Below are 114,804 nucleotides of genomic sequence, written 5' to 3'. Positions count from 1 at the left end.
GGTGAGCTGGGCGGCGGCGGGCGGGCCCGGCATCGCCGAGCCGCCGGTCACGCTGGAGCTGCAGTTCATTTCGGCGCCACGGGAGGCCAGGACCCGCGCCCGGCGGTGAGTCGCGGCCACCGGCCGTACCGTAGGGGCAAACCGGACATACCTCTTCGTGAGGTCCAGACGCTGTGAGGCGCCCCGATGAGCCTGAGCATCCGCAACCAGCTGACCGGCACGGTCGTCACCGTCGTCCCCGGCGAGGTCATGGCGACGGTCGGGGTGCGCCTCGACGGCGGCCTGGAGCTCACCGCGGCGGTCACCCGGGAGGCGGTCGACGAGCTGGAGCTCGCTCCGGGCTCCGCCGTGCGCGCCCTGGTGAAGGCCACCGAGGTGGCGCTGGCCACCGGGCCGGTGGAGGGCCTGTCCATCCGCAACCGGCTGCCCGGCGTGGTCCGGGAGGTCGCCAGGGGTGGCGCCATGGCCTCGGTGAAAGTCGCGGTCGACGGCGGCGGCGAGCTGACCGCCGCCGTGACCAGGGACGCCGTCGCGGAGCTGGCGCTGGGCGCGGGCGACCCGGTGACGGCCCTGGTCAAGGCGACGGAGGTGTCGCTCGCGACCGGCTGACGGTCACAGCGCGCCGTAGAGCCTCCGCGAGTGCTCCAGCGCGTACCGGGCCACGTCGGTGCCGAGGACGACCCCCGCCTCGTCGGCGGAGCGGGTGTGGATGCCGGAATAGACCCGGGCGTCGACGTTCTCGGCGGTGAGCCGGTGCCAGCTCGTGTACGTGCGGGTCACGCCCGGCGCCGTCGGGCTGGTCAGCTCGAACGGCTCGGTGCGCGGCCCGGCCAGCGCGCTCAGCACCGTCTCGGCCGCCCCGGCGTAGGTGGCGTGGCCGCTCGGGTAGTCGGGGTGCGCGGGCGTGCTGTGCAGCGGCGTCCAGGCCGGGTCGGGGTCGAGCGCGCCGGTGCGCAGGGCGGTGACGGGCCGCCAGCGCAGATACGTGTACTTGCTGTCGGAGGTGGCGATCTGCGTGTCCACCAGAGCGGCGTGGAACAGCGCCACCAGCCGGGCCCGCTCCGCGGTGGACTTCCCCGAGCGGGCGAGGGCGACGCGCAGCGGCTGGGTGTACAGGGTGAGCGAGGAGCCGTACCAGAACTGCGCGGTCTGCGTCTGCCGCGCGGTGCGGACCGTGCTGTCGGCCGCCCCGTACGCCCGTACCTCGGCGAGGTCGGTCCGGTAGCGGGCGGAGCCCAGCGCGGGCGGCGGGCCGAGCCGGAACAGGTCGGCACGCTCCAGCAGGAAGGGCTCGGCGAGCCGGTTGCCGTACTGGGCGGCCGGGGCGTACGCGGGCGGGGTCGGCTGCCATGTGCCCGGCGTGGCGGGCGGCACCGTGAAGGGGGTGTTCACCGAGGCCGGGTCGAGGCCGTCGTCCTGCCGGGCCGCGAGCACCTCGGCGGCCTGCCGGGCCCCGGCGGCGATCCCGCGCTCCTCGGCGGGCCCGTCCGGGATCGCCGCCAGCGTCCGTTGCAGCGCGGCGTCCAGCGCCTCGGTCCGTGCCGGGGCCAGGGCGGTCAGCGCGTCGTGTACGGCCGAGGCGAGGGCCGCGTCCTGGAACGCGCCGCGGTCGGCACCGGGCGGCACCTGCCGGGTCGCCCTGGCCGCGGCGAGCCAACCGATCGCCCAGGTACGGCTGTTGGTGATCTGCGTGGGGGCGCCCGCGGCGGCGATCGTCTCGGCCGTGGTGTCGTACCAGTCGAGGGCGGCGGAGCCGGTGACGGCCGGCGCGGTCGCGGCGGGGGGTGCGGGGGTCACGGCCAGCAGGGCGGTGGCGGTGAGCGCCACGGCTGCCGATCTGACGCGGAAGGAGGTCACAGGGGTCCCTTCGGAGGTGGAGTGTCTCGGTGCGGTCAGCCGGTGCCCGCGAAGGGCACGGCGGAGGCGACGGCGGCCGGGTCGCCGGACGGGTGCCGCCACAGGCCGCGCGCGGCCAGCCGGGGCAGGACGCCCTCGCCGAACCAGTACGCCTCCTCCAGGTGCGGGTAGCCGGAGAGGACGAACTCGTCGATGCCGAGGGCTTGGTACTCCTCGACGCGGTCGGCCACCTCGTCGTGGCTGCCGACCAGCGCGGTGCCGGCGCCGCCGCGCACCAGGCCGATGCCGGCCCACAGGTTGGGGTGGATCTCCAGGCGCTCGCGGCTGCCCCCGCCGTGCAGGGCGAGCATGCGCCGCTGGCCCTCGGACTCGCTGCGGGCGAGCCCCGCCTGGACGGCCCGCACGGTCTGCGGGTCGAAGCCGTCCAGCAGCCTGTCCGCCTCGGCCCAGGCCTGCGCGGAGGTGTCCCGGGTGATGACGTGCAGCCGGACACCGAAGCGAAGGGTGCGGTTCCGCCGGGCGGCGAGCCCGCGGATCCACGCGATCTTCTCGGCGACCTGGGCGGGCGGTTCGCCCCAGGTGAGGTACACGTCGGCGTGCCGGGCGGCGACCTCCCCGGCGACGGGCGAGGAGCCCCCGAAGTACACCTCGGGGACCGGCTCGGGCACCCGGGTCAGCCGGGCGCCCTCCACCCGGAGGTGCTCGCCGTGCAGATCGACGGCCTTCCCCTTCCACAACTGCCGTACGACGTCGAGGAATTCGTCGGTGCGGCGGTAGCGTGCGTCCTTGTCGAGGAAGTCGCCGTAGGCGCGCTGCTCCTGGCTCTCGCCGCCGGTGACGACGTTCAGCAGGAGCCGGCCGCCGCTGTGCCGCTGGAAGGTGGCGGCCATCTGCGCGGCGAGCGTGGGCGAAACGAAGCCGGGCCGGAAGGCGACGAGGAACTTCAGGCGCTCGGTGTGCCGGCTGACCATCGCGGTCGTCAGCCAGGCGTCCTCGCACCAGGCCCCGGTGGGGGTGAGGGCGCCGACGAAGCCCAGGTCCTCGGCGGCGCGGGCGATCTGGCTGAGGTAGGCGACCGTCGGCGGCCGGTCGCGCCCGGACGTGGTGGCCGGGCTGCCGTGCCCGCCGACGACGACATCGCGGCTGTCGCCGTTGGTGGGCAGGAACCAGTGGAAGGTGAGGGACACGGGGCGACTCCTGTCGGGCGGTCCGGGCGCTCAGCCGGTGGCGGCGAGGAGGGCGGGCCGGCCGCCGAGGGCGAGCGAGAACTGGTCGGTGACCTGCGCCAGGGCCTCCGCCGAGGCCGGTGCGACGGTCAGCGTGCCGTCGTCGCCGACGGTGATGTCCTTGTCGAGGGTGAACCAGCCGGGAGTGATGTGCGCGGGGCCCATGGAGGCCAGCACCGGGCGCAGCGCGTAGTCGATGGCGAGGACGTGCGCGGTGGTGCCGCCGGTGGCCAGCGGCAGGACGGTCTTCCCGGCCAGCGCGTACTGCGGCAGCAGGTCGAGCAGCGACTTCAACAGGCCCGAGTAGGCGGCCTTGTACACGGGCGTGCCGATCACGACCCCGTCGGCGCGGGCGAACAGGGCGGCGGCCTCGACGATCGCCGGATGGCCGAGATCGGCCCCGAGGAGGGCCTCGGCGGGCAGGGTCCGCACCTCCAGCGGTATGACCTCGTGCCCCTGCTCGGTCAGCCGCCGGTCGAGGTGACGCAGCAGACGCGCGGTGCGGGAGGTGGCGGACGGGCTGCCGGATACGGACAGGACGGTGGCCATGCGGGGACCTTTCGGTTCGTGAAGCGCCTGTGCCGCGCAGCGTGGGACGCCGAGCAGCCGGGGATCACCGGTGCACGGGCGCACCGGTCGACCGGCTCAGGGGCGAGTGCGGGCGCGCGGCAGTAAAGCTGGGGAGAACGGCGTCACCGACGCGGAGGGAGCTCCGGCCGGGCGGACGGTACGAGGGATGCCTTCGGTACGGTCAGGCCCGGCAGCGACAGCAGGAGCTGGAGACACGCGCGAGGTCGACGTGGCGTCGCCGCGTGAGGTCCTGTCGCTTCATGCCCCGATCCAAGCAGGGCGGGCTCGAACCGGTCAAGAACACCTCGGCGCTGTTCACATCCCGGAAGCACCGGCGACAGAGACGCGCGGCCGGGCTCGCCCTCGCCTCGGCGGCTCCGCCCGAGCGCGGGCGCCCCGGGGACGGGCATACGGAAAAGGCCGCTTCCCAAATTCTTGAGAAACGGCCTTCGACCTGCGTAGAAGCTGGTCGGGACGACAGGATTTGAACCTGCGACCCCTTGACCCCCAGTCAAGTGCGCTACCAAGCTGCGCCACGTCCCGGTGCCGTCTGACCTGGGGTTTCCCCGGGCCGAACGTGCACAGAAACCATACCGCACTCCGGTCGGTGGTCGCGCACTCCTTTTCGGGGACGTCAGGCGCGGGCGCGGTCGGCGGGCTCGTGGGCGCTCACGGGCGCCGGGGCCGGGTCTACGCGGACCAGGTCGCGGATGGGGCGTACGGCGAGCAGGGCGGCGGCGACCACCAGGCTGACGGCGCCGCTGACGAGCAGCACGCGGTGGGTGCCGAGGGCGGAGGCGGCGGGGCCGGCGAGGGCCTGGCCGACCGGCATCATCGCCAGGGAACCCGCCACGTCGTAGGCGTGGATGCGGTTGAGGACGTCGGGCTGGACCTGGGTCTGGACGGTGGTCGCCCACATGACGCCCCAGAAGGACAGGCCGGCCCCGGCGACCGCGGCTCCGGCCGCCATGGCGGGCACGTCGAGACCGAGTCCGACAGCGGTGGGGAAGGCGGTGAAGCCGGTCACGGCGACCGCGCCGGCCCGCAGCATGCGGCGCGGGCGCAGCCGCAGGGCGATCAGGCCGCCGACGACCGTACCGGCGCCGAGGGCTGAGTTGACCAGGCCGTAGGCGCCCGCGCCGTGCTGCCGCACGACCTCGGTGGCGACGAGCGGGACCGAGGGCCCCCAGACGGCGATCATGTACAGGCACCAGATCGCGATCACGGCCCACATCCAGGTCCGGGAGCGGAACTCGCGCCAGCCCTCGACCAGGTCGGTCCGGAAGGCCCGCGCCCCGCGCCCGGGAACCCGCCCGGCGTGGGCGAGCGGCGGCAGCCGGAGCAGCAGCAGGCACAGGGCGCTGATCGCGTACGTGGCGGCGTGCGCGGCGAAGACGCCGCCCGGGTCGGCGAGCCCGACCAGCACACCGGCGAAGGCGGGCCCGGCGAGCTGGGCCGCGGACTCGGCGACGCGTATCGCGCCGTTGGCGCCCTGGACGTCGGTGGCGAGCCGGGGCACCGTGCTGGCCACGCCGGGCTGGAAGACGGCTCCGGCCACGCCGTTGAGCACGCCGATGACACAGATCTCCCAGAGCACGACATGGCCGGTGCCGAAGAGGACGGCGGTCAGGGCCTGGGTGGCGAGCCGTGCGAGGTCGGCGCCGATCATGAGCTTGCGGGTGCTGAAGCGGTCGGCGATCACTCCGCCGAAGACGACCAGTCCGGCGAAGGCGGCCGCGGTCGCGGCCATCGCCAGACCGACCGCGCCGACGCCGTACCCGTGCTGCAGCAGCCCGGCGGCGAGCGCCACGGGCAGCATGGTGTCGCCGAGCCGGGCGACGGCCCGGGCGACGAAGAAGAGACCGAAGTCGCGCGACCACAGCGGCCGCACACCGCCGACGGCGGCGGCCTTCTCCCCTGGCCCCGCCATCCCCAGTCCTGGCTCCGCCTCCCCCAATCCCGGCTCCGCCTCCCCCGGTCCGGACTGCGCCTCCCCCAGTCCCGGCTCCGCCTCCCCCGGTCCGGACTGCGCCTCCCCCGATTCCGTGCTCGCTCCCCCCGGCTCCGACTGCTGCGACACCCTCCGCGCCATGCTGCGCAACCCCTCCCCGAGCGACCGAGGCACCGAGCTCGGCGAGCCCCCGCGGCATCGAGCCGTCGGGCCGGCGGCTGCCGAGCGGCCGATGACTGGTCCAGACCTGTGCCCCGGATCATGCCACGCGGCACGGCCGCCGCCGAGGGGTTTTCCCTCGCCCGGCAGGCGGCCTCAGTCGGCCGCCGGCAACCCCACTTCCGGATACGCCTCGAGCAGACGCGGCGGGGCGGCCTGGCGCCAGGAGTCGGCGAGGATGTCGTGCAGCTCCCGCTCGTCCTCCAGTGCGGCGAGCCGCACTCTGACCCAGGCGAACTGGGCCTCGTGGCCGGCGATCCAGAACTTGTCGGGCTCGGCCAGGACGAGTTCGTCGCGCTCCTCCTTGGGGCAGCGCACGGCCATGGACGACTCGTCCTCCGGGAGGGTCGCGAACATCTTCCCCGCCACCCGGAACGTGGGCATGCTCCAGGCGACCTTCTCCGTCGTGTCCGGCAGGGACAGGGCGACACGGCGTACGTCTTCGGCTTCCGGCATGACAGGCACCGTAACGCCCGCCACTGACAATCAGCCCGCGGCCAGGCGCTTGTAGTAGATGGTCGTCCCGCACAGCACGCCGGCCGGGCTCGCCGCGTAGTCGGGGATGACGCCCGCCCTGGTCCAGCCCGCGGACCGGTAGAGGCGTTCGGCGGGGCTGTCGGTCTCCGTGTCGAGGTGGAGCAAAGTGATGCCGGCCGCGGCGGCGGCCTCCTCGGCGGTGGTGAGCAGGGTCCGGCCGAGGCCGCGTCCCCGGGCGTCGCGGTGGACCATCAGCTTGACGAGCTCGGCACGGTGCCGGCTGTTGGGCTTGCCGGGAAAGGCGAGGCTCACGGTGCCGACGAGCCGGTCGCCCACGTACGCGGCCCACACCGCGAGCTGTCCGGCGGCCACGGCGGCGGCACGCTCACGCCACCAGGTGAGCGCGTCCGCCGCGTCCATCGGCGCGAGGAAGCCGACCGACGCGCCGCTGTCCACGGCGTCGGCCAGCAGCTGCGCCAACTCTCCTGTCACCGAGGCCATTTGCGATGCGTCCAGTCGGATCACGCTCACGGCAGCACCACCGCCAGGACATAGCGCGCGGACCGCGGCCCCGGGCACCGGAACCGGGTCGGCCCCCACACCCGCATCCGCAGGCAGTCACCCTCGGCGAGGGCGTGCGTGACGTCCTGCGCGGTCACCTCCAACTCCCCCTCCAGCAGCCAGATGTGCTGCTCCAGCCCCGGCACGGGCGGCCGGTCGTAGGCGAGGTCGGCGCCGGGGGCGAGCCTGCCCTCGACGAGTTCGCCGCGCAGCCCGGCATGCGGCGGCGACACGGACCGTCGTACGAAACCGGCGGCGCGGTCCTCCCACACCGGCTGGTCGGCCGGGCGGACCACCGGGGCGGGTTCCGCCTCGACCTCGCTGAGCAGCTGGGACATGGTCCGCCCGTACACCGCGCACAGCCGGTTGAGCTGGGAGGCGGTGGGGCTGATCTCGGCCCGCTCGGCGCGGGAGAGGGTCGAGCGGCTGATGCCGCTACGTTCGGCCAGCTCCCCGAGGGCCCAGCCGCGTTCGGCGCGCAGCTCGGCGAGCCGGGCTCCCAGGCGAAGGTCCATCTCTCTCATATCCGGGACGCTATCCCGGATATGAGACGCCCGTGTTACAGCGCCCTCACACCACCACCCACCCTCACGCTCGCCCTCGCACCCGCCCGCCGCCTCGACTGCGCCCAGGCTCCCTGCCGCCCTCCGGTTCCCGCCGGCCCCGGGCTCGGCCCGCTGAGGCCCTTCTTCCGGACTCCGCGACGCCGACTTGACCCCGGCGACAGGCCCTAGCGCTCGGCCGCCGTACGCAGCGCGTCCAGCACGGGCCGGATCAGCGGATGCTCCTCCGCCCCACGGCGTACGGCCGCGAAGACCCGGCGGGTGGGGGCCACGCCGTCCACCGGGCGGACGACCACCCCCGCGAGGTCCATGCCGCGCAGCGCCGAGCGGGGGACGAGGGCCACGCCCGCGTCGGCCGAGGCGAGGGCGACGACCGCGCGGAAGTCGTCGGAGGAGTGCTCCAGGCGGGGCTCGAAACCCGCGCTCTCGCAGGCCAGCACCACCACGTCATGGCAGGGGTTGCCCGGGGACTGCCCGATCCAGGGGTCCTTCGCCAGCTCGGCCAGCGGCACGACCGGGGACTGCGCCAGCCGGTGGGTCACCGGCACCACCGCGTCGAAGGGCTCGGCGTACAGCGGGACGTGGGTGAGGCGGGGGTCGTCGGCGGAGGGAGCCCCGCGGTACTCCACCGCGACCGCCACGTCGACCTGCCGGTCCAGCACCATCGGCAGGCTGGCGTCGCCCTCGGCGTCCAGCACCCGGATGCGGATACCGGGCGAGGACTCGGCGAGGGAGGCCACCGCGGGTGCGACGACCTGCGCGATGCCGGTCGCGAAGGCGGCGACGGTGACCGTGCCTGCCGCGCCCGAGCCGTACGCGGCCAGCTCCGCCTCGGCGCGCTCCAGCTGGGCCAGGACGGCGTTGGTGTGGCTGAGCAGGATCTCACCCGCGGGGGTGAGCCGTACGCCCTTGGCACCGCGCTCGACGAGCCGGTGCCCGGTCTCCTGCTCCAGGGCGGTGAGCTGCTGGGAGACCGCGGAGGGCGTGAGGTAGAGCGCGGCGGCAGCCGCGGTCACCGTGCGATGGTCGGCCACCGCACGGAGGATGTGCAGCCGCCGCGCTTCGATCACCACTCGATTGTCTCAGCTCAGGCGGCCAGCTCCGCCCGCGCGGCGACGAAGGCGTCCACCGCGCGGTCGACGTCCTCGGTGGAGTGCGCGGCCGAGAGCTGCACGCGGATTCGGGCCTGGCCCTGCGGCACGACCGGGTAGGAGAAACCGATCACGTACACGCCGCGCTCCAGCAGCAGCTCGGCCATCCGGCCCGCCACGGCCGCGTCGCCGATCATCACCGGGGCGATGGCGTGGTCGCCGGGGAGGATGTCGAAGCCCTCCTCGGTCATCCGGCGGCGGAACAGGGCCGTGTTGGACGCGAGCTTCTCCCGCAGGTCCCCGGCCGACTCCAGCAGGTCCAGGACCTTCAGGGACGCGGCGGCGATCACCGGGGCGAGGGTGTTGGAGAACAGGTACGGGCGCGAGCGCTGGCGCAGCAGGGCGACGATCTCGGCGCGGGCGGCGACATAGCCGCCGGAGGCGCCGCCGAGGGCCTTGCCGAGGGTGCCGGTGATGATGTCGACGCGGTCCATCACGCCGTGCAGCTCGGGCGTGCCCCGGCCGCCGGGGCCGACGAAGCCGACCGCGTGCGAGTCGTCGACCATGACCATGGCGTCGTAGCGGTCGGCGAGGTCGCAGATGTCGTTCAGGGGCGCCACGTAGCCGTCCATGGAGAAGACGCCGTCGGTGACGATCAGCTTGCGCCGCGCGCCGCCCGCCGCGGCCTCCTTCAGCTGCGCCTCCAGGTCCGCCATGTCGCGGTTGGCGTAGCGGAAGCGGCGCGCCTTGGACAGGCGGATGCCGTCGATGATCGAGGCGTGGTTGAGGGCGTCGGAGATCACCGCGTCCTCGGGGCCGAGCAGCGTCTCGAAGACACCGCCGTTGGCGTCGAAGCAGGAGGAGTAGAGGATCGTGTCCTCCTGGCCGAGGAAGGACGACAGCCGGGCCTCCAGCTCCTTGTGCACCTCCTGGGTGCCGCAGATGAAGCGCACGGAGGCCATGCCGTAGCCCCAGCGGTCCAGCGCCTCGTGGGCGGCGGCGATCACCTCGGGGTGGTCGGCGAGGCCGAGGTAGTTGTTGGCGCAGAAGTTGAGGACCTCACCGGGGCGGCCGCCCGCGGTGACGTTCACGGTCGCCGACTGCGGGGTGCCGATCACCCGCTCGGGCTTGTGCAGACCGGCGGCGCGGATCTCGTCGAGGGTGGTGCGCAGGTCGTCGCGCACGGAGTCGAACATTCCAGAGGCTCCTAGGAAGAGGGTTACGCGGTCCAGTCGAGGATGACCTTGCCGCCGCGGCCGCTCGCGGCGTCGGCGAAGGCCGCCTCGAAGTCGCGGTAGCCGTAGCGGCCGGTGATCACGGGGGCGAGGTCGAGCCCCCCCTCCAGCAGGACGGACATCGCGTACCAGGTCTCGAACATCTCGCGGCCGTAGATGCCCTTGATGGTGATCATGGAGGTGACGATCCGGGCCCAGTCGACCGGGAACTCCTGCGCGGGCAGGCCGAGCATGGCGATCCTGCCGCCGTGGGTCATGTTGGCGATCATGTCGCGCATCGCGACGGGGTTGCCGGACATCTCCAGGCCGACGTCGAAGCCCTCGCGCAGACCGAGCTCGCGCTGGCCGTCGGCGATCGAGAGGCGGGAGACGTTCAGGGCGAGGCTGACGCCGATCTTGCGGGCGAGGTCCAGGCGCTCCTCGCTGACGTCGGTGATCACGACGTTGCGGGCGCCCGCGTGCCGGGCCACGGCCGCCGCCATCAGGCCGATGGGCCCGGCGCCGGTGATCAGGACGTCCTCGCCGACCAGCGGGAAGGACAGCGCGGTGTGCACGGCGTTGCCGAACGGGTCGAAGATCGCGGCGATGTCCAGGTCGACGGGGACGCGGTGCACCCAGACGTTGGAGGCGGGCAGGGCGACGTACTCGGCGAAGGCGCCGTCGCGGCCCACGCCCAGGCCGACCGTGGCGCGGCACAGGTGGCGGCGGCCGGCCAGGCAGTTGCGGCACTTGCCGCACACCAGGTGCCCCTCGCCGCTGACCCGGTCGCCGACGGCGATGTCGCTGACGTCCCGCCCGGTCTCGACGACCTCGCCGACGAACTCGTGCCCGAGCACCAGCGGGGTGCGGATCGCCTGCTGCGCCCAGCCGTCCCAGGAACGGATGTGCAGGTCGGTACCGCAGATGCCGGTGCGCAACACCTTGATCAGCACGTCTCCGGGGCCGATCTGCGGCTCGGGGACGTCCACGAGCCAGAGCCCGGGCTCCGCCTTCTCCTTGACCAGCGCCTTCACGGATGCGGCTCCTGAGGGTGAGATCCGGGACGCGGGCACGCCGAAGGAGCCCGTGGACCGGGGGCAGATGGGGAATCGCACAGCAATCTGCCGTATCGCGCGCCCCACCGTCCATCGAGCTTTTCTTAAGCGCCGCCACAGCTTTCCTTCACGCCCCTCCGGGCGCGCCTGCCGCTTCAGTGCGGTGGCCCCGCCTCCAGTCGTACGACGAGTTCGGCGGCGGCCGCCTTGATGGCGTCCAGCCCCTCCCGTCCCCAGGTCCGCGGGGCCACGTCGGCGACGCACACCGTGCCGAGGACCATGCCGGTGCTGTCCAGCAGCGGGGCGCCGAGGTAGGAGTGGATGCCGAGGTCCTCGACGACGGCGTTGCCCGCGAAGCGGGGGAAGTCGCGCACGTCCTGCAGCGCCAGCGCCCTGCGCCGGGCGACGACATGGGGGCAGTAGCCGTGGTCGCGGGGCAGGAAGCGGCCGATCTCGACGCGCGTGCCGTCCTCCCGTACGACCGGCGCGGCCGCCGGTGCGTGCAGTCCGGCGAAGAACTGCCCGTACTCGCCGGGGAAGTTGACCATGGCGTACGTCGTCCCGGTGCGCCCGGCGAGCCGGGCCGCGAAGGTGTCGAGCGCGGGCTCGGGACGCTCACCGAGGCCCAGCCCGCGCAGTCGGCGCGCGCGGGCGGGTGCCTCGGTGTCCTGCGGTGTGAGCAGCAGCCGGCCGACCGGGCGGGGCGGGTCGTAGCTCATCTGCGCACCCCCTCGCTCTCGGTCGGTGCGGAGGTGACGGGGGCGTGGGCGATGAGGTACCGCACCAGCGTGAGCAGCGTCTGCACGCCGGAGCTGGAGATCCGGGCGTCGCAGCAGACGACGGGGATCTCCGGGGCCAGGTCGAGGGCGGCGCGCACCTCCTCGGGGTGGTAGCGGTAGGCGCCGTCGAACTCGTTGACGGCGACGATGAAGGCGAGGCCGCGTTCCTCGAAGAAGTCGACGGCGGCGAAGCACTCCTCCAGCCGGCGGGTGTCGGCGATGATGACCGCGCCGAGGGCGCCCTCGGACAGTTCGTCCCACATGAACCAGAACCGCTGCTGCCCCGGCGTACCGAAGAGGTAGAGCACGTGTTCGGGGTCGAGGGTGATGCGGCCGAAGTCCATGGCGACGGTGGTCTCGAGTTTGTTCTCGATGCCGTCGAGGTTGTCGGTTGCGGCACTGACCGTGGTGAGGAGCTCCTCCGTGGAGAGCGGGGCGATCTCGCTGACCGCGCCGACGAACGTGGTCTTGCCGACCCCGAAGCCGCCCGCCACCAGGATCTTGAGCGCGGTGGGGAAGGGGTCCGTGGCGCCGTCGTAGTCAGAGCTGTCGTCGTAGTCCATCGAGCACTGCCTCCAGAAGGGCCCGGTCCGTGCGGTTGTGGTGGAACTCGGGGGGCTTGGTGGTGAGCGCCCCGCAGTCGACGAGGTCGGACAGCAGCACCTTGGTGACCGCCGCCGGCAGCTTGAGGTGGGCGGCCACCTCGGCGACCGAAATGGGTGCCCGGCACAGGTCGAGGGCCAGCGCGTGTTCCGGGACCGGATGGCCGAGGGGGGTGACCCCGGTGGCCATCACCTGTGACATGAGGTCGAAAGCATGGGTGGGGCGGGTGCGGCCGTTGCTGATCGTGAACGGGCGCACGAGCCGTCCCGCCGCCTCGTCGAGCCACGGCCCGTCACCGGCCGCCGCCACGCTCAAGGCCTCATCACCGGGGGTTCGACGGCGTGCTGGCGGGGGGCGGTGACCAGGTAGGGGCGGACGCTCTTGACGAGCATGGCCATCTCGTAGCCGAGCACGGCGGCGTCGGCCTCGCGGCCGGCCGTGACGGCGAGGCAGGTGCCGGCCCCGGCGGTGGTGACGAACAGCAGCGAGTTGTCGAGTTCGACGACCACCTGCCGTACGTCCCCGCCGTCGCCGAACCGGGCGCCCGCGCTACGGCCGAGCGAGTACAGGCCGGAGGCGAGGGCGGCCATGTGGTCGGCGCCGTCGGGGTCGAGGCCGTGCACGGACTTCACGAGGCCGTCGCAGGACAGCAGGACCGCGCTGGTCGTGTGCGGCACCCGCTGCACGAGGCCGCTCATCAGCCAGTCGAGGTCGGAAACATGGCCGGTCGGCGCGTCGGTCGCCATGGTGGTTCGACTCCTTGGGATATGGGGGGCCGCCGTCGCGCCGTGGGCGCCGACGACTGCGGTGGGGGTGGGTGCGGTGGAGGTCGGTGGGTGGGGGGTCATCCGGCCGGCGCGCTCCCGTCGTACCGGACGGTGCGGTCGGGACTGTCCGCGGAGTGCGGTGCCGTACGGGGTTCGGGGGCCGCCACCACGACGTTCTGGGCGGCGTCCCCGTAGGGCAGCGGGGGGTGAGCGGCCGTCAGGCCGGTCTCGCCGTGCGAGGCCTCCAGGCTCTGCTGCGCCTCCGCGAGGCCGATGCCGCGCTGGAAGGCGGCCATCAGCCCGGGGTCGTGCCCGACGTGCTCCTCGGCGTCGGGGCGGGGCGCGGGCCGTTCGCGCAGCTGGGGCACGAGGTGCTCCTGCGCCCGGCGCCTGGGCAGCCGGGGCTTGCCCATGGTGCCGCGGACGGCGCCGTTGCGCGGCACCGGCGGCGCTGCCGCGTGCTCCTCCACCAGCGGCCGCTCGTCGGGCCGGATCCCGGGCCTGGCCTCGGCCGGGGTCCGCCGCTCCTGCCGCGCCCCGCGCACGGGCAGTGGCACGGCGGCGGCCCGCCCGGGGGCCGTCGCGGGCCGCGGCTGAGCGTGGGAGGCGGGCACGGCCGGGACGCCGTAGGGGGGCGTGGGCGGTACGGGCGAGGCGGCCGCCGGGGAGGGCTCGTTCGACGGGACGGGCCGGATGTGCCGGCCGGGCGGGTCGCGGCGTACCCCGGGCGCCTCCCCGGCGGGGCCGGTCGCGTCGCCGTGCGGCCGGGCGGGTGCGGGGGTGGCCGGCGCGGTCGCCGTGTCCGCCTCGGTGGGCCGTCCGGCGTTGTCCGGCTGCCCGCCCAGCAGGTCCTGGGGGACGACGAGGACCGCCTGGACACCGCCGTAGATGTTCGTCTGGAGGCGCACGGTGATGCCGTGGCGGCGGGCGAGCTGGGAGACGACGAACAGGCCGATGCGCCCGTCGGCCAGCAGGCTGGCGACGTTGACCTGGTCGGGGTCGGCGAGCAGGGCGTTCATGCGGTTCTGCTCGCCGACGGGCATGCCGAGGCCGCGGTCCTCGACCTCGACGGCGAGGCCGGAGGTGACCAGGTTGGCGCGCAGCAGCACCTGGGTGTGCGGGGCGGAGAACACCGTGGCGTTCTCGACGAGTTCGGCGAGCAGGTGGATGACGTCGGCGACGGCGTGTCCGCGCAGCTCGCCGTCGACGGGCGGCACGAGCCGGACCCGCGAGTACTGCTCGACCTCGGCGATCGCCGAGCGCAGCACCTCGGTCATGGGGACCGGGTTGCTCCACTGCCGGCGCGAGACGGCGCCGCCGAGCACGGCGAGGTTCTCGGCGTGGCGGCGGATGCGGGTGGCGAGGTGGTCGACGTGGAAGAGGCCCTTGAGCAGGTCGGGGTCCTCGATCTCGTTCTCCAGCTCGTCCAGCGTGGCGATCTCGCGGTGCACGAGCGACTGCAGGCGCCGTGCGAGGTTGACGAAGACCTCCAGCTTCTGCTCGCTGCCGGTCTGGCTGGACAGTTGCGCGGCCTGCACGACGGCGGTGACGGCGCCGTCGTGCGCGTGGGCCAGATCGGCGGCGAGCAGCTCGAAGTCGTCGGCGTCCGCGGGCGGCCGGGAGCGGGCCCGGCGCGGGGGCGGGGGCTCGCCCCGGCGCAGCGCCTCCACCAGGGAGCGCAGCTCGGCCTCGCGGCGGGCGCTGCCGCGGCGCAGGGCGCCGACGCGCTCGTGCACGGTCCGCGCGGCCCGGTCGGCGGCCACGGCGGCGATCACGATGCCGGCGAGCGTCACGCACACGGCTCCGGTGAGCACGGCCCACAGGATGGGGCCGGTGCGCGCGCCGGTGGAGCGGACGGTGAACAGGACGGCCGCGCCGGCGCCGAGGGCGACCGCGGTCGGCGGCAGCACGGCCAGCCGCAGCAGTTGCGGCCGTATGTGGGCCTCGGGCAGCGCGGGTGCGGTACGGGCGACCGGCCGTCCGTGCCGTCCGCCCTCGCGGCGGTCTGCGCGTGCGGCGGGTGCGCGGAGGTGAGACATCGGTGTCCTCGTACTGGTCCGTGTGCTGGCGCGAAGGAGGGCCGCGGCGATGGGCCCTGCGTCGCCCGACGGACACTGACAGTAGTCGGCAACACCTCATGTGCGGCGGGCAGTTGGCAAAGTCCCCCGGGAACCGTCCCGCTCTGGTATGAGCTTTCGCATGTCTGCCCGATAACGCTTTCGTCGCCCCCACGGAAACACGTCCCGAAGTGGTCCGACCCGATCAGAAACGGTCACAGTCGGTGACACCGCTGCCGGGCGAGGCGTCCCACGCGGCAGGGCGTCCCTCAGGCGGGCACGATCGCGACCGGGCAGCTCGCGTGGTGCAGCACGGCGTGGACGACGCCGCCCAGCCGCATCCCGAGCCGCTCGGCGGGCGGATGCCGCGGTACGACGATCAGCGCGGCCCCCTCCGACGCCTCCACCAGCGCGCCCGCGGCCGTCCCGACGGCGAGCACCGTCTCGGTGTGCACCTGCGGATACTCGGCGGCGGGCCGGGCCGCGTGCTCCAGGAGCCGGCGGTGCAGACGCTGCTCGGCGTCGAACTGGCTGACCTGCGGCACCATCATCCCGGCCCGGGTCAGCGGGGCCCAGGCGTGCACCAGTCGTACGGCGGTCCTGCGCAGGGCCGCCTCGGCGAGGCCGAAGCGTACGGCGTCCTCGTCGCGCTCGTCGCGGACGCCGACCACGACGTCGCCGTGGGCCGCCCTCTCGGTGTGGCCCCGCACGACGACGACGGGACGGTCCGCGTGGGCGGCCGTCTTCAGGCTCACCGAGCCGAGCAGCAGGCCGGTGAAGCCGCCGCGGCCGCGGGTGCCGACCACGATCAGGCCGGCGTCGCGGGAGGCGTCGAGGATCACCTCGGCTGGCGGGCCGTGGCCGAGGACGGCGTCGGTGGGCAGGCCCGGGTGGGCGGCGGCGGTGCGGGCCCGGGCGTCGTCCAGCACCCCGGCGGCGGCGTCCAGGACGCGCGCGCCGGTCTCGCCGCGCCCCTCGGTGGCCGCCTCGGCCGGGACGACGGGGACGGCGTGCACGATCCGCAGGACGGCGCCGCGCAGCTCCGCCTCACGGGCCGCCCAGTCGGCGGCGAGCCAGGCGTGGAGGGTGTCGTCGAGCCCGACGAGCACGGCGCCGGGGTGTGGGTCCGTGGTCATCGCTTCTCCAGTGCCTGTGCGCGGCGGTCGCGAGCGACGAGGCCGAGGAACCGGCCCTCCGGATCGGTGACCGGGGGCACCTCGGTGTCCGCCTCGGTCCTCGGGTCCAGGAGCGGCCCGGGCCGCCGGCCGGCGCGCACGGTGGCCGGGCCCGGACGCGGCACCTCGACGAGCTGCGCCCGTTCTCGCCGCAAGACCAGCCGCCGGACCGCACGGCGGTCGTGCAGCCGTGCGGGCATGTCCCCACCTCCCTCCGGTGGGCAGCGCGCCGTGGCCGACCGGGTACCCGGTCGCGCGGGCGGGCACACGGGGCCCCAGGGTCAGCGGCCGTCCGCCATGGCGCGGAGCCGTTCGTCGCACCACACGCGGGTCGCCCCGGCGACCTGCTCCAGCGCGCCCGGCTCCTCGAAGAGGTGGGTGGCCCCCGGCACCACCCGCAGCGAGTGCGGCGCGCTCAGCCGCCCGGCGGCCTCCTGGTTGAGCCGCAGCACCTCCAGGTCCGCGCCGCCGACGAGGAGCAGCACCGGCGCCCGTACGGTCTCCAGGACGTGCCCGGCCAGATCGGGCCGTCCGCCGCGCGAGACCACGGTCAGCACACGGTGCGGGCGGGCCTCGGCGGCGACCAGGGCGGCGCCCGCACCGGTGCTCGCCCCGAACAGGACGACCGGCAGCCCGCGCGTGTCCGGGTGACCGTCGAGCCAGTCGACGGCGCCGACCAGGCGGCGGGCGAGGAGCGCCACGTCGAAGCGGTGCTCGCCCGTGCGCGCGTCGTGGCGTTCCTCCCGCTCCGTGAGCAGGTCGATCAGCAGGGTGCCGAGGTGCGCGGTGCGCAGATCGGCGGCGACCTGCCGGTTGCGGGCGCTGTGCCGGGAGCTGCCGCTTCCGTGCGCGAAGAGCACGACCGCCCGGGCGGCCGAGGGCACGACGAGGTCGCCCTGGAGCCGCACGCCGTCCGCGGACACCTGCACCAGTTCGGAGAACATCCCGATCACCGCTCCCGCCGTCGTCGTGCGCGTACGGCCGTCCGCCCGGCCTCTTTCCGGCCGCGTACCCGTCTCGCCGGGATGCGACCCTGCCGGGCCTGGACGGTCTCGGGATCCGGGAAAATTCCTGGGAGGGCCTCCGGCGCCGGACCCATACCGACCCGCATGACCACGACGTCCACCCGCGCGCCGGGACGGTACCCATGAGCAGGTGTCCGGAGGTGACCTGGTGCTGCTGGGCGTGCGGATGGCCGTCGAGGGCTGAGTTCCGAGGACGCCTTTCCGCGCGGTCTCGTCGACGAGCGCCGCGTCGTGATCCGCCTGAAGGGGCGGCGGCTGTACGGCACGGCACTCGACGTCGAGGGCCAGGGCGGATCGAGGGCCGGCGCGGATCGGGGGCTAGCGCGGTGTGACGACCACGGTCACCTGGGCGCCCGGGCGGGCGTGGACGCGGGCCGTCGTCGAGCGGCCGGCCGGGAGGGTGGCGGCCGGGGTGGTGGCGGGGCCCGTCAGGGTGATCCGCCAGCCGCCCGGCCGGGACGGCACGCGGATCTCGGTGATCCCGCGTCCGGCCCGGTAGGCCAGGCGGTAGGCGCCGATGCCGGGGGCCTGGCTCTCGGCCGTGACCGTACCGGCGACGGCCGGGGCGTACGGGGCTGCCGTGCGGTCCTTGTCGGGGCGCAGTACGCCCTTGTCGTCCAGGGCGCAGTAGCCGCCGCCGTAGCACCACACGTAGCTCGCCCAGCCGGAGGTGTAGCGGCCCAGTGAGGCGAGCGCGTCGCGGTAGAAGAGGCCCGTGTTCGGCAGGGAGTTGTTCAGCGGGCCCCACTCTCCGACGACCACGGGGACGCGCTGCTCGCGCGGGTAGGCGGTGACGGCCGCCTCGTATGCCTCGATCCAGCCCGCCGCCGGGTCGTAGTCGGCGCCGGCCTCCATCGCGGTGTTGTAGAAGTGCGGGGCGTACACCGCCTTCGGGTCGTCGACCCGGCCGAGCGCGGTGGGCAGGCCCTCGCCCACGATCGGAGTCGGCTCGAAGAAGATCCAGGCGTCCCGGTCCACCGAACGGACCGCGTCGGCGAGCCGGTTGTACATCGGGGTCAGCTGCTCGGCCTCGATCCGCGCGGCCGCCGCCGGCAGGTCCTCGCCGGGGCGCAGTTCGCCCATGGGCTCGTTGATCAGGTCGTAGCCGAGGACGGCCGGGTGGTGCGCGAACCGGCCGGCCAGCACCCGCCACATGCCGGCCTGGGCCCGCCGCAGGTCGTCGTCCTCGTAGAGGTGGGTGAACGCCCGCTGCACGGCGGGCTCGAAGTACTCGGAGAACCAGTCCTCCGGGTGCGGGGTGAAGGGCAGCCCGTCGGTCCTGGTCGCCCACGCGGGGATGCCGCGGTGCCCGAACGCGGGCCCGTAGACGTCCTGGTGGGCGTCGATCAGCACCTGCACCCGGTACTTGTGCGCCCAGTCGAGCACGCGCCCGACCTTACGCAGGTAGTCCCCGCTGTAGTGCCCCCGCTCAGGCTCCAGGTCGTCCCAGAAGACCAGCAGCCGGGCGAAGTTGAAGCCGTTGTCGCGCAGATCCCTGAAGTGCCGCTCGGTGATCGAGGAGAGCGCCTGCTCCCCGCGGTGGGTCTTGTCCTCGACGTTCCACCCCCGCAGGGTGAGCACGCGGCCGTGGTCGTCGGTGAGCCTGGGGACGTCCGGCACACGGGGCGCGGCCTCCACCCGGACGGCGGTCCCGGCTCCCAGCAGGGCACAGCAGAAGAGCGCGGCGAACAGTCGTCGGTACACGGGCGCAACCTCCGGCACGGTCGGAACGACGGCGTGCGGGAGATCCCATCAGCAGGACTGACGGTCCATCAAGAGGTGTGACGGTCCTAGGTACATCGACGTGGCTGCGCGTGCCTCGCGGGGCCGGCGTCACCGCGCCGCCGGCGGTCCTCCGGGGCGCCGGACCTTCATGGTCGTCCGCGCCACGTCCGCCCTGGGGGGTCGGCCCTCGGGGGCTGCCTGGCCGCACCCCTCGCCGCGCCCAGCGCCGGAGAGCGGGTCACCCGCCCGGCCGGTTCCGGACCTGCGCCTGGCAGTCGAGTCGGCCCGGAGGAGATCCGGTGGGACGCCGAGACCGTCCCGGCTTCCCGCTGCGGCCGCCGGTCAGCCGGTCAGCCGGTGATCGGCGCCCGTCGGCCCGGTGAGGCGCCCGGCGTCAGCGGTCCCCCGCCAGGTCGAGGTCGCCGCGGGGCGTCTCGCCGGTGACCTCCACGGCCCCGGGCCGCCGCCACAGACGCGCGACCGGGGCGGACACCGAGCGCCACCACGGCTCCGCGGGCAGCTTGCCGCCCGGCTCGAAGGGCTCGCCGGGCCGGGGGAAGGCGACGGCCTGCCCGGCCTCCTCGGCGGCGTCCTTGGTCCACTCCCCGGGCTCCGCCCACGCGTGCGGGGCGAGGTTGAAGGTGCCCCAGTGGATGGGCAGCAGCACGCCCGCCGGGCTGCCGCCCTGGAGGTCGAGGTGGGCGCGCAGCGCCTCGGCCGGGGTCATGTGGATGTCCGGCCAGAACTCGCTGTACGCGCCGAGCTGGATCATCGTCGCGTCGAACGGGCCGTGCGCGGCGCCGATGTCCCGGAAGCCGTCGAAGTAGCCGGTGTCGCCGCTGTGGTACACGCGGTGCTCCTCGCCGGCGACGACCCAGGACGCCCAGAGGGTGTGCTGGGTGTTGCGCAGGCCGCGCCCGCAGAAGTGGCGGGCCGGGGTGGCGGTCAGGGTGAGTCCGCCGATCCGCGTCGACTCGTGCCAGTCCAGCTCGCGGATCCGGTCGGGGGAGACGCCCCAGTACTCCAGGTGCGCGCCGACGCCGAGCGGGACGGCGAACACGGTGTCCGTGCCGGCCAGCGTCTTGATCGTGGGCAGGTCGAGATGGTCGTAGTGGTCGTGGGAGATCACGACCACGTCCACCGGGCCGAGCGCGGCGAGCGGCAGGGGCACGGGGTGCAGCCGCCTGGGCCCGGCGAAGGCGAACGGGGAGCAGCGCTCGCCCCAGACGGGGTCGAGGAGCACGCGGGTGCTGTCGATCTCCGCGAGCACGCTGGAGTGGCCCATCCAGGTCAGGCGCAGTCCGGAGGCGGGCGGCCGGGCGATGTCGGCGAGGGTGGTGGGGTGCACCGGGATGCGGCCGCTCGGGGCCCGGCGGGTGCGGGCGTCCTTGTCGAAGTACAGCCTGGCGAAGTCGAGGGGCGAGCCGGAGGGCCGGGTGCGGGAGGGGCCGCCGGGGTTCTGGAAGACGCCGTCCTTGAAGTGCGGCGATCTGCGGACACGGGCCAGGCGCTCACCACTGGGGTCCGCGCCGAAGGCCTCGGGCTGGAGCGCGCTCAGCCCGGCACTCAGGGAACGGGGTCCGGCCACGGTACCTCCAGTGGAATCGGTGAGGTCTCCCATTATGGTCCGCCCCACCGACAACGCCGGGGCTCCCCCGTCACGGGCGGGAGACCACACACGGGCCCGGCCGCCCGCTGATCGTCGATGCAGCACGTTGACAGGGCCCGGGCGCCGTTTCGATACTGGTCCAGATACTGACTGACGATTCAGTAGCACCCTGGAAAGAGCCGTAGCCACCGGAGGGAGCCGCCGTGGAGGACCCCGCACACGCGCGTGCGCCCCGCGCGAGCCGGCCGGCGCCCTCGCCGAGACCCTGGGCAGTCCGGCGCCCTCGCCGATCGCCCTCACCGAGGAGACCTCATGACCGCTCCCCTGCTGTCGCTCACCTGGACCGACCACGTCACCGGCCGGCAGGGCTTCCTGGTCGTCGACCGGCTGGTGCGGGGCGTGTCCAGCGGCGGGCTGCGCATGCGGCCGGGCTGCACCCTGGAGGAGGTCGCCGGGCTCGCGCGGGGCATGACCATGAAGGAGGCCCTGCACTACGACCCGGAGAGCCGTTACATCCCGCTCGGCGGCGCCAAGGGCGGCATCGACTGCGACCCCCGGGACCCGGAGGCGTACGGGCTGCTGGTGCGGTACCTGCGGGCGATGGGGCCGTACATCGAGCGGTTCTGGACCACCGGCGAGGACCTCGGTCTCAGCCAGGACCTGGTGGACCGGGCGGCGGCCGAGGCGGGGCTCGTCTCCTCGGTCCAGGCGGTGTATCCGCTGCTCGACGACGAGACGGCCGCGCGGGCGCGGCTCGCGTAAGCGTTCGCGGTGGAGGTGGACGGCATCGGGCTGGACGAGCTGGTCGGCGGCTGCGGTGTCGCCGAGGCCGCGCTCACGGCGCTCGACCGCGCGGGTGTGCCGTACGCGGGCACGCGCGTGGCCGTGCAGGGGTTCGGCACGATGGGCGGCGCCACGGCCCGCTTCCTCGCCCGCGCGGGCCTGACGGTCGTGGCGGTCGCCGACCTCAAGGGCACGATCGCCAACCCGGCGGGGCTCGACGTGGAGGCGCTGCTCGCGGCGCGCGACGCCCACGGCATTGTCGACCGGGCGGCGCTGCGGCCCGGCGACCGGGAACTGCCCTGCGAGGACTGGCTGTCGGCGGAGGCGGAGATCCTCGTCCCCGCGGCGGTGTCGTACGCGGTCGACGCCGGGAACCAGGAGGGGGTGCGGGCTCGTTGGATCGTCGAGGCGGCCAACATGCCGGTGGTCGCCGAAGCCGAGGAACTGCTGGCGGCGAGGGGGGTGACGGTGCTGCCGGACGTGGTGGTCAACTCGGGTACGAACGCGTGGTGGTGGTGGACGCTGTTCGGCGACATCGGCGCGGACCCGGACGAGGCGTTCGCGCACACGCGCCGATCGATGCGCGCACTGGTCGACCGGATGCTGGCGCGCGCGGAGGCCGACGGCACGGCTCCGCGCGCCGCCGCGCACGCCCTGGTGGAGGAGAGGTTGCCGGTGATCGCCGAGCGCTTCGGCTGGTACCGGTGACCGTGGCCACGTTCCTCGGGCCCGCGTCTCGCGGTCGTGGGCAAGCGACCAGCGCGCCGTACGGCGGGAAGAGCCCGAGCGCGACCGCCCTCCGGCGCCCGACGACACGCGCCGACTGAACGGCCGGTCAGTTGGTGCCGACGGGCCCCGCAGAGGCGTCGACCGGCCCTGCGGGGAGGGCGCTGTGTAGGGTGAACCGCGTGGCGAGAGTGCGGTTGAGCGTGGAGGAGCGGCGCGAGGAGCTGCTGCGGGCCGCCGTCGAGCAGATCGAGGCTCGGGGCGTGGCCGCGGTGCGGATCGCCGACGTCGCCGCGGCCCTGGGTGTGAGCAACGCGCTGGTGCTCTACCACTTCTCGACGAAGGAGAAGCTGGTCGCCGCCGCGTTCTCCCACGCGGCCGAGGCGGACCTGGCCCGTCTGCGGGGGCTGCTCGGCCGCCGCACCTCCGCGCTGCGGCGGCTGCGGGCGGCCGTGCGCTGGTACGCCCCCACCGGGCAGGCCAAGGGCTGGCGGCTGTGGATCGAGGGCTGGGCGGCCGCCCTGCGCGAGCCGGCCCTGCGGGACGTCACACGCGACCTCGACCGGCGGTGGAAGGCCGCGCTCACGGAGGTCATCGCCGAGGGCGTGGCGGCGGGCGAGTTCCGGTGTCCCGACCCGACGGCCAGCGCCCTGCGGCTGACCGCGCTGCTCGACGGCCTCGCGGTGCAGCTGACGTCGTACCCGGGCGCGGTGTCCCGGGCCCGGGCGACGGGATGGGTGGACGAGGCGCTGGCCCGGGAACTGGGGCTGTCCGTCGAGGCGTTGACCTCCTAGGGGGTGTCTCGTCGATCAGGCCGGATCAGCGAGCGGCGTCCGGTGCCGTGCACCGCAAGGCGGAGGAGGGCGTCGACGCGATGGGGTCCCCGCTCGAGCGGAGCCGAGAGTGGGGAAGTCGGCGACTGACGACAACGCGGCGAGGCGCGGTGCCGGGCGCCGGGAGCCCGGCATGATCGGCGAGACGCCCCCTAGGGCCGGCCCCCGCGCCGATCCGACCCAGCGGGGCGCGGGGTGTCGGTCCCTCAGGCGACGATGCCGATGCGGAGCTTGATCTGGTCCGGCTTCAGCGTGCCCTTGGCCGTTACATGGTCCCCGGAGGACTCCCCGCGCAGGCGGCGCCCGATCCAGGGGACGAGGTACTCGCGGGCCCACTGGACGTCGTCGCGGCGGACTTCGAGGGTGCCGCGGGGCGGGAGGGGCGGCCAGGGCTGCTCGGGGTCGGCCGGGATCTCCAGACCGAGGGCCTGTCCGGCGCGCAGGGCGACGCGGGTGTGGCCCTCGGGCGAGAGGTGGAGCCGGTCGTGGTCCCAGGCGCGGCGGTCCTGGACGGACCTGAGGGACCACAGGTCGAGCACCGGGCAGCCGTAGCGGTCGGCGATGGCCCGCACATGGCCGTTGTACGTCGCGATCTTGCCGCGCAGATGCTTCAGGAGGGGGACGCCCCGGGTGTCGAAGCCGGTCGTCACCATCACCGTGCCGGCCGCCTCGGTGAGTACGGCGACCGCCCGCTCGAAGCGCTCGGCGACGTCGTCGGGGTCGGTGCCGGGCCGGAGGATGTCGTTGCCTCCGGCGCAGAAGCTGACCAGGTCCGGGGCGAGTTCCACCGCCCGGGGCACCTGGTCCGCCACGATCTGGTCGAGCAGCTTCCCCCGTACGGCGAGGTTGGTGTACTCGAAGTCGCCTTCGGGCCGTCGGTCGGCGAGCAGCACCGCGAACCGGTCGGCCCAGCCGACGAACGCCCCGTCGGGGCCGGGGTCGCCGACACCCTCGGTGAAGCTGTCCCCCAGCGCCACGTACGACCCGATCACTGATCTGCTGTCACTCTTCGAATCGTCTGCCACGTCGGCCCATGATTCACCTTCGAATGTGACCTACGCGACCGTAGGCCGGGGTTGACGGGCGGTGAGATAAGCCACTCCCAAAGTGTCGTCAGGTCCGGGAATAACCCCTGCTCCGGTCCTGTTGGGGTGCGGCCGCCCGGGGGTGGGTGCACCAGGGACGCGCCGAAGGCCGGACCCGGGGATCGGGGTCCGGCCTTCGGCGGGTGCACGGTGGGCGTCAGCCGATGGCGACGCCGTGCGAGCGGAGGTAGGCGATCGGGTCCACGTCCGAGCCGTAGTCCGGGGTGGTGCGGATCTCGAAGTGCAGGTGCGGGCCGGTCACGTTGCCGGTCGCGCCGGAGAGGCCGACCTGCTGCCCGGCGGTCACCGTCTGCCCGGCCGAGACGGAGAGCGAGGAGAGGTGGGCGTACTGGGCGTAGTAGCCGTCGCTGAGCTTGATGACGACCTGGTTGCCGTACGCGCCGCCCCAGCCCGCGGAGACCACGGTGCCCGCGCCGACCGCCTTGAGCGAGGTGCCGGTCGGGACGACGAAGTCGGCGCCGGTGTGGTAGCCGCTGGACCACATGCTGCCCGCCACGCGGTAGGCGGTGCCGACACCGGCCCCGGACACGGGGGCGGTGTAACCGCTCGCCGCGGTGGTGTCCGCCTGGGTGGCGGTGGACTCGGCGGGCTTCGGGGCCTCGGTGGTCTCGGCGGACTGCGCGGCCGGCTTCGGCGCCTCGGCGGCCTTCGGCGCGGAGGTCTTCCTCTCGGCGGCGTCGGAGGACTGCGTGGCCGCCGCCTTCTTGCCGAGCGCGAGCTTCAGGCCCGGGTGGATCAGGGACGGGTCGCTGCCGACGGCCTCGCGGTTGTCCTGGTACAGCTTCTGCCAGCCACCGCTGACGTGCTGCTCCTGGGCGATCTTCGAGAGGTAGTCGCCGATCTTCACGGTGTACGTGCGCGGGGTCGCGGCGGCCTTCTTCTCGACGGCCTTGGTGTTCACGGCGGCCTTCTGGACCGTGGCGGCCGCGCTGACGGCCTTGTCGGGGACGGACTGTCCGGTCGCGGCGTTCGCACCGGTGGCCGCCAGAAGCGGCAGGGCGAGTGCGGCGCCACCGGTACCGGCGACGGCGATCGAACGGGTCAGGCGCTGGGCCTTGGGACGGCGGTGCTTACCCTTCGCGGGCATGGGCTTTTTCCTCTCCGGCGCCTGCGAGGTGAGCTGTCGGGTGCGGACTGGAGATGTCCGGCCGCGACGGGCGCGGCTTTACCCCGAGCCGTTCCGGAGACCGGAACAGGCGATTGAACCTGTGGGTCCCCCGCTCCTGCCGTACACGGGTGGGTTTGCGCGGGCTCCGGGCGGCGGCAGGATTAGGCGTCCGTCCGGATCGGTGGCGAACGTAAGCGACCAAGACGCAAAGGGACAAGCAAGAGGTTCCACCCGAAGGGCTTCTTCTTGATCCTTAGTGGCAATTCCCGGTCACCCTCCGTGCATTTCAGCCGCGGCGCATTCGCCAAACACCCTTGAAAAGCACCTTGATTACGTGAGCATGACGGGCGACTCACGGTCACGTGTATGACGCTCCTCACGTGACGATGCTCCACGTTCCTTTATTCCAGAGCGAGTTGGAATGAAGGCACTAATTCGGACAGAAAGCCCAGATGTGGCGTGAGAGGAGAAGCGGCGCATACATGTCCCCCCGAGGCCGTGTCGTAAGGTCGGTCGTATGGTCATGAGCGAGCCCGTCGGTCGAGCCGCGCCGGCGGGGCCCGACCGGAGGGAGCCCCACGTGACGCAGCAGGTCCCGTCGACCGAGCCGGAGCTGGCCGGAGTCCGTAATTTCCGTGACGTGGGCGGACTGCCGACCGTCGACGGACGCCGGGTGCGCCACGGCGTGCTCTTCCGCAGCGGCCACCTCGCGCACGCGACCGCCGAGGACGCGGCCTTCCTCGCCTCACTTGGCCTGCACACGATCTTCGACTTCCGCAACGCGGCGGACCAGAAGCTGGAGGGCCCGGACGTCGAGCTGCCGGGCGTGCGCAACCTCAACCTGCCGCTGAGCGACCCGGCCGACGGCGCCGAGTTCTGGAAGATGGTCCGCGACGGCGACCTGGACCAGCTGCGGGAGATCCTCGCCGACGGCAAGGCGGCCGGCCGGATGATCGCCTCGTACCGGAAGATGATCAAAGAGCGCACCTCCGAGCACTCCCAGGTGCTGCACGCGCTCGCCGAGGACAGCGTCCCGGCCCTGATGCACTGCGCGGCGGGCAAGGACCGTGCCGGCCTGTCGATCGCCGTGACCCTGCTGGCCCTGGGCGTCGAGCGCGACGCGGTCCTCGCCGACTACCTGGAGTCCAACGCCAAGCACCGCCGCTACAAGGTGCACCGCGGCGGTGACGCGGCCACCGCCTACTCGCCGGAGGTCATGGAGCTGCTCAGCCCGCTCTTCGACGCGCGCGCGGAGTACCTCACGGCGGCGCTGGAGACCATTGAGGAGACCTGGGGCGAGGTCGACACCTACCTGCGGCGGGGACTCGGCGTGACGCCCGAGACCCGCGAGCGGCTGCGGGACCGGCTGCTCGACTGAGGAGCCCGAACGGGCGGCCGCCTACTTGGCTCCGACCTCGAACAGCAGATAGAGGAACCCGGCGAAGACGTGCCCGGCCACGATGTAGATCAGCAGCCGGACCCACAGGGTGCGCGGGAATTTCTGTTCGATGTCGCTCATGGCGTGTCTCTCGTCATGGGGCCCAGGCACAAGGCGGCCGTGGGGCTCTGCAGCAGGGTGTGGACGAAGAGGAGGTCGACGCCGCCCTCGTCCTCGGCGGCGATGCGGTGCGGGGTCAGCGAGTCGAAGTGCGCGCTGTCCCCGGGCCCGAGGAGTTGCGCGGTGTCGCCGAGGCGCAGCCGCAGGCGTCCCGTCAGGACGTGCAGCCACTCCTCACCGGGGTGCACCCGCACGATGTCGCCCTGGGAGCCGTACGGCACGTGCACCCGCAGGGCCTGCATACCGCGGCCGGGCGCGCCGGCCTGCCAGTACGTCCAGCCGCCCGCCCGGGTCGGCTCCATGTCGGCGGCCCGTACGACGGCGTCCCGGTCGGCGACCCGCTCGCCCAGCAGCTCGGAGACGGTCGTACCGTAGATCCTGGCGAGCGCGAGCAGCATCGGCAGCGAGGCCTGGCGCTGCCCGGTCTCCAGCCGGGACAGATGCGCGGGCGAGAGCCCGGCGGAGCGCGCCGCGGCCTCCAGCGTGAGGGAGGCCCGGCGGCGCAGGGCGCGCAGCTGGGGCGCGACGGCGGGCAGGTCGCCCACCGGCGTGTCGGGGGCCGGCCGGTCCGCGGTGGGCTCGGTCTCGGGAGAGCTCATGCTCTCCATTCAGCCGCAACCTTGCCTCTCGGGCAAATTTCTTGCCTCAGAGGCAAAAGCCTCAGCGGTTGACCACCGCCTGCTTCACCAGCGTCCTGCCGAAGTCCCACATCAGCCCGCCCCCGCTGTGCGCGTCGTCCATCACCTCGGTGAAGGCGCCGACGAACCGGTCGACCTCCTTCTCCCCGATGATCAGCGGCGGGATCAGCTTGATCACCTCCAGGTGGTCGCCCGACACCTGGGTGAGGATCCGGTGCCGTTGGAGCAGCGGGACGACGACCATCTGCGCGAACAGTCCCTTGCGGGCGGCCTGGAGCATGGCCCAGCGGCTGCGCAGCTTCAGCGACTTCGGCCGGCCGAACTCGATGCCGATCATCAGCCCCCGGCCTCGTACGTCGGCGAGCAGCTCGTACCTGTCGACCAGCGCGGCGAGCCGGGACCTCAGCAGCTCGCCGGTGGCCCGGGCGTTCGCGACGATCTCCTCGTCCTCCATGACGGACAGCACCGCCAGGCCGGCCGCCATGGCCTGGGCGTTGGAGCCGAAGCTCGCCGAGTGCACCAGGACGCGGTCCATGGACGAGTAGACCTTCTTGAAGATCCAGTCCTTGCCGAGGGTGGCGCCGACGGGGACGTATCCGCCGGACAGTGCCTTGGCGACGCACACCAGGTCCGGTTCCACGCCGTCCTCGTGCTGGTGGGCGTAGAAGTCGCCGGTCCGGCCGAGCCCGGTCTGCACCTCGTCGGCGATGAGCAGCGCCTTGTGCCGGTGCAGCAGTTCCTGTGCGGCGCGCAGATAGCCGGGCGGGGCCTCGTGGACGCCCTTGCCCTGGATGGGCTCGACGATGAGCGCGGCCACGTCGCCCTTCCGCAACTCCCCCGCGAGTGCGTCGAGATCGCCTAGGGGGACGGCGGTGTCGGGCAGCAGCGGGGCGAAGCCGTCGCGGAAGCCGTCCTCGCCGTTCACGGACAGGGAGCCGGTGGTCAGGCCGTGGAAGGCGTGCTCGCAGTACAGGACGCGCGGCTTGCCCGTGGCGCGGCGGGCGAACTTCAGGGCGGTCTCCACCGCCTCGGTGCCGCTGTTGCCGAAGAACACCCGGTCCAGGTGCGGGCTGTGCGCGAGCAGCTTCTCGGCGAGCAGGCCCGGCAGTGGCTGGCAGTCGAAGCGGGTGAGGTCGGCGAGGGAGGCGTCCAGGACGTCGTGCAGCGCCTTGCGGACCACCGGGTGGTGCCGGCCGAGGCCCATCACCCCGAACCCGGCGAGCATGTCGAGGTAGTCGTTGCCGTCGGCGTCCCAGAAGTAGGCGCCCTCGGCCCGCTCGTAGACCTTGTCGAAGCCGATGGTGTGCAGCATGCGCGGGAGCTGGTGGTTGAGGTACCTGGTGTGCAGCTCGTAGCGTTCGCCGGCCCGCTCGGCGAGGAGTCTGCCGAGGTCGAACTGCCCTGTCCCGGCGGCGGGTTCGGTGGTGGTCATGCGAGTCTCCCCTCCGACGGCTCCTCCTTCGGGGCCAGGCTCGCACCGATCCGCCCCGCGATCTCGACGGGCGTCAGCCCGATGTCGGCCAGCACCTCACCCCGCTTGGCGTGCGCGAGGAACTGCTCGGGGACGCCGAATCTCCTGACCGGTACGTCCACGTCGGCGTCACCGAGTGCCAGGGCGACGGCCGAACCGACCCCGGCGGCCCGGCTGTTGTCCTCGACGACCGCCACCAGCCGGTGCTCGGCGGCGAGTCCGGGCAGCGCGGGGTCGACGGGCTTGACCCAGCGGGGGTCCACCACCGTGCAGCCGATGCCGCGGGCCTGGAGCAGCTCGGCCGCCTGGAGGCACACCGGGGCCATCACGCCGACGGCCACCAGCAGCACCTGGGGGTCCTCCGCGCGGTGCAGGACGTCCATGCCGCCCACCCGCCCGACGGCCGGGATCTCCGGGCCGGCGGACTCCTTGGGGAAGCGCACCAGCGTCGGCGCGTCGTCCACGGCGACCGCCTCGCGCAACTGGGCGCGCAGCTGCCCGGCGTCGCGCGGGGCGGCGATCCTGAGGCCCGGCACGACCTGGAGGACGGACATGTCCCACATGCCGTTGTGCGAGGCCCCGTCGACGCCCGTGACCCCGGCGCGGTCCAGCACGAAGGTGACCCCGCAGCGGTGCAGGGCGACGTCCATCAGGAGCTGGTCGAAGGCGCGGTTGAGGAAGGTGGCGTAGACGGCGACGACGGGGTGCAGCCCGCCGGTCGCGAGCCCGGCCGCGCTGACCGCCGCGTGCTGCTCGGCGATGCCCACGTCCCACACCCGGTCCGGGAAGCGCTCGGCGAACGGGCCGAGGCCGACCGGGTGCAGCATGGCGGCGGTGATGGCGACGACGTCCTCGCGCTCCTCGCCGATCCTGACGATCTCCTCGCCGAACACCGACGTCCACGACGGCCCGCCCGAGGGCGCGAGCGGCTCGCAGGTCAGCGGGTCCATCACGCCGACGGTGTGGAAGTGGTCCTCCTCGTGCGCCAGGGCGGGCTCGTAGCCGCGGCCCTTCACGGTCAGGCAGTGCACCAGCACCGGCCCGTGGAAGCGCTTGGCGCGGCGCAGCGCCGACTCGACCGCGCCGATGTCGTGCCCGTCGATCGGGCCGACGTACTTGAGGCCCAGGTCCTCGAACATGCCCTGGGGCGCGAAGGCGTCCTTGAAGCCCTTCTTGGCGCCGTGCAGGGCCTCGTAGAGCGGGTGTCCGATGACCGGGGTGCGCAGCAGGACGTCCTTGCCCCAGGCGAGGACCTTCTCGTAGCCGTCGGTGGTGCGCAGGGTGGCCAGGTGGTTGGCGAGGCCGCCGATGGTGGGGGCGTAGGAGCGTTCGTTGTCGTTGACGACGATGATCAGGGGCCGGTCCTTGGCGGCGGCGATGTTGTTCAGCGCCTCCCAGGCCATGCCGCCGGTCAGGGCGCCGTCGCCGACGACCGCGACGACGTGCCCCTCCTCGCCCCGCACCTGGCGGGCCTTGGCGAGGCCGTCGGCCCAGCCGAGCGCGGTGGAGGCGTGGCTGTTCTCGATGACGTCGTGCTCGGACTCCTCGCGCGAGGGGTAGCCGGACAGGCCGCCCTTGCCGCGCAGCTTGGAGAAGTCCTGACGCCCGGTCAGCAGCTTGTGCACGTAGCTCTGGTGGCCGGTGTCCCACAGGATGCGGTCGACGGGCGACTCGAAGACCCGGTGGAGCGCGACGGTCAGCTCCACCACCCCCAGGTTGGGCCCCAGGTGGCCGCCGGTGCGGGCGACCGCGTGCACCAGGAACTCCCTGATCTCGTCGGACAGTTCACGAAGCTCCGGCTCGGACAGCGACTTCAGGTCGCGTGGTTGCCGGATGTTCTCCAGGATCGTCACGCTCGGGCCCCCTTCGGTCCGTGCCTCGTACTCGGTTCACCTCGACTGCTCCGCGAGCTTCAGGGCCTCCCCCGCTGACGTCACTCCCGGCTTCCGCCGACCGTCTCGCGCATGGCGCGCAGCGACTCCTTCAGGGAGCCCATGGTGGCCAGCACGGCGGTCGGCTCGTAGCCGCAGTGCGCCATGCAGTTGGCGCAGCGCGGGTCCTTGCCGCGCCCGTACTGGTCCCAGTCGGTGTCCTCGATCAGCTCGCGGTACGTCGACACGTACCCGTCGCTCATCAGGTAGCAGGGGCGCTGCCAGCCGAAGAGGGAGTAGTTGGGGATCGCCCAGGCGGTGCAGGGGAAGTCGACCTTGCCCTCGAGGAAGTCCAGGAAGAGCGGGGAGTGGTTGAGCCGCCAGCGGCGCCGGTTGCCGCCCGCGAAGGCCTTGCGGAACAGCTCGCGGGTCTGCTCGACGCCGAGGAAGTGCTCCTGGTCGGGGGCCTTCTCGTAGGCGTAGGCGGGCGAGATCATCATCTCGTCGACCTTGAGGTCGTCGTTGAGGAAGTTCAGCACCTCGACGATGGTCTGCGGGGTGTCGGTGTTGAAGAACGTGGAGTTGGTGGTGACCCGGAATCCGCGCCGCTGGGCCTCCTTGATCGCCTCCACCGCCTCGTCGAAGACGCCCTCCTTGGCCACCGACTCGTCGTGGCGCTCGCGCAGTCCGTCGATGTGCACGGCGAAGGCGAAGTAGGGGGACGGCGTGAACTTGTCGATCTTCTTGCGCAGCAGCAGGGCGTTGGTGCAGAGGAATACGTACTTCCGTCTGGCCACCAACTGGCGCACGATCTCGTCGATCTGAGGGTGCATCAGGGGTTCACCGCCGGCGATCGACACCATCGGCGCACCGGATTCCAGCACCGCGCCCACGGCCTGCGCCACCGGCATGCGCTGCTTGAGCACTCCGGCCGGATGCTGGATCTTTCCGCAGCCCTCGCACTTGAGGTTGCAGGCGTACAGGGGCTCCAGCTCCACGATGAGCGGGAACTTGTCACGCCTGCGCAGCTTCTGTTCGGCCAGGTATGTAGCGACCTTGATGGACTGGCGCAGCGGCATGGCCATCTGGCTCACCTCCGGGGGAGCAGCAAAGAACGGTGCCATTCGAAGAAAGCGGGAAGGACGGAACGAAGCACGCGGAAGGCTGATATTCCACCGCGCACCGTGCCGATCCGGACGAGCTCGTGTTCAGGAGCGTCCACCACCACCCGGACGGCCGCAACCGGGCGTTCCCCCGTCCGTACGGCGCTCAGCAGGGTGGCGGCGGACTCCATGTCGACGGCGATCGCGCCGGTCGCGAGCAGCGCGGAGCGCTCGCCGCCGCGTACGACGTGGTCGGAGCCGGTGAGCGGACCGGTGTGCACGGTGCGGCCGGGCACGGCCCGCGTCAGCTCCTTGACCAGCAGTTCCGTGCCCACGCACGGGGTGCTGCCGCGCGGGTCGCGGGTCTCCTCGGCGACGACGAGGTCCCCGGGGTGCATCCCGGGGGCGAGCCCGGCGCAGAAGCCGGTGGCGAGCACCGCGGCGCTTGCCAGGGCGGGGTCGGCGAGGACCCGGGTGACGGACCGTTCCGCCGCTCTGGGTCCCATGCCGGTGCGCAGCACGGTGACCGGCCCGTCCGCGCCGCCGCGGTCGCCCAGCCGCAGGGCCAGGTGCTCGATGCCGAGCGCGCAGGCGATCAGCAGCGGGTCCGGGAGGACGGGCTCGGTCGTCATCTGCTCCCCTGGGTCTCGGCGGGGCGCTGGGCGAACGGGTCGCCGTGGACGTACCGGCCGAGCGCGGTGAGCGGGAACACCTGCCGGTAGAGGTGGTAGTTGATGGAGAAGTCCCAGGGGAAGCCGGTGCCGGTGAAGTACGGCTCGTCCCAGGAGCCGTCCTCGCGCTGGGTCGCGGCCAGCCACTCGACGCCGCGCTCGACGGCCCTGGAGTGCCTCTCCCCCGCGGCCAGCAGAGCGAGCAGCGCCCAGGCGGTCTGCGAGGCGGTGGACGCGCCGCGCCCGCTCCAGCCACGCTTGTCCCGGTAGGAGCGCAGGTCCTCGCCCCAGCCCCCGTCGTCGTTCTGCACGGACACCAGCCAGGTGACGGCCCGCCGGATCGCGGGGTGCGAGGTGGGCAGCCCCGCCGCGGTGAGCGCCGGCACCACGGACCCGGTGCCGTAGATGTAGTTGACGCCCCAGCGCCCGAACCACGAGCCGTCGGGCTCCTGTTCGGCGAGCAGCCAGGCGATGCCGCGCCGGGTGCGCGGGTCGTCCGCGAGCCCCTCGAAGGCGAGCATCTCCACGACGTGCGCGGTGACGTCGGCCGACGGCGGGTCGATGACCTCACCGAAGTCGCAGAACGGCAGCCGGTTGGGAAAGGGGCTGGTGTTGTCGACGTCGAAGGCGCCCCACGCGCCGTTCTTCGACTGCATGCCGAGGTTCCAGCGCACGGCCCGGCCGATCGCCCCCTCCACCCGGTCGGGGTCGTGGTGGCGCACCCGGCGCAGCGCGAGGACCACCTCCGCGGTGTCGTCGATGTCGGGGTAGTTGTCGTTGTGGAACTCGAACGCCCAACCCCCGGGCGGGAGTTGGGGGCGCTTGACGGCCCAGTCGCCGGGCCGGACGATCTCCTCGCCGAGCATCCAGTCGGCGGCCCTGACCAGCTGCGGGTGGTCGGCGGGCAGGCCCGCGTCGGCGAGGGCGATGGTCGCCAGGCAGGTGTCCCACACTGGCGACTGGCAGGCCTCGACCATCCGGGCGCCGTCCTCGCGCCACACGGCGAAACGGTCCAGCGAGGCGAGGCCCTCGCGCATCACCGGGTGCTGCAGGTCGTAGCCGAGCAGGTGCAGTGCGATCAGCGAGTAGACGGCCGGCGGCTGGATGCCGCCCCAGCAGCCGTCGTTCTCCTGCCGCTCGATGATCCAGCGGGCGGCGGAGTTCATCGCGGCCCTGCGCAGCCGGCGCGGGGCGACCTTGCGCAGGGCGTGCAGCGCCTTGTCCATGCGCTGGAAGGCGCCGTCCCAACTGGCCACCGGGGCCAGGGGCTTGGCCGGGTTCGGGTCGGCGGGGTCGGTGTGCAGCTCGTCGAGCGGGAAGGGCGCCGGGCGCACCGGGCGCTTGGCCGAGACGATCGTCAGCGGGACGATGGTCTGCCGGGCCCAGCAGCCGAAGTCGTAGATGTTGAGCGGCACCCACGGCGGCAGGTAGATGATCTCGGGCGGGAGTTCGGGCAGGTCCTCCCACTTCCACCAGCCGAACAGGGCCAGCCAGATACGGGTGAACACCCGGGCCGCGGCGATGCCGCCGCGCTCGCGGACCCAGGCCGAGGCCCTCGCCATGTGAGGTGCGTCGGGGGCGTCGCCGGCCAGCCGCAGGGCGACGTACGCCTCGATGGTGGCGGAGAGGTCGCCGGGTCCGCCGTAGAAGGTGGCCCAGGGGCCGTCGTCGCGCTGCTCGCCGCGGATGAAGAGGGCCGCGGCCCGGGTGGTCGCCTCGTCGCGGATGCCGAGGAACTGACGCAGCAGCAGGTCCTCGGCGTCCATCGTCACGTTGGTCTCGAGGTCGCCCTTCCACCAGCCCTCGGGGTCCTGCCGGGCGAGGAGGTGGTCGGTGGCGCGCCGCAGGGCGAGCTCGGCGGCACGGTGCACCCCGGCCGCCTCGGGGGTGATGCTGGCTGGTTCGCTGGCCGCGGCAGCACGGTGCGGCAGGGCCCCGGTGCTTCCGTCGGTCGTCGCTGTCATGGCTTCCCCTTCACTGCAGTCGTGCTGGTCGTGCGTCTGCTGTGGGTCCGCCGTCGGCCGGTGCGGTGGTGGTGCCCGGGGCACCGGCCGGCGACTACGCGAGGGCTATTCGGCCGATAGTGATCATCTCTTCCGTACGACGACGAAGTCGGCGAGCGCCGTGAACTGCGCCCGCACCCGCTCGGGCATGTCGACCGCGTGCAGGGCCTCGACGGCGACGGCGTGCTGGCGGCGGGCCTCGTCGGCGGTCCAGTCGCGGCCGCCGGCCTCCTCGATCAGGGCGGCGCGGGCGGCGAACTCCTCCTCGGAGAAGGTCGCGAAGTCGCTGCTCTTGGCGTCCGCGGCGAGCAGCTCGCCGAGCCGCTCCGAGGCCGGGCCGCCCGCGGCGAGCGCGGCGACGACCGGCAGGGACTTCTTGCGCTGGCGCAGGTCGCTCCAGGTCTGCTTGCCGGTGGCCTCCGGGTCGCCCCAGATGCCGAGCAGGTCGTCGACGGCCTGGAAGGCGAGGCCGAGATGGTAGCCGTACCGCTCCAGGGCGTCGGCGGTGCGGTCGTCGGCGCCGCCGAGCACCGCGCCGATGGAGCTGGCGCAGGCCAGCAGCGCGCCGGTCTTGTTGCCCTCCATCTGCAGGCACTCCTCGACGCTGACCCGGTCGCGGTGCTCGTAGGAGATGTCCTGGGCCTGGCCGTCGATCAGGGCACGGCTGGCGGTGGTCAGCCTGCGGGTGGCGCGGCCGGCGTCGACCGTGCCGAGCTCCAGCAGGATCTCGTTGGCGAGGGCGAACAGGGCGTCGCCGACCAGGATGGCCTGGGCGGGGCCGTGCACCTTCCAGACGGTGTCGCGGTGGCGGCGCTGCTCGTCGCCGTCCATCAGGTCGTCGTGCAGCAGGGAGAAGTTGTGCACCAGCTCGACGGCGACCGCACCGGGGATGCCGACCTCGGGCGCGGCGCCGGTGACCTCGGCGGACATCACGGCGAGCGCGGGGCGCACGGCCTTGCCGCCGTCGCCCTCGGTGGGCCGGCCCGCGGCGTCGATCCAGCCGAAGTGGTAGGCGGAAACGGTGTCCATGGGAGGCGCCAGGCGGTCGACGGCCGCCCGCAGTACCGGGGTGGCCAGGGTCCGGCCGCGCTCCAGGAGCGCGGTCACGTCGACCGCCGTCTCCGCAGCGGCCTTCGAGGCCGGGGGCACAGTGGGCACAGTCTCTCCTCTTGTTGCGGTACCGGGGGTGCGGGGGCCTGCCGCGCGCTCGGGTTCGTCGAGTCTCATGCGGCCTCCTCGAACTCGAAGAGGTGGCGGGGGCGGGGCCGGCCCAGGGCGCGCAGCGCGGCGTCCGCCGCGCTCACACCGCTGCGGACCGCACTCTCCATGGTCGCGGGCCACCCTGTGGCGGTCCACGCTCCGGCCAGATAGAGGCCGGGGGCCTTGGTACGGGCGCCGGGCCTGAGGCGTCCGACACCGGGGGCCGGGGCGAACGTGGCGGTGCGCTCCCGGGTCACGAAGAAGTCCAGCACCCCGGCACCGCGGGTGCGGGGCAGCAGCTTCTCCAGCTCGGGCAGGTACCGCTCGCGCAGGACCGCCACGGGCTCGTCGATCTCGCCTTGCGCGGCCGACTGGGAGAGCGCCAGGTACTGGCCGCCCTTCAGGCCGGAGGCGTGCGTGCGGTCGAAGACCCACTGCACGGGTGTGCCGAGCGCGGCGAGGAACGGCGCGTCGAGCACCTTGCGGTCGTAGACGACATGGACGTTGAGGATCGGCGCGGTGCCGATCTCCAGGAGCCGCTCGGGCGCGTCGAGGGCGCCTGCGGGCAGCAGGTCGTACGCCTCGCGCTGCGGTACGGCGAGCACGACGGCGTCCGCCTCGACGGTCTCCCCGGGAACGTGAACGCTCCAACGTCCGTTGTCGTAGGGGGAGACGGAGGTGACGCGTGTACGGGTCTCGGTGCGCACGCCCGCGGAGTCGAGCGCCTTGCGGGCGAGCCGGTCGTGCAGTTCGCCCAGCGGGACATGGGCCCAGCCGATGTCGGCGGCGCCCGGGTCGGACAGCAGGCCGGTCTTGAACACCATCGCGGCGAGCGCGAGGGAGGCGTCCCCCGCGACCGCGTTGAGGGTGGCGATCCCGACCAGGTCCCACAGGGCCTCCACGGCCCGCGCCGACTGACCGTGCGCGGCCAGCCAGCTGCCGAAGTCCAGTGCGTCCAGGCCGGGATCGGCGAGGTCGAGTCCCTTGAGCGCGAGCGCGGCACGGCCGACCTTGGCGCGCTCGGCGAGCGAGAGGTGCGGATAGGTGGCGAGGCTGCGTCCCAGATGGAGGGGGACGGGCAGCGCGTCGCGCCGCAGCCTGCCGAGCCGGCGGCCCTCGGGCCGGACCACGTCGAGGACGGGCACGTCGAGCCGGTTCTGCAGCGGGGCGAGGGCGGCGCCCTCGATCCGGTCGAGGAACCAGCGGTAGGCGGTGCAGCAGCGCAGGTACACGTGCTGACCGTTGTCGACGGTGAGGTCGCCGCGCCGGAAGGAGAAGGCCAGGCCGCCCAGTCTCGGCCTGCCCTCCAGCAGGGTGACCCGCATCCCGGCGTCGGCGAGCGCGAGCGCGGCGGTGACCCCGGCGAGCCCGCCGCCGACGACGACGGCGTGTCTGCCGGGGACGTCGGCGAGGCGGGTGTCCGGCCGCTCGTGCGGCTGTGTGCCGTCGCTCATCGCGCGCCCTCCCCCGCACCGCGGTCGTTCGACACTGCACGTCCTCCCGCTGAAGTCAGGGACGCCGCCCGGCCGCGCGGGGTTGCCCCGCGCCCGGGGGCGGTGCGGTCGGCTCGGCCGGTGCGGTGGCGCATCAGGCGCGCCTCCTGACCGTGCGGCGCACGACGTGGCGGGTGTCCAGGCCGGAGAGTCCGCGGACGGCGACGTATGCCTTCTCGTGGCCGGGGAGGGAGACACGGCCGCGCAGGACCGCCTCGGGGTCGCGCTCGATGCGGTCGAGCAGGCGGCGGTAGATGCCGGCCATGGCTGCGACGCAGGCGCCGCTGCGCCGGTCGAGCAGGGGCAGCAGCCGGTAGCCCTCGGCGAACAGGGCGCGCGCCCGGCGGACCTCGAAGTGCACGAGCCCGGCGAAGTCGGCGCCCTCCGGCGGCGTCGGGCCGTCGAAGCCGGCCGAGCAGCCGAACTTGGCGAGGTCGTCGGCGGGGAGGTAGGTGCGGCCGCCCTGGGCGTCCTCACGGACGTCCCGGAGGATGTTGGTGAGCTGGAGCGCGAGCCCGAGCGTGTCCGCGTACTCGGGCGCGCGTTCGGCGCCGCGCGCCCCCGGTGCGGTGCCGAACACTCCGAGCGAGAGCCGGCCGATGGCGCCCGCCACACAGCGGCAGTACGCCTTCAGGTCGTCCCAGGTCTCATAGGTCTCGCCGCGTACGTCCATCAGGACGCCGTCGATCAGTTCGTCGAGGCCCCCGAGCGGGATGGGGAAGGCCTGGGCCGCATGGGTGAGGGCGACCGCGACCGGGTCGGTGTCGTCCTCGGCGACGCTGCCCGCGCGCACCCGGGCGAGCATCGCGCGGGTGTCCTCCAGCCGGGCGGCCTTCACGTCGCCGTCGAGCGCGCCGTCGCCGATGTCGTCGACCCGGCGCGAGAACGCGTACAGCGCCGACATCGCCCGCCGCTTGGGCGTGGGCAGCAACCGGATGCCGTACGCGAAGTTCCGCGCCTGCTGTTCGGTGACGGCCTCGCAGTAGCTGTAGGCGGCGAGTACCGGTGCGGGCACGAGTGGATCGGGCTCCACGGTCCGGATCACCCCTCTCCTCGCAGAGTCACGCCCACCTCACGCAGCAATCGGAACCTGCCGGATCGGGGCGGGCCGGGAAGTACGTCGTGTTCGGCGGCGGCGATGGCGCCGAGCGCCGCCCTTCCCCCTGCCACGAACCCCGCGAGCAGCAGCCTCAGCCTGCCGCGGACGCTCCTCACCAGGGGGGCGCCCTCGTCCAGCAGCTCGCGGGCGCGTCCGGCCTCGTACGCGACGAGGGCGCGCACCGACGCGCCCGCGGTCCTCGCGGCGAGGTCCGCCTCCTGGACGTGGAATCGCTTCATGTCCTCGGCGGGCAGGTAGATCCGGTCGCGGCCGAGGTCCTCGGCCACGTCCTGGAGGTGCTCGACGATCTGCAGGGCGGTGCAGATCGCGTCGGAGCGGCGGACGCGCTCGGGGGTGGAGGTGCCGGTGACGGCGAGGACGAGCCGCCCGACGGGGTTGGCGGACAGCTCGCAGTAGGCGAGCAGGTCGTCGTAGGTCTCGTAGCGCCTGACGAACTGGTCCTGGCGGTTGGCGGCGATCAGCCCGAGGAACGGTTCCGGGGTGAGCGCGCGGCGGCGGACGGTCGGCTGCAGCCGGCGCAGCAGGGGGTGGCGGGGCACGCCGTCGAAGACCCGGCCGAGGTCGGCCTCGAAGGCGTCGAGCAGGGCCATGCGGTCCTCGGCCCGCTCCGCGGGGACGCCGAGGAGGCGGGCGTCGGCGCCGCCGGGGGCGAGGTCGCCGTCGCCGATGTCGTCGACGAGCCGGGCGAAGCCGTAGACGGCCATGAGGTCGGTGCGCCAGGCGCGGGGAAGGAAGAAGGGGGCCACGGGGAAGTTCTCGGCCGCGGCCTTGTCCAGGGTGTCGCGCTCGGGGTCGCCGGTCGGCGCGATGCGGGTTCCCGTCACCGTTCGCTGCCCTGGGCTGGGACGGCGCATGCCTCGCGGAGCCGGGGAGTTTCCGTAGCCATTGCCGTCACATCTCCCGTTCTACACTGCCGACCCAATACACACTATTTCGGACACGCCGCCCGGCGCTCGCCGCGGTGCCCGGGTGGGCGGTGTCGCGCATTATCGCCCCACTTGCCGTGATTGGGCACCGGTACAGCTTACGTTGTACAACGCGGCGCGGACCGCGGGGGTGTCCCGCACATCACAAGACAACACCGATTGCCGCCCAAGGTTGCTGCGGGCGACCGGAGTTGACGTTTCCTTTGCGCGTGCGTGGCACAAGGAGGGCCCCGCCGCAGCACGTCCGGCGGGGCCCGAGGCGGTCACCGGGTCATCTGGCGGTGAACTTCTCGTACTCCCTGAGCACCTCGTCGGTGGGGCCGTCCATGCGCAGCTCGCCGCGTTCCAGCCACAGCACCCGGTTGCAGGTGTCGCGGATGGACTTGTTGTTGTGGCTGACCAGGAACACCGTGCCGGCCTGCTTGCGCAGCTCGCGGATGCGGGCCTCGGAGCGCTTCTGGAAGGAGCGGTCGCCGGTGGCGAGCGCCTCGTCGATCATCAGCACGTCGTGGTCCTTGGCCGCGGCGATGGAGAACCGCAGCCGGGCCGCCATGCCCGAGGAGTAGGTGCGCATCGGCAGGGTGATGAAGTCGCCCTTCTCGTTGATGCCGGAGAAGTCGACGATGTCCTGGTAGCGCTCCTTGATCTCCTCGCGGGACATGCCCATGGCGAGGCCGCCGAGGATGACGTTGCGCTCGCCGGTGAGGTCGTTCATCAGCGCGGCGTTCACGCCGAGCAGGGAGGGCTGGCCGTCGGTGTAGACCTTGCCGCTCTCGGCGGGCAGCAGCCCCGCGATGGCCCGCAGCAGGGTGGACTTGCCGGAGCCGTTGGAGCCGATCAGACCGATGGCCTCGCCCCGGTAGGCGACGAAGGACACGCCCTTGACGGCGTGCACCTTGCGCACGCCGCGCTCCTCGCCGCCGCGCTTCAGCATCCGGCTCAGGGCCGCGGTCGCGCTGCCCTTGCCGCCCTTGGCGCCGTTGACGCGGTAGACGATGTGCAGCTCGTCGGCGATGACGGTGGGGATGCGGTTCTCAGCCACGGCCGTACCTCTCCTCGGCCTTCCAGAAGTACACGAACCCGCCCACCATGAAGAGCACGGCCCAGCCGGCCGCGGCCGCCCAGACGTGGTCGGGCAGGTTCTTCGAGCCGTAGCCGTCGATGAGCGCGAAGCGCATCAGGTCCATGTAGATGGCGGCCGGGTTCCACTGCAGGACGTCCGCCATCCAGGCCGGCTTGTCCTGCAGCATGATCGGGATGGAGAACATCACGCCGGACGCGTACATCCAGGTGCGCATCACGAACGGCATCAGCTGCGCCAGGTCCGGGGTCTTGGCGCCGGCCCTGGCCATGATCAGGGCGAGGCCGGTGTTGAAGAGGAACTGCAGCAGCAGCACCGGCACGATCAGCAGCCAGGACAGGTCCGGGTAGCTGCCGAAGCCGGCGGTCACCGCGAACAGCACCAGCATCGAGAACAGCAGCTGCTGGAGCTGCTGGAGCGCGAAGGAGACCGGCAGCGAGGCGCGCGGGAAGTGCAGCGCGCGCACCAGGCCGAGGTTGCCGGAGATGGCCCGGACGCCCGCCATCACCGAGCTCTGCGTGAAGGTGAACACGAACACGCCGGTGACCAGGAACGGGATGTACACCTCGCGGGACATGCCGCGGTCGGCCTCGAGGATGACACCGAAGATGAAGAAGTAGACGGCCGCGTTCAGCAGGGGGGTGACCACCTGCCACAGCTGGCCGAGCTTGGCCTGGCTGTACTGGGCGGTCAGCTTCGCCTGGGAGAAGGCCAGGATGAAGTGCCGGCGGCCCCAGAGCCGGCGGACGTAGTCGACGAGCGAGGGCCTGGCACCGCTGACGGACAGGCCGTACTTATCGGCGAGCTGGGCCGCCGTCATGGACTCGTCGGGGGACGGGGGCGCGGTCACCGCGACTCCTCCGTCCTGGGTGGTCTCACTCACTGGTGGAAACTTTCGTCTTCGATGTACGCAGCCGATGCGGGCGTGGCGGGGCCGGCGGGCCGGGACTCACGGACCCCGGGCGCCGGTGTCCCAGGTCGAGCTTGTCAGATCACCGGGGGCCGGCCCAGTCGGGTCAGCCGCCACACCGTACGCCACTTCATCGGCCGGCGGGGCCCGCAGGGCGTGGTCCAGCCTTCCCGGAAACCGCCGAACCACGCCTTCAGTGCGGGACCCGAGGGCCTGCGCGCCAGGGTGAGCAGCAGCCACACCCCGAGGTAGACGGGGACCAGCGGTGCGGGCAGGTTGCGGCGGGCCAGCCAGACCCGGTTGCGGGCGACCATCCGGTGGTAGACCGCGTGCCGGGAGGGCGCGGTCGTGGGGTGGTACAGCACCATGTCCGCGCGGTAGTCGATCATCCAGCCCGCATCCAGCGCCCGCCAGGCCAGGTCGGTCTCCTCATGGGCGTAGAAGAACTCGTCGGGCAGCCCGCCGACCTCGGCGAACACCTTCGTGCGGACGGCGTTGGCGCCGCCGAGGAAGGTCGTCACCCGCGAGGAGCGCATCGGGTCGGAGGCGCGCAGCCGGGGGACGTGCCGGCGCTGGGTGACGCCGGTGTCGGGGTCGGCGATGCGGAAGCTGATGATGCCGAGCCGGTCGTCCGCCGCGAAGGCCTCGCGGCACAGCTCGGCGGTGTCGGTGCGGGCGAGCAGGCCGTCGTCGTCGAGGAACAGCAGGATGTCGACGTCGGTGCCGCCGGGGCCGAAGGCCTCGATGCCGACGTTGCGGCCTCCGGGGATGCCGAGGTTCTCGGGCAGCTCGACGGTGCGGACGACCGACGAGAACTCCGTCACGTCCGGGACCGGGGAGCCGTTGCCGACCACGACGACCTGGACCGGGTCGCCGTCCTGCTTGGCGACCGAGTCGATCAGGGCGCGCAGCTCGTCGGGGCGGTTGCCCATGGTGATGATCACCGCGCCGACCTTCATGGCACTCACTTCAGCCTGCTGGAGGCGAGGATGGACACCAGGTGCAGCAGCGTCTGGAGCACGGCGATGCCGGCCATCACCGCGACGCCCAGCCGCGAGAAGAACAGGTCGCCGCGCGCCTGGTCGGCGAAGGCCAGGACCAGGATCACCAGCGAGGCCTCGATACCGAGGATCAGCCGGTGGAACTTCAGCGCGGCGGCGGCCCTGCGGGCCAGCGCCATCCCGGAGGAGCGCATCTCGGACGCGGCCTCCTTGACCGGGGGCAGCCCGCCCTGGTGCCGGGCGACGGCGACCAGGTCGGTCTCGGCCTTGATCAGGATCGCGCCGAGCGCGGCGAGCGTGCCGAGGAACGCCCACAGCCAGTCGATACGGCCCTCGCCCCACACGTCGGCGGCACGCAGGCCGAACCCGACCAGGACGGCGGCGTCGGTGAGGTAGGCGCCGACGCGGTCGAGGTACACGCCGTTCAGGGAGTACTGCTTCTTCCAGCGCGCGACCTCGCCGTCGACGCAGTCGAGCAGCAGGTACATCTGCACCGCGACCACGCCCAGCACCGCGCCCGTGACGCCCGGCACCAGCAGGGCCGGGGCGGCGAGCACGCCGAACAGAGTCATCAGGTACGTGAGCTGGTTGGGCGTGACGCGGGTGTTCACCAGGTGGCGCGTGACCCGCAGGGACACCTCACGCATGTAGAGGCGCCCCATCCAGTGCTCACCGCTGCGCCGGTCCTTGACCCCCGGGGGGTGGACGACCGGACGGAGTTCAGCTACCGATGGCCTTGACATAGTCGGCGTAGATGTCCTTGATCTGGTCGGTTGTCAGGTCGAGGTGTTCGAGGATCGTGTAGCGGCCGGGCCGGGTCTCCGGGGCGAACTCCACGACCCTGACGAACTCGTCGGTCGTGAAGCCGATCTCCTCCGGGAGCACGGGAAGCCCGTGCCGGCGCAGCACCTCGGCCATGGCGGCCGACTCCTCGTGGGCCCCGCGCAGGTACATCGCGAAGGCCGCGCCCAGTCCGCACTGCTCGCCGTGGGCGGCGGCGCGCCGGGGGTAGAGCAGGTCGAAGGCGTGGTTGATCTCGTGGCAGGCGCCCGAGGACGGGCGGGAGTCGCCCGACACCGACATGGCGATGCCGCTGAGCACCAGCGCCTCGGCCAGCACCTGGAGGAAGCCGGTGTCGGTGACGGTGCCGGGGTGGCGCAGCACGGCCTCGCCGGCCTGCCGGGCGATGGCGGCGGCCAGGCCGTCGATCTTCTCGCCCTTGACCCGGTTGGCCAGCTCCCAGTCGGCGATGGCCGAGATGTTGGACACCGCGTCGCCGATGCCGGCCCGCACGAAGCGCGCCGGGGCCTCGCGGATGACGTCCAGGTCGATGACGACGGCGATCGGGTTCGGTACGCCGTACGAGCCGCGGCCGGCGTCGTTGTCGAGCGTGGCGACCGGTGAGCACAGCCCGTCGTGCGCGAGGTTGGTGGGTACGGCGACCAGGGGCAGGCCGACGCGGGCCGCGGCGAACTTGGCGCAGTCGATGATCTTGCCGCCGCCGAGCCCGACGAGCGCGTCGAAGTGGCCCGCCTTGATCTCGGCGGCCAGCCGGACGGCGTCGTCGAGGGTGCCGCCGCCGACCTCGTACCAGGTGGCGCCGGGCAGGGCGGGCTGGAGCCGCTCGCGCAGCCGGGCGCCGGAGCCGCCGCTGACGGCGACGGCGAGGCGGCCGGAGTGCGAGATCCGCTCGTCGGCGAGCACCCCGGCGAGGTCGTCGAGGGCACCCGGGCGGATGTCGACGACGACCGGTGAGGGGATCAGCCGGGTCAGTAGCGGCACGCGATCTCCCGTCCCCGGGCGAGATCGTCGTGGTTGTCGATCTCGACCCAGTCGACCTGGCCGATCGGCGCCACGTCGATCTTGAAGCCGCGGTTGACGAGCTCCTGGTAGCCGTGCTCGTAGAACTGCTGCGGATCGGTCTCCCAGACGGTCTTCAGCGCGTCCACGAGCTCGGGGGCGGCCTCGCCCTCGATGAGGGTCACGCCGATGTACTCGCCGGTGGCCTCGGCCGGGTCCATCAGCTTGGTGATCTTCTTGACGCCCGTCTCGGGGTCGACGACGACCTTCATCTCCTCGTCGGCCAGGTCCTTGACCGTGTCCAGGGCGAGGATGATCTGCTTGCCCTCGCCGCGGGCGGCGAGCAGGGTCTTCTCCACGGAGACCGGGTGGACGGTGTCGCCGTTGGCGAGGATCACGCCGTCCTCGAGGGCGTCACGGCCGCACCACAGGGAGTAGGCGTTGTTCCACTCCTCGGCCTTGTCGTTGTCGATCAGGGTGAGCTTGAGGCCGTACTTGGCCTCCAGCGCCTCCTTGCGCGCGTACACGGCCTCCTTGCGGTAGCCGACGATGACCGCGGCCTCGGTCAGGCCGATCTCGGCGAAGTTGCCGAGGGTGAGGTCCAGAACCGTCGGCTCGCCCTCTATGCCCGCGGGCCCCACCGGCACCAGTGCCTTGGGCAGGGTGTCGGTGTAGGGGCGCAGTCGGCGTCCGGCGCCGGCCGCCAGCACGAGGCCGATCATGCGGGTTCTCCTTCATCGTGTACGGCGGGCGCACCCCTCAGATGAGAGGCCACCCAGAAGCGGATGCTCTCGACGAGCACCACCAGGGCGACGACCACGGCAAGGGCCGTGAGCGCGAGCGTGAACTGCGAACCGGTGAGCAGCGCGGCCAGCACGGTGACGAGCAGCGTCCGCCCGTCCTGCCCCCCGATGGCGCGCACCAGCCAGGCCGGGGGCGCCCCGGCGTCGCCGCGGATGCGGTACACCGTGTCGTAGTGATGGTAGGCGACGGCCGACACCAGTCCGAAAGCCGCGGGAAGGGCCCCGTTCACCCCGGATTTCGCGGCGAGGATCAGGACGGTGCCGTACTCGGCGGCGCGGAAGAACGGCGGGACGAGCCAGTCGAGGGCGCCGGTGAGGGGCCGGGCGAGGGCGAGCGCCGAGAAGCAGACGTAGAGGACGGCGACGAGGGCGGGCAGCGGGCTGCCGTACGGGGCGACGCCGGCGGTGACCGCCAGCGCGGCGGCACCCGTGAGCGCCGAGGCGAACGGCGTCCTCAGGGGCCAGGCGACCTTGCTCAGCCCCTCGGCGAGCGGGCCGTTGTCGGACAGGTCCGCCAGCGCCCTGGCGGCGCGGTCGGTGCGCTCCGCCCTGCGGGTCAGGGAGCGCAGCACCCGGCCGGCCGTGGTGTACGTCGCCGCGAAGGCGCAGCCGATGAGCAGGGCGTAGAAGGTGATGCGGGGCGTGGTGGCCGCGGTGAGGACGGCGATCATGGCCCAGCGCTCGCCGATCGGCAGGACGATCATCCGGCGCACCCACACCGTCCAGCCGACGCTGTCGAGCTTCACGGAGAGGGCGGCGGTGGGGCTGGTGTTGGCGGTGGTGTCAGTGCCTGCGACATGCGCCTCGTTGAACGAGAAGTCGACCACGTGCCGGCAGGTCTGCAGGACCATCGCGCCGAGCGCGAGGGCCCATACGTCGTCGCCGCCGCGCGCGGCTCCCAGCGCGAGTCCGGCGTAGTAGGCGTACTCCTTGGCCCGGTCGAAGGTGGCGTCCAGCCAGGCGCCGAGGGTGGAGTACTGCAGGGAGTAGCGGGCGAGCTGGCCGTCGGTGCAGTCCAGCACGAAGGAGACGATCAGCAGGACGCCGGCCGCGACGAAGCCGCCGCGGGTGCCGGTGGCCGCGCAGCCGGCCGCGATCAGCGCGGTGAGCAGGGAGGCGGTGGTGACCTGGTTGGGGGTCAGTCCGCGGCGGGCGCACCAGCGGGCGATGTAGCGGGAGTAGGGGCTGATGAAGAAGGTGGTGAAGAAGCCGTCGCGGGCCTTCACGGCCGACTTCAGGCGTACGGCCTCGTCGTCGACGGCCCCGACGGCCTGGCGGGCCTCGTTGCGGGCCTGCGGGTCGGCCGGGACGGTGGCGACGAGGGAGCCCAGCTCGGGCCGGTGCGGGCCGTCGCCGTCCGCGTCCAGGGCGGTGATCAGGCGGTCGGCGAGGCTGTCGACGGCGAGCGGGCCGGTGCTCCCGGCGCTCTCCCGGGCCAGGGCGCGGGTGAGGGCCGGGCGGCCGGCCGGCTGGGCTGTGACGGCGCCGGGGACGGCGGCCAGCGGGAAGCGGGGGTCGGTCAGGCCGAGGCGGAGGGCGTGCACATGGCCGACGAAGCGGGGGTCCACGACGGCGACCCGCTCGTCGGCCGGGACCCGCGCCAGCAGAGCCGCGGTGTCATCGGCGCCGGAGGCCACGCGGACGTCGAAGCCGAGGGACCGCAGATCGCCCTCGATCGACGATCCGGGGACCGGCTGACCGGTGAGGATGGCGGTCGGCAACCGAACTCACTCCCTGCGTCCCGACGCGCCCGCGTCGGTGTGTACATGATGGGGACGCCCTTGGCTGAACCAGGCGGGCGGCATGTCGGCAGAGGCTATCGGATGTTGGGAAAGCCGCGTTCACCGGCCGTTCACGGTCCGGTAGACACGGTCTGCTCGTGACCTCCGTCGCGATCATCATGGGTGATCCGGGGCCGGGCAGACAAAATCACGGTTCCAGAACGGACATTCGCGACGTACGGTCGTTCCGCCGGGTACGGCCGGGCCGTGTCGCCGCCCCGGGTCCGCTTAGGGTGGCTCACCATGACGTGGCTGATCACCGGCGGTGCCGGATACATCGGGGCTCATGTGGCGCGGGCCATGGCGGCGGCCGGGGAGCGCGTGGTCGCGCTGGACGACCTCTCGGCCGGGGTCCCGGCGCGGCTGCCCGACGGCGTCCCGCTGGTGCAGGGCTCGTCGCTGGACGCGGACCTGCTGCGGCGGGTGTTCGCCGAGCACCGGGTCACAGGTGTGGTGCATCTCGCGGCCCGCAAGCAGGTCGCGGAGTCCGTCGCGCGGCCCACCTGGTACTACGCGGAGAACGTGGGGGGTCTGGCCACCCTGCTCGACGCGGTCGCCGAGGCCGGGATCCGCCGCTTCGTCTTCTCCTCCTCCGCCGCCGTCTACGGCACCCCGGACGTGGACCTCGTCACCGAGGACACCCCCTGCGCGCCGGTGAACCCCTACGGCGAGACCAAGCTGGCCGGCGAGTGGCTGGTGCGGTCGGCGGGCCGGGCGCACGGCATCGCGACGGTGTGCCTGCGCTACTTCAACGTGGCGGGCACGGCCGCGCCCGAACTGGCCGACACCGGGGTGTTCAACATCGTCCCGATGGTCTTCGACCGGCTGACCCGCGACGAGGCCCCGCGGATCTTCGGCGACGACTACCCGACGCCGGACGGCACCTGCATCCGTGACTACATCCATGTCGCCGACCTGGCCGAGGCCCACCTCGCCGCGGCCAGGCGCCTGGCGGCCGAGGACACCGCCGGCGACCTCACGGTCAACATCGGCCGCGGTGTGGGGGTCTCCGTGCGCGAGCTGGTCACCCTGATCGGTGAGGTCACCGGCGACAGACGCCCGGCCGTGGTCGAGGGCCGCCGCCCCGGTGACGCCGCCCGCGCGGTCGCCTCGGCCGGCCTGGCGGCGAAGGAACTGGGCTGGACCGCACGGCACGACGTACGCGAGATGGTCGCCTCCGCCTGGCAGGGCTGGCAGCGGCTGCACGGCCGCTGAGCCGCTGACCTGCGGTTCGTTTACGCAGGTCAGGCATATGACAACGGTGTTCAGTGCCGCGTTGCCGGATACCCCCCTCCCGTAGTTGACTGGGTGCCCCTGGCCGAACACAGGAGGGCGTTTTCATGGGGGCTGGCCATGACCACGGGCACGCGCACGGGCACGCCGCGCCGGGCGGTACGGCGACCGCGGCGTACCGCGGACGGCTGAGGGTCGCGCTGGGGATCACGCTCGGTGTGATGGTCGTGGAGATCGTCGGCGGTGTCGTCGCCGACTCCCTCGCCCTGATCGCGGACGCCGCGCACATGGCGACCGACGCCCTCGGCCTCGGTATGGCGCTGCTGGCGATCCACTTCGCGAACCTCCCCGCGAGCGCCAACCGCACCTTCGGCTACGCCCGCGCGGAGATCCTCGCCGCGCTCGCCAACTGCCTGCTGCTGCTCGGCGTCGGCGGCTACGTCCTGTACGAGGCGGTCCAGCGGTTCATCACGCCGGCGGGCACCGAGGGCGGTCCCGTGGTCGTCTTCGCGCTGATCGGTCTCGTCGCGAACCTCGTGTCGCTGACGCTGCTGATGCGCGGCAGCCAGGACAGCCTGAACGTGCGCGGCGCCTTCCTGGAGGTGGCGGCGGACGCGCTGGGGTCGGTCGCGGTGCTGATCTCGGCCGCGGTGATCCTGACCACCGGCTGGCAGCCCGCCGATCCGATCGCGTCGCTGGTCATCGGTCTGATGATCGTCCCGCGCACGCTGCGGCTGCTGCGCGAGACTCTCGACGTGCTGCTCGAGTCGGCGCCCAAGGGCGTCGACATGGCGGAGGTGCGCTCGCACATCCTGGCGCTGGACGGGGTGGAGGACGTGCACGACCTGCACGCCTGGACGATCACCTCCGGGATGCCGGTGGTGTCGGCGCACGTGGTCGTCAGCGGGGAGGTCCTCAACGCGATCGGCCACGAGAAGATGCTGCACCAGCTCCAGGACTGCCTGGGCGGCCACTTCGACGTGGAGCACTGCACCTTCCAGCTGGAGCCGGGCGGCCACGCCGAGCACGAGGCGCACCTGTGCCACTGACCCCGAGGGGGACTCCTCGCAGGTCAGTTCGGTGGTTCCGGCCCCGGCACCGGGGGCAGGCTGGTCCATCGGGCCCCACTTCCGGCGCACCCCGAGCGGGAAGTGCCGGGAGCGCCGGTTGCGTACGGCAGACTGGGGCGCGAGGACCGAGGCGAAGGATGGGTATGCCGATCACACCTGCCACCGCGACGCCGTACGCGTCGAAGGGCACCGCGGAAGCGATCTTGCTGGAACTCGTCGACGAGACCGGCGCGACGATCGGCACCGCGGAGAAGCTCGCGGCCCACCAGCCGCCCGGGCAGCTGCACCGGGCGTTCTCGGTGTTCCTCTTCGACGCCCGCGGCCGGCTGCTCCTCCAGCAGCGGGCGCTGGGCAAGTACCACTCGCCCGGTGTGTGGTCCAACACCTGCTGCGGCCACCCGTACCCGGGTGAGGCGCCCTTCGCGGCGGCGGCCCGGCGCACGCACGAGGAGCTGGGGGTCTCCCCGTCGCTGCTGGCCGAGGCGGGCACCGTCCGCTACAACCACCCGGACCCGGCCTCGGGCCTGGTGGAGCAGGAGTACAACCACCTCTTCGTCGGCCTGGTGCAGTCGCCGCTGCGGCCGGACCCGGAGGAGGTCGGCGACACGGCCTTCGTGACGCCCGCGGAACTCGCGGAACGGCACGCGAAGGACGTCTTCTCCGCCTGGTTCATGACCGTCCTGGACGCCGCGCGCCCGGCGATCAGGGAGCTGACCGGGGAAGCCTCGGGCTGGTGAGCCGCCCCCCGGGGCTCCCGGCGCCCGGCGGGCTCAGGGATGCGCGGCGGGCTTGAGCGGCAGGGCGGCCCAGATCACCTTGCCGCCGCTCGCCGTGTGCTCCACGTCGCACACGCCGCCCGCCTCGCGGGTGATCTCCCGCACCAGCAGCAGTCCCCGGCCGCCGGTCTGGCCGTGGTCGGCCTCCAGGGCGGTCGGGCGGTAGGGGTGGTTGTCCTCGACGGACACCCGCACCCACTCCGCGCCGACGGCGACCTCGACCGCCAGCATCGGCGACAGCAGGGCCGCGTGCCGGACGGCATTGGTCACCAGTTCCGAGACGATCAGCAGCAGACCCTGGACGAGGTCGTCCGAGACGGGCACGCCCTGTCGGTGCAGCAGGTCCCGCACGGCGTGCCGTGCCTGCGGGACGGAGGCGTCCATGGCGGGGGCGGTGAACCGCCAGACGCCTTCGTACGGCAACGGGTCCGGCGGACCCGTCTGAAGGGGCGCGTCCGCGCCGCCTGCTGGGCGTGGGCCCGGCCCGCACCCGTGGGTCTCCATCGTCCGGTCGCCACCCTCGCGCTCGATTGTCACCACACGTCGAGTGTTGGTAATGATTCGCTCCGCTCCGGATGACTGACCACAACTCACCGACTATCGAGCGTTTGTGACCGCCTGCGTATGACAGGGTCAGTTGTGGGACTGCTCCTGCACCCCTCGTGCCGACTTCGCGAACTATTCGGGTTGTAGGGGTTTGCGGGTGACCTTCGCCCTATTTGCCGGGGGTTCTCCACGGGCCCGGTGATCCGTCGCACACCGGCGCCGGCCGGGGCCCGGGTTAGCATCCGGCGCATGGAGCCGCAGCTGCTGCACAGCGTCACCGATTCCGTGGCCACGGTCGTGATCCACCACCCGGCCAAGCGCAACGCCATGACCGCCGCCATGTGGGCCGCGCTGCCGCCGCTGCTGGACCGGCTCGCCGCCGACCCCGCCGTACGGGCGCTGGTGCTGACCGGCGAGGGCGGCACCTTCTGCGCGGGTGCCGACATCTCCACGCTGCAGGGCTCGCCGCAGCGGGCGCAGTCGCTCGCGGTGGACGCCGAGGAGGCACTCGCCGCCTTCCCGAAGCCGACGCTCGCGGCGATCCGGGGGCACTGCGTGGGCGGCGGGTCGCAGCTGGCCGCGGCCTGCGACCTGCGGTTCGCCGAGGAGGGCGCGCTGTTCGGCGTGACACCGGCGAAGCTCGGGATCGTGTACCCGGCCTCCTCCACCCGCCGGCTGGTGTCGCTGATCGGCCCGGCCACCGCCAAGTACCTGCTGTTCTCCGGCGAGTTGATCGACGCGGGCCGGGCGCTGCGCACCGGCCTGGTGGACGAGCTGCTGCCGGAGGGCGAACTGGCCAAGCGGGTCGCGGAGTTCACCCGGGTCCTGGCCTCGCGCTCGCAGCTCACCCAGGCCGCCGCGAAGGAGTTCGCCGACGGCCGCACCGACCGTGACGCGCACTGGGCCGAGCAGGCGCGCGGCAGCGGCGACACCGCCGAGGGCGTCGCCGCGTTCCTGGAGCGCAGGGCGCCGCACTTCACCTGGACTACGTCAGGATGAAGCGGCTCCGGCCGCGGAACTCCTCCACCAGGTGGGCCGGGGCCTTCTGCGGGGACCCTGCGTCGTAGGGCGGCTGCGGGTCGTACTCGGTGAGCAGCTGCACGGCCTGGGCGTGTTCGTCGCCGGCGATCCGGCCGACCAGGGCGAGGCCCATGTCGATGCCGGAGGAGACCCCGGCGGCGGTGACGTACTTGCCGTCGAAGACGACCCGTTCGCCGGTGGACCGGACGCCGAGGCCCGCAAGGTGGTCCAGGGCGAGCCAGTGCGAGGTCGCGCGGCGGCCCTCGAGCAGCCCGGCCGCGGCCAGCAGCAGGGAACCGGTGCACACGGACGTCGTCCAGGTGCTGGTCGCGTCCACCGCGCGCAGCCAGTCGAGCAGGGCCCGGTTCTCCATCTGCTGCGTCTGTCCCGGGCCGCCGGGCACCACCACGAGGTCCGGCCGGGGCACCTCGGCGAGGGCGCGGTCGGCGACCATCGCCAGTGCGCCGGTGTCGGTGCGCACGGGTCCGGCCTCCTCCGCGACGAGGACGAGGTCGGCGTCGGGGAGGCGGCCGAGGGTCTCGTAGGGGCCGACGGCGTCGAGTGCGGTGAAGCGGTCGTAGAGCACGATCGCGATCTGCACGGGGTTTTCCTTCCTCGTGGGGGTCATTCGGCGGTCGCGGGGCGGAAGCGGCGCCGGTACTCGGCCGGTGCCGTGCCGAGGGCCCGCAGGAACGCGCGGCGCATGGCCTCGGGCGTGCCGTAGCCGCCGGCACGGGAGATCTCCTCGACACCGTCGCCGGTGTCCTCCAGGAGGCGGCGGGCGTGCTCGAGCCTGACCCGGTCGACGTAGCGGCCGGGGGACATGCCGGTCTCGGCCCGGAAGGCGCGCGCGAAGTGGCGCGGTGAGAGCCGGGCGCGGGCGGCGAGCGCCTCGACGGACAGGTCGTCCGCGGGGTGCTCGGTGATCCACTGCTGGACGTCGCGCAGGGGTTCGCGCGCCGCGGTCTGCGCGGCGAGCTGGGCGCTGAACTGGGCCTGGTTGCCCGGCCGGCGCAGGAACACCACCAGATGCCGGGCGACCGAGAGGGCGACGTCCCGGCCGAGGTCCTCCTCGACCAGGGCCAGCGCGAGATCGATGCCCGCGGTGACACCGGCCGAGGTGCACACGTGCTCGTCCCGCACGAAGATCGGGTCGGCGTCGACGTCGACCTCGGGGTGGTCGCGGGCCAGCTTCTCGCAGTACGCCCAGTGCGTCGTGGCCCGGCGGCCGTCCAGCAGACCGGCCTCGGCCAGCAGGATCGCGCCGGTGCACACCGACACCAGCCGCCGGGCGCACGGGCCGTTGCGCCGCAGCCAGTCCACCAGCCGCGGGTCCGGGGACCGGGTGCCCCGGCCGCCCGGCACGACCAGCAGATCCGGCCGGGCCCCGTCCGGCAGCGCCCCGTCGGGTACGAGCGTCAGCCCGCTGGAGGTGCGCACGGGGCCGCCGTCCAGGGAGGCGGTCCGGATCTCGTACGAGCCCGGGGTGCGGGTGTCCGCTCCCGCGAAGACCTCCACGGGCCCGGTGACATCGAGGCTCTGGACGTCGTCGAAGAGGACCACGAGCACGGTTCGCTGCGCCATGCCCCGATTCTTCGCGGGCCCTCCGGCGGCCGCAATGACGAGCACCCCACCTTTTCTGCCATGTGTGCGCGGTGATCCTCGCGGTACCCGGCCGCCACGCAACGAGAGCCGACAGGCGACGAGAGCCGACAGGCGACGAGAGAGGAGCTCGACGTGTTCCGAGCCATTGCGGATGTCCTGCGTCAGATCGGCGGTGCCGTCGCGACGGTGGTGACGCTGCCCTTCCGGGCGCTGGCCCGGCTGTTCGGCGGCGCCTCGTCCAGCGGCCGGCGCGGCGCGCGCCACGTCTGACGGCCACCGATGAGGGGACCGGCCACGCCCGTCCGCCTGCCCTGATCCCGTGCTGTCGGTGCGACCTGCCACAATTGCCGCGCAACCCGAAGTAGAAGGCGGTACGGGATCGTGACGACACCCGGGTCCCTCGGAGCAGGGTCCATCGAAGGCAGGATCGCCGGGGAACTCGGCGTAAGGGAGCGGCAGGTCAGGGCCGCCGTGGAACTGCTCGACGGCGGTTCGACGGTGCCCTTCATCGCCCGCTACCGCAAGGAAGCCACCGAGATGCTCGACGATGCGCAGCTGCGCACGATCGAGGAGCGGCTGCGCTATCTGCGGGAGCTGGAGGAGCGCCGGGCGGCGATCCTGGAGTCGGTGCGCGAGCAGGGCAAGCTCACCGACGAGCTGGAGGCGCAGATCCGCGGCGCCGAGACGAAGGCGCGCCTGGAGGACGTCTACCTCCCCTACAAGCCCAAGCGGCGCACCAAGGCCCAGATCGCCCGCGAGGCCGGTCTGGAGCCGCTGGCCGAGGGGCTGCTCGCCGACCCGGGCGTGGAACCGCTCGCGGCCGCGGCGGCGTTCGTCGACGCCGGCAAGGGCGTCGCCGACCCGCAGGCCGCGCTGGACGGCGCCCGGGCGATCCTCACCGAGCGGTTCTCCGAGGACGCCGACCTGATCGGCGAGCTGCGCGAGCGCATGTGGGTGCGCGGGCGGCTCGCCGCCAAGGTCCGCGAGGGCAAGGAGGAGGCGGGCGCGAAGTTCGCCGACTACTTCGACTTCGCCGAGCCGTTCACCGAACTGCCCTCGCACCGCGTCCTCGCGATGCTGCGCGGCGAGAAGGAGGAGGTCCTCGACCTCGTCCTGGAGCCGGAGGAGCCCAGCGACGGGCCTTCGTCGTACGAGGGGATCGTCGCGGCCAGGTTCGGCATCGCCGACCGGGGCCGCCCCGGCGACAAGTGGCTGACGGACACCGTCCGCTGGGCCTGGCGCACCCGCATCCTCGTCCACCTCGGCATCGACCTGCGCCTCAGGCTGCGCACGGCCGCCGAGGACGAGGCGGTACGGGTGTTCGCCGCCAACCTGCGCGACCTGCTGCTCGCCGCCCCGGCGGGCACGCGCGCCACGCTCGGCCTGGACCCCGGCTTCCGTACGGGCGTCAAGGTCGCCGTCGTCGACGCCACCGGCAAGGTCGTCGCCACCGACGTGATCCACCCGCACGTCCCGGCGAACAAGTGGGACGAGGCGATCGCCAAGCTGGCGCGGCTCGCCGAGGAGCACGCGGTCGAGCTGATCGCCATCGGCAACGGCACCGCCTCCCGCGAGACCGACAAGCTCGCCGGTGAACTCATCGCCCGGCACCCGGAGTTGAAGCTCACCAAGGTGATGGTGTCCGAGGCGGGCGCCTCGGTGTACTCGGCGTCCGCGTTCGCCTCGCAGGAGCTGCCGGACATGGACGTGTCGCTGCGCGGCGCGGTGTCGATCGCACGGCGGCTGCAGGACCCGCTGGCGGAGCTGGTGAAGATCGACCCGAAGTCGATCGGTGTCGGCCAGTACCAGCACGACCTGTCCGAGGTGAAGCTGTCGCGCTCGCTGGACGCGGTGGTCGAGGACTGTGTGAACGGCGTCGGCGTGGACGTCAACACCGCCTCCGCGCCGCTGCTCTCACGGGTGTCCGGCATCTCCTCCGGCCTCGCCGAGAACATCGTGGCGCACCGTGACGCCAACGGGCCGTTCCGGTCGCGTTCGCAGCTGAAGAAGGTGGCGCGGCTCGGTCCCAAGGCGTACGAGCAGTGCGCTGGCTTCCTGCGCATCCGCGGCGGCGACGACCCGCTGGACGCCTCCAGCGTGCACCCGGAGGCGTACCCGGTGGTGCGGCGGATGGTGAGGACCACGGGGCAGGAGGTGGCCTCGCTGATCGGCAACACCTCGGTGCTGCGCTCGCTGAAGCCGACCGAGTTCGTGGACGAGACCTTCGGCCTGCCGACCGTCACCGACATCCTCAAGGAGCTGGAGAAGCCGGGGCGCGACCCGCGGCCCGCGTTCAGGACGGCCACCTTCAAGGAGGGCGTCGAGAAGATCTCCGACCTGGCCTCCGGGATGATCCTGGAGGGCGTCGTCACCAATGTGGCCGCCTTCGGGGCGTTCGTGGACGTCGGCGTCCACCAGGACGGACTGGTGCATGTCTCGGCCATGTCGAAGACCTTCGTGAAGGACCCGCGGGACGTCGTCAAGCCGGGTGACATCGTCAAGGTGAAGGTCCTCGACGTGGACATCCCGCGCAAGCGGATCTCGCTGACGCTGCGGCTGGACGACGAGGCGCAGGCCTCCGGCGGGGAATCCCGCCGGCCTCGGGGTGGCGGCCGTCCTCCCCAGCAGCGGCAGGCACGCGGCGGCGGCGCGGCCGGTGGCGGAGGCTCCCGCCAGGCCCCCGCCCCGTCGAACAGCGCGATGGCCGACGCCCTGCGCCGGGCCGGACTGGTCGATCCCAAGAAGCGGTAGAGCCGTCCGAGCGGCAGGGGCTGAGGGTCGCGGGTGACCGCGCGTTCCGGGTGGCTGGTCGCGCCCGCGCGGCACAGCCGCACATCGAGCGCGGCCCGCGCCCCTCAGAGCCGCACCGGTGTTGGGCCATGTGCAGCAGTGGCGGGCGGCGGGGCGGACGGGGCAGGGCGAGGCTGGACTCCCCGTCGTCACCTCACTGGAGTGATCGATGCCCCACCGCTCTGCCCCGGCCGCTGCCGCCTCCCTGATCGCGCTCTGTCTCAGTCTGCTGTCCCCCGGCGCCGCGACGGCGGCCGGGCATCCCGAACCGCCGCGCGACGACAGCGCGTTGCAGCGGCGGCTGGAGGAGCTGGTCCGTACGCCCGGCGGGCCGCCCGGGGCGATCGCGCTGCTCCGGGACGAGAAGCGGACCCGGGTCGTCCGGGCCGGGGTCGCGGATCTGGAGACGGGCCGCGAGCCGCGCCCGCACGACCACATGCGCATCGCCAGCACCGCGAAGGCGTTCAGCGGTGCCGTCGCGCTGTCCCTCGTCCAGCTCGGCGACCTGCGCCTGCACGACACCATCGGCAAGCGGCTGCCCCGGCTGCCGAAGGCATGGCACGCGGTGACGCTGCGGCAGCTGCTCAACCACACCAGCGGGCTGCCCGACTACTCGCGGAGCCCCGAGTTCATCGCGATCCTGCGGGCCGACCCCCACCACCGCTTCGACTCACGCCGGCTGCTGGACTTCATCGCCGGGCAGCCCCTGCTGTTCCGGCCGGGCAGCCGCTACCAGTACTCCAACTCCGACAACATCGCCGTCGCCCTGATGGCGGAGGCCGTCACCGGCACGCGGTACGAGCGGCTGCTGGAGGAGCTGGTGTACCGCCCGCTGGGCCTGCGGCGGACCAGCCTGCCGCAGGGCTACCGGATGCCGGAGCCGTATCTGCACGGCTACGCGGTGAGCCCGACCGAGCCCCCGGAGGACGTCAGCGAGCTCATCGGCATGTCGGGCGTCTGGGCGTCCGGGGGGATCGTGTCCACGCCCGCCGACATGACCCGTTTCGTACGGGGCTACGTCGGCGGCCGGCTGTACGGCCCCGACCTCGTACGGGAGCAGCGGCGCTGGATCCCGGGCGGCGCGTCGGAGCCCGCCGGGCCGGGGCGCAACGACGCCGGTCTCGCGCTGTTCCGGTACACCACCCGCTGCGGGGTCGTCCTGGGCCACACCGGCAACACGGCCGGCTACACCCAGCTGATCGCGGCCACACCTGACGGGCGCCGGTCCCTGACCTTCTCCGTCACCAGCCAGATCAACCAGGCGCAGACGCCCGACCTGCTGCGGCGGATGCGTGCGGTGCAGGAGGACTTCGTGTGCGCGCTGCTCAAGGGGAAGGTGTAGGCCTCAGCGTTCGGTCACCTTGCCGTCGGCGACCTCCAGGCGGCGGGTGACGTGCACGGCGTCGAGCATGCGCCGGTCGTGGGTGACCAGCAGGAACGTGCCCTCGTAGGCGTCCAGGGCCGACTCCAGCTGCTCGATGGCGGGCAGGTCGAGGTGGTTCGTGGGCTCGTCGAGGACGAGGAGATTGACGCCCCTGCCCTGGAGCAGGGCGAGGGCGGCCCTGGTGCGTTCACCCGGTGACAGGGTCGCGGCGGGGCGCAGCACGTGGTCCGATTTCAGGCCGAACTTGGCCAGCAGCGTGCGGACCTCGGCGGGCTCGGTGTCGGGGACCGCGGCGCAGAACGCGTCCAGCAGGGCCTCCGTGCCGTGGAACAGCTTGCGCGCCTGGTCGACCTCGCCGACGAGGACGCCCGACCCCAGGGCGGCGTGCCCGGCGTCGAGGGGGACGCGGCCGAGCAGCGCCCCGAGCAGGGTGGACTTGCCCGCGCCGTTAGCGCCGGTCACCGCGACCCGGTCGGCCCAGTCGATCTGGAGGGAGACCGGGCCGAAGGTGAAGTCGCCGCGGCGGACCTCCGCGTCCCTCAGCGTGGCGGCGACCGCGCCCGAGCGGGGGGCCGACGCGATCTCCATGCGCAGCTCCCACTCCTTGCGGGGCTCCTCGACCGTCTCCAGGCGTTCGATCATGCGCTGGGTCTGGCGGGCCTTCGCGGCCTGCTTCTCGCTGGCCTCGCTGCGGAACTTGCGGCCGATCTTGTCGTTGTCGTTGCCGGCCTTGCGCCGGGCGTTCTTGACGCCCTTGTCCATCCAGGAGCGCTGCATCTGCGCCCGGTCCTGCAGGGCGGCCCGCTTGTCGGCGTACTCCTCGTAGTCCTCACGGGCGTGCCGGCGGGCGGTGTCCCGCTCCTCCAGGTAGGCCTCGTAGCCGCCGCCGTAGAGGGTGATCCGCTGCTGGGCGAGATCGAGTTCGAGGACCTTGGTGACCGTGCGGGTGAGGAACTCGCGGTCGTGGCTGACGACGACGGTGCCGGCCCGCAGGCCGGTGACGAAGCGCTCCAGGCGCTCCAGGCCGTCCAGGTCGAGGTCGTTGGTGGGCTCGTCGAGCAGGAAGACGTCGTAGCGGGACAGCAGCAGGGAGGCGAGGCCGGCCCGTGCCGCCTGACCGCCGGACAGGGAGGTCATCGGCTGGTCCAGGTCGACGGCGAGGCCCAGGGAGTCGGCGACCTCCTCGGCACGCTCGTCGAGGTCGGCGCCGCCGAGGCCCAGCCAGCGGTCCAGGCTCGCCGCGTAGGCGTCGTCGGCGCCGGGCGTCCCGTCGACGAGGCCCTGCGTCGCCTCGTCCATGACCCGCTGCGCCTCGGCCACGCCGGTGCGGCGGGCGAGGAACGCGCGGACCGTCTCGCCCGGGCGGCGCTCCGGCTCCTGCGGGAGGTGTCCGACGGTGGCGGTGGGCGGGGAGAGCCGGACCTCGCCCTGCTCGGGCGCGGCGAGTCCGGCGAGCAGGCGCAGCAGGGTGGACTTCCCGGCGCCGTTCGCCCCGACCAGACCGATCACGTCGCCGGGGGCGACGACCAGGTCCAGTCCGCTGAACAGCGAGCGGTCGCCGTGTCCGGCGGCGAGATTCTTGGCGACGAGGGTGGCAGTCATCAGGAGGCCGATCCTAGTGGGGGCTGGGGGTGGTCCGACGCGCCGATCCCCACCGGGCGCCGGGGGCCACGACCACCGACCGGCTTGGCCGAGGCCCGGGCTGCGGCCGCCCCGGGTGGACGGACGGGCCACGGACGGGAGCCGCCCCCGGTCAAGACCCCGGGGCATGGACGTCGAGCCGCCTCCGGTCAGGCCCCTGGCCGCCTGGGCGGGCAGACCCCGTCCGCAGGCGGGAGCCGGTCGGCCGGTGCTCGTCCTGGCCTGTTTCGACCGCATGGCATTCCTGTGACAGCAGGGGCCATGGACACGCCAGGTGGCGCAGGGACTGAATAGGGTCGAACGGACTTCATGCCCCTACGACTTGGAGTTTTCGTGCACCGCAGAATCATCGCGCCGGGCGCCCTGGCGGCGGCCACCGTACTGCTGGCGATCCCGGCATCGGCCGCGGGCTTCTCCCCCGGCGCACCGGGTATCGGCGACCCCTACTACCCGGCCTACGGCAACGGCGGATACGACGTCTCCCACTACGACCTGCGGCTGAAGTACCAGCCCGCGACGGACGAGCTGGAGGGCACCGCGACCCTCCTGGCGCGCACCACACAGGATGTCTCGCGGTTCGATCTGGACTTTCTGCTGGACGTCAGCGAGGTCCGGGTCAACGGCAGCAAGGCCCGGTTCGCCGCCTCGGGCGAGCACGAGCTGGAGATCACGCCGCGGGCGCCGCTGCCCAAGGGCACGGACCTCACCGTGGTGGTGCGCTACCGCGGGGTCCCCTCGCAGAAGCAGGCGTACGGGTTCACCAGCTGGCACCGCACCCCGGACGGCGGTGTCGGGGCGAACGAGCCCGAGGCGGCCTGGTGGTGGTTCCCGAGCAACGACCACCCGCTGGACAAGGCCACCTACGACGTGTCGGTGCTGGTACCGGACGGCACCCAGGCCATCTCCAACGGCCGCCTGCAGTCGACGAGTTCGCGCCTCGGCTGGACCCGCTGGAACTGGCGCTCCAACAAGCCGCAGGCGACCTACCTCGCCACCCTCGCGGTCGGCAGGTTCGACATCACCACCGGCACGACCGACAGCGGCATCCCGGTCATCAACGCCTACAGCAAGGACCTCGGCGACAACTACGGCTCCGCGCGGGCGAGCGTGGAGCGCACGGGTGAGATCGCCGACTGGCTCGTCGAGTACTTCGGGCCGTATCCGTACAACGCGCTGGGCGGGTACGTGCCGAACACGAACACCGGGTACGCGCTGGAGACGCAGACGCGGCCCTTCTACAGCCCGCGCCAGTTCGCGAACGGGTCGAACACCTCCGTGGTCGTGCACGAGCTGGCCCACCAGTGGTACGGCGACCTGGTGTCGGTCTCCGGCTGGAAGGACATCTGGATCAACGAGGGCTTCGCGCGGTACGCGCAGTGGCTGTGGTCCGAGCACGAGGGCGAGGGCACGGCGCAGGAGATCGCCGACTACGTGTACGCCTCGCGCGCCGCGGACGACCCGTTCTGGACGGTGAAGCCGGGTGACCCGGGGCCGGAGAACCAGTTCCACATCGCCGTCTACGACCGGGGCGCGCTGGCTCTGCAGGCGCTGCGCAACGAGATCGGCGACGACGCGTTCTTCGCCATCCTCAAGGGCTGGCCGCAGCGTTACGCGTACGGCAACGCCACCGTCGCGGACTTCGTGACGTACGCCGAGCAGGTGTCGGGGCGGCAGCTCGACGGGCTGTTCGACACCTGGCTCCACCAGCCGGAGAAGCCCGCGGCCCCCGCGGCGCGGGCCGCGTCCATGGCGCCGTCCTCGGTCGGCGCGCCGGCGCAGCCGAAGTCGTGGAAGAAGATCGCCGCGACGAACGGTGTGCACGAGCACGAGCCCGCGCACGCTCACTGAGCCGGCCCGGCCGCGGGGCGGGGGCTTCCGCTCGCTCACCCGGGCGAGGAGCTCCGCCTCGGCGGCCCGGCCGTCGCCCGCGCCGCGGGCGCTCAGCCCGAGTGCGTGGTCTCCGCCGTGGCCGTTCGGGGCGCCGCGGTGACGGGTTCGCCCAGGACGCGGGAGGCCAGTTCCTCCGCCAACTCCGAGGCGTAGGGCCGCAGTTCGGCCTCCGCCGTGGCGCGGTCGGCCTCGATGCGGGCCGCTGACTCGGCGAGCAGGGCGTCGCGCTCGCGTATCGCCTCGGCGCGGGCGTCGGCGAGGAGCGTGGCGCCCCGCACCTGGGCCTCATGGCGGATGCGGGCCGCGTCGTGCCGGGCCTCGGCGAGCAGGGCGTGGGTCTGGTCGCGGACGGCGTCGGCCAGCTCCTGGATCTCCCGGGCCTGGCGGCCGACGCCGTCCGTGGCCTGCTCGCGCAGCTCCAGGACGTGGTTCATCCGGCGCAGCAGCCGAGCGAGCAGCAGGTAGCAGCCGGTGAAGAGCACCAGCGCGACGGCCATCTCCTCGACGTGCGGGTTGAGCGGACCGATGTCCGTGGGAATCAACTCCATACCGACGCCTTACCCGATCATTCGTGCCCATCGCTGCCCTATTGCGTCAATCTTGGCCGAAAGGAACCGGACCGACCTGCCGACGCCCCGCGGTCGGTCCCCGCCGGTTCCCGCCGGTCCCCCGTTGTCAGTCCCCGTGGTCGTAGACGGTGACCGGTGTCCCCCGGCGTATCAGGCGCTCGGTGATCAGGGGCTCGACGCGGGACCACTTGCCCCCGGCGAGACCGCACCCGATCCGGGGCATGTGCACGGACGCGCCGAGTTCCGCGGCGTGCCCGGCGAGGCGCTCGAGAGCGGCGTCGATGGCCTCGTAGCGGACGGGGACGCCTTTGCTGCCGGTCCGTATGCCGCGCTGGCCCACCATGTTGGCCACCCAGACGTACGGCTCGACCCGTACGAGCTGGACCGCGCCGAGCCCGAAGTCGTTCGTCGCGCGCTCGCGGTGCCAGGCGCGGTAGGCGGCCTCCGGCTGCGGCCAGCGGCGGGACAGCGCGACGACGAAGCCCTTGCCCCAGCCCCCGATGTCGTTGCAGACATGGGCGATGATCTTCACGCCCTTCACGGACGGAACGGTGGCGTCACCTCGGACGTAGACGATCTCCGACATGACGCCACCGTAGGCGGTTCCACTGACAGTGGCCGCTGAGCTGCTACTTCGTGAGCTCCGTCAGCTCCTGGTCCTCCGCCTTCGCGGCGCGGCGGCGGATGGCGTACCAGCCGGCGACCAGCATGGCGGCGATGACAGGGATGGCGAGGAGGGTCTTGCGGCCGACGTCGGGGTCGTTCCACATCATGCCGAGGCAGACGAGGAGGAAGACGATGGTCGCGATCTCGGTGACCGGGCTGCCGGGGAGGCGGAAGTGCGGTCGGGCGACCTCGCCGGCGCGGGCGCGGCGGACGAAGATCAGGTGGCAGACCATGATGATCACCCAGGTGCTGATGATGCCGAGGGAGGCGAGGTTCAGCACGATCTCGAAGGCCTGGCTCGGCATGAGGAAGTTCAGGCCCACGCCGAGGACGCACACCGCGCAGGTGAGCAGGATGCCGCCGTAGGGGACCTGGCTGCGGTTCATGCGGGCGGTGAACTTCGGGGCGGAGCCGGCCATGGCCATCGAGCGCAGGATGCGGCCCGTGGAGTACAGGCCGGAGTTCAGGGACGACATGGCGGCGGTGAGGACCACCAGGTTCATCACGTCGCCGGCGCCCTCGACGCCGATCTTCGACAGGACCGTCACGAAGGGGCTCTCGTCGGCCGAGTAGACCGAGCCGGGGAGCAGCAGGGCGAGCAGGACGACCGAGCCCACGTAGAACAGGCCCACGCGCCACATGATGGAGTTCACCGCGCGCGGGACGACCTTCTCCGGCTCGGCGGTCTCGCCGGCGGCGACGCCGACCAGCTCCAGGGCGGCGTACGCGAAGATCACGCCCTGCATGACCAGGACGACCGGCATCAGACCGTGCGGGAACAGGCCGCCGTTGTCGGTGATCACGTGCAGTCCGGGCGTCTGACCGCCGACCTCGTGCTGCGTGGCCAGCAGGAAGATGCCGACGAGCATGAAGGCGACGAGGGTGGCGACCTTGACGATCGCGAACCAGAACTCCATCTCGCCGAAGATCTTCACCGAGATGAGGTTGACGGCGAGGACCACCGCCAGGGCGACCAGGGCGAGCACCCACTGGGGGATGCTGGTGAACGCGCTCCAGTAGTGGGTGTACAGCGCGATCGCGGTGATGTCGGCGATACCGGTGGTCGACCAGTTCAGGAAGTACATCCACCCGGCGACGTACGCGCCCCTCTCGCCGAGGAACTCGCGCGCGTACGAGACGAAGGAGCCGGACGACGGCCGGTACAGGACCAGCTCGCCCAGGGCCCGGACGACGAAGAAGGCGAAGACGCCGCACACCAGGTAGGCCAGCGCGAGCGCCGGGCCCGCGTTGTGCAGGCGGCCGCCGGCGCCGAGGAAGAGGCCGGTGCCGATCGCGCCGCCGATGGCGATCATGTTGACGTGGCGGTGCTTGAGGCCCTTGCTGTAACCGGCGTCGCCCGCGTCGGCGGGCGCCTGAGACGTCGCCTGGGGGTGGGCGGCGACCTGTGCCGTGTCCACGGCGTCCTTGCTCACGGGTGTTTCCACTCTCTTGGTGCGTCCGGGCGGATCACGCACGGACTGCCTTGCATAACGTGGCCTTCACCGTCGGTTCACGGCATAGACCAAGGCAGCACCTTTCCATAGCCTTCGGTTCGCATACGGTGAGCCACGTCACAGAGCGGTGCTTCTCACAGGTGGCGGGCGCAGGCGGGGGGGGCACAGGCGTGGTCACGGGTGACGGACGCCCGACCGGGTATCCCAGGCAGTCGGCTGAGTATGTGTACGGATGGCCCGCGCCTCCCCCCGCCCGGGAGGCTGACCGCATGCCTACGCACCGTGCCCCCAAGCCCGTGGCCGCCCCCGCCCAGCCCGTCGAGCGGGCCGTGACGGCCGCGCTCGTCCTCGCCGCTCTCGCGGCCCTCGGGTGGATCGCCGGGATGATCTACACCCTGGCCGAGTGGCAGCTGTAGCCGGGCCTCAGCGCTTGGCCGCCACGCGGAAGGTGATGCCCGCGCGGGTCAGGCGGTCGATCAGCGCGTCGCCCATCGCCACCGCGGTCGTGACCTGTCCGGCCGTTCGGGGCAGGTCGTCGAGGGCCAGGGACAGCGCCGCCTCGGCGAACATCTTCGCCGTCTCGCCGTACCCGGGGTCACCGCCCGCGACCTCGGTGTAGACCCGCCGTCCGCCGCCCTCGCCGACGAACCGCACGGAGAACCAGCTGCGGGCCCGCTTCTCGGCGCTCGGCCCCTCGCCGGGCTGCAGCCGGCCGGACAGCCAGCGGCGCGTGGCCGGGATCTGGGCGGCGGCGAACAGCGCGCCCACCGCCGCGACCCCGCCCACCGCGACCGGCAGTCGCCGTACGGCCGCGTAGTGGCGGTACCGGAAGTCGGGGCCGTAGCGCTCCAGCGCGCGGGCCGAGCGGCCCACTATCTGCGGGTCGATGGTCGGCAGGGGCAGGGCCCAGGCACCGACCTCGGCGGCGTACCGGGGCGCGCCGGTGGGTGTCGTCGCCCGGCGGCCCATCAGGCGCGGTTCGTGCCGTCGCCGGTCGCGCGCGGCCGCGATCATCTGCCGTCCCCGCGCGAACTGGCCCAGCGCCGAGGCGAACGTGCCGCCGGAGAAGGCGGCGTCGGCGCTGACATAGCTGTCGACGGTCAGCGGCACGCCCTCGGGCAGCTGCCGGACGGTGAAGTAGGCGCCCAGGTCGTGCGGTACGGAGTCGAAGCCGCAGGCGTGCACCAGGCGTGCGCCCGTCTCCCGCGCGCGGGCGTCGTGCCGGACGTACATCAGGTCGACGAACTCGGGCTCCCCGGTGAGGTCCAGGTAGTCGGTGCCGACGTCGGCGCAGGCCGCGACCAGTTCCTCTCCGTAGCGCACGTACGGGCCCACGGTCGAGGCGACCACGCGCGCGTGCCGGGCGAGGTCGCGCACGGAGTCCGGGTCGGCGACGTCGGCGCGCAGCACACCGACCCCGGTCCCGCCGGGCAGGCTCTCCCGCAGTCGTTCCAGCCTGGCCTCGTCGCGGCCGGCGATCGCCCAGCGCAGGCCCTCGGGCGCGTGGGCCGCCAGGTACTCGGCGGTGAGCCGGCCGACGAAGCCGGTGGCTCCGAAGAGCACGATGTCGTACGGACGGTCGTTTCCGTTCAGCCTGCTCATGACACCCCTCGATCCCGCGGCCCGCGCCGTTGTCGGTGGCTGAGGCTAGCGTGAGGAGTGCGGAGCCCGACGACGAGGCCGGAGGTGCGCGGTGGCGGTGGCCCGAAGTGCCCTGAAGAAGTGGGAGAAAGTGCGCCAGTTCACCCTGGGGCTGCCCGACGCGCCGGAGGACTCCCGTGGGGCGAGACCGTCGTGAAGGTGAACAAGAAGGTGTTCGTGTTCCTGCTGTGCGACCGGGTGGAGGACAGCCACCGCGCGGTCGCGCCCAGCGGCTGACGGCCGAGCTCGACGCCCGCCGAGCAAGGCCCTCGACGCCCGCTGAGCAAGACCCTCGACGCCCGCCGGGCGAGACCCGCGGGCCGCGGTCGCCGTAGATTGTCTAAGCGCTTGCTCTTCCAGGTCTTGCCGGGAGTGGAACGCGTTCTTAGCATCAGCGGTGTTACATCAGTTGTGTCACAGACGGCTGGGGGCCGGGATGACGGCGACGACGCCGGGGCAGGGGCCGCTGGCAGGCGTGCGCGTGGTGGAGCTGGCCGGGATCGGGCCGGGGCCGTTCGCCGCGATGCTGCTGGCCGACCTGGGCGCGGACGTGGTCCGGGTGGACCGGCCCGGCGGACCGGGGCTGGGCATCGACCCGGCGTACGACATCACCAACCGCAACAAGCGCTCGGTGGTCGTCGACCTGAAGTCCCCCGAGGGCCCGGCGCGTGTGCTCGACCTCGTCGCACGCGCCGACGTCCTGATCGAGGGGTACCGCCCCGGTGTCGCCGAGCGCCTCGGGGTGGGCCCGCGCGACTGCCACGCCCGCAACCCCGCGCTGGTCTACGGCCGGATGACCGGCTGGGGCCAGGAGGGTCCCCTCGCCCAGCGCGCGGGCCACGACATCGGCTACATCGCCGTCACCGGCACCCTCGGCATGATCGGCGCCCCCGACCGGCCCCCGGCCGTCCCGGCCAACCTCGTCGGCGACTACGCGGGCGGCTCGCTGTACCTCGTCGTCGGGGTCCTCGCCGCCCTGCACCACGCCCGCGCCACCGGAACCGGGCAGGTCGTCGACGCGGCCATCGTCGACGGCGCAGCCCACCTCGCCTCGATGATCCACGGCATGCTCGCGGCCGGCGGCTGGCAGGACCGGCGCGGCAGCAACCTGCTGGACGGCGGCTGCCCCTACTACGGCACGTACGAGACCTCCGACGGGCACTACATGGCCGTCGGCGCTCTGGAGCGGCGGTTCTACGACGCGTTCCTCGCCCTGCTCGGCCTCCCCGAACTGGCCCCGGCGCACGCGGACCTCACCCGCTGGGGCGAACTGCGCGAGGCGGTCGCGGCGCGGTTCCGGACCCGTACGAGGGACGAGTGGACGGCCGTCTTCGAGGGCTCCGACGCGTGTGTGGCGCCCGTGCTGTCGCTGCGCGAGGCCCCCCACCATCCGCATCTGGCCGCCCGCGGCACCTTCACCGACCACGGCGGGCTGACCCAGCCGGCCCCCGCGCCCCGTTTCTCCGCCACGCCCACCGCCGTGCGCGGCGGCCCCGCGCTGCCCGGCGCCGACACCGCCGAGGTGGCCCGCGACTGGGACGTGCCGCGGCTCGTCGACACCGCGAACGGCACCGCCGGGGACACCATTGAAGGCACCGCCCCGGACACCCCCGAAGGCACCCCCGAAACCCTCGTCGAAAGGCCCCTTCCGTGAGCACCGAAGCGTACGTGTACGACGCGATCCGCACCCCGCGAGGGCGCGGCAAGGCGAACGGCTCCCTGCACGGGACCAAGCCGGTCGACCTGGTCGTCGGACTCATCCATGAGATCCGCGCCCGTTTCCCCGGACTCGACCCGGCCGCCGTCGACGACATCGTGCTCGGTGTGGTCGGCCCGGTGGGCGACCAGGGCTCGGACATCGCCCGGATCGCGGCGATCGCGGCCGGGCTGCCGGACACGGTCGCGGGCGTGCAGGAGAACCGCTTCTGTGCCTCGGGCCTGGAGGCGGTCAACCTGGCCGCGGCCAAGGTCCGTTCGGGCTGGGAGGACCTCGTCCTCGCCGGCGGCGTGGAGTCGATGTCGCGGGTGCCGATGGCCTCGGACGGCGGCGCCTGGTTCAACGACCCGATGACCAACCTCGCCACGAACTTCGTGCCGCAGGGCATCGGCGCCGACCTGATCGCCACCATCGAGGGTTTCTCCCGCCGGGACGTCGACGAGTACGCGGCCCTGTCGCAGGAGCGCGCGGCCACGGCCTGGAAGGAGGGCCGCTTCGAGCGGTCCGTCGTACCGGTGAAGGACCGCAGCGGCCTGCTCGTCCTCGACCACGACGAGCACATGCGGCCCGGCACCACCGCCGACTCCCTCGCGGGGCTCAAGCCGTCCTTCGCGGACATCGGCGAGCTGGGCGGCTTCGACGCGGTGGCGCTGCAGAAGTACCACTGGGTGGAGAAGATCGACCACGTCCACCACGCCGGCAACTCCTCCGGCATCGTGGACGGCGCGTCCCTCGTCGCCATCGGCTCCCGCGAGGTCGGTGAGCGCTACGGCCTCACCCCGCGCGCGCGGATCGTCTCCGCGGCCGTCTCCGGCTCGGAGCCCACCATCATGCTCACCGGCCCGGCCCCGGCCACCCGCAAGGCGCTCGCCAAGGCGGGGCTGACCATCGACGACATCGACCTGGTCGAGATCAACGAGGCGTTCGCCGCGGTCGTCCTGCGCTTCGTGAAGGACATGGGCCTCTCGCTGGACAAGGTCAACGTCAACGGCGGCGCCATCGCCCTCGGTCACCCGCTGGGCGCCACCGGCGCGATGATCCTCGGCTCCCTCATCGACGAACTGGAGCGCCAGGACAAGCGCTACGGCCTCGCCACCCTGTGCGTCGGCGGCGGCATGGGCATCGCCACGATCGTCGAGCGCGTCTGACCCCCCTTCCCGACGGATCACCACGGAGCAACCTCCCCATGAGCACTCAGCCCACCACCATCCGCTGGGAGCAGGACCGCAGCGGCGTCGTCACCCTCGTCCTGGACGACCCGGACCAGTCCGCGAACACGATGAACGCCGCCTTCCGCGCCTCCCTCGCCGCGGTCACCGACCGTCTGGAGGCCGAGAAGGACACCATCCGCGGCGTCATCCTCACCTCCGCCAAGAAGACCTTCTTCGCGGGCGGCGACCTGCGCGACCTCATCCGGGTCACCCCCGAGACCGCGCAGGAGCTGTTCGAGGGCGGCCTGGAGATCAAGCGCCACCTGCGCAGGATCGAGACCCTCGGCAAGCCGGTCGTCGCCGCGATCAACGGCGCCGCGCTGGGCGGCGGTTACGAACTCGCCCTCGCCTGCCACCACCGCGTCGCCCTCGACACGCCCGGCACCAAGATCGGCTGCCCGGAGGTCACGCTCGGCCTGCTGCCCGGAGGCGGCGGTGTCGTGCGGACCGTACGGCTGCTGGGCATCACGGACGCCCTGCTGAAGGTCCTCCTCCAGGGCCAGCAGTACGACGCCCGGCGCGCCCGGGACAACGGCCTGGTCCACGAGGTCGCCGCCACGCAGGAGGAACTGCTCCAGAAGGCGCGCGCGTTCATCGAGGCCCATCCCGAGTCGCACCAGCCCTGGGACGTGCCCGGCTACCGCTTCCCGGGCGGCACCCCGGCCAACCCGAAGTTCGCCGCCAACCTGCCCGCCTTCCCGGCGAACCTGCGCAAGCAGACGAACGGCGCCCCCTACCCGGCCCCGCGCAACATCCTCGCCGCGGCCGTCGAGGGCGCCCAGGTCGACTTCGAGACCGCCCAGGTGATCGAGGCCCGCTACTTCGTGGAGCTGGCCACCGGGCAGACCTCGAAGAACATGATCCAGGCGTTCTTCTTCGACCTCCAGGCCGTCAACTCCGGCGCCAACCGCCCGAAGGGCGTCGAGCCGCGCCAGGTCCGCAAGGTCGCCGTCCTCGGCGCCGGCATGATGGGCGCGGGCATCGCCTACTCGTGCGCCCGCGCGGGCATCGACGTCGTCCTGAAGGACGTGTCCCTGGAGGCCGCGCTCAAGGGCAAGGGCTACTCCGAGAAGCTGTGCGCCAAGGCCGTCTCGCGGGGCCGTACCACCCAGGAGAAGGCGGACGCCCTGCTGGCCCGCATCACGCCCACCGCCGAGGCCGCCGACCTCGCGGGCTGCGACGCCGTGATCGAGGCGGTCTTCGAGGACACCTCCCTCAAGCACAAGGTGTTCCAGGAGATCCAGCACGTCGTCGCGCCCGACGCGCTGCTGTGCTCCAACACCTCCACCCTGCCCATCACCGCGCTCGCCGAGGGCGTGGAGCGCCAGGCCGACTTCATCGGGCTGCACTTCTTCTCGCCGGTCGACAAGATGCCGCTGGTGGAGATCATCAAGGGCGAGCGGACCGGGGACGAGGCCCTCGCGCGTGCCTTCGACCTGGTCCGGCAGATCAAGAAGACGCCGATCGTCGTCAACGACTCGCGCGGCTTCTTCACCTCCCGTGTCATCGGCCACTTCATCAACGAGGGCGTCGCCATGGTCGGCGAGGGCGTCGAGCCCGCCTCCGTGGAGCAGGCGGCCGCGCAGGCGGGATATCCGGCCAAGGTCCTCTCCCTGATGGACGAGTTGACGCTGACCCTGCCGCGCAAGATCCGCGCCGAGTCGCGGCGGGCGGTCGAGGAGGCCGGCGGCACCTGGCAGGCGCACCCGGCCGAGGCCGTGGTCGACCGCATGGTCGACGAGTTCGGCCGCACCGGCCGCAGCGGCGGCGCCGGCTTCTACGACTACGACGAGACCGGCCGGCGCGTGGGCCTGTGGCCGGGCCTGCGCGAGCACTTCACGCGTGAGGGCTCGCGGATCCCGTTCGTGGACATGCAGGAGCGCATGCTGTTCTCCGAGGCGCTGGACACGGTCCGGCTGCTGGAGGAGGGCGTGCTGACGTCGGTCGCCGACGCGAACATCGGCTCGATCTTCGGCATCGGCTTCCCCGGCTGGACGGGCGGTGTGCTGCAGTACGTCAACGGCTACGAGGGGGGCCTGCCCGGCTTCGTGGCACGCGCGCGCGAGCTGGCCGGGCGTTACGGCGACCGGTTCCTGCCGCCCGCGCTGCTGGTGGAGAAGGCCGAGCGGGGGGAGACCTTCACCGACGGGCGCTGACACGCCCGTTGATCCACCGCGGCCCCGGCGACCACGCCGGGGCCGTTGTGCATCAAGTACGTAATAGGGCTGGAACAGGACGGCACGCCCTCTTGCCGCGAACCGGGCAAGGCCCAACTCTTGGGCCACACTCCATCGCGCGCCCAGGGGGGCCGTCATGTCGTACCAGCGCCCTGCCATGCGAAGACTTCTCGCCGTCCTCGCCTCCTGTGTCCTCGGCCCGGCCGCCGTGCTGGCGGCCGCCCCCACCGCTTCCGCCGAACCGGCAACTCCCGTCGGCTATCCGTCGGGCGCGACCGCGACCCGTCACTCCGGTCTCGCCTTCGACACCTGCACCGCCCCGCCGCTCAGCTCGATCCGAGCCTGGAGCGCCTCGCCGTACCGCGCCGTCGGCGTCTATGTCTCCGGCGTCAACCGCACCTGCGCCCAGCCCGAGTTGACCGCCTCCTGGGTGGCGTCGGTGTCCGGGCTGAGGTGGCGTCTGCTGCCCGTCCACAAGGGACTCCAGCCGCCCTGCGGCGCCCGGCCGACCGACGTCAAGATCAGCAGAACCCTGTCGACCGCCCGCTCCCAGGGCACCGCCGCCGCCACCGAGGCCGTCAAGGCGGCCCGGGCCCTCGGCATGCTGCCGGGCAGCGCGCTCTACAACGACATCGAGCACTACAGCCAGACCGACACCGGCTGCCGCAACGCCGTCCTGACCTACCTCTCCGCCTGGACCAAGGAGTTGCACCGCGTCGGCTGGGTCTCCGGCGTCTACATGAACCTCAACCTCGGCGCCAAGCAGCTCTCCGACGCCTACACCTCCACCGCATACGCCCGCCCCGACGCACTGTGGATCGCCCGCTACGACGGGGTCGACTCCCTCAAGGGCTGGGCGAACATCGCCGACTCCAAGTGGGCCCGGCACCAGCGCGTCAAGCAGTTCCGGGGCGACCACGACGAGACGTACGGGGGCGTCCGGCTCAACATCGACACGAACCGGCTCGACGCGCCCGTCGCCACGGTGGCGTACTCCTACAAGGTGACCAGCACGACGCCGCTGAACGCCCGCACCGGGCCCGGCACCGGCTATCCCGTCGCCGCGACCTACGCCCCCGGCGCCGCCGTCAGGGTCGTCTGCCAGACCCCCGGCGGCAAGGTCGGCACGACCTCCGTCTGGAACAAGCTCAGCAACGGCCAGTACGTCACCGACTACTACACGAGCACCCCGTCGAGCACCGGCTACAGCGCCCCGCTGCCCCGCTGCGCCTACCCCTACCAGGCGACCGCCGCGGGCGGCCTGACCGAGCGCAGCGGCCCCGGCAACGGCTACACGGCCGTCGGTACGCTGCCCAACGGCGGTCTGGCCTGGGTCACCTGCCAGCGCGCCGGGAGCACGGTCGGCACGACCGCGGTGTGGAACCGCCTCGACAACGGCCACTACGTCACCGACCAGTACGTGGCCACACCCGGCGCCACCTCGTACAGCAGGCCGATCCCGCGCTGCTGACAGCGGCGTTCAGGCGCGTGGCTCCGGCTCGGGGCCGGTGAGCCACGCGCGCAGCTCCTCGCGCAGCGACCGCTGGAACGTCGTCAGAAGGGCCTCGACGACCAGCGGGTGCATGTGCGCGGAGAGCGATTTCACCTCCTGCGGGGCCCGTTCGGCCACGGCCTCGCGCAGGAGCCGCGACAGGTCGGCCGCCGCCGCCCGCGAGTGCTCGATCAGGGCCGTGCGGGCGGCGAGCAGCGTCTCCTGCGACAGCGGTACGTCGAGCAGTTCCACGCCGAGCCGCAGCAGGCCGGTGTCCACCCGGAAGCGGCCGTCGGCCTCGCGGGCGATCACGTCCATCGCCGCGAGCCGCTTTACGTCCTCGTCGGCGAGCGGCCGCCCGGCCAGCCGCGCCAGTTCCTCGCGGGTCACCGACTCCACCGCCTCCGGCGCCCAGGACGCCACCACGGCCCGGTGGATCGCCAGGTCGTGCGCGCTCAGCCCGGGCGGCAGCGCGCGCAGATAGCGCTCGATCGCGGCGAGGGTCATGCCCTGGCGCTGGAGCTCCTCGATCAGGGCGAGACGTGCCAGGTGCTCGGGGCCGTAGTGGCCGACCCGGCGTGCGCCGATCACCGGGGGCGGCAGCAGGCCCTTGGTGCCGTAGAAGCGCACGGTGCGGACCGTGACTCCCGCGCGGGCGGCCAGCTCGTCGATCGTGAGCGTCGGCTCGCCGGTACCCGTGTCCGTGTCGGTCGTCATGTTCAGCAGTATCGCTGTCACACCGGTGGTGTGACACCCGGGGTCAGGCGTCCGCCGCCTCCCGCAGTGCCTTCCGGCACAGGGCGTCCGCGTGCCGGGTCGTCTCCGGGAGGCGGTAGCGCGGGGTGAGGTGCAGGACGTGGGCGCAGGCGTTGTCGAGGGAGACGCGGTGTCCCACGGAGACGTAGACCGGCTTGACCCCCTCGCGGGTGCGCAGGGCACGGCCGACCTCCTCGTCGCCGGCGAGGAGGGCCGCGGTGGAGCCGCGCGGGGTGGCGAGCTCGTCGTGGCTGAAGGTGAAGGGGTTCTTCGCGACGCCGATCGTGGGGAGCCCGGTCAGCACGCCCAGGTGGCTGGCCAGGCCGAAGCGGCGGGGGTGGGCGAGGCCGTAGCCGTCGCAGACGACCAGGCCGGGAGGGCAGGGCAGGGCGTCGAGGGCCGCGCGGACGGTGGGGAGCTCGCGGAAGGCGAGCAGGCCGGGGACGTAGGGGAAGGAGACCCGGCCGACCGCGGTCGTCTCGGCCACCACCTCCAGGCTCGCCGCGTCCAGCACGACGGCCGCCGCGGCGACCAGGTCGCGCTCGTCGTCGTAGGCGACGTCGACCCCGGTCACCCGGCCCGTGCCCGGCGGCGGCCCCGGCTCGTCGAGCACCACCCGCTCGCGCAGCTCGTCCTGCACCGCGCGGGCCTGCTCCTCGGTCGCGGGCCAGCCCGCGGGAATGCGTACGGTCGTCATGATGGGCACGAGCGTACGATCCCCGCGGGTAGGCTCGCGATCATGTTTGTCCTCGAACTGAGCTACACCGCACCGCTGGACGCCGTCGACGCCCTGCTCCCCGCGCATGTGACCTGGCTCGACGAGCAGTACGCGCAAGGGCGGTTCCTGGCGTCGGGGCGCAAGGAGCCGCGCGACGGCGGGATGATCCTCGCCGTCGCCGAGGACCGGGACGCGATCGAACGGGTCGTCGCACAGGATCCGTTCGTCACCGCCGGGGTGTGCGCCTACCGCGTCACGGAGTTCGTCGCCACGAGGACGGCGCCCGCGCTGGAGCGGTACCGCGAGGCGCCTCGCTGAGGCTCACTTGCCCAGGGCGCGCTGCAGCTGGGCCTTGTTCATGTCCGAACGGCCCTGGATGTTGCGGCGCTTGGCCTCCGCGTACAGCTGGTCGTAGGTGGGTCCCTGGGAACCCTTGCCGGAGCGCCGGCCGCCCCGCTCGCCCGACGACATGTCCTGGGTCGAGGTACGGCTCGCGGTCTTGGACTCGCCGGAGCGGGCGCGTTCCTTGTTCACGGTGCGCGCGGCGATCTCCTCGGCGCGGGACTTGCTCTCCCCCCGGTCCAGCGCGCTCTCCTTGATGTGCTCGTACTGGCGTTCCCGCTTGGGGCTGGAACCGCGTGGCATGTGCGCTCACTCCTTTCACGTGCCGTCACCGGGTACCCATGTCTCGCGGTGACGGCACGTGCGGAGCGGTCAGCGCTCCAGCCGGGCCACCCGGCCCTTCTCCCCGGAGGCCCAGCAGGCGTGGTCGGGGGTGCAGTCGACGGTGTCGTAGGAGCCGGTGTCGACCGTGCGCCAGGTGCGGCCGGCGTCGGTGGTGAGGTCGGTCCCGGTGGGGCCGACGGCGAGGGCGGCGGTGCGGCTGTGCGGGAGCCAGGCGACCCCGGAGCGGTAGGCGGCCGGGGGCGCGGCGGCGGGCCGCCAGCTGCGGCCCCCGTCCCGGGTGTCCGCCGCGGCCTGCGGGGACGCCTGACCGGGGCGGTAGTCGCCGCCGACGGCGAGACCGTGCGTACGGTCGCGGAAGGCCAGGCCGAACACGCCTCGGGCGGGGTCGCCGGCCGGGATCGGGGAGTCGGTGGCCGTCCAGGTCAGGCCCCGGTCGGCGGAGTGCAGGACACGCGCGCGTGCGGCGCCGCCGGTGGCGAGCCACACGTCCTTCGGGCCGGAGGCCACCAGGCACTGGCCGCTCGCCGCGAACCCGGCCTCGCCGTCGAGCGCGGCGGGCATGCCCTCGCTCGGCAGGACCCTCCAGGTGCGGCCGCCGTCGCCGGTGGACAGGATGCGGAACCTGCCGTCGACCGGGTCGCTCATGGCGAGGCCGTGGCGGTGGTCGAAGAAGGTGAGGCAGTCGTAGAAGGCCCGCGCGTCGGTGTTGCGGAAGGACTCGGTCCAGGTCGCGCCGCCGTCCTCGGTGCGGTACACCCGGGAGGACTCGCCCTCACCGATGGCGAGCACCACCGCGCGCCGGGCGTCGAAGGCCTCGATGTCCCGGAACTGCAGCTCCGCGGCGCCGGGCGGCGAGACGTTCCGCCAGCTCGCGCCGCCGTCGGTGGTGCGCAGGACCGTTCCGGCGCTGCCGGACACCCAGGCGACCTGCCGGCTGACGGCGGCCAGGCCGCGGAAGCGGACCTCGGGGGTGCCGGTGTCCTTCAGCTCCCAGTGCGGTGCTCGGTGCTCCTGCCGGGCCTGTGCCGGTACGGCGCTCAGCGCGGCCAGCGCCGCCCCGCACAACAGCGCCGCCGCCACCGCCTTCGCCCCGCGTCCCGGTCGTCCCGTCCCTCGCGTGCTCCCCATACGCCTCATGCCGCGCGAAGCTAGCCCACCGCCCCGGCCCCGTCCAGAGTGCCGCGGCCCGTCCGGGATACCGGCAGAAGGGAGGAGTGAGTCGCCGCAGTGATGGAACACGGTGACAGAGGTCACTGGAGACACCTGTGCACGCCGCGGCCGGTTCCTACGTCTCTTCCTGTGACCGGCCTCATCCACCCGGAAGTCCGTCCCGCCGTCGCAAAGGGAGCAAGGCCTTGTCCACCGTGATAGAGCAGCCCGTCGAGGCCCGTCTCGTCGCCGCCACGCCGCGGATGCAGCACATCCCGGCGACGCTTCTCTACGACGGGCGCGACCCGTTCGCCGTCCATATGACGTTCCCGGCCCAGGCCACCCTGGAGGGGGTGGAGGTGTGCTGGACCTTCGCCCGCGAGCTGCTGGCGGCGGGCCTGGAGTGCGCGGAGGGGCACGGCGACGTGCGGGTGCGGCCGTACGGCTACGACCGCACCGAGCTGGAGTTCCGCGCCCCCGAGGGCACCGCCGTGGTGCATCTGCACTCGGCCGAGGTACGGCGCTTCCTGGACGCGACCGGCGAGCTGGTGCCGGTGGGCCGTGAGCACCTCGCGGTCGACCTGGACCGCGATCTGGCGGAGCTGATGCGCGACGCCTGCTGAGGCCCGCCGCCCAGGCGGATCAGTGCTCCCGTGCGAACAGGGCGTTCAGCTCGCCGTAGTCGGCCCCGTCGGCCAGCGCCTGGTACGTCCCGTCGGCCAGCAGCTCCCGCGCGGCCCGGCGGGTCAGGGCGTGCACGGCGAGGGCGAGTCCGGCGCCGACGCTGACGCGCGCGACGCCGAGCGCGGCCAGCTCGGCGACCGGGGGCGCGCCGGGCCCCGCCATGACGTTCAGCGGCGCGTCGATGCCGTCGGCGAGGAGCTTCACCGTGCCCGGGTCGACGGCCCCGGGGACGAACACCCCGTCGGCCCCGGCCGCGACGAACGCGGCGGCCCGCTCCAGGGTGAGGTCCACTCCCCCGGCGCCCCGCAGGAAGGTGTCGATGCGGGCGTTGACGAACAGCGGCACGCCCTCGGCGTCCGCGGCCTCCCGTGCGGCGGTGACCCTCTCGGCCTGCTCGGCGATCGGCCGCAGCGGGCCCGCGCCCGGCTCGTACCGGGCGTCCTCGAGGTTGACGCCGACCGCGCCGGCGGCGATGACCGCCCGGACGGTGTCGCCGACGCCGGCCGCGTCGGCCGCGTAGCCGCTCTCGATGTCCGCGGTCACCGGCACCCGCACGGCCGCGGCGATCCCCGCCACGGTCCCCAGCGCCGTCTCCCGCTCCAATCGGTCGCCGTCGGCGGTACCGAGCGCCCACGCGACCCCGGCGCTGGTGGTGGCCACGGCGGCGGCACCGGCGTCCTCGACGAGACGGGCACTGGCCAGGTCCCAGGCGTTGGGCAGGACGAGAGGGCGGCCGGGCACGTGCAGGGCGCGGAAGGCGAGAGCGAGGTCACGGAGGTGCTGGTTCGTCATGCAGCTCACTCAACCAGCCCCGCACGGCAGGGGTCTGGCAGGAATCCGACATCGCCGTCGGGGTGGCCAGCGCCGGTAATGCGTTGACAGGCCGTGAGGCCGCTCGTACGGTGTATGAGGTCCTGTTGTCGCCGATCGGAGAAGGACGTTGCTCTACTGAGGTCCTGAGACACCGCGTCACACCCCTTGAGGTGTGGTCCGCCGCGTGCGACCTCGGTATGTGAGCCGTCCTCTCGACGACCAGGGCTTTTTTCCTGCCCAGGGCTCCTTCTTCCGCTTCCGTGGCCGCGGTGTCTCTACACGCGTTTGCCCTTGATCACTGCGAGCAACCGCGGAGGCGCCTTCATGCCTACTTCCATCACCTGTACCTCCCTGTCCTTCTCCTGGGCCGACGGCACGCCCGTGCTCGACGGCCTCGACATCTCCTTCGGCCCCGGCCGCACCGGACTCGTCGGCGTCAACGGGGCCGGGAAATCAACCCTGTTGAAGCTCATCGCCGGTGAGCTCACCCCGGCCGACGGCACCGTGCGGGTCGCGGGGGAGGTCGGCCATCTGCCGCAGAACGTCACGCTCGACACCGCCCTGAAGGTCGACGAGGCCCTCGGGATCGCCGAGCGGCGGGCCGCGCTGCACGCCATCGAGGCGGGCGACGTGTCCGAGGCGCACTTCGAGACGGTCGGCGACGACTGGGACGTCGAGGAGCGCGCCCTGGCCACGCTCGGCGAACTCGGCCTCGGGCACATCGGGTTGGACCGCACGATCGGCGAGCTGTCGGGCGGTGAGTCCGTGCTGCTGCGGCTGGCCGCGCTGCTGCTGCGACGCCCGGACGTGCTGCTGCTGGACGAGCCGACCAACAACCTCGACCTGTACGCGCGCCGCAGGCTGTACGAGGCCGTGCGGTCCTGGCCGGGCGTCATGGTCGTGGTCAGCCACGACCGCGAACTGCTCGAACTGGTCGACCAGATCGCCGATCTGCGCGGCGGAGAGGTCACCTGGTTCGGCGGTCCCTACTCCGCCTACGAGGAGGCCCTCGCCGCCGAGCAGGAGGCGGCCGAGCGGATGGTCCGGGTGGCCGAGGCCGATCTGAAGAAGCAGAAGCGCGAACTGGTCGACGCCCAGGTGAAGCTGGCCCGCCGCAAGCGGTACGGCCAGAAGATGTACGAGCAGAAGCGCGAGCCGAAGATCGTCATGGGGGCGCGCAAACGGGCGGCCCAGGTGTCGGCCGGCAAGCACCGCATCATGCACGAGGAGAAGCTCGCCGAGGCCAAGGGGCGCCTCGACGAGGTCGCGGAGGCCGTACGGGACGACGACGAGATCCGCGTCGACCTGCCGTACACGGCCGTACCGCCGGGCCGGACCGTGCTCACGCTGCGGGACCTGGAGCCGGTCCACGGCCCCCGGGTCCCGGTCGGGCTCGACCTGCACGGGCCGGAGCGGGTGGCGCTGATCGGGCGCAACGGCTCGGGCAAGACGACGCTGCTGCGCACGATCGCCGGGGAGCTGGCCCCGGTGTCGGGCGAGGCCGTGACGCATGTGCCGTACCGGTTCCTGCCGCAGCGCCTGGACGTGCTCGACGACGGGCTGACGGTCGCCGAGAACGTGGCCCGGTTCGCGCCGGGGGCCACCGACAACCGGATCCGGGCCCGGCTGGCCCGCTTCCTGTTCCGGGGCGCCCGCGCCGACCAGCAGGCCGGCACCCTGTCCGGCGGCGAGCGCTTCCGGGCGGCGCTGGCCGCGCTGATGCTGGCCGACCCGGCCCCGCAGCTGCTGATGCTGGACGAGCCGACGAACAACCTGGACATGGCGAGCGTACGGCAGCTCACCTCGGCCCTGGAGTCCTACGAGGGCGCGCTGATCGTGGCCGGCCACGACCTGCCGTTCCTGCGGTCGATCGGCATCACGCGCTGGCTGCTGCTGGAGGAGGGAGAGGTGCGGGAGACCACGCCGGAGGAGGTCGGGTAGTCGGGCCCGGGCGCCGCCGCCGCGGGCCGGGCTCGGTTACCGCCGAGTATCTCAGGAGGGCCACAGCCCGGCGGCGGGGGTTTTGTCCGTACCGGGCGGCACTGCATGATGGCCGGGCGGCGCAGCGACATCGCGCCGCCGAAGACCCACCGATACGGAGACACCTCGTGCCCAGCAAGAAGGCCCTCATCCGCCGCCCCGGCCCCCGTCTCGCCGACGGCCTCGTCACCCACATCGAGCGCGCCGAGGTGGACCCGGAGCTGGCGGTCGCGCAGTGGGAGGCGTACGGCGAGGCGCTGCGCGAGCACGGCTGGGAGACCATCGAGGTGGAGCCGGCCGACGACTGCCCGGACGCGGTGTTCGTCGAGGACACGGTCGTGATGTACAAGAACGTGGCGCTGATCTCGCGCCCCGGCGCGGAGTCTCGGCGCGCGGAGACCGCCGCCGTCGAGGAGACGGTGGCGAGCCTCGGCTGCTCGGTGAACTGGATCTGGGAGCCGGGCACCCTGGACGGCGGCGACGTGCTGAAGATCGGCGACACGATCTACGTCGGGCGGGGCGGGCGCACCAACGCGGCCGGGGTCCAGCAGCTGCGGGCCGCCTTCGAGCCGCTGGGCGCGCGGGTGGTGTCGGTGCCGGTGACGAAGGTGCTGCACCTGAAGACGGCGGTGACCGCGCTGCCGGACGGGACGGTCGTCGGGCACATCCCGATGATGGACACGCCGTCGCTGTTCGGGCGTTTCCTGCCGGTTCCGGAGGAGTCGGGGGCGCATGTGGTGCTGCTCGGCGGCAACGAGCTGCTGATGGCGGCGAGCGCGCCGAAGACCGCCGAGCTGTACGCCTCGCTGGGCTACGCGCCCGTCGTGGTGGACATCTCCGAGTTCGAGAAGCTCGAGGGTTGTGTGACGTGCCTCTCGGTGCGGCTGCGGGAGCTGTACGCCTGACCGGGTGAGCCGGCCCCCCGGACAGCCCCGGGACCTGCGGGTCCCGGGGCTGTCCGCATGTCCGGCGCGGGTTGCTGACCAGGGATCTTGACAGGCTTCCTTACCGCGCGCTTAACCTACGGCTTCGTAACCTACGGATTCGTAGCCTACGATCCCGTAGGTTCGGTGCCGCGCGCCGGCGGCTTCGCCCCCAGTGCCCCAAGGGCCTGAGGGTACCCCCAGCACCCCCGTCCCCATGGAGTACCCGTGACGATCACTTCCCCCCAACTCGGCAGCCCCTCCGTCTGGACCGACGCCCGGCTGCTGTACGCACTGGAGGAAGTCGTCGAGACCGAGCTGAACCGGCACCTGAAGGTCGCCAAGGACTGGATGCCGCACGAGTACGTGCCGTGGAGCGACGGCCGTAACTTCCCGGGCCTCTTCGAGGACGGCGAGGCCTGGGACAAGGAGCAGTCGAAGGTCACCGAGATCGGCCGGATCGCGCTGGTCGTCAACCTGCTGACCGAGGACAACCTCCCCAGCTACCACCACGAGATCGCGACGCTGTTCGGCCGGGAGGGCGCCTGGGGCACCTGGGTGCACCGCTGGACGGCGGAGGAGGGCCGGCACGGCATCGTCATGCGGGACTACCTGCTGGCGTCCCGCGCGGTGGACCCGGACCAGCTGGAACGTTTCCGCATGGCTCATATGAGTGAGGGCTTCGAGTCGGACAACCGGCACTCGATGCTGCACTCCATCGCCTACGTCGCCTTCCAGGAGCTGGCGACGCGCATCTCGCACCGCAACACCGGCTTCCAGTCCGGCGACCCGGTGTGCGACCGGATGCTGGCGCGCATCGCGACCGACGAGAACCTGCACATGGTCTTCTACCGGAACCTGCTCAAGGCCGCCTTCGAGCTCGCCCCCGACCTCACCATGCAGGCCGTCCGCGACGTCGTGGTCAACTTCCGGATGCCCGGCCACGGCATGCCCGGCTTCGAGCGGGCCGCCGCGCAGATGGCGATCGGCGAGGTCTACAACCTCCGCATCCACCACGACGACGTCCTCCAGCCCGTCCTGCGCTTCCTGAAGGTCCTGGAGATCGACGGCCTCGGCCCGGAGGGCCTGAAGGCACAGGAGGAGCTGGGCCTGTACATGGGCGGCCTGGACGCGGAGGCCGCCAAGTTCGACGAGAAGCTGGCTGCCCGCAAGGCCCGTATGGCGGCCCGCGCGGCGGGCTGAGCCGGCCCCGCCGGGGCGGGGCGTCAGCGGGCGGCGCGGCGCAGCGTCAGGCGTTCCTTCTCGGACAGGCCGCCCCAGACGCCGAAGCGCTCGTCGTGCTCCAGGGCGTACTCGAGGCAGGCCGGGCGCATCTCGCACATGGCGCAGATGCGCTTGGCCTCGCGGACCGAGCTGCCGGGCTCGGGGAAGAAGAAGTCGGCCCCGGTCTGCGCGCACAGGGCCTGGGCCTGCCAGGAGGGGGAGGCCGGGGTCACGGTGTCGTAGTGCATGGACGAGATCGTGCCGGGCGGCGCAAAACGTTCGATCAACGCGGGATCAACGCGCGGACGGCGGGGCACCCGGCCGGTCGATGATGCCCGTCCCGGACACGCGGCGCACGGCGGCGCGCGGTTGTCGGTGGGCGGTGCGAGACTCGGCTGTGCAGACAGCCGGCCCCTGCCGAGGAGGGCGATGATGTCCACCACCCGTTTCGACCACGGCGCTCCGAACTGGATCGACGTCGGCACACCGGACATCGAGGGCGCGGCCTCCTTCTACCGCGCCCTGTTCGGCTGGCGGTTCGTCCCCGGCGGCCCCGAGGTCGGCGGGTACGGGCTGTTCCAGCTCGACGGCCGGACCGTCGCCGGCGGCATGCGGACCACGCCCGAGCAGGGCCCGCCGTCGTGGACCGTGTACTTCCAGAGCCCCGACGCCGACGCCACCGCCGAGGCCGCCCAGGACGCGCACGGCTCGGTCGTGTTCCAGCCGATGGACGTGACGGACCAGGGCCGTATGGCGATCCTCGGCGACCGGTCGGGCGTGCCGTTCGGCATCTGGCAGCCCGGAGCGAACAAGGGCGTGGACCTGGTGCGGGCGCCCGGCGCGCTGCGCTGGCTGGAGCTGTACACGCCGGACATCGCCGCGGCGGCCGGCTTCTACCACCGGGTGCTCGGCTGGGAGACCTCCTCGCTCAGCTTCACCGGCGGCTTCCACACCTGCGTCAACCCGGCGGGCCGGGACGAGGAGGCCAGGTTCGGCCGGCTGGTCCCGCTGGACGCGGAGTCCGGCGAGACCGGTGACCCCCACTGGTTGGTGTTCATCGAGGTCACCGACACCGACGCGACCGCCGCCCGGGTCCAGGAACTGGGCGGCACGGTCCACACGCCTCCCACCGACGTCCCGGACATCGGCCGCGCCGCCCGGCTGACCGACCCGTACGGCGCCAGGTTCGCCGTCGTCGAGCCCCGCGGCTAGGGCCAGTCGTCGCGGCACAGGCGGGAAGTGTCGGACAGGCCCTAGGTGTATTGACCAGCAGCGTTGTTGACACGCGTGGGCGCTTGATCATGGCGAAGACCTCCGGTGTGGTGGAGGTGTCTAGGACTGCACCGCACGGAGGTCTTCGTGTCCCACCGTAATGCCCGGCTGACCGTTCACGGCAGGAGGCTGCTCGTCGAGCGTGTCCGCTGCGGCCGTCCCGTCGCGCATGTCGCCGCAGAGATGGGCATCTCACGAGCCACAGCCCACAAGTGGGTCCGCCGCTGGCGGGCCGAGGGTGAGGCCGGCCTCGCCGACCGCTCCAGCAGGCCACGAACGACTCCGCATCGCACGGCGGACGCCGTCGAGGCCCGAGTGTGTCACGAGCGGCAGGTCCGCAAGCTCGGTCCCGCACGGCTCGGACCGGTCCTGGGTCTGCCCGCCTCGACCGTGCACCGGATCCTGACCCGGCACGGCCTGAACCGCCTGGCCCACCTGGACCGGCCCACCGGCCAGGTCATCCGTCGCTACGAACGCGACCGGCCCGGCGAGCTGGTCCACGTGGACGTCAAGAAGCTCGGCCGCATCCCCGACGGCGGCGGCCACAAGGTACTGGGCCGCCAGGCCGGCCGGACCCGGCGCAGCAGCGTGGGCTTCGATTACATCCACTCCGCCGTCGACGACCACTCCCGCCTGGCCTACAGCGAGGTCCACCCGGACGAGAACGCCGTCACCTGCGCCGCCTTCCTGCGGCGAGCCGCCGTCTTCTTCGCCGGGCACGGCATCACCCGCGTCGAGCGGGTCCTGACCGACAACGCCTGGCCCTACCGCAAGAGCCTCGCCTGGCGGCAGGCGCTGGCCGACCTCGGCGCGGCCGGCAAGCTCACCCGCACCTACCGGCCACAGACCAACGGCAAGGTCGAACGCTTCAACCGCACCCTGCTCGACCAATGGGCCTACCAGCGGCCCTACACCAGCAACGCCGAACGCACCGCCGCCCTGGCAGACTTCCTCCACACCTACAACCACCACCGCTGCCACACCGCACTCGGAGGCCAGCCACCGATCAGCCGTGTGAACAACGCTGCGGGTCAATACACCTAGGCGCTCGCCCGGCGCACCAGTGTGGTCGGCAGGATGGTGGCGTCCGGGAGCGCAGCGGTGGTGCCGCCGAGGCGGTCGAGGAGCAGGCGGGCCATCAGGCGGCCCATCTGCTCGATGTCCTGACGGACCGTGGTCAGGGGCGGGTCGGTCTGCTCGGCGACCGGCAGCAGGTCGTCGAAGCCGATCAGGGCGACGTCCTCGGGCACGCGCCGCCCGTGCTCGCGCAGCACGCGCAGGGCGCCCGCCGCGGACAGGTCGTTGGCGGCGAACACCGCGTCCAGGCCGGGGCACCGGTCGAGCAGTTCGCGCATCGCCCGCTCCCCGCCGGCCGGCGTGAAGTCGCCCTGCGCGACCAGCCCGGGATCCGTCTCGCCCACCACGTCCCGGTAGCCGTCGAGCCGGTCCACGGCCGACGTCTGGTCCGGCGGGCCCGCGATGTGCGCGATCCGCGTACGGCCGAGCCCCGCCAGATGCCGTACGGCGTCCCGCGCGCCGCCCCTGTTGTCGCAGTCCACGTACACGGTCGGCGCGGCGTCCTCGCCCGCCCCGTCGGCCCAGCCGGGGCGTCCGCCGAACACGGCCGGGACCCCGGCCCGCCGGATCAGCCCGGGCAGCGGGTCGTCGAGGTGCAGCGAGAACACCAGCGCCCCGTCGACGTGTCCGGCGGCGAGGTAGCGGCCCACCCGGGCGTGGTCCTCGCGGCCCTCGGTGAGAAGCAGCACGAGCTGGTTGTCGTGGGCGGTCAGTTCCTTGCTGATGCCGCGCAGATGGAGCGCGAAGAACGGGTCGGCGAACACGCGCGTCTCGGGTTCGGCGACGACGACCGCGACGGCGTCGTGCCGCCGCGTCACCAGGCTGCGCGCCGCCTGGTTGGGGACGTACCCCAGCTCCTCGACGGCGCGCAGGACCTTCTCCACCAGGGGGCCGCGCACACCGTCGCCGCCCCGGACGACACGGGAGGCGGTGGCCCGTGACACCCCGGCCCGCGCGGCCACGGCCTCCAGGGTCGGGCGCGGCGCGGTCTCGGACACGGTTCAACTCCTCGTCTACGGCTGCCGACGAGGATAGCCGCGAGCCGGGGCGGGGGATGCGGGCGGGCCGGAGGGCGCCCGCCGGTCGGGCCCTGGGTCCCCTAGGTCCCCCAGGCCTCGTGCAGGGCCTGGCACACCTCCGCGGTGGTCGCTCCCGCGGCGAGGGCCGTGCTGATCGGGTGGAGCACGTTGTCGGTGCCGGCCGCCGCCTTCCGGATCAGGTGGAGGGCGTCGTCGAGCCGGTCCTGGCAGCGCCAGGCGCGGAGCTTCGCCAGGCGTTCGGCGTGCCGGGGGCCTGCCGCCGGTACGGCACCGTCGTACGCGTCGGCGTGGAAGCGCAGGGTCAGCGGCTCGGGGCGCCGCGGGCCGGCCGCGCCCGGGACGCGCGGCCGGGCACGGCGTGGGGTGGTGGTCCACCTGGGGAGTTCGGCCTCGCGGTACGCGGCCAGGTCCGCGAGCAGCCGCCGGGACGGCTCGGGTGGGAACAGCCGCCGCCCCGGCGCGTCGGTGCGGAGCGTGCCGGTCAGCCGGCGCGCGCTCACCCCCTGCTCCTCGGCGACCAGCCGGTACAGCGCGAGCAGCAGCGCGGCCGGTGCGTCGGCCGGCAGCGACGGCGACACCGTGTCCAGCGGGACGCCGCGGAACAGCACGCGCAGGTCGTCGAGGGAGTCGATCACCACGCCGGTCGTGGCGCTCCGGCCGTGGGCGACCGGGACGTAGGCGACCGGCAGGGTCCGGGTGCCGCCGGCGATCAGTCCCCGCCATCGGGGGGTGGCCCGCGACGGCACGTCAGCCGGCGTCGGTGCGGAACCGGTTGATGGCGGCCAGGTGGCGCTGCCTGAGCTGTTCGTCGCGCACACCGAGCCCTTCACGGGGCGCCAGGCACAGCACCCCGACCTTGCCGGAGTGGCGGTTGCGGTGCACGTCCTGGGCCGCCGTGCCCACCGCGGACAGCGGGTACACCGTGGACAGGGTGGGGTGCACCATGCCCCGGGCGATGAGGCGGTTCGCGGCCCACGCCTCGGTGTAGTTGGCGAAGTGGCTGCCGACGATCCGCTTGAGCGACATCCACAGGTAGCGGTTGTCGTACTCGTGGCGGTAGCCGGTGGTGGAGGCGCAGGTGACGACGGTCCCGCCGCGGCGGGTGACGTACACCGACGCGCCGAAGGTGTCCCGCCCGGGGTGTTCGAGGACGATGTCGGGGTCCTCGCCGCCGGTCAGCCGGCGGATGTGGGAGCCGAAGCGCCGCCACTCCTTCGGGTCGGGGGTCGTGGGGTCCTTCCAGAAGCGGTAGTCCTCCTCCGCCCGGTCGATGACCAGTTCGGCGCCCATGGAGCGGACGAGGTCGGCCTTGCGCCGCCCGGAGACGACGCACACGGGGATGCCGCCGCCGTTGAGGACGAGCTGGGTGGCGTACGAGCCCAGGCCGCCGGCCGCGCCCCAGACGAGGACCACGTCGCCCTGCTTCATCCGGGCGCCGTTGCGCGAGACGAGCTGGCGGTAGGCGGTCGAGTTGACCAGCCCGGAGGCGGCCGCCTCCTCCCAGGTGAGGTGGGCCGGCATGGGCATCAGCTGGTTCTCCTTGACCAGGGAGAGCTCGGCGAGCCCGCCGTAGTTGGTCTCGAAGCCCCAGATGCGCTGGTCGGGGTCGAGCATCGTGTCGTCGTGGCCGTCCGGCGAGCGCAGTTCGATGGACAGGCAGTGCGCGACGACCCGGTCGCCGGGCTTCCAGCGGCGTACGCCCGGGCCGGTGCGCAGGACGATGCCGGACAGGTCCGAGCCGAGGACGTGGTACGGCTGGTCGTGCCGGGCCGCGCCGGGTGCGTCGGAGCGGGCGTAGCGCTCCAGGAAGGAGAAGGTGGGGACCGGCTCGAAGATGGCGCTCCAGACGGTGTTGTAGTTGACGGAGCTGGCCATGACCGCGATCAGGGCCTCGCCGGGGCCGGGTTCGGGGGTCGGCACCTCGCGTACGTGCAGGCTCTTGGCCGGGTCCTTGTCCGCGGTCGCCATGCCGTGGAACATCTCCCGGTCCTCCCGCCGCAGGACGGCGCCGCGGTAGTGGTCCGGCACCGGCAGCGCGCCGAAGCCGTCCGCGTCGGTGTCCGGAGCCAGGGCTGCTTCGGCTATCTCCCGCACTGTGGGTCCTCCGTCGGGGCGAACGAGGTCGTCTCGGGGTGGAGGGCGAGGCCGTTCAGGCAGGCCACGAGGGTCCGCGCCTCCACGTTCAGGTAGTGGCTGTGCCGCAGCAGGCCGACCAGCTGGTGCACGGCGATCCAGCGGTGGTCCGGGGTCTCGGCGGGGACGTCCGCCGGGTCGGCCTCCACGACGAGGTAGCGGTTAAGGGCGTGGTAGAAGCGCCCGCCCTCTTCGGACAGGGCGGTGTCGAACAGGACGCGCTCGGCCGGGGCCTGCAGCACCTGTTCGAGGAAGGGCGGTGCCGCCTCGTCGGGCAGGTGGTCGTAGTTGGAGGGGGTGCACTGCACGGTGGGCGCCAGTTCGACGACGTCGGTGTAGCCGGGTTCGGCGCGGGCGTGCACCAGGACGTGCGGGACCTTGTCGAAGTCGGCCAGCAGGAAGGCGACGACGCCCGGGCCGTGCGGGGCGAGCAGCGGCTGGGTCCAGTGGGCGACCTCACGGCCGGTGGAGCGTACGTCCACGGCCATGATGCTGAAGAAGCGGCCGGTGTCGTGGGTGATGCGGTCGGCGGAGCGGCTCCACTGCGGCACCTGGCTGAGCGGCACGAGGTCGGTGAGCACCTCGCGTTCGCTGCGGATGCCGGTGACCCAGCTGAGGATGTCCGTGGTGGAGTGCAGGCCGGCCGGGGGGCGGCCGTCGCCGGGCAGGGCTCCGGCGTCGTCGGGACCGAGGGCGTCGAGGGCGGAGTACGGCAGACAGGCCAGGACGCTGCGGGCGTCCATGTTGACGACGTCCTCCTCGGCGAGCAGGCGGTGCAGCTGGCCGAGGGTGAGCCAGCGGAAGCCCTCTCTGACCTGGACGTGGTCCTGCGGGGGCACTTCGACGATCATGTTGCGGTTGCGTTTGCGGTAGAACCAGCTGCCCTGCTCGGAGTGCCGGACGTCGGCGAGGACGGTGTGGCGGTCGGGCCGGCGGAAGTACTCCAGGTAGGGGACGGGCTTTCCCTGGTGCACGCGCGTGTAGTTGCTGCGGGTGGCCTGGACGGTGGGCGAGAGCTGGACGCCGCCCTGGTTGCCGGGTTCGCTCTTGGCCTGCATCAGGAAGTGCAGGATGCCGTCGAACTCCTTGGCGAGGATGCCGAGGATCCCGATCTCGGGCTGGTTGAGGATGGGCTGGCCCCACTGCGCGACGGACCGGCCGGGCATGCGGACCTGGATGCCCTCCACGGCGAAGAACCGGCCGCTGTCGTGCACCAGGTTCAGGGTGCCGGGCTGGAAGGTCCAGCCGCGCATCGCGTCGAAGGTGATCGGCTCGACCAGGGTCTCGTCGGCGTCGGCGAGTTCGCCGAACCACTGCCGGAAGCCGGCCAGGGTGCCGATGGGGCTGTCGACTGCGGCGGCCGACCTGCGCAGCCGCTCCTGCTGGGTCGGGTAGCTCACCATGCCCATGCCTCCGGGCCCGGGCCGCCGTTGCCGACCGGTGGGAAGAGGACGTCGAGTTCGGCCAGCACCTCGTCGGGCAGCCGGAGTTCGAGGGCGCGCAGGGCGCTGTCGAGCTGGGCGAGGTCGCGGGGGCCGATGACCGGGGCGGTCACTCCGGGGCGGGACATCACCCAGGCCAGGCCCACCTCGGCCGGGTCGAGGCCGAGGCTGTCGCACAGTTTCTCGTAGGAGGCGACGGCCTCGCGGTGGCGGTCGAGGGCCTGGGCGGCGCGGCCCTGGGCGGTCTTGACGGCCGTACCGTCGGCGAGTTTGCGCAGGGCCCCGCCGAGGAGCCCGCCGTGCAGCGGGGACCAGGCGAGGACGGCGACGCCGTAGCGCCGGGAGGCGGGGATCACCTCCAGCTCGACGTGCCGGGTGACGAGGTTGTACACGCTCTGTTCGGAGACGATGCCGAGGAACCGGCGGCGCTCGGCGGCCTCCTGGCCCTCGGCGATGTGCCAGCCGGCGAAGTTGGAGGAGCCGACGTAGCGGACCTTGCCCTGGAGGGTGAGGGTCTCCATCGCCTGCCACACCTCCTCCCAGGGGGCCTGGCGGTCGACGTGGTGCATCTGGAACAGGTCGATCCAGTCGGTATTCAGGCGGCGCAGGGACGCCTCGCAGGAGGCGATGATGTGCCGGGCCGACAGGCCGGAGTCGTTGGGCCAGTCCGACATCGGGTTGAAGACCTTGGTGCCGAGGACGACCTTCTCGCGCCGGCCGCCGCCCTGGGCGAACCAGCGTCCGAGGAGTTCCTCGGTGTATCCCTTGTGCTTCTGCCAGCCGTACTGGTTGGCGGTGTCGAAGAAGTTGACGCCGCGGTCGAGCGCGGTGTCCATCAGGGCGAAGCTGTCCGGTTCGCTCGCCCGGACGCCGAGGTTCAGCGTGCCCAGGCAGACGCGGCTCACCTGGAGGGCGGTACGGCCGAGAGCGGTGTACTGCATCACTGTCCTTCGGTACGGGCCGCGGCGACGGTGGGCCGGCCTGCGGCGGCCGTCCACAGGTCGCGGACGGAGGAGGGCAGAGGGACGTGCGGGGACCAGCCGAGCAGTTCGCGGGCGAGGCCGATGTCGGACTGGGTCCAGTTGCCGCCGAAGCTGGTCACGGGCGCCTTCTCCTCGCGGACGAGGTGCGGGGGCACCGCGGAGGCGGCGACCAGCCAGTCCACCAGGTCGCGCAGGGCGGTGGCCCGGCCCTGGCCGATGTTGACGACCCGTCCGGTGACAGGGGCGCCCGGCGCGGCGGCGAGGGCCACCGCCTCGGCGACGTCGCGGACGTCGACGAAGTCACGGTGGTCGTCGACGACGGTGAACGAGGCGGGCGCGTCCGCGCCGGCGCGCAGCAGCTTCTCCGCCAGGGCGCCCAGGAAGCTGCCGCGGGGGGTGCCGGGTCCGCAGACGTTGGTCACGCGCAGCACGCAGCCGTCGACGAGGCCGGCGCGGGTGGCGTCCAGGACCGTGCGGGCGGACGCCAGTTTGGTGCGCGCGAACACGCTGACGGGTGCCTCGGGGCGGTCCTCGGTGATGACGGTGCCGGGCGGGACGGGCCCGTACTCGTGGACGCTGCCGAGCTGGATCAGCCGGGGTGTGCCGTCCATGGCGGCGGTCGCTTCCACCAGCCGTTCGACGAGGGGGCCGTGCGAGGCGGTCATGGCCTCCTCGGAGCCCTCCCAGCTGTCGCCGGCGGCGTTGACGACGACCTGGGCGGACCGGGCGATCGCGGTCAGTTCGCCGGGCTGCGCCGTCAGCATGTCCAGGACCCGGAATTCCGCCCGCGGGAATCCCTTCACATTCGGTTTCCTGCCGGTCGCCAGTACCGTGTGGCCGCGTCGGGCGAGTGCCGCGCACACATGCCGCCCGAGAAATCCTGTACCGCCGACGACGACGGCCGACCATTTCTGCGAAGGGGTCATGGCCGTCACGCTATGAGGGGGCCTTCGGGGGTCACAACCCCTATCGTCCGAAGGCCCTCACCGCCCCTATCGGACCACCCCTACCGGTCGTGTTCCGGATAAGAAAAAAGGGGGTTCAGGAAAACAGATTCCGTTTGTGGGCCTCGCTGACCGCGGCGGCGCGGTCGTTGACGCCGAGTTTCTCGTAGACGTGCAGGAGGTGGGTCTTCACCGTGGCCTGGCTGATGAACAGTGTGGCGGCGACCTGGCGGTTGGTGGCGCCGTCGGCGATGAGGCGGAGCACCTCCAGCTCGCGCTGGCTGAGCGGGCCGCGCGTCGGCCCCCGCATCCGGCCGAGCACGCGGCTGGTGACGGCCGGGGACAGCACGGACTGGCCGGCCGCGGCGGCGCGCACCGCGCGGGTCAGCTCCTCGCGGGAGATGTCCTTGAGGAGGTAGCCGGTGGCGCCGGCGGCGAGCGCGTCCACGACGTCGCTGTCGTTGTCGTAGGTGGTGAGCACCAGGATCCGCGCGTCCGGGTCCGTGCCGAGCAGCTGTTTGATGGCGCCGACTCCGCCGAGGCGGGGCATGCGCAGATCCATCAGGACGACGTCGGCGGCGAACTGCCGATAGCGTGCGACGATCTCCTCGCCGTCCTCGGCCTCGCCGACGACCTCGAAGTCGGGGTCGCGTTCCAGGACGCTGCGCAGGCCGTCGCGGACCACGGGGTGGTCGTCGACGATGACGATACGGATGGGGTTCTGGTCCTGGCTTCGGATCGGGTTCGCGCTCATGCACCGGCTTCCGGGGGAGGGATGAAGGGAACGCCCGCGCCGATGGCCGTGCCCTCGCCGGGCGCGCTCTCGATCTCCAACGTACCGGCGACGCGCTGGAGCCGGCGACGCATGGCGACCAGGCCGAGTCCGCTGCCGTCGGGTGCGGCGGTCCCGGACCGGGCGGCCGGCGGGTCGAAGCCGGCGCCGTCGTCGACGACGTCGAGCAGGACGACGTCGTCCATGTACGACAGGGTGATGCCGGCCCGGGAGGCGCCGGCGTGCTTGGCGACGTTGGCGAGGGCCTCCTGCGCCACCCGGTAGAGCGTCGCCTCCAGTTCGGCGTGCATCGGCGCGGCCCGGCCGGTCAGCGCGAAGTCGGCCTTGACCGCGTGCTCGCGAGACCACCGCCCGGCGAGGTCCGCTATGGCGTCGGGCAGCGAGGACGTCTCCAACTGCTCGGGGCGCAGCGCCTGGACGGAGCGGCGGGCCTGGGTGAGGCTCTGCCTGGCCAGGTCGCGGGCGGCGTCCAGGTGGCGCTGCCAGCGCTCCTCGTCGCCCTTGGCGTGTTCGGCCGCCTCCAGTTGGCGGATGATGCCGGCCAGCCCCTGGGCGAGGGTGTCATGGATCTCGCCCGCCATCCGCTGGCGTTCGTCGTGCACGCCCGCCTCCCGTGCCTGGGCGACGAGTTGGGCGTGCAGTCCGGCGTTCTCCGCGAGTGCCGCCTGGAGTTCGGCGACGGTCCGCTTGCGCTGTTCGTGCTGCTCGGTGAGGCGCCGGGAGAGCAGGTTGACCCAGCCGATGACGGCCGTCTGCAGGGCGATCCCGCCCGCGTAGCGGGTGACGGCGCCGGCGTCGGGCTCGGGGAACCCGTCCGGCACGGTGTTGACGAGGAACGAGGCGACGGCGACGCAGACGAACGCCCACGGGGTCGGCAGCAGCACCAGGGCCTGCACGAATCCGGTGGCGGCGAACAGCACGAACACCTGGTCGCGGGTGAGCAGCACCGCGGAGATGCCGAGCAGGCCGGCGAAGTAGAGCGCGGTGGGCAGTTGGGCGTAGCCGCTGCGGCCCCTGCCGCGGGTGGGCAGGGTGAAGGTGCCGAGGATCCACACGGCGGCCGCGCCCACCAGGGCGAGGGTGATCAGCCGGTCGCCGGGGTCCCAGGCCGCCGCGCCGTGCGCCAGGCTGATGGCCGTCGACAGCAGCAGCAGGAAGTAGGGCAGCACCCCGAACACGATGTCGGAGTGCCGCTCCCACCTGACGCCGTCGTCGTACGTCGTCGCGAACACCTCATTCCCAGCGGAACAGTCTGGCGGCCGCCGCGGTCGCGGCCACCGCCGTCACCGCGAGCACCGCGAGGTGCAGGGTGCTGGGCCAGTCGCCCTCCCAGGCGTCCCGCAGCGCCTGCAGCGCGGCGCCGAGCGGAGTGTAGTCGCCGATGGTAGACACGGCGTCCGGCAGATCCTCCTTCGGCAGGAACACGCCGCCGAAGAAGAGGCTGGGGAAGAGCAGGGACAAGCCGATCGCGGTGGCGGACTTGCTGCTCGGGGCGAGGGCCGCGACGAGCAGCCCGACGGCGAACAGCGCCCAGGTGCCGAGCGCGAAAGCGGCGAGGAAGGCGGGGAAGTCGCCGGGCATGTCGGTGTCGAAGGCGGCGGCGCCGACGACGAGCACGAGCACGGCGGAGACCACCGCGGTGACGAGGTTGATGAACAGCTGCGCGCCCAGCAGGTTCGCCGGGTGGACCGGGCTCGCGGCCATGCGGCGCAGGATGCCCTTCTCCCGGTAGGTGGCGAGCGTGGTGGGCAGCACGTTGAGCGCCAGCATGGTCAGGCACATGGACATGGCCATGGCCGGCACGAACGCGGCCATGGCGGCCTTGGTCTCGGCGTCGTCGTCGGAGTTGGTGGTGATGACGTGGAAGATGGACAGCAGCATGATCGGCAGCGCGATGACGAAGAAGACCGCGGTGGGGTCGCGCAGGAACAGCTTGCTCTCCACGGCGATGAGCTTGGTACGCCCGGACATGGGTGACGTCTCCTCGGTGCGGGGGTGGCGGGCCGGGACTCGGCGGGTTCAGCGGGCCGGCCGGGAGCCGGTGAGGGCGACGAACGCGTCGTCGAGGCTGGCCTGTTCCAGGCGCAGTTCGTTGGCCACGATCTGGTTGCGGGCCAGGACGGAGATCACCGCGTAGACGACATTGCCCTTGCCGGTGACGGTGACCTGCGAGTGGGACCGGCTGACGCTGGTCACCTCGGGCAGCGAGGTCAGCAGGGTGTCGTCCAGGGGGGCCGACGGCTTGAACCGGATGATCTGCTGCTCGTCGATGGAGGAGACCAGCCCCGAGGGCGTGTCGAGGGCGACCACCCGGCCGGACTCGATGATGGCGATGCGGTCGCAGAGCCGCTCGGCCTCCTCCATGAAGTGCGTCACGAGCAGCACGGTGACGTCCTGGGCGCGCACCTTCTCGATGAGCTTCCAGGTCTCGCGCCGGGCGTGCGGGTCGAGCGCGGTCGTCAGCTCGTCGAACACCGCGATGCGTGGCCTGCCGACGAGGGCGAGGGCGATGGACAGGCGCTGCTGCTGGCCGCCGGAGAGCGCGCCGAACGCCGTGTCGGCCTTCTCCGACAGGCCCCACTCCTCGATGAGTTCACGCCAGTCGACGGGGTTGTTGTAGAAGGAGCTGTAGAGGTCGAGCGCCTCCCACACCTTCAGTTTGGGCGGCAGTTCGCTCTGCTGGAGCTGAATGCCGATGTTCTGCCGGAGTTCGGCGACATCGGTCAGCGGATCCAGGCCCATGACGTCGACCTGTCCGCCGTCCCTTTTCCGCATTCCCTCGATGCATTCCACGGCGGTCGTCTTTCCGGCGCCGTTCGGGCCGAGAATGCCGAAGATCTCGCCTTCTTCCACATCGAAGGAGACATCGGCTACGGCGACATGTCCGCGGTATTCCTTCCGCAGATTCCTCACCTGGATCAGCGGCATTCTGGTGTGCCTTTCTCGGTCGCTTTCCTCATGCTTCCACCGTAGGGCCCGTGGGCCGGCGGCGGATCGGCCCGGCGGACGCCCACCGGGTGGATCCCGGGCATCGGCCGATCGGTTGATACCCCGCATCCACCGGTCGGCCGATACCGCTCACCGGGGGCCGCGGTCAGGCGCCGGACGGGCCCCGCCGGCCGGCGTTCAGAGCGCGGCAGGCCTCGTACGAGGGCAGCAGTCCGGCGCGTTCGGCCTCGGCGAGGGTCGGGGCACCCCGGTCCCGGTCGGAGACCAGGTACTCGACGTCGCTCGGCCAGGGCAGGCCGAGTTGCGGGTCGAACGGGTCGATCTCGTGCTCGGCGGACGGGTTGTACTCGGCCGAGTTGAGGTAGGCGGCCACGGTGCCGTCGCGCAGGGCGATGAAGGCGTGCCCGAGGCCCTCCTCGAGGTAGACCGCGCGGTAGGAGTGCGCGTCCAGCACCACGCTGTCCCAGCGGCCGAAGGTGGGCGAGCCGACCCTGAGATCGACGACGACGTCCAGCAGCTCGCCCGCGGTGCAGCACACCACCTTGGCCTGGCCGGGCGGTACGTCGGCGTAGTGCACCCCGCGGACGGCGCCGCGGCGGGAGATGCTGTGGTGGTTCTGGCCCAGACGCAGCCGTCGGCCGGTGACACGGGCGAACTCGCTCTCCGTGTAGTGGGCGACGAACGCTCCCCTGCTGTCGCGGTGCACCTCGGGGGTGAACTCCCAGGCGCCGGGCACCGCCAGCTCGCGGGCCTTCACCGGCGGTGCTCCGCGGTGCGCCGCTCCAGTTCCGCCACGACGTCGTGCGGGCTGGGCGCGGCCAGGTTCTCCTGGCGCAGCCGCTCGGCGTTGTCCCGGAAGGAGGGGTCGGTGATCAGCCGGTGCACGCCGTCGCGCAGCACGTCCGGGGTCAGCTCGGAGGCGTGGACGGCCAGTCCGGCGCCTGCCTGCTGCACGCTGAGCGCCTTGTTCCACCAGTCGGCGTAGCGGATGGTGGGGACGAGCTGCGGTACGGCGTTGGCGAGCGCGGTGCCCCAGGAGCCGAAGCCGCCGTGGTGGATGAGGACCGAGGCACTGGGCAGCAGCGCGTGCAGCGGCACGAAGTCGACCAGGCGGGTGTTGGCGGGGACCTTCTCCAGCGACTCCAGCTCCTCCGGCGGGAGGGCGGCGACGACCTCCGCGTCGAGTTCGCCGAGCGTGCCGATCATGTCGGTGACGGGCATGAACGTACCGCCGAGCGCGGCCCTGGCCGACACACCGGAGGTGAGGACGACGCGCGGCCGCTCCGGCTCCCGGCGCAGCCAGTCGGGCAGCTGCGAGGGCCCGTTGTAGGGGACGTAGCGCATCCCCAGCCGGTCCACGGTGAGCGGCAGTTGGAGGCTGGCGGGTATCTGGTCGATGCTCCACTGCCCGGTGACGACCTCCTCGTCGAAGTCGGATCCGTGGCGCCGCAGCAGTCCGCCGAGCCACTCCGCGAGCGGGTCCTCGCGGCGCTCGGGGGGCTGTTCGGCGAGCCGGGCGAGGAACACGTCGCGCATCGCGGAGTAGATGTCGATGCACCACATCAGGCGGGCGTGGGCGGCGCCGACCACCCGGGCGGCGACCGGTCCGGCGTAGGTGACGGGGTCCCAGACGACGAGGTCGGGCCGCCAGTGGCGGGCGTAGTCCACCAGGTCGTGCACCAGGCAGTCGTTGTAGGTCTGGTAGGCGAACATGACGCTGACCTTGAACTTCATCAGCACCTGTTCCCAGCTGTGGGAGTCGAGGACCGGATCGCTCCAGTCCGACAGGGGGTTCTCCAGCGAGTCGCGGTTCTCCTTGAGCATCTCGTGCAGGTTGTGGTCGGTGCCCAGGGAGACGGCGGTCAGGCCGGTGCTCATGATGGGGCCGGCCAGGGCGGGGCTGCTGGCCACGCGCACCTCGTGGCCGGCGGCCGACAGCGCCCAGGCGAGCGGAACCATGGTGTACAGGTGCGACCGCTCGGACACGGTGGCGAACAGGATGCGCATCGTCGGGGACCTCGTCTCAGAGGGAGGGGTGGGCGGGTGCGGCCGTCGCGCTGCGGAGCGTGTCCGCGATGACGTCGGCCACCGCCGCTCTCTGCTCCCCGAGGTAGAAGTGGCCGCCGGGGAAGACCCGCAGGCGGAACGAGCCGGAGGTGTGCGCCTGCCAGGACGCGACCTCGTCGACCTCGACGCGTTCGTCACGGTCGCCGGTGAGGGCGACGATGTCGCAGCGCAGCCGGGGGCCGGGCCGGTACTGGTAGGTCTCCGCCGCCTTGTAGTCGGCGCGGATGGCGGGCAGGGCGACGCGCAGCAGTTCGGCGTCGCCGAGGATGCGGGCGTCGGTTCCGCTGACCCGCTGCAGTTCGGCGATGATGCCGTCGTCGTCGAGCCGGTGGATGTCGTTGCTGCGGTGCCGGGAAGGGGCGGGCCGGCCGGAGGCGAAGAACGCCACCGGCACGGTGTCGCGTTCCCCTTCGAGCAGCCGGGCCAGCTCGAAGCCCACGCTGGCGCCCATGCTGTGGCCGAACAGCGCGATCGGCCGGTCCAGGCGCGGGCGCAGCACCGTGAAGATCTCCCGGGCCAGTTCGGGGACGCTCTCTATGAAGGGGTCGCGCCGCCGGTCCTGGCGGCCCGGGTACTGCACGGCCAGCGCCTCCACGTGTGGGGGCAGCAGCTCCGACAGCGGGTGGTAGAAGCTCGCCGCGCCGCCGGCGTGCGGCAGGCACACCAGGCTGATCTCGGCCTGCGGGCGCGGATGGAACCTGCGCAGCCACAGGCTCTCGTCCGTTGCGGGCAATGCCATGGGTCTTCTCTTTCCTCTCTCGTCCGGCGCGTGCGGCCGGTTCTCTTCCGGCGGGTACGGCCGGTTCTCGTCCGGGCCGTGCGGCCGGTTCTCTTCCGGCGGGTACGGCCGGTTCTCGTCCGGCCCGTGCGGCCGGTTCGCGGGGTCAGCCGGTGGTGCGGGGCAGCCGCTCGATCCAGTCCTCGATGGCCTGCGCGGTCGGGGAGGAGAAGTCCTCCATCATCGTGAAGTGGTTGCCGCGCACGTCGACGACGTCGTGGGGCAGGTCCCAGTAGGAGCGCCAGTCGGGCAGTTCCTCCAGCCGGACGGATCCGGTGGGCAGCGGCTCGGTCGCCCGTACCAGCAGGGTCGGGGTCTCGACGGGCTTGGGCTGCCAGGTGCCGAACAGGCTCAGATACCAGCCCATGGCGGACAGCCGGGCGTCGTCCATGGTGACGAAGACGCCCTCGCGCTCGGTCATTCCGTCCATGAGGGACAGCCCGAACTGGGTGAGGATGCTGCTCTGCGGCACATAGGTGTCGACCAGGACGACCGCCGCCGGCCGGATGCCCATCTCCTCCAGGTGGCCGGCCGCGGCGTGGGCGAACCAGCCGCCCGCCGAGGAGCCCAGCAGCACCACGGGCGCACCGTCGGCGGCTTCGGCGACGGCTCTGGCCTGCGCCGCGACCACGGCGTCCGCGGTCTCCGGAAGGCTCTCGCCGCGCCCGAAGCCGGGCAGCGCCAGAGCGGAGACGTTGCGCCGGCCGCGCAGCGAGGCGGCGAACCGGGCGTACTGGTGGACGCCGGCGACGGCGAGGCAGGAGGAGAAGCAGAACAGGTGGTGTTCGGCCGGCCCCTTGCTGAGCCGCACGGGAGTGGGCAGCCGGTCGAGGTCGTCGGGGGTCTCGAACCTCGGGCGCAGGGCGGCCGTCGCGTGCAGCAGGTCGAAGATCTCCTTCCATTTGCCGGTCTCGAACGCCTGGGTGTACAGCGCGCCGAGTGTGGTCGACTCACCCTCGGCCGGTGCCGCCGCCGAGGTGGGCGCCCGGTCGGGGGCGTCCGTGGCGGGTGCGGCGGCGAGTTCCGACCACAGCCGGGCGGCGAGGTCGGCGGGGGTGTCGTGGTCGAAGACGAGCGTGGCGGGCAGTCGGAGGCCGGTGGCCGCGTTGAGCCGGTTGCGCAGTTCGACCGCGGTGAGCGAGTCGAAGCCGGAGTCGACGAACTCGTGCCCGGCCTCCACGGCGGAGGCGTCCGCGTGCCCGAGGACGGTGGCCACCTGGGTGCGCACCAACTCGAGGAGCAGCGCCCGCTGTTCGTCCTCGGCCAGTCCGGCGAGCCGCCCGCGCAGCGAGCCGCCGTTCCCGGCGGGTGCCGGACCGCTCGTGCCGGACCGCCGGGCCGGGGCGCGCACCAGCCCGCGCAGCAGCGGCGGTACGGATCCGGAGGCCGCGGACGCGCGCAGGCCGGTGAGGTCGACGCGCATCGGGATGAGCAGCGCTGTGTCGAGGCCGAGGGCGGTGTCGAGGAGTTCCAGGCCCTGTTCGGGGGTGAGCGGGGCGATGCCGGAGCGTGCGGTCTGGGTGGTGTCGACCTGGCTGGTCATGCCGCCGGAGGGGGCCCACAGACCCCAGGCGAGGGAGTGGGCGGGCAGTCCCCGGGCCCGGCGGTGCTGGGCCAGCGCGTCCAGAAAGGTGTTGGCGGCGGCGTAGTTGCCCTGGCCCGCGCCGCCGAGGACGCCGGCGGCGGAGGAGAACAGCACGAACGCGGACAGGTCGTGGTCGCGGGTGAGTTCGTGCAGGTGGAGCGCGGCGTCGACCTTGGGCCGCAGCACCCGGTCCACCCGCTCCGGCGTCAGCGAGGAGACGACCCCGTCGTCGAGCACTCCCGCCGTGTGCACCACGGCCGTCAGCGCACGCTCCGCCGGGATGCCGGCCAGCACCCCGGCCAGCGCCTCCCGGTCGGCCACGTCGCACGCCGCGAAGCCCACCGACTCCGCACCCGACGCCCGCAGCTCCTCGGCGAGTTCGGCGGCACCCTCCGCTCCGGCACCCCGCCTGCTCACCAGCAGCAGATGCCGCATCCCGTGCGCCGCCACCAGGTGACGGGCCACCAGGCTGCCGAGGCTTCCGGTGGCGCCGGTGATCAGTACGGTGCCGTCCGGGTCGAGGGCCGTCGCCGCCGCGGCCTCGGTGCGGGCGCGGGACAGCCGCGGGGTGTGGGAGACACCGCGGCGCAGGGCGAGCTGGGCCTCACCGGTCGCGAGGGCGGCGGGCAGCGCCCGTACGGACGCCTCGTCCTCGTCCAGGTCGGCCAGCACGAACCGCTCCGGGTTCTCCGACTGCGCCGAGCGCACCAGGCCCCAGACGGCCGCGTGCGCCAGATCCGCCACGCCGTCCCCGGGCTCGGCGGCCACCGCGCCCCGGGTCAGGAACACCAGCCGCGCGTCCGCGAACCGCTCCTCCGCCAGCCAGCCCTGCACCAGCTCCAGGGCCTCGTACACCGCTTCCCGCACCCCGGCCGTGTCGGGCCGGCAGGAGACGAACACCGCGCCGGGGACCGCCGTACCGGCGTCGGCGGCGGCGCGCAGCGACTCCAGGTCGGCGTACGACTCCAGGTGGACGCCGCTGTCGAACATCGTCTCGGTGATCTTCAGGCCGTCGTCCCCGACCAGTGCGGCGCGGGGCAGGGCCGCGGCGGCCGCGGCGGCCGGGGCGGCGGGCCAGTCGAGCCGGAAGAGGGCGTCGCTGGCCGCGGCACGCGCGGTGCCGACCTGATCGTCCGCCATCTTGCGCAGCAGCAGGCTCTCGACGGTCGCCACGGGCTGTCCGGCCGCGTCCGCCACGAAGAGGGACACGCCGTCCGGTCCGGCCGGGGAGATGCGCACCCTCAGCTCGTCCGCCCCGAAGGCGTGCAGGGTCACGCCGGTCCAGGAGAACGGCAGCCGTCCGCGGGCGGTGTCCGTGTCCTGCTCCCCGTCGAAGAGGGTACCGAGGGCGATGCCGTGCAGGGCGGCGTCGAGCAGGGCCGGGTGCAGGCCGAAGTCGGCCGCGCTCTCGTGCAGTTGCCGGGGCAGGCTCACCTCGGCGAACACCTCGTCGCCCCGCAGCCAGGCGGCGCGCAGCCCCTGGAACGCCGGGCCGTACGCGAACCCGTTCGCCGCGTACCGCTCGTAGAGGTCGCTGACGTCGAGCTCGGTCGCGTCGGCGGGCGGCCACGCGGTCAGCTCGTCGGCGGCCTCCGGCGACGTCGGGAGGAGGGAACCGGTGGCGTGCCGGGTCCAGGGCTCGCCGAAGCCGGCGCCCTCGGGACGGGAGTGCACGGACAGCGGGCGCCGGCCGTCGTCGTCGGGCGCGCCGACGGTCACCCGCACGACGGCGGCGGCCCGTTCGGTCAGGACGAGCGGCGCTCCCAGTGTCAGCTCCTCCACCAGGCCGTAGCCGACCTGCTCCCCCGCGCCCACGGCCAGTTCCAGGAAGGCCGTGCCCGGGAACAGCACCGATCCGGACACCGCGTGGTCCGCCAGCCACGGCTGCCCGCTCACCGACAGCCGGCCGGTCAGCACCAGCGCGTCCGACTCGGGCAGCTCCACCGCCGCGCCGAGCAGCGGATGCCCCGCGGCACCGAGTCCGGCCGACGTCACATCGCCCGCGTCCGGTGTCGAATCCAGCCAGAAGCGCCGGCGTTGGAAGGCGTACGTCGGCAGCTCCACGAGCCTGCCGCCCCTTCCGGCGAGGACCGCCGGCCAGTCCACCGTGCCGCCGTCGGCGAAGAACCGGCCGATTCCCGCCAGCAGACTCTCCGGCTCGGGACGGTCCTTGCGCAGCAGCGGCGCGAACAGGCCGCCGTCCACGCACTGCTGGCCCATCGCGGACAGCACACCGCCGGGTCCGACCTCGATGTAACGGCGTACACCCGCCGACTCCAGCGCCCGCATGCCGTCCGTGAAGCGGACCGCCGCGCGCACGTGGCGCACCCAGTACCCGGGCGAGGTCAGCTCCTGCGGGTCGGCCATCGCGCCGGTCACGTTGGACACGACGGGAATCCGCGGGGGGTGGTAGGTGACGGAGGCGGCCACCTTCTCGAACTCCGCCAGCACCGGCTCCATCAGCGGCGAGTGCGAGGCGACGGATATGCGCAGCCTGCTGGCCTTGAACCCGGACGCGGCCGCGATCTCCTCCACGGCCTTCGCCTCGCCCGAGATCACCGTGGAGACGGGGCCGTTGACGGCGGCGATCGACACCTTGTCCTCGTAGCCCGCCAGCAGGGGACGCACCACGTCCTCACCGGCCTGCAGGGCGATCATCGCGCCGCCCGCCGGGAGCGCCTGCATCAGCCCGGCCCGCGCGGCGACCAGACGGCAGGCGTCCTCCAGCGAGAACACGCCCGCCACATGCGCCGCCGCCAGCTCCCCGACCGAATGGCCCAGCAGGAAGTCGGGCTCGACACCCCACGAGGTCACCAGCCGGAACAGCGCCACCTCCAGCGCGAACAGCCCCGTCTGCGTGAACAGCGTCCGGTCCAGCAGGTCGCCTTCCGTGCCGAGGACGACGTCCTTGAGCGGTGCGGGCAGCCGGGGGTCCAGCAGCGCGCAGACCTCGTCGAAGGAGGAGGCGAACACCGGGAAAGCCTCGTACAGTTCACGGCCCATCCCGAGCCGCTGGGCGCCCTGGCCGGTGAACAGCACGGCCGTACGGCCCGCGCCCACGGCTCCCGGCTCGACCAGCCCGTCCGCGACCTGCTCCAGGCCGCGCAGCAGTTCCTCGCGGTCCGCGCCGACCACCACCGCCCGGTGGGACAGCGCGGCACGTGACGTGACCAGCGACAACGCTACGTCCGCCGGCGCCAGTTCGGGACGCCCGGCGACGAACGCCCGCAGCCGCTCGGCCTGTGCGCGCACCGCCTCCGGCCCGCGCCCCGACACGACCCACGGCACGACCCCCGGAGCGGCGACGGCCACCGGCTGCTGCTCCGGCTCCTCCGGCTGCTCCTCGGGGGCCTGCTCCAGGATGACGTGCGCGTTCGTGCCGCTGAAGCCGAAGGAGGAGACGCCGGCGCGGCGGGGGCGGCCGGTGTCCGGCCAGTCGCGGGCCTCGGTGAGCAGTTCGACCGCGCCCGAGGACCAGTCGACGTCCGCCGAAGGGGCCTCGGCGTGCAGCGTCTTGGGGAGCACTCCGTGCCGCAGGGCCATGACCGTCTTGATGACGCCGCCGACGCCGGCGGCCGCCTGCGTGTGCGCGATGTTGGACTTCAGGGAGCCCAGCCACAGGGGCCGGCCCTCGGGACGGTCCTTGCCGTACGTCGCGAGGAGGGCGCCCGCCTCGATCGGGTCGCCGAGCGAGGTGCCGGTGCCGTGGGCCTCGACGGCGTCCACGTCGGCCGCCGTCAGACCCGCGTCGGCGAGGGCGGCCCGGATGACGCGCTGCTGCGAGGGGCCGTTCGGGGCGGTCAGGCCGCTGCTCGCGCCGTCCTGGTTGACCGCGCTGCCCCGGACCACCGCCAGCACCCGGTGTCCGTTGCGGCGCGCGTCGGACAGCCGCTCCACCACCAGCATGCCGACGCCCTCGCCCCAGCCGGTGCCGTCGGCGTCCGCCGAGAACGCCTTGCAGCGGCCGTCGGTGGCGAGGCCCCGCTGACGGCTGAAGTCGACGAACGCGACCGGCGTCGACATCACCATCGAGCCGCCCACCAGCGCCAGCGAGCACTCCCCCCGGCGCAGCGAGTGTGCGGCGAGGTGCAGGGCGACCAGGGAGGAGGAGCAGGCGGTGTCGACCGTGACGGCCGGGCCCTCCAGGCCGAAGGTGTAGGAGATGCGGCCGGAGGCGATGCTGCCCGAGCCGCCGCTGCCGACGTAGCCCTCCACGTCCTCGGGCACGTCCCGCAGCCGCGAGCCGTAGTCCTGGTACATCACGCCGGCGAACACACCGGTGCCGCTGCCCTTCAGGGAGGTCGGGTCGATGCCGGCCCGCTCCACGGCCTCCCACGCCGTCTCCAGCAGCAGCCGCTGCTGCGGGTCCATGGCGAGGGCCTCGCGCGGGGAGATCCCGAAGAACGCCGGGTCGAAGTGGTCGGCGTCGGCGATGAAGCCGCCCTCCCGGGCGTAGCTCGTGCCCGGCTTGTCGGGGTCGGGGTCGTACAGCGCGTCCAGGTCCCAGCCGCGGTCGGCGGGGAAGCCGCCGATCGCGTCACGGCCGGCGGCCACCAGGTCCCACAGGTCCTCCGGTGAGGTGACCCCGCCGGGGTAGCGGCACGCCATGCCGACGACGGCGATCGGCTCCCGGTCCCGCCCCTCGGCGTCCGCGAGGCGCTGGCGAGTGCGGTGCAGATCCGTGGTCACGCGCTTGAGATAGTCGCGGAGCTTGTCCTCGCTCACCTTTACCGCCCGTTTCTTTGCGAATGCCGTTGAAGTCTCGGAGTTGAGGAGCGCCCACGGGCACCGGCGGGTGCCCGTGGGTCTTTCGAGGGGTGTTTCAGGACAGGCCGAGTTCGTTCTCGATGAAGTCGAAGATCTCGTCGTCCGAGGCGGAGTCGATGCGGGTGGACACGGCCGTGTCGCCGCCTGCGCCCGGGTCCGCGCCCAGCTGCGCCAGCAGGTCCTGGAGGCGCCCGGCGAGCCGGGCACGGGCCTCCTCGTCGGCCGCGAACCCGGGCATCTGCCGTTCCAGTTCGTCGAGTCCGGGGAAGACCGCACCGGCGGCGGAGTACTCCTCCGGTGCGAGCTCGGACTCCAGGTACCGGGCGATCGCCTGGGAGGTCGGCTGGTCGAAGAGCAGGGTGACCGGCAGGCGCAGCCCGGTGGCCCGGCCGAGCTGGTTGCGCAGTTCGACGGCGGTCAGCGAGTCGAAGCCGAGGTCGAGCAGGCCCCGTTCGGCGTCCACGGCCGTGGCGTCGGTGAAGCCGAGGACGTTCGCCGCGGTCGTCTGGACCAGGTCCAGCAGGAAGCGGCCGCGCTGGGGCTCCGGCAGCGTGGACAGGTGCTGCCGCAGCCCGCCCTCGGGGCGGGTGCCCGGTCCGGCGGCTGCCGCGCCACGCCTGGCGGCCTTGCGGCGGGGTGCCCCGACCAGACCGCGCAGCAGCGCCGGCACGGGGCCGGGCTGGGCGGCGAGGGCGGCCGTGTCCAGCCGCATCGGCAGCACGACCGGAAGGTCCAGGGCGCGGGCGGTGTCGAACAGCTCCGCGCCCTCCGCCGAGGAGAACGGCACGATGCCACCGCGGGCCAGCCGGGACAGGTCGGCGCCGTCCAGCTTGCCGGTCATGTCGCTGCGCTCCGCCCACAGGCCCCACGCCATCGACTGCACCGGGAAGCCCTGGGCCCGGCACTGCTGGGCGAAGGCGTCGAGGAAGGCGTTGGCCGCCGAGTAGTTGCCCTGGCCCATGCCGCCGAACGACCCGGCGATGGAGGAGAACAGCACCAGGGCCGCCAGGTCATGGTCGCGGGTGAGTTCGTGCAGGTGGAGCGCGGCGTCGACCTTGGGCCGCAGCACCCGGTCCACCCGCTCCGGCGTCAGCGAGGAGACGACCCCGTCGTCGAGCACTCCCGCCGTGTGCACCACGGCCGTCAGCGCACGCTCCGCCGGGATGCCGGCCAGCACCCCGGCCAGCGCCTCCCGGTCGGCCACGTCGCACGCCGCGAAGTCCACCGACTCCGCACCCGACTCCCGCAGCTCCTCGGCGAGTTCGGCGGCACCCTCCGCTCCGGCACCCCGCCTGCTCACCAGCAGCAGATGCCGCATCCCGTGCGCCGCCACCAGGTGACGGGCCATCACCGCGCCGATGGTGCCGGTGGCACCGGTGATCAGCACGGTGCCCTGCGGGTCCCAGGCGGGCACCTCGGCGGGCTCGGCCGTCCCGGGCACGACCGCGAGCCGGGCGGCGCGTACCTCGCCGTCCCGCAGGGCGAGCTGGGGCTCACCGGTCGCGAGGGCGGCGGGCAGCGCGGGGTGCAGAAGTCCGGCCGGGCCTGCCTCCCCGGCGCCCGGCGACTCGCCGTCCCCGCCGACCGCGTCGTCCACGTCCGCCGCGTCGTCCAGGTCGACCAGCACGAACCGCTCCGGGTTCTCCGACTGCGCCGACCGCACCAGACCCCACACCGCCGCCTGCCCGAGGTCCGCCACACCCTCGCCGGGCTCCACGGCCACCGCGCCCCGGGTCAGGAACACCAGCCGCGCGTCCGCGAACCGCTCCTCCGCCAGCCAGCCCTGCACCAGCTCCAGGGCGTGGTGGACGGCTTCGCGTACGCCGGCCGCGCCGGGCCGCGAGGCCCCGCACGGCACGAGCACCACGCCGGGCACCGGCTCGGAGCTCCGCGCGAGCTCGGCCAGGCTCGTGGTCCGCACGGTCGCGGGCAGGGCCCCGCCGGTGCCGCCCAGCACCGCCCAGCGCTGTCGGTCCGGCGACGGCTTCGCGGGCCGCGGCTCGGTCCAGTCGAGCCGGTACAGGGACTCGTGGACGCCGCCCGAGGTGCCGAGCCGCTCGGGCCGCTTGCGCAGGACGAGCGAGTCGACCGTGGCCACCGGCTGCCCGATGGCGTCCGCCACCGTCAGGGCGACCGTGTCGGTCCCGTTGGGGGTGAGTCGTACGCGTACCTCGCTCGCGCCCGAGGCGTGCAGGGTCACCCCCGTCCAGGAGAACGGCAGCCGGCCCTCGCCCGCCTGGAGCATGGGCCCGAGGGCGATGGTGTGCAGGGCGGCGTCGAGCAGCGCGGGGTGCAGGCCGTAGGCGCCGGCCGCGCTGTGCAGCTCCTGCGGCAGGCGGACCTCGGCGAACACCTCGTCGCCCCGCAGCCAGGCGGCGCGCAGCCCCTGGAACGCGGGCCCGTACCCGAACCCGTTCCCGGCGAACCGTTCGTAGAGGTCCTCCACGTCCACCGGCTGCGCGCCCTCCGGCGGCCACACGCCGCCCAGGTCGTACGAGCCCGGGGCGACCTCCGCGGACAGGACGCCGGTGGCATGGCGGGTCCAGGCCGCGTCGGTGTCGGCGTCCTGCGGGCGGGAGTGGATGCTGATGGCGCGGCCGCCGTCCTCGTCCGGCGCGGCGACGCTGATCTGCACGGTGACTGCGGTGCGCTCGGTCAGGACCAGGGGCGCCTCCAGGGTCAGCTCCTCGACCCTGCCGCACCCGGCCTGCTCCCCCGCACCCATCGCCAGCTCCAGGAACGCGGTCCCGGGGAACAGCACCGACCCCGACACCGCGTGGTCCGCCAGCCACGGCTGCCCGCTCACCGACAGCCGGCCCGTCAGCACCAGCGCCCCCGACTCCGGCAGGTCCACCGCCGCACCCAGCAGGGGGTGCTCAGCCGCACCGAGGCCCGCCGAGGTCACGTCGCCCGTGTCCGACGGTGCTTCCAGCCAGTAGCGGCGGCGCTGGAAGGCGTACGTCGGCAGCTCGACCCGCCTGCCGCCACGCCCGGCGAACACCTCCGCCCAGTCCACGGCGCCGCCGTCGGCGAAGAACCGGCCGATCCCGGCCATCAGGCTCTCCGCCTCGGGACGGTCCTTGCGCAGCAGCGGGACGAACGCCCCCGCGTCCACGCACTCCTGACCCATCGCGGACAGCACACCGCCCGGACCGACCTCGACGTAACGCCGAACACCCGCCGCCTCCAGCGCCCGCATACCGTCCGCGAAACGCACCGCCTGACGCACATGCCGCACCCAATAACCGGCAGTCGTCAGTTCCTCCGGCCCGGCGACGGCACCGGTCACGTTCGACACCACCGACAACCGGGGTGCCTGGTAGGTGACAGAGGCGGCCACCTGCTCGAACTCCGCGAGCATCGGCTCCATCAACGGCGAGTGGAACGCATGCGAGACCACCAGCCGCTTGGCCTTCACACCCGACAGCTCCGCCAACTGCAGAACGGACTCCTCGTCACCGGAGACGACCGTCGACAACGGCCCGTTGACCGCCGCGATGGACACCCGGTCCTCACAGCCCTCCAGCAGCCCACGCACCACGTCCTCACCGGCCTGCAGCGCGACCATCGCGCCGCCCGCCGGGAGCGCCTGCATCAGCCGGCCCCGCGCCGCCACCAGACGGCACGCGTCCTCCAGCGAGAACACCCCCGCCACATGCGCCGCCGCCAGCTCACCGACCGAATGGCCCAGGACGAAATCCGCAGCGACCCCCCAAGAGGAGACCAGCCGGAACAGCGCCACCTCCAGCGCGAACAACCCCGCCTGCGTGAACACCGTCCGGTCCAGCTCGGCGGCGTCGGTGCCGAAGACGACGTCCCTCAGCGGCGTGGGCAGCTCCGTGTCGAAAAGGGCGCAGATCTCGTCGAATGCCTCGGCGAACACCGGGTGGGCCTCGTACAACTCGCGGCCCATCCACAGCCGTTGAGCACCCTGGCCGGTGAACAGCACCGCGGTCCGGCCCGAACCCGCCACACCGGGCTCGACCACACCGTCGGCGATCTGCCGCAGCCCCTGGAGCAGCTCCTCGCGGTCCGAACCGGTCACCACCGCACGGTGCGAGAACGCCGCACGGGACGTGACCAGGGACAACCCGACATCCGCCGGGGTCAGCCCGGGACGCTCGGTGACGAACGCCCGCAGCCGCTCGGCCTGAGCCCGTACGGCCTCGGCTCCGCGTCCGGAAACCACCCAGGGCACCGCACCGGGTGCGGCGGCCGAGGGCGGCTCGGGCGTCTGCTCCGGGGCCTGCTCCAGGATCATGTGGACGTTCGTGCCGCTGACGCCGAAGGAGGAGACGCCGGCGCGGCGGGGGCGGCCGGTGTCCGGCCAGTCGCGGGCCTCGGTGAGGAGTTCCACCGTGCCGGACGTCCAGTCGATGTCGGGGGACGGCTCGTCGGCGTGGAGGGTCCGCGGGAGCACGGCGTGCTCCAGGGCCAGCACCGTCTTGATCACGCTCGCGATGCCGGAGGCCGCCTGGGTGTGGCCGATGTTGGACTTCAGGGAGCCGATCCACAGGGGCGGGCCGTCACCGCGTTCCTTGCCGTACGTCGCGAGGAGGGCGCCCGCCTCGATCGGGTCGCCGAGCGAGGTGCCGGTGCCGTGGGCCTCGACGGCGTCCACGTCGGCGGCCGTGAGGCCGGAGTTGGCGAGGGCCTGACGGATGACGCGCTGCTGGGAGGGGCCGTTGGGGGCGGTCAGGCCGTTGGAGGCGCCGTCCTGGTTGACCGCGCTGCCCCGGACCACCGCCAGCACCCGGTGGCCGTTGCGGCGCGCGTCGGAGAGGCGCTCCAGCAGGACCATGCCGACGCCCTCGGCCCAGCCGGCGCCGTCGGCGTCGGCGGAGAAGGCCTTGCAGCGGCCGTCCGGGGACATGGCGCGCTGGCGGCTGAACTCGATGAAGGTGTCCAGGGTGGACATCACGACCACTCCCCCGGCCAGGGCCATGGTGCACTCGCCGTGCCGCAGGGCCTGGGCCGCCTGGTGCAGGGCCAGCAGGGAGGAGGAGCAGGCGGTGTCGACGGTGACGGCCGGCCCCTCCAGGCCGAAGGTGTAGGAGATGCGGCCGGAGGCGACGCTGCTGGCGCTGCCGGTGGCGAGGTAGCCCTCGAACTCCTCGGGCGCCCGGTGGAAGCGGGAGCCGTAGTCGTTGTAGCTGGCGCCGATGAACACGCCGGCCTGGGTGCCGCGGACCGTGGCCGGGTCGATGCCGGCCCGCTCGAAGGTCTCCCAGGCGGTTTCCAGCAGCAGCCGCTGCTGCGGGTCGATCGCCAGGGCCTCGCGCGGGGAGATGCCGAAGAACTCCGGGTCGAAGTGGTCGGCGTCGTAGAGGAATCCGCCGCCGGTGGCGTAGAAGGTGCCGGGCTTGTCGGGGTCGGGGTCCCAGTGGCGCTCGATGTCCCAGCCGCGGTCGGCGGGCAGGGCGGAGATGGCGTCCCGGCCCTCGCCGAGCAGGTCCCACAGGTCTTCGGGGGTGGTCACCCCGCCGGGGAGGCGGCAGCTCATCGCGACGATCGCGATCGGGTCGGAGTCGGCTCCGGCGGCTGCGGGGGCCGGGCCCGCGGGGGCGGCCGGTACGGGCAGGTCGCCGACGAGTTCGCCGAGCAGGTAGTCGCTCAGGGCGGTGACGGTCGGATAGTCGAAGACCAGTGTCACCGGGAGCCGCAGCCCGGTGGCGGAGTTCAGCCGGTTGCGCAGGTCGACGGCGGTGAGCGAGTCGAAGCCCAGCTCGCGGAAGGCGCGGCCGGCCTCGACGTCCGCGGGCCCGGCGTAGCCGAGCGCGGCCGCCACTTCGCCGGCGACGAGGTCGGCGAGCAGGGCGCGGGCCTCCTCCGCCGGCAGGGCGGTGAGCCGGTCGGCCAGGGCGCCGGCCGCGCCGGTGTCCCGGCCTGCCCCCGCTGCGGCGGCCTGCTGGTCGGGAGTCTGCCGGGCCTCGGGGAGGTCGTCGAGGACGGCGGCGGAGCGCAGGCCGGGCGAGGCGGCGGTCAGCCGGTCCCACTCGATGTCCGCCACGGCCACGTAGGCGTCCCCGGCGTCGAGCGCCTGCTGGAGCGCGGCGATCGCCAGGTCGGGTGCCATGGCGGGCATGCCGGTCTCCCGGAGCCGCGCCTGGACGGCGTCGTCGACCAGGCCACCGCCCGACCAGGCGCCCCAGGCGACGGAGGTCGCGGGGAGGCCCTGGGCGCGGCGGTGCTCGGCGAGGGCGTCGAGGAAGGCGTTCGCGGCGGCGTAGCTGCCCTGGCCGGGGCCGCCGAGGGTGCCCGCGAAGGACGAGAACAGCACGAACGCGGACAGGTCGCGGTCCCGGGTGAGTTCGTCCAGGTTCAGGGCCGCGTCCAGTTTGGGACGCAGCACACCGTCGGCGCGCCGCGGGGTCAGCCCGTCGAGGACACCGTCGTCGAGGACACCGGCCGTGTGGACGATCCCGCGCAGGGTGTCGCCCCGCTCGTCGAGCCGCTGGAGGAGCGCGGCGAGCGCGGCCCGGTCGGCCACATCGCAGGCCTCCAGGGTGACCTCGACACCCGACGCCCGCAGTTCTGCCGCGAGTTCGGCCGCGCCGGGGGCGTCGGGGCCGCGGCGGCTGGTGAGGACGAGGTGCTCGGCGCCGTTGCGGGCGAGCCAGCGTGCGACGTGCGCGCCCAGGCCGCCGGTCCCGCCGGTCACCAGCACGGTGCCCTGCGGCGTCCAGGGTCCCTCGGCTCCGGGGACGCCCGCCGCGGCCCGCACGAGCCGCCGCCCGTACAGACCGGGCCCGCGCACGGCGACCTGGTCCTCGCCGTCACCGGCCAGTACGGCGCACAGACGGGCGGCCAGGGGCTCGTGCCACTCGTCGGGCAGGTCCACCAGGCCGCCGAACCGCTGCGGGTGCTCGACGGCGGCGATCCGGCCGAGGCCCCAGGTCAGCGCCTGGAGCGGGCGCACGACCGGCTCGCCCGGCACGGCGGCGACGGCGCCCTGGGTGACGTACCACAGCGGTACGTCGACGCCCGCGTCGCCGAGCGCCTGGAGGAGCAGGGTGTTGAGCACGAGGCCGAGCGGCTGGGCCCGGCCCTCCTCGTAGGGCTGCTCGGCCGTGGCCAGCAGGGACAGCACACCGCCGGGCGTGCTCCCGGCGAGGGCGCCGGTGATCCGCCGGGCGAGTGCCTCCCGGTCGGCGTCCTCGGCCGTGAGCTCCATCAGCACGGGGGCCGCGCCGCTCGCGCGTAAGGCGTCGGTGATCCGCTCGGCCTGGGGGAGCCCGGCGGGCGCGAGCACGAGCCAGGTGCGGCCGGCGAGGGAGTCACCGGCGGGCGCGGCGACATGGCCCAGCTGCTTCCAAGTGATGCGGTAGCGCCAGGAGTCGAGGACTCCCTGGGGACGGCGCCGCCATGCCGCGGCGTCCGACTCCAACCAGTAGCGCTCGCGCTGGAAGGCGTACGTCGGCAGGTCCACGACCGCGCCCCGCCCGTACACCGCCGACCAGTCCACGCCGGCACCGCTCACGAACGCCTCGGCCAGCGACCGCACCACCCGCTCCGGACCGCCCTCACCCCGGCGCAGAGTGCCGAGCACCACCGCGTCCGGCACCGCCTCCTGCACCGGCAGCACCAGCACCGGATGCGCACTCACCTCCACGAACAGCCGATGCCCCGCCCCCGCCAGCGCCCGCACCGACTCCTCCAGCCGCACCGTCCGCCGCAGGTTGGTGAACCAGTACTCGGCATCCATCCGCGAGGTGTCGATCACCTCACCCGTCACCGTCGAGCACAACGCCACCGAACCACTGCGCGCCTCGATCGGCGCCAGTTCGCGCAGCACCTCCTCCCGGATCTCCTCCACCTGCGCCGAATGCGAGGCATAGTCCACCGGGATCATCCGGCCCCGCACACCCTCCGCCTCACACCGGCGAAGAATCTCCTCCAGAGCGGCAACCTCACCCGAAAGCACCGTGGAACCCGGCCCGTTGACCGCCGCCACCGACACCCGGCCCCCGGAGTCCTCCACCCACTCGCCGGCCGCCTCCGCGGACAGCCCCACCGACAGCATCCCGCCACGGCCCGCCAGCCCGCCCGCGATCGCCCGCGACCGCAACGCCACCACCCGAGCCCCGTCCCGCAAGGACAACGCCCCGGCCACCACAGCCGCCGCGATCTCCCCCTGGGAATGACCGACCACAGCCGCCGGCAGCACCCCGCACGAACGCCACACCTCCGCCAGCGACACCATCACCGCCCACAACACCGGCTGCACCACATCCACCCGGTCCAGCCCCGGCGCGCCCTCCACACCCCGCACCACATCCACCAACGACCAGTCCACGAACGCCCGCAGAGCCTCATCACACTCAGCCATCCGCGCGCCGAACACCGGCGACGACTCCAACAACTCCGCGGCCATCCCCTCCCACTGCGACCCCTGACCCGGGAACACGAACACCGGACGGGCATCCGCGACGGCAGCACCCTGGACGACGTTGTCGGCCTTGAGGCCGGCCGCCAGGGCCTCGACGCCCTTGGTGAGTTCGGCGAGTCCGGTACCGAGGACCACGGCGCGGCGGTCGAAGGTGGTGCGGGTGGTGACCAGGGAGTGCGCGATGTCGGCCGGGTTCGGGCCGGGCATGCTCTCCAGGTGGGCCAGAAGGCGTTCGGCCTGTCCGCGCAGGGCCGCCTCGCCGCGGCCCGACAGCACCCACGGCAGCACCGCACCGCCGAGGACGGAATCCCGCCCGGCCTCCGCGGCCGGGGCCTCCGTCTCGGGGGCTTGTTCCAGCACCACATGGGCGTTGGTTCCGCTCGCCCCGAAGGCGGAGACGGCGGCCCGGCGCGGCAGCCGGGTCTCGGGCCAGTCGCGGGGCTCGGTGAGCAGTTCGACCGCGCCCTCGCTCCAGTCGATCTTGGAGGAGCGTTCCTCCGCGTGGAGGGTGCGGGGCAGCAGGCCGTGGCGCAGCGCCATCACCATCTTGATGACACCGCCGACGCCGGCCGCAGCCTGCGGGTGGCCGATGTTGGACTTGAGCGAACCCAGCCACACCGGCCGGTCCTCCGGCCGGTCCTGGCCGTACGTCGCGAGCAGGGCGCCCGCCTCGATCGGGTCGCCCAGCGAGGTGCCGGTGCCGTGCGCCTCGACGGCGTCCACGTCGGCGGCCGTCAGGCCGGAGTTGGCGAGGGCCTGACGGATGACGCGCTGCTGGGCGCGGCCGCTGGGGGCGGTCAGGCCGTTGGAGGCACCGTCCTGGTTGATGGCGCTGCCGCGGACCACCGCGAGCACCGGGTGCCCGTTGCGGCGCGCGTCGGACAGCCGCTCCAGGAGCAGCATGCCGACGCCCTCGCCGAGGCCCATGCCGTCGGCGCCCTCGGCGAAGGCCTTGCAGCGGCCGTCCTGGGCGAGGCCGCGCTGCCGGGCGAAGCCGATGAGGCCCATCGGGGCGCCCATCACGGCGGCGCCGCCGGCGAGCGCCAGGGAGCAGTCGCCCTGGCGCAGGGACTGCACGGCGAGGTGCAGGGCGACCAGGGACGACGAGCAGGCGGTGTCGAGCGTGACGGCGGGGCCCTCCAGGCCGAGGGTGTAGGCGATCCGGCCGGAGGCGATGCTGGTGGACACACCGGTGACCAGGTGGCCTTCGAGTCCCTCGGGCATGTACTGCCAGTCGGGGGCGTAGCCCTGGTAGGCGGTGCCGATGAACACGCCGGTTCTGGTGTTGCGCAGGGTCGTGGGGTCGATGCCCGCGCGTTCCAGGGTCTCCCAGGAGGTCTCCAGCAGCAGGCGCTGCTGCGGGTCCATCACGGTGGCCTCGCGCGGCGATATGCCGAAGAAGGCGGGGTCGAACCGGTCGGCGTCGTGCAGGAATCCGCCCTCGGTGGCGTAGCAGGTGCCCTGCCGGTCCGGGTCGGGGTCGTAGAGGGCGGCCAGGTCCCAGCCGCGGTTGCCGGGGAAGCCGGAGACGGCGTCCCGGCCCGCGCCGAGCAGTTCCCAGAGGTCTTCGGGTGACTGGACGCCGCCCGGGTAACGGCAGCCCATCGCCACGATCGCGATCGGCTCCCGGGAGGCGGCGGTCATCTGCTGGTTGAGCCTGCGCAGTCGTTCCGTCTCCTTCAGAGACTCCCGCAGGGCGCCAACGATCTTGTCATCGGGGTTCATGGTCAGCTCCGCTTGAGTCTCGTCAGAGGTCGTTCTTGTCGTAGGCGAGGCGGACGAGGTCCTCCACGTCCAGCTCGTCGATGGATTCGGCGGGCTCCGCGTCCGGGCCGGGGTCCTGGCCGGCCGGGTCCGCGAGGCGGCGCAGTTCCTCCAGGAGGCCCGCCTCGCGCAGGCGGGCGAGCGGCACGGAGGTGAGGATCCGGCGGATCTCGGCGTCCTCCGGGTCGAGGCCGTCGTCGATGGCCGCCGCGCCCTCGGGGAAGAGGCCGGAGGTGACGTGCCGGGCGAGGTCGCGCGCGCTCGGGTAGTCGAAGACGACGGTCACGGGGAAGCGCAGTCCGGTCGTCGCGCCGAGGCGGTTGCGCAGGTCGACGGCGCTGAGGGAGTCGAAGCCGAGTTCGCGGAAGGCGCGGCCGGAGTCGACGGCGTCGGATCCGGGATAGCCGAGTACGGCGGCGATCTGGGTGCGGACCAGCGCCAGTACGGCGGCGTCACGTTCGGCCGGCGGCAGACCGGCGAGCTGGTCGCGCAGCGATCCGGACTCGTCGGCGGCGTCCTGTGCGGCCCGGGCGTCGGCGGCGAGGATCCGCGCGACCTCGGGCACCTGGCCGAGCAGCGGGCTGGGCCGGGCGGAGGTGAAGACGGGCACGAAGCGTGTCCAGTCGACGTCCGCGACGACCACGACCGTCTCGTCCCGGTCGAGCACCTGCTGGAATCCGTCGATGGCCAGCTCGGGCGACATGAACGGGATGCCGCGGCCGCGCAGTTGCTCCTCGGCCAGGTTGGCGGCCATGCCGCCCTCCTCCGGGCTCCAGATGCCCCACACCACGGAGGTGGCGGGCAGCCCGCGGGCCCGGCGCTGCTCGGCCAGGCCGTCGAGGTAGGCGTTGGCGGCGGCGTAGGCGCCGTGCTCGCCGCTGCCCCAGACGGCGGAGATGGACGAGAAGAGCACGAAGGCGTCCAGGCCGGCGTGGCCGAAGACGGTGTCCAGGTTGGCCGCGCCGGCGATCTTCGCGGTGGTCGTGCCGGCGAACTGCTCCAGGTGGGTGGCGGCGAGCGGCACCAGCACTCCGGCGCCCGCGATGTGCATGACCGTGCGGATGGCCGGCCCCTCGGACTCCACCCGGGCGACCAGGTCCCGCAGGGCCGGGAGGTCGGTCACGTCGCAGGCGGCGACCGTCACCCGGGCGCCCAGTTCGGTGAGTTCGGCGGCGAGCTTGTCGGCGCCCGGGGCGTCCGGGCCGCTGCGGCTGGTCAGCACGAGGTGCTCGGCGCCGTTGCGGGCCAGCCAGCGCGCGATCTGCGCGCCGATGCCGCCGGTCCCGCCGGTCAGCAGCACCGTGCCCCGGGGCGTCCAGGTCCCGACGGGCGATGTGGCCGCGGCGGATGCCCGTACGAGCCTGCGGGCGAGGACACCGGTGGGCCGCAACGCGAGCTGGTCCTCGTCGGCGAGGCCGGCCAGCGCCGCCCGGAGGCGGCGTGCGGTGGCCTCGTCCGGTTCCGCGGGCAGATCGACCAAGCCGCCCCACTGCTGGGGGTGTTCGAGGGCGGCGACCCGGCCCAGGCCCCACACGGCGGCCTGTGCCGGGCTGTCGAGCCGGTCGGACGCCCCGGCCGCCACCGCACCGCGCGTGACACACCACAGCCGCGCGTCGGTTCCGGCGTCGCCCAGTGCCTGGATCAGCGCGAGGGTGAGGGCGAGACCGCGGGGCACACCGGGGTGGGCGGGATGCGGTTCCCCGGCGAGGCCCAGCAGGGAGACGACACCCGCCGCGCCGGCCTCGCCGGTGGCCTCCCTCAACCGGTCGGCTACCGCGGCCCGGTCGGCCTCGCCGCCCACCTCGACCAGCGCGACCTGTGCGCCGCCGGCCGTCAGGGAGTTGCGCACGAACTCGGCCAGCGTGCTGTCAGCGCCGCCTTCCTCCACCGCGAGCAGCCAGGTTCCGGTCAGGGTGGCGGGGGCCGGGTCGGGAAGCGGGGCCCAGGTGACGTGGTAGCGCCAGGAGTCGAGGACGCTCTGCGTACGACGCCGTTGCCGCCAGGCCGCGAGGGCGGGCAGCACGTCGCTCAGGGACTCCTGCTCCACATCCAACTCGCGTACGAGTGCCGTGAGGTCCTGTGTCTCCACCGCCTCCCAGAACGCCGCCTCCACCGGGTCGGCGGCGACCTGCTCCGGGGCGGTGTCCGTCTCCAGCCAGTAGCGCTCGCGCTGGAAGGCGTACGTCGGCAGGTCCACGACCACGCCCCGCCCGTACACCGCCGACCAGTCCACACCGGCACCGCTCACGAACGCCTCGGCCAGCGAACGCACCACCCGCTCCGGACCACCCTCACCCCGGCGCAGAGTGCCGAGCACCACCGCGTCCGGCACCGCCTCCTGCACCGGCAGCACCAGCACCGGATGCGCACTCACCTCCACGAACAGCCGATGCCCCGCCCCCGCCAGCGCCCGCACCGACTCCTCCAGCCGCACCGTCCGCCGCAGGTTGGTGAACCAGTACTCGGCATCCATCCGCGAGGTGTCGATCACCTCA

Annotated in this window: 95 protein-coding genes, 1 tRNA gene, 3 pseudogenes and 1 riboswitch (1 of these 100 only partly in view); of the genes and pseudogenes, 27 read left to right on the top strand and 72 right to left on the bottom strand. The window is 73.1% G+C overall.

What is annotated here, in order from left to right; translation table 11 throughout:
* Positions 1–109, top strand: partial view of a (2Fe-2S) ferredoxin domain-containing protein gene (locus ACIGXJ_RS32080; RefSeq protein WP_399652852.1) — the 3' portion only. The gene continues 290 nt to the left of window position 1, outside the view; the window shows 109 of its 399 coding nt (coding positions 291–399); the start codon falls outside the window, past its left edge; its stop codon occupies positions 107–109.
* 77 nt (positions 110–186) lie between these two features.
* The gene (locus ACIGXJ_RS32075; protein WP_399652849.1) at positions 187–609 is read left to right on the top strand and encodes a molybdopterin-binding protein; all 423 of its coding nucleotides are present in this window, start codon (positions 187–189) and stop codon (positions 607–609) included.
* Positions 610–612: 3 nt separating this feature from the next.
* Here ACIGXJ_RS32075 and ACIGXJ_RS32070 read toward each other — a convergent pair whose 3' ends face one another.
* The 20 genes from ACIGXJ_RS32070 to ACIGXJ_RS31975 form a co-directional block, all read right to left on the bottom strand.
* Positions 613–1,857, bottom strand: a complete 1,245-nt coding sequence (locus ACIGXJ_RS32070; RefSeq protein WP_399652846.1) for a vanadium-dependent haloperoxidase — start codon at positions 1,855–1,857, stop codon at positions 613–615.
* Between the two features lie 35 nt (positions 1,858–1,892).
* Positions 1,893–3,044 carry an LLM class flavin-dependent oxidoreductase gene (locus ACIGXJ_RS32065; RefSeq protein ID WP_399652843.1) on the bottom strand — a complete coding sequence of 384 codons (1,152 nt, stop codon included), beginning with the start codon at positions 3,042–3,044 and terminating at the stop codon, positions 1,893–1,895.
* Positions 3,045–3,074: 30 nt separating this feature from the next.
* A complete protein-coding gene (ssuE, locus tag ACIGXJ_RS32060; RefSeq protein WP_399652840.1) occupies positions 3,075–3,632 on the bottom strand; it encodes an NADPH-dependent FMN reductase in 558 nt (185 codons plus the stop codon).
* Between the two features lie 202 nt (positions 3,633–3,834).
* Positions 3,835–3,915, bottom strand: coding sequence for a putative leader peptide (locus ACIGXJ_RS32055; RefSeq protein WP_358839838.1), 81 nt, complete (start codon positions 3,913–3,915; stop codon positions 3,835–3,837).
* 204 nt (positions 3,916–4,119) lie between these two features.
* Positions 4,120–4,196, bottom strand: a tRNA-Pro gene (locus ACIGXJ_RS32050).
* A gap of 91 nt (positions 4,197–4,287) precedes the next feature.
* On the bottom strand, positions 4,288–5,583 hold the full coding sequence (locus ACIGXJ_RS32045; protein WP_399652838.1) for an MFS transporter: 1,296 nt from the start codon (positions 5,581–5,583) through the stop codon (positions 4,288–4,290).
* A gap of 336 nt (positions 5,584–5,919) precedes the next feature.
* On the bottom strand, positions 5,920–6,279 hold the full coding sequence (locus ACIGXJ_RS32040; RefSeq protein WP_399652836.1) for an MmcQ/YjbR family DNA-binding protein: 360 nt from the start codon (positions 6,277–6,279) through the stop codon (positions 5,920–5,922).
* Positions 6,280–6,309: 30 nt separating this feature from the next.
* On the bottom strand, positions 6,310–6,831 hold the full coding sequence (locus tag ACIGXJ_RS32035) for a GNAT family N-acetyltransferase (RefSeq protein ID WP_399652833.1): 522 nt from the start codon (positions 6,829–6,831) through the stop codon (positions 6,310–6,312).
* On the bottom strand, positions 6,828–7,376 hold the full coding sequence (locus ACIGXJ_RS32030) for a helix-turn-helix domain-containing protein (RefSeq protein ID WP_399653303.1): 549 nt from the start codon (positions 7,374–7,376) through the stop codon (positions 6,828–6,830). Before ACIGXJ_RS32030 ends, ACIGXJ_RS32035 begins: the two co-directional genes overlap by 4 nt.
* A gap of 215 nt (positions 7,377–7,591) precedes the next feature.
* Positions 7,592–8,494 (bottom strand): LysR family transcriptional regulator, encoded by a 903-nt coding sequence (locus ACIGXJ_RS32025; protein ID WP_399652830.1) that lies wholly within the window; start codon positions 8,492–8,494, stop codon positions 7,592–7,594.
* Positions 8,495–8,511: 17 nt separating this feature from the next.
* Positions 8,512–9,711: a glycine C-acetyltransferase gene (locus ACIGXJ_RS32020; protein WP_399652827.1), complete on the bottom strand. Its 1,200-nt coding sequence runs from the start codon at positions 9,709–9,711 to the stop codon at positions 8,512–8,514.
* Positions 9,712–9,734: 23 nt separating this feature from the next.
* Positions 9,735–10,763 (bottom strand): L-threonine 3-dehydrogenase, encoded by a 1,029-nt coding sequence (tdh, locus tag ACIGXJ_RS32015; protein WP_399652825.1) that lies wholly within the window; start codon positions 10,761–10,763, stop codon positions 9,735–9,737.
* A gap of 176 nt (positions 10,764–10,939) precedes the next feature.
* Positions 10,940–11,503 (bottom strand): GAF domain-containing protein, encoded by a 564-nt coding sequence (locus tag ACIGXJ_RS32010; protein ID WP_399652823.1) that lies wholly within the window; start codon positions 11,501–11,503, stop codon positions 10,940–10,942.
* On the bottom strand, positions 11,500–12,126 hold the full coding sequence (locus ACIGXJ_RS32005; protein WP_399652821.1) for a GTP-binding protein: 627 nt from the start codon (positions 12,124–12,126) through the stop codon (positions 11,500–11,502). The genes ACIGXJ_RS32010 and ACIGXJ_RS32005 overlap by 4 nt, the downstream gene beginning before the upstream one ends.
* Positions 12,104–12,475 carry a DUF742 domain-containing protein gene (locus ACIGXJ_RS32000; protein ID WP_399652819.1) on the bottom strand — a complete coding sequence of 124 codons (372 nt, stop codon included), beginning with the start codon at positions 12,473–12,475 and terminating at the stop codon, positions 12,104–12,106. The genes ACIGXJ_RS32005 and ACIGXJ_RS32000 overlap by 23 nt, the downstream gene beginning before the upstream one ends.
* A 2-nt stretch (positions 12,476–12,477) precedes the next feature.
* Positions 12,478–12,912: a roadblock/LC7 domain-containing protein gene (locus ACIGXJ_RS31995; RefSeq protein WP_399652816.1), complete on the bottom strand. Its 435-nt coding sequence runs from the start codon at positions 12,910–12,912 to the stop codon at positions 12,478–12,480.
* Between the two features lie 98 nt (positions 12,913–13,010).
* Positions 13,011–14,972, bottom strand: coding sequence for an ATP-binding protein (locus ACIGXJ_RS31990; protein ID WP_399652813.1), 1,962 nt, complete (start codon positions 14,970–14,972; stop codon positions 13,011–13,013).
* 287 nt (positions 14,973–15,259) lie between these two features.
* Positions 15,260–16,126, bottom strand: coding sequence for a universal stress protein (locus ACIGXJ_RS31985; protein WP_399652811.1), 867 nt, complete (start codon positions 16,124–16,126; stop codon positions 15,260–15,262).
* Positions 16,123–16,365 carry a hypothetical protein gene (locus ACIGXJ_RS31980; RefSeq protein ID WP_399652808.1) on the bottom strand — a complete coding sequence of 81 codons (243 nt, stop codon included), beginning with the start codon at positions 16,363–16,365 and terminating at the stop codon, positions 16,123–16,125. The genes ACIGXJ_RS31985 and ACIGXJ_RS31980 overlap by 4 nt, the downstream gene beginning before the upstream one ends.
* Positions 16,366–16,446: 81 nt before the next feature.
* Positions 16,447–17,109 (bottom strand): dienelactone hydrolase family protein, encoded by a 663-nt coding sequence (locus ACIGXJ_RS31975; RefSeq protein WP_399652805.1) that lies wholly within the window; start codon positions 17,107–17,109, stop codon positions 16,447–16,449.
* Positions 17,110–17,379: 270 nt separating this feature from the next.
* Here ACIGXJ_RS31975 and ACIGXJ_RS31970 point away from each other — a divergent pair.
* Positions 17,380–17,475, top strand: a pseudogene (locus tag ACIGXJ_RS31970) (PPOX class F420-dependent oxidoreductase); the annotation flags it as partial.
* A 33-nt stretch (positions 17,476–17,508) separates the two neighbouring features.
* Here the strand turns inward: ACIGXJ_RS31970 and ACIGXJ_RS31965 are convergent.
* Positions 17,509–18,894, bottom strand: coding sequence for a glycoside hydrolase family 5 protein (locus ACIGXJ_RS31965; RefSeq protein WP_399652803.1), 1,386 nt, complete (start codon positions 18,892–18,894; stop codon positions 17,509–17,511).
* A 415-nt stretch (positions 18,895–19,309) separates the two neighbouring features.
* Entirely contained in the window at positions 19,310–20,503 is a 1,194-nt protein-coding gene (locus tag ACIGXJ_RS31960; RefSeq protein WP_399652800.1) for an MBL fold metallo-hydrolase, read from the bottom strand.
* 333 nt (positions 20,504–20,836) lie between these two features.
* Between ACIGXJ_RS31960 and ACIGXJ_RS31955 the strand changes: the two are divergent.
* A pseudogene (locus ACIGXJ_RS31955) lies at positions 20,837–22,015 on the top strand (Glu/Leu/Phe/Val dehydrogenase dimerization domain-containing protein).
* A 200-nt stretch (positions 22,016–22,215) separates the two neighbouring features.
* Positions 22,216–22,827, top strand: coding sequence for a TetR/AcrR family transcriptional regulator (locus ACIGXJ_RS31950; protein ID WP_399652797.1), 612 nt, complete (start codon positions 22,216–22,218; stop codon positions 22,825–22,827).
* Between the two features lie 245 nt (positions 22,828–23,072).
* On the opposite strand, the gene ACIGXJ_RS31945 is transcribed toward ACIGXJ_RS31950, so the two are convergent.
* Positions 23,073–23,858: an SGNH/GDSL hydrolase family protein gene (locus ACIGXJ_RS31945; protein ID WP_399653300.1), complete on the bottom strand. Its 786-nt coding sequence runs from the start codon at positions 23,856–23,858 to the stop codon at positions 23,073–23,075.
* Positions 23,859–24,108: 250 nt separating this feature from the next.
* On the bottom strand, positions 24,109–25,059 hold the full coding sequence (locus tag ACIGXJ_RS31940) for a peptidoglycan DD-metalloendopeptidase family protein (RefSeq protein ID WP_399652795.1): 951 nt from the start codon (positions 25,057–25,059) through the stop codon (positions 24,109–24,111).
* A 3-nt stretch (positions 25,060–25,062) separates the two neighbouring features.
* Positions 25,063–25,221, bottom strand: a riboswitch (cyclic di-AMP (ydaO/yuaA leader).
* A 439-nt stretch (positions 25,222–25,660) separates the two neighbouring features.
* Between ACIGXJ_RS31940 and ACIGXJ_RS31935 the strand changes: the two genes are divergently transcribed.
* Positions 25,661–26,458 (top strand): tyrosine-protein phosphatase, encoded by a 798-nt coding sequence (locus ACIGXJ_RS31935; protein WP_399652793.1) that lies wholly within the window; start codon positions 25,661–25,663, stop codon positions 26,456–26,458.
* Between the two features lie 21 nt (positions 26,459–26,479).
* On the opposite strand, the gene ACIGXJ_RS31930 is transcribed toward ACIGXJ_RS31935, so the two are convergent.
* The 18 genes from ACIGXJ_RS31930 to ACIGXJ_RS31845 all read right to left on the bottom strand — a co-directional run bounded on the left by ACIGXJ_RS31930 (position 26,480) and on the right by ACIGXJ_RS31845 (position 46,450).
* Entirely contained in the window at positions 26,480–26,599 is a 120-nt protein-coding gene (locus ACIGXJ_RS31930; protein ID WP_399652790.1) for a DUF6126 family protein, read from the bottom strand.
* A complete protein-coding gene (locus ACIGXJ_RS31925) occupies positions 26,596–27,237 on the bottom strand; it encodes a helix-turn-helix domain-containing protein (RefSeq protein WP_399652788.1) in 642 nt (213 codons plus the stop codon). Before ACIGXJ_RS31925 ends, ACIGXJ_RS31930 begins: the two co-directional genes overlap by 4 nt.
* 61 nt (positions 27,238–27,298) lie before the next feature.
* A complete protein-coding gene (locus ACIGXJ_RS31920; protein WP_399652786.1) occupies positions 27,299–28,708 on the bottom strand; it encodes an aspartate aminotransferase family protein in 1,410 nt (469 codons plus the stop codon).
* Complete coding sequence (dxs, locus tag ACIGXJ_RS31915; protein WP_399652784.1) at positions 28,705–30,600, bottom strand: 1-deoxy-D-xylulose-5-phosphate synthase; 1,896 nt, start codon at positions 30,598–30,600, stop codon at positions 28,705–28,707. The genes ACIGXJ_RS31920 and dxs overlap by 4 nt, the downstream gene beginning before the upstream one ends.
* Positions 30,601–30,680: 80 nt before the next feature.
* Positions 30,681–31,703: an adenosyl-hopene transferase HpnH gene (hpnH, locus tag ACIGXJ_RS31910; RefSeq protein WP_399652781.1), complete on the bottom strand. Its 1,023-nt coding sequence runs from the start codon at positions 31,701–31,703 to the stop codon at positions 30,681–30,683.
* 5 nt (positions 31,704–31,708) lie between these two features.
* Positions 31,709–32,353: a 1-hydroxy-2-methyl-2-butenyl 4-diphosphate reductase gene (locus ACIGXJ_RS31905; RefSeq protein ID WP_399652778.1), complete on the bottom strand. Its 645-nt coding sequence runs from the start codon at positions 32,351–32,353 to the stop codon at positions 31,709–31,711.
* A complete protein-coding gene (shc, locus tag ACIGXJ_RS31900) occupies positions 32,350–34,356 on the bottom strand; it encodes a squalene--hopene cyclase (RefSeq protein WP_399652776.1) in 2,007 nt (668 codons plus the stop codon). Before shc ends, ACIGXJ_RS31905 begins: the two co-directional genes overlap by 4 nt.
* Before the next feature lie 123 nt (positions 34,357–34,479).
* Positions 34,480–35,622 carry a polyprenyl synthetase family protein gene (locus ACIGXJ_RS31895; RefSeq protein ID WP_399652774.1) on the bottom strand — a complete coding sequence of 381 codons (1,143 nt, stop codon included), beginning with the start codon at positions 35,620–35,622 and terminating at the stop codon, positions 34,480–34,482.
* Positions 35,619–37,049, bottom strand: a complete 1,431-nt coding sequence (gene hpnE / locus ACIGXJ_RS31890) for a hydroxysqualene dehydroxylase HpnE (RefSeq protein ID WP_399652772.1) — start codon at positions 37,047–37,049, stop codon at positions 35,619–35,621. Before hpnE ends, ACIGXJ_RS31895 begins: the two co-directional genes overlap by 4 nt.
* A 133-nt stretch (positions 37,050–37,182) precedes the next feature.
* Positions 37,183–38,133 (bottom strand): presqualene diphosphate synthase HpnD, encoded by a 951-nt coding sequence (hpnD, locus tag ACIGXJ_RS31885; protein ID WP_399652770.1) that lies wholly within the window; start codon positions 38,131–38,133, stop codon positions 37,183–37,185.
* On the bottom strand, positions 38,130–39,062 hold the full coding sequence (gene hpnC, locus ACIGXJ_RS31880) for a squalene synthase HpnC (RefSeq protein ID WP_399652768.1): 933 nt from the start codon (positions 39,060–39,062) through the stop codon (positions 38,130–38,132). The genes hpnD and hpnC overlap by 4 nt, the downstream gene beginning before the upstream one ends.
* A 343-nt stretch (positions 39,063–39,405) precedes the next feature.
* A complete protein-coding gene (locus ACIGXJ_RS31875) occupies positions 39,406–40,176 on the bottom strand; it encodes an ABC transporter ATP-binding protein (RefSeq protein WP_399652766.1) in 771 nt (256 codons plus the stop codon).
* On the bottom strand, positions 40,169–41,098 hold the full coding sequence (locus ACIGXJ_RS31870) for an ABC transporter permease (RefSeq protein WP_399652764.1): 930 nt from the start codon (positions 41,096–41,098) through the stop codon (positions 40,169–40,171). Before ACIGXJ_RS31870 ends, ACIGXJ_RS31875 begins: the two co-directional genes overlap by 8 nt.
* Positions 41,099–41,202: 104 nt before the next feature.
* The gene (locus ACIGXJ_RS31865) at positions 41,203–42,084 is read right to left on the bottom strand and encodes a glycosyltransferase family 2 protein (RefSeq protein WP_399653297.1); all 882 of its coding nucleotides are present in this window, start codon (positions 42,082–42,084) and stop codon (positions 41,203–41,205) included.
* A gap of 5 nt (positions 42,085–42,089) precedes the next feature.
* Positions 42,090–42,869, bottom strand: a complete 780-nt coding sequence (locus tag ACIGXJ_RS31860; RefSeq protein WP_399652762.1) for a CDP-alcohol phosphatidyltransferase family protein — start codon at positions 42,867–42,869, stop codon at positions 42,090–42,092.
* Positions 42,847–43,908, bottom strand: coding sequence for an iron-containing alcohol dehydrogenase family protein (locus tag ACIGXJ_RS31855; RefSeq protein WP_399652760.1), 1,062 nt, complete (start codon positions 43,906–43,908; stop codon positions 42,847–42,849). The genes ACIGXJ_RS31860 and ACIGXJ_RS31855 overlap by 23 nt, the downstream gene beginning before the upstream one ends.
* A complete protein-coding gene (locus tag ACIGXJ_RS31850) occupies positions 43,896–44,648 on the bottom strand; it encodes a sugar phosphate nucleotidyltransferase (RefSeq protein WP_399652757.1) in 753 nt (250 codons plus the stop codon). The genes ACIGXJ_RS31855 and ACIGXJ_RS31850 overlap by 13 nt, the downstream gene beginning before the upstream one ends.
* Complete coding sequence (locus ACIGXJ_RS31845) at positions 44,645–46,450, bottom strand: DUF5941 domain-containing protein (protein ID WP_399652755.1); 1,806 nt, start codon at positions 46,448–46,450, stop codon at positions 44,645–44,647. The genes ACIGXJ_RS31850 and ACIGXJ_RS31845 overlap by 4 nt, the downstream gene beginning before the upstream one ends.
* Before the next feature lie 303 nt (positions 46,451–46,753).
* On the opposite strand from ACIGXJ_RS31845, the gene galE reads away from it, so the two are divergent.
* The 3 genes from galE (at position 46,754) to idi (ending at position 49,550) form a co-directional block, all read left to right on the top strand.
* Entirely contained in the window at positions 46,754–47,725 is a 972-nt protein-coding gene (gene galE, locus ACIGXJ_RS31840; protein ID WP_399652751.1) for a UDP-glucose 4-epimerase GalE, read from the top strand.
* 125 nt (positions 47,726–47,850) lie between these two features.
* A complete protein-coding gene (locus ACIGXJ_RS31835) occupies positions 47,851–48,792 on the top strand; it encodes a cation diffusion facilitator family transporter (protein WP_399652748.1) in 942 nt (313 codons plus the stop codon).
* 164 nt (positions 48,793–48,956) lie between these two features.
* Positions 48,957–49,550, top strand: a complete 594-nt coding sequence (gene idi, locus ACIGXJ_RS31830) for an isopentenyl-diphosphate Delta-isomerase (RefSeq protein WP_399652746.1) — start codon at positions 48,957–48,959, stop codon at positions 49,548–49,550.
* A 33-nt stretch (positions 49,551–49,583) separates the two neighbouring features.
* On the opposite strand, the gene ACIGXJ_RS31825 is transcribed toward idi, so the two are convergent.
* Positions 49,584–50,093, bottom strand: coding sequence for an ATP-binding protein (locus ACIGXJ_RS31825; RefSeq protein WP_399653294.1), 510 nt, complete (start codon positions 50,091–50,093; stop codon positions 49,584–49,586).
* A 291-nt stretch (positions 50,094–50,384) separates the two neighbouring features.
* Between ACIGXJ_RS31825 and ACIGXJ_RS31820 the strand changes: the two genes are divergently transcribed.
* Positions 50,385–51,134: an enoyl-CoA hydratase/isomerase family protein gene (locus ACIGXJ_RS31820; RefSeq protein WP_399652742.1), complete on the top strand. Its 750-nt coding sequence runs from the start codon at positions 50,385–50,387 to the stop codon at positions 51,132–51,134.
* Here the strand turns inward: ACIGXJ_RS31820 and ACIGXJ_RS31815 are convergent.
* Both ACIGXJ_RS31815 and ACIGXJ_RS31810 read right to left on the bottom strand, forming a co-directional pair.
* Positions 51,121–51,756, bottom strand: coding sequence for a DJ-1/PfpI family protein (locus tag ACIGXJ_RS31815; RefSeq protein ID WP_399652740.1), 636 nt, complete (start codon positions 51,754–51,756; stop codon positions 51,121–51,123). The genes ACIGXJ_RS31820 and ACIGXJ_RS31815 overlap by 14 nt on opposite strands.
* Before the next feature lie 23 nt (positions 51,757–51,779).
* Positions 51,780–52,739 (bottom strand): GlxA family transcriptional regulator, encoded by a 960-nt coding sequence (locus tag ACIGXJ_RS31810; RefSeq protein WP_399652737.1) that lies wholly within the window; start codon positions 52,737–52,739, stop codon positions 51,780–51,782.
* A gap of 153 nt (positions 52,740–52,892) precedes the next feature.
* Here ACIGXJ_RS31810 and ACIGXJ_RS31805 point away from each other — a divergent pair, with 153 nt between their 5' ends.
* The 3 genes from ACIGXJ_RS31805 (at position 52,893) to ACIGXJ_RS31795 (ending at position 56,892) form a co-directional block, all read left to right on the top strand.
* Complete coding sequence (locus ACIGXJ_RS31805) at positions 52,893–53,030, top strand: LPFR motif small protein (protein ID WP_399652735.1); 138 nt, start codon at positions 52,893–52,895, stop codon at positions 53,028–53,030.
* 111 nt (positions 53,031–53,141) lie between these two features.
* Positions 53,142–55,511, top strand: a complete 2,370-nt coding sequence (locus ACIGXJ_RS31800) for a Tex family protein (protein ID WP_399652732.1) — start codon at positions 53,142–53,144, stop codon at positions 55,509–55,511.
* A gap of 208 nt (positions 55,512–55,719) precedes the next feature.
* The gene (locus tag ACIGXJ_RS31795; protein WP_399652730.1) at positions 55,720–56,892 is read left to right on the top strand and encodes a serine hydrolase domain-containing protein; all 1,173 of its coding nucleotides are present in this window, start codon (positions 55,720–55,722) and stop codon (positions 56,890–56,892) included.
* Positions 56,893–56,895: 3 nt separating this feature from the next.
* Here the strand turns inward: ACIGXJ_RS31795 and ACIGXJ_RS31790 are convergent, their stop codons facing one another.
* On the bottom strand, positions 56,896–58,536 hold the full coding sequence (locus ACIGXJ_RS31790) for an ABC-F family ATP-binding cassette domain-containing protein (protein ID WP_399652728.1): 1,641 nt from the start codon (positions 58,534–58,536) through the stop codon (positions 56,896–56,898).
* A 372-nt stretch (positions 58,537–58,908) separates the two neighbouring features.
* On the opposite strand from ACIGXJ_RS31790, the gene ACIGXJ_RS31785 reads away from it, so the two are divergent.
* The gene (locus tag ACIGXJ_RS31785) at positions 58,909–60,423 is read left to right on the top strand and encodes a M1 family metallopeptidase (RefSeq protein WP_399652726.1); all 1,515 of its coding nucleotides are present in this window, start codon (positions 58,909–58,911) and stop codon (positions 60,421–60,423) included.
* Between the two features lie 92 nt (positions 60,424–60,515).
* Here the strand turns inward: ACIGXJ_RS31785 and ACIGXJ_RS31780 are convergent, their stop codons facing one another.
* From ACIGXJ_RS31780 to ACIGXJ_RS31770, 3 genes are all read right to left on the bottom strand, one after another.
* Entirely contained in the window at positions 60,516–61,013 is a 498-nt protein-coding gene (locus ACIGXJ_RS31780; protein ID WP_399652724.1) for a hypothetical protein, read from the bottom strand.
* Positions 61,014–61,140: 127 nt separating this feature from the next.
* Positions 61,141–61,620: a macro domain-containing protein gene (locus ACIGXJ_RS31775; RefSeq protein ID WP_399652721.1), complete on the bottom strand. Its 480-nt coding sequence runs from the start codon at positions 61,618–61,620 to the stop codon at positions 61,141–61,143.
* Positions 61,621–61,663: 43 nt separating this feature from the next.
* Entirely contained in the window at positions 61,664–63,133 is a 1,470-nt protein-coding gene (locus tag ACIGXJ_RS31770) for an amino acid permease (protein WP_399652718.1), read from the bottom strand.
* Between the two features lie 290 nt (positions 63,134–63,423).
* Here ACIGXJ_RS31770 and mmpA point away from each other — a divergent pair, with 290 nt between their 5' ends.
* Positions 63,424–63,570, top strand: a complete 147-nt coding sequence (gene mmpA / locus ACIGXJ_RS31765) for a morphogenic membrane protein MmpA (RefSeq protein WP_399652715.1) — start codon at positions 63,424–63,426, stop codon at positions 63,568–63,570.
* Between the two features lie 7 nt (positions 63,571–63,577).
* On the opposite strand, the gene ACIGXJ_RS31760 is transcribed toward mmpA, so the two are convergent.
* Complete coding sequence (locus tag ACIGXJ_RS31760) at positions 63,578–64,756, bottom strand: saccharopine dehydrogenase family protein (protein ID WP_399652712.1); 1,179 nt, start codon at positions 64,754–64,756, stop codon at positions 63,578–63,580.
* A 91-nt stretch (positions 64,757–64,847) separates the two neighbouring features.
* Between ACIGXJ_RS31760 and ACIGXJ_RS31755 the strand changes: the two are divergent.
* The 5 genes and pseudogenes from ACIGXJ_RS31755 to ACIGXJ_RS31735 form a co-directional block, all read left to right on the top strand.
* Positions 64,848–64,990, top strand: a pseudogene (locus ACIGXJ_RS31755) (MmcQ/YjbR family DNA-binding protein); the annotation flags it as partial.
* A gap of 241 nt (positions 64,991–65,231) precedes the next feature.
* Positions 65,232–66,449, top strand: coding sequence for a CaiB/BaiF CoA transferase family protein (locus ACIGXJ_RS31750; protein WP_399652710.1), 1,218 nt, complete (start codon positions 65,232–65,234; stop codon positions 66,447–66,449).
* Positions 66,446–67,660, top strand: a complete 1,215-nt coding sequence (locus ACIGXJ_RS31745) for an acetyl-CoA C-acetyltransferase (RefSeq protein ID WP_399652707.1) — start codon at positions 66,446–66,448, stop codon at positions 67,658–67,660. The genes ACIGXJ_RS31750 and ACIGXJ_RS31745 overlap by 4 nt, the downstream gene beginning before the upstream one ends.
* A gap of 38 nt (positions 67,661–67,698) precedes the next feature.
* Entirely contained in the window at positions 67,699–69,879 is a 2,181-nt protein-coding gene (locus ACIGXJ_RS31740) for a 3-hydroxyacyl-CoA dehydrogenase NAD-binding domain-containing protein (protein WP_399652705.1), read from the top strand.
* Between the two features lie 178 nt (positions 69,880–70,057).
* A complete protein-coding gene (locus ACIGXJ_RS31735; protein ID WP_399652702.1) occupies positions 70,058–71,371 on the top strand; it encodes a glycoside hydrolase domain-containing protein in 1,314 nt (437 codons plus the stop codon).
* Between the two features lie 9 nt (positions 71,372–71,380).
* Here the strand turns inward: ACIGXJ_RS31735 and ACIGXJ_RS31730 are convergent, their stop codons facing one another.
* A complete protein-coding gene (locus tag ACIGXJ_RS31730) occupies positions 71,381–72,109 on the bottom strand; it encodes a MerR family transcriptional regulator (protein ID WP_399652700.1) in 729 nt (242 codons plus the stop codon).
* 43 nt (positions 72,110–72,152) lie between these two features.
* On the bottom strand, positions 72,153–72,845 hold the full coding sequence (locus ACIGXJ_RS31725) for an endonuclease V (RefSeq protein WP_399652698.1): 693 nt from the start codon (positions 72,843–72,845) through the stop codon (positions 72,153–72,155).
* A gap of 42 nt (positions 72,846–72,887) precedes the next feature.
* On the opposite strand from ACIGXJ_RS31725, the gene ACIGXJ_RS31720 reads away from it, so the two are divergent.
* Positions 72,888–73,184, top strand: coding sequence for a YciI family protein (locus ACIGXJ_RS31720; RefSeq protein WP_399652695.1), 297 nt, complete (start codon positions 72,888–72,890; stop codon positions 73,182–73,184).
* A 3-nt stretch (positions 73,185–73,187) separates the two neighbouring features.
* Here ACIGXJ_RS31720 and ACIGXJ_RS31715 read toward each other — a convergent pair whose 3' ends face one another.
* Together ACIGXJ_RS31715 and ACIGXJ_RS31710 are read right to left on the bottom strand one after the other, a co-directional pair.
* Complete coding sequence (locus tag ACIGXJ_RS31715; protein ID WP_399652693.1) at positions 73,188–73,511, bottom strand: plasmid stabilization protein; 324 nt, start codon at positions 73,509–73,511, stop codon at positions 73,188–73,190.
* 69 nt (positions 73,512–73,580) lie between these two features.
* A complete protein-coding gene (locus ACIGXJ_RS31710; protein ID WP_399652691.1) occupies positions 73,581–74,681 on the bottom strand; it encodes a WD40/YVTN/BNR-like repeat-containing protein in 1,101 nt (366 codons plus the stop codon).
* A gap of 227 nt (positions 74,682–74,908) precedes the next feature.
* Between ACIGXJ_RS31710 and ACIGXJ_RS31705 the strand changes: the two genes are divergently transcribed.
* Complete coding sequence (locus ACIGXJ_RS31705; RefSeq protein ID WP_399652688.1) at positions 74,909–75,325, top strand: SsgA family sporulation/cell division regulator; 417 nt, start codon at positions 74,909–74,911, stop codon at positions 75,323–75,325.
* 19 nt (positions 75,326–75,344) lie between these two features.
* Here ACIGXJ_RS31705 and ACIGXJ_RS31700 read toward each other — a convergent pair whose 3' ends face one another.
* Positions 75,345–76,178 (bottom strand): isocitrate lyase/phosphoenolpyruvate mutase family protein, encoded by an 834-nt coding sequence (locus tag ACIGXJ_RS31700; protein WP_399652686.1) that lies wholly within the window; start codon positions 76,176–76,178, stop codon positions 75,345–75,347.
* 345 nt (positions 76,179–76,523) lie between these two features.
* On the opposite strand from ACIGXJ_RS31700, the gene ACIGXJ_RS31695 reads away from it, so the two are divergent.
* The 3 genes from ACIGXJ_RS31695 (at position 76,524) to ACIGXJ_RS31685 (ending at position 80,305) form a co-directional block, all read left to right on the top strand.
* Positions 76,524–78,140: an ABC-F family ATP-binding cassette domain-containing protein gene (locus ACIGXJ_RS31695; protein ID WP_399652683.1), complete on the top strand. Its 1,617-nt coding sequence runs from the start codon at positions 76,524–76,526 to the stop codon at positions 78,138–78,140.
* 167 nt (positions 78,141–78,307) lie between these two features.
* Positions 78,308–79,084 carry a dimethylargininase gene (gene ddaH, locus ACIGXJ_RS31690; RefSeq protein ID WP_399652681.1) on the top strand — a complete coding sequence of 259 codons (777 nt, stop codon included), beginning with the start codon at positions 78,308–78,310 and terminating at the stop codon, positions 79,082–79,084.
* A 246-nt stretch (positions 79,085–79,330) separates the two neighbouring features.
* Positions 79,331–80,305: an acyl-ACP desaturase gene (locus tag ACIGXJ_RS31685; RefSeq protein WP_399652678.1), complete on the top strand. Its 975-nt coding sequence runs from the start codon at positions 79,331–79,333 to the stop codon at positions 80,303–80,305.
* Positions 80,306–80,328: 23 nt separating this feature from the next.
* Here the strand turns inward: ACIGXJ_RS31685 and ACIGXJ_RS31680 are convergent, their stop codons facing one another.
* The gene (locus ACIGXJ_RS31680; protein ID WP_399652676.1) at positions 80,329–80,574 is read right to left on the bottom strand and encodes a WhiB family transcriptional regulator; all 246 of its coding nucleotides are present in this window, start codon (positions 80,572–80,574) and stop codon (positions 80,329–80,331) included.
* A 184-nt stretch (positions 80,575–80,758) separates the two neighbouring features.
* Here ACIGXJ_RS31680 and ACIGXJ_RS31675 point away from each other — a divergent pair, with 184 nt between their 5' ends.
* Both ACIGXJ_RS31675 and ACIGXJ_RS31670 read left to right on the top strand, forming a co-directional pair.
* Complete coding sequence (locus ACIGXJ_RS31675) at positions 80,759–81,538, top strand: VOC family protein (RefSeq protein WP_399652674.1); 780 nt, start codon at positions 80,759–80,761, stop codon at positions 81,536–81,538.
* Positions 81,539–81,685: 147 nt separating this feature from the next.
* A complete protein-coding gene (locus tag ACIGXJ_RS31670; RefSeq protein WP_399652671.1) occupies positions 81,686–82,642 on the top strand; it encodes an IS481 family transposase in 957 nt (318 codons plus the stop codon).
* On the opposite strand, the gene ACIGXJ_RS31665 is transcribed toward ACIGXJ_RS31670, so the two are convergent.
* The 16 genes from ACIGXJ_RS31665 to ACIGXJ_RS31590 all read right to left on the bottom strand — a co-directional run.
* The gene (locus ACIGXJ_RS31665) at positions 82,639–83,673 is read right to left on the bottom strand and encodes a LacI family DNA-binding transcriptional regulator (protein ID WP_399652669.1); all 1,035 of its coding nucleotides are present in this window, start codon (positions 83,671–83,673) and stop codon (positions 82,639–82,641) included. The two genes, ACIGXJ_RS31670 and ACIGXJ_RS31665, sit on opposite strands and share 4 nt — an antisense overlap.
* 101 nt (positions 83,674–83,774) lie before the next feature.
* Positions 83,775–84,461, bottom strand: a complete 687-nt coding sequence (locus ACIGXJ_RS31660) for a methylmalonyl-CoA mutase family protein (protein ID WP_399652667.1) — start codon at positions 84,459–84,461, stop codon at positions 83,775–83,777.
* Between the two features lies 1 nt (position 84,462).
* Positions 84,463–85,809, bottom strand: a complete 1,347-nt coding sequence (gene ccrA / locus ACIGXJ_RS31655; protein WP_399652664.1) for a crotonyl-CoA carboxylase/reductase — start codon at positions 85,807–85,809, stop codon at positions 84,463–84,465.
* The gene (locus ACIGXJ_RS31650; RefSeq protein ID WP_399652661.1) at positions 85,797–87,251 is read right to left on the bottom strand and encodes an NDP-hexose 2,3-dehydratase family protein; all 1,455 of its coding nucleotides are present in this window, start codon (positions 87,249–87,251) and stop codon (positions 85,797–85,799) included. The genes ccrA and ACIGXJ_RS31650 overlap by 13 nt, the downstream gene beginning before the upstream one ends.
* Positions 87,245–88,231 carry an aldo/keto reductase gene (locus tag ACIGXJ_RS31645; protein WP_399652659.1) on the bottom strand — a complete coding sequence of 329 codons (987 nt, stop codon included), beginning with the start codon at positions 88,229–88,231 and terminating at the stop codon, positions 87,245–87,247. Before ACIGXJ_RS31645 ends, ACIGXJ_RS31650 begins: the two co-directional genes overlap by 7 nt.
* Positions 88,231–89,199 (bottom strand): NAD-dependent epimerase/dehydratase family protein, encoded by a 969-nt coding sequence (locus ACIGXJ_RS31640; RefSeq protein WP_399652656.1) that lies wholly within the window; start codon positions 89,197–89,199, stop codon positions 88,231–88,233. Before ACIGXJ_RS31640 ends, ACIGXJ_RS31645 begins: the two co-directional genes overlap by 1 nt.
* A 115-nt stretch (positions 89,200–89,314) precedes the next feature.
* Positions 89,315–89,971: a response regulator gene (locus ACIGXJ_RS31635; protein WP_399652654.1), complete on the bottom strand. Its 657-nt coding sequence runs from the start codon at positions 89,969–89,971 to the stop codon at positions 89,315–89,317.
* A complete protein-coding gene (locus ACIGXJ_RS31630) occupies positions 89,968–91,242 on the bottom strand; it encodes a sensor histidine kinase (protein WP_399652652.1) in 1,275 nt (424 codons plus the stop codon). The genes ACIGXJ_RS31635 and ACIGXJ_RS31630 overlap by 4 nt, the downstream gene beginning before the upstream one ends.
* Before the next feature lies 1 nt (position 91,243).
* Complete coding sequence (locus ACIGXJ_RS31625; protein ID WP_399652648.1) at positions 91,244–91,981, bottom strand: ABC transporter permease; 738 nt, start codon at positions 91,979–91,981, stop codon at positions 91,244–91,246.
* Between the two features lie 48 nt (positions 91,982–92,029).
* Positions 92,030–92,938, bottom strand: coding sequence for an ABC transporter ATP-binding protein (locus ACIGXJ_RS31620; RefSeq protein WP_399652645.1), 909 nt, complete (start codon positions 92,936–92,938; stop codon positions 92,030–92,032).
* 166 nt (positions 92,939–93,104) lie between these two features.
* A complete protein-coding gene (locus ACIGXJ_RS31615) occupies positions 93,105–93,716 on the bottom strand; it encodes a dTDP-4-dehydrorhamnose 3,5-epimerase family protein (protein WP_399652643.1) in 612 nt (203 codons plus the stop codon).
* Entirely contained in the window at positions 93,713–94,966 is a 1,254-nt protein-coding gene (locus ACIGXJ_RS31610) for an activator-dependent family glycosyltransferase (RefSeq protein ID WP_399652640.1), read from the bottom strand. The genes ACIGXJ_RS31615 and ACIGXJ_RS31610 overlap by 4 nt, the downstream gene beginning before the upstream one ends.
* Positions 94,967–94,982: 16 nt before the next feature.
* On the bottom strand, positions 94,983–95,765 hold the full coding sequence (locus tag ACIGXJ_RS31605) for a thioesterase II family protein (RefSeq protein ID WP_399652637.1): 783 nt from the start codon (positions 95,763–95,765) through the stop codon (positions 94,983–94,985).
* Between the two features lie 145 nt (positions 95,766–95,910).
* Positions 95,911–102,114, bottom strand: coding sequence for a type I polyketide synthase (locus ACIGXJ_RS31600; protein WP_399652635.1), 6,204 nt, complete (start codon positions 102,112–102,114; stop codon positions 95,911–95,913).
* A gap of 97 nt (positions 102,115–102,211) precedes the next feature.
* A complete protein-coding gene (locus tag ACIGXJ_RS31595) occupies positions 102,212–112,228 on the bottom strand; it encodes an SDR family NAD(P)-dependent oxidoreductase (RefSeq protein WP_399653291.1) in 10,017 nt (3,338 codons plus the stop codon).
* A gap of 64 nt (positions 112,229–112,292) precedes the next feature.
* Positions 112,293–114,804: SDR family NAD(P)-dependent oxidoreductase (locus tag ACIGXJ_RS31590; protein ID WP_399652632.1), on the bottom strand; the 2,512-nt coding region annotated here is incomplete at its 5' end.

It is taken from the genome of Streptomyces sp. NPDC053367 (genome assembly GCF_044545925.1).
Classification (GTDB): Bacteria; Actinomycetota; Actinomycetes; order Streptomycetales; family Streptomycetaceae; genus Streptomyces.
Note: the sequence above shows the minus strand (reverse complement) of the source record. Positions and strands in the feature narration are given on the sequence as shown.

Bases quoted from the DNA above. Each gene is read 5' to 3' on its own strand.
- ACIGXJ_RS32075 (WP_399652849.1), top strand. From the start codon at position 187: ATGAGCCTGAGCATCCGCAACCAGCTGACCGGCACGGTCGTCACCGTC.
- ssuE (WP_399652840.1), bottom strand. From the start codon at position 3,632: ATGGCCACCGTCCTGTCCGTATCCGGCAGCCCGTCCGCCACCTCCCGC.
- ACIGXJ_RS32055 (WP_358839838.1), bottom strand. From the start codon at position 3,915: ATGAAGCGACAGGACCTCACGCGGCGACGCCACGTCGACCTCGCGCGT.
- ACIGXJ_RS32045 (WP_399652838.1), bottom strand. From the start codon at position 5,583: ATGGCGGGGCCAGGGGAGAAGGCCGCCGCCGTCGGCGGTGTGCGGCCG.
- ACIGXJ_RS32040 (WP_399652836.1), bottom strand. From the start codon at position 6,279: ATGCCGGAAGCCGAAGACGTACGCCGTGTCGCCCTGTCCCTGCCGGAC.
- ACIGXJ_RS32030 (WP_399653303.1), bottom strand. From the start codon at position 7,376: ATGGACCTTCGCCTGGGAGCCCGGCTCGCCGAGCTGCGCGCCGAACGC.
- ACIGXJ_RS32020 (WP_399652827.1), bottom strand. From the start codon at position 9,711: ATGTTCGACTCCGTGCGCGACGACCTGCGCACCACCCTCGACGAGATC.
- ACIGXJ_RS32010 (WP_399652823.1), bottom strand. From the start codon at position 11,503: ATGAGCTACGACCCGCCCCGCCCGGTCGGCCGGCTGCTGCTCACACCG.
- ACIGXJ_RS32005 (WP_399652821.1), bottom strand. From the start codon at position 12,126: ATGGACTACGACGACAGCTCTGACTACGACGGCGCCACGGACCCCTTC.
- ACIGXJ_RS31995 (WP_399652816.1), bottom strand. From the start codon at position 12,912: ATGGCGACCGACGCGCCGACCGGCCATGTTTCCGACCTCGACTGGCTG.
- ACIGXJ_RS31990 (WP_399652813.1), bottom strand. From the start codon at position 14,972: ATGTCTCACCTCCGCGCACCCGCCGCACGCGCAGACCGCCGCGAGGGC.
- ACIGXJ_RS31985 (WP_399652811.1), bottom strand. From the start codon at position 16,126: ATGACCACGGACCCACACCCCGGCGCCGTGCTCGTCGGGCTCGACGAC.
- ACIGXJ_RS31980 (WP_399652808.1), bottom strand. From the start codon at position 16,365: ATGCCCGCACGGCTGCACGACCGCCGTGCGGTCCGGCGGCTGGTCTTG.
- ACIGXJ_RS31975 (WP_399652805.1), bottom strand. From the start codon at position 17,109: ATGTTCTCCGAACTGGTGCAGGTGTCCGCGGACGGCGTGCGGCTCCAG.
- ACIGXJ_RS31940 (WP_399652795.1), bottom strand. From the start codon at position 25,059: ATGCCCGCGAAGGGTAAGCACCGCCGTCCCAAGGCCCAGCGCCTGACC.
- ACIGXJ_RS31930 (WP_399652790.1), bottom strand. From the start codon at position 26,599: ATGAGCGACATCGAACAGAAATTCCCGCGCACCCTGTGGGTCCGGCTG.
- ACIGXJ_RS31925 (WP_399652788.1), bottom strand. From the start codon at position 27,237: ATGAGCTCTCCCGAGACCGAGCCCACCGCGGACCGGCCGGCCCCCGAC.
- ACIGXJ_RS31920 (WP_399652786.1), bottom strand. From the start codon at position 28,708: ATGACCACCACCGAACCCGCCGCCGGGACAGGGCAGTTCGACCTCGGC.
- hpnH (WP_399652781.1), bottom strand. From the start codon at position 31,703: ATGGCCATGCCGCTGCGCCAGTCCATCAAGGTCGCTACATACCTGGCC.
- ACIGXJ_RS31905 (WP_399652778.1), bottom strand. From the start codon at position 32,353: ATGACGACCGAGCCCGTCCTCCCGGACCCGCTGCTGATCGCCTGCGCG.
- shc (WP_399652776.1), bottom strand. From the start codon at position 34,356: ATGACAGCGACGACCGACGGAAGCACCGGGGCCCTGCCGCACCGTGCT.
- ACIGXJ_RS31895 (WP_399652774.1), bottom strand. From the start codon at position 35,622: ATGAGACTCGACGAACCCGAGCGCGCGGCAGGCCCCCGCACCCCCGGT.
- hpnE (WP_399652772.1), bottom strand. From the start codon at position 37,049: ATGAGCGACGGCACACAGCCGCACGAGCGGCCGGACACCCGCCTCGCC.
- hpnC (WP_399652768.1), bottom strand. From the start codon at position 39,062: ATGCGCCGTCCCAGCCCAGGGCAGCGAACGGTGACGGGAACCCGCATC.
- ACIGXJ_RS31865 (WP_399653297.1), bottom strand. From the start codon at position 42,084: ATGAAGGTCGGCGCGGTGATCATCACCATGGGCAACCGCCCCGACGAG.
- ACIGXJ_RS31860 (WP_399652762.1), bottom strand. From the start codon at position 42,869: ATGTCAAGGCCATCGGTAGCTGAACTCCGTCCGGTCGTCCACCCCCCG.
- ACIGXJ_RS31850 (WP_399652757.1), bottom strand. From the start codon at position 44,648: ATGATCGGCCTCGTGCTGGCGGCCGGCGCCGGACGCCGACTGCGCCCC.
- galE (WP_399652751.1), top strand. From the start codon at position 46,754: ATGACGTGGCTGATCACCGGCGGTGCCGGATACATCGGGGCTCATGTG.
- ACIGXJ_RS31835 (WP_399652748.1), top strand. From the start codon at position 47,851: ATGGGGGCTGGCCATGACCACGGGCACGCGCACGGGCACGCCGCGCCG.
- idi (WP_399652746.1), top strand. From the start codon at position 48,957: ATGCCGATCACACCTGCCACCGCGACGCCGTACGCGTCGAAGGGCACC.
- ACIGXJ_RS31825 (WP_399653294.1), bottom strand. From the start codon at position 50,093: ATGGAGACCCACGGGTGCGGGCCGGGCCCACGCCCAGCAGGCGGCGCG.
- ACIGXJ_RS31820 (WP_399652742.1), top strand. From the start codon at position 50,385: ATGGAGCCGCAGCTGCTGCACAGCGTCACCGATTCCGTGGCCACGGTC.
- ACIGXJ_RS31810 (WP_399652737.1), bottom strand. From the start codon at position 52,739: ATGGCGCAGCGAACCGTGCTCGTGGTCCTCTTCGACGACGTCCAGAGC.
- ACIGXJ_RS31795 (WP_399652730.1), top strand. From the start codon at position 55,720: ATGCCCCACCGCTCTGCCCCGGCCGCTGCCGCCTCCCTGATCGCGCTC.
- ACIGXJ_RS31790 (WP_399652728.1), bottom strand. From the start codon at position 58,536: ATGACTGCCACCCTCGTCGCCAAGAATCTCGCCGCCGGACACGGCGAC.
- ACIGXJ_RS31780 (WP_399652724.1), bottom strand. From the start codon at position 61,013: ATGGAGTTGATTCCCACGGACATCGGTCCGCTCAACCCGCACGTCGAG.
- ACIGXJ_RS31775 (WP_399652721.1), bottom strand. From the start codon at position 61,620: ATGTCGGAGATCGTCTACGTCCGAGGTGACGCCACCGTTCCGTCCGTG.
- mmpA (WP_399652715.1), top strand. From the start codon at position 63,424: ATGCCTACGCACCGTGCCCCCAAGCCCGTGGCCGCCCCCGCCCAGCCC.
- ACIGXJ_RS31760 (WP_399652712.1), bottom strand. From the start codon at position 64,756: ATGAGCAGGCTGAACGGAAACGACCGTCCGTACGACATCGTGCTCTTC.
- ACIGXJ_RS31750 (WP_399652710.1), top strand. From the start codon at position 65,232: ATGACGGCGACGACGCCGGGGCAGGGGCCGCTGGCAGGCGTGCGCGTG.
- ACIGXJ_RS31740 (WP_399652705.1), top strand. From the start codon at position 67,699: ATGAGCACTCAGCCCACCACCATCCGCTGGGAGCAGGACCGCAGCGGC.
- ACIGXJ_RS31735 (WP_399652702.1), top strand. From the start codon at position 70,058: ATGCGAAGACTTCTCGCCGTCCTCGCCTCCTGTGTCCTCGGCCCGGCC.
- ACIGXJ_RS31730 (WP_399652700.1), bottom strand. From the start codon at position 72,109: ATGACGACCGACACGGACACGGGTACCGGCGAGCCGACGCTCACGATC.
- ACIGXJ_RS31725 (WP_399652698.1), bottom strand. From the start codon at position 72,845: ATGACGACCGTACGCATTCCCGCGGGCTGGCCCGCGACCGAGGAGCAG.
- ACIGXJ_RS31720 (WP_399652695.1), top strand. From the start codon at position 72,888: ATGTTTGTCCTCGAACTGAGCTACACCGCACCGCTGGACGCCGTCGAC.
- ACIGXJ_RS31715 (WP_399652693.1), bottom strand. From the start codon at position 73,511: ATGCCACGCGGTTCCAGCCCCAAGCGGGAACGCCAGTACGAGCACATC.
- ACIGXJ_RS31710 (WP_399652691.1), bottom strand. From the start codon at position 74,681: ATGGGGAGCACGCGAGGGACGGGACGACCGGGACGCGGGGCGAAGGCG.
- ACIGXJ_RS31700 (WP_399652686.1), bottom strand. From the start codon at position 76,178: ATGACGAACCAGCACCTCCGTGACCTCGCTCTCGCCTTCCGCGCCCTG.
- ACIGXJ_RS31695 (WP_399652683.1), top strand. From the start codon at position 76,524: ATGCCTACTTCCATCACCTGTACCTCCCTGTCCTTCTCCTGGGCCGAC.
- ACIGXJ_RS31680 (WP_399652676.1), bottom strand. From the start codon at position 80,574: ATGCACTACGACACCGTGACCCCGGCCTCCCCCTCCTGGCAGGCCCAG.
- ACIGXJ_RS31675 (WP_399652674.1), top strand. From the start codon at position 80,759: ATGTCCACCACCCGTTTCGACCACGGCGCTCCGAACTGGATCGACGTC.
- ACIGXJ_RS31650 (WP_399652661.1), bottom strand. From the start codon at position 87,251: ATGGTGAGCTACCCGACCCAGCAGGAGCGGCTGCGCAGGTCGGCCGCC.
- ACIGXJ_RS31645 (WP_399652659.1), bottom strand. From the start codon at position 88,231: ATGCAGTACACCGCTCTCGGCCGTACCGCCCTCCAGGTGAGCCGCGTC.
- ACIGXJ_RS31640 (WP_399652656.1), bottom strand. From the start codon at position 89,199: ATGACCCCTTCGCAGAAATGGTCGGCCGTCGTCGTCGGCGGTACAGGA.
- ACIGXJ_RS31635 (WP_399652654.1), bottom strand. From the start codon at position 89,971: ATGAGCGCGAACCCGATCCGAAGCCAGGACCAGAACCCCATCCGTATC.
- ACIGXJ_RS31625 (WP_399652648.1), bottom strand. From the start codon at position 91,981: ATGTCCGGGCGTACCAAGCTCATCGCCGTGGAGAGCAAGCTGTTCCTG.
- ACIGXJ_RS31620 (WP_399652645.1), bottom strand. From the start codon at position 92,938: ATGCCGCTGATCCAGGTGAGGAATCTGCGGAAGGAATACCGCGGACAT.
- ACIGXJ_RS31610 (WP_399652640.1), bottom strand. From the start codon at position 94,966: ATGCGCATCCTGTTCGCCACCGTGTCCGAGCGGTCGCACCTGTACACC.
- ACIGXJ_RS31605 (WP_399652637.1), bottom strand. From the start codon at position 95,765: ATGGCATTGCCCGCAACGGACGAGAGCCTGTGGCTGCGCAGGTTCCAT.